This window comes from Vibrio profundi (assembly GCF_043642225.1).
GTDB lineage: Bacteria > Pseudomonadota > Gammaproteobacteria > Enterobacterales > Vibrionaceae > Vibrio > Vibrio profundi_A.
This window is the reverse complement of sequence record NZ_JBHZSF010000002.1, coordinates 288,357-403,699: the sequence shown is the minus strand read 5'-3', so window position 1 is coordinate 403,699 and position 115,343 is coordinate 288,357. Positions and strand designations below refer to the sequence as shown.

At 43.8% G+C, this 115,343-nt stretch carries 108 protein-coding genes and 1 other annotated feature (2 of these 109 cut by a window edge); of the genes, 60 read left to right on the top strand and 48 right to left on the bottom strand.

What is annotated here, in order from left to right; translation table 11 throughout:
• The 6 genes from hisC to hisIE all read left to right on the top strand — a co-directional run.
• A protein-coding gene (hisC, locus tag ACHUFI_RS05330; RefSeq protein ID WP_394247316.1) for a histidinol-phosphate transaminase crosses the window boundary here: on the top strand, nucleotides 1-251 show its 3' portion. 790 nt of this gene lie to the left of the window's left edge; the window shows 251 of its 1,041 coding nt (coding positions 791-1,041); its start codon lies beyond the left edge, outside the window; the stop codon is at nucleotides 249-251.
• Nucleotides 252-383: 132 nt separating this feature from the next.
• Entirely contained in the window at nucleotides 384-1,472 is a 1,089-nt protein-coding gene (hisB, locus tag ACHUFI_RS05325) for a bifunctional histidinol-phosphatase/imidazoleglycerol-phosphate dehydratase HisB (protein WP_394247315.1), read from the top strand.
• A gap of 25 nt (nucleotides 1,473-1,497) precedes the next feature.
• A complete protein-coding gene (gene hisH, locus ACHUFI_RS05320) occupies nucleotides 1,498-2,112 on the top strand; it encodes an imidazole glycerol phosphate synthase subunit HisH (RefSeq protein ID WP_248396358.1) in 615 nt (204 codons plus the stop codon).
• A gap of 43 nt (nucleotides 2,113-2,155) precedes the next feature.
• The gene (hisA, locus tag ACHUFI_RS05315; RefSeq protein WP_012604374.1) at nucleotides 2,156-2,893 is read left to right on the top strand and encodes a 1-(5-phosphoribosyl)-5-[(5-phosphoribosylamino)methylideneamino]imidazole-4-carboxamide isomerase; all 738 of its coding nucleotides are present in this window, start codon (nucleotides 2,156-2,158) and stop codon (nucleotides 2,891-2,893) included.
• Complete coding sequence (gene hisF, locus ACHUFI_RS05310; RefSeq protein WP_394247314.1) at nucleotides 2,875-3,648, top strand: imidazole glycerol phosphate synthase subunit HisF; 774 nt, start codon at nucleotides 2,875-2,877, stop codon at nucleotides 3,646-3,648. The genes hisA and hisF overlap by 19 nt, the downstream gene beginning before the upstream one ends.
• Entirely contained in the window at nucleotides 3,645-4,280 is a 636-nt protein-coding gene (gene hisIE / locus ACHUFI_RS05305; RefSeq protein WP_394247313.1) for a bifunctional phosphoribosyl-AMP cyclohydrolase/phosphoribosyl-ATP diphosphatase HisIE, read from the top strand. The genes hisF and hisIE overlap by 4 nt, the downstream gene beginning before the upstream one ends.
• A gap of 71 nt (nucleotides 4,281-4,351) precedes the next feature.
• Here hisIE and ACHUFI_RS05300 read toward each other — a convergent pair whose 3' ends face one another.
• The 4 genes from ACHUFI_RS05300 to ACHUFI_RS05285 form a co-directional block, all read right to left on the bottom strand.
• Nucleotides 4,352-4,861 carry a YchJ family protein gene (locus tag ACHUFI_RS05300; RefSeq protein ID WP_394247312.1) on the bottom strand — a complete coding sequence of 170 codons (510 nt, stop codon included), beginning with the start codon at nucleotides 4,859-4,861 and terminating at the stop codon, nucleotides 4,352-4,354.
• 64 nt (nucleotides 4,862-4,925) lie between these two features.
• Nucleotides 4,926-6,137, bottom strand: coding sequence for an EAL and HDOD domain-containing protein (locus ACHUFI_RS05295; RefSeq protein ID WP_394247311.1), 1,212 nt, complete (start codon nucleotides 6,135-6,137; stop codon nucleotides 4,926-4,928).
• Nucleotides 6,138-6,263: 126 nt separating this feature from the next.
• Nucleotides 6,264-6,995 carry a UDP-2,3-diacylglucosamine diphosphatase gene (gene lpxH / locus ACHUFI_RS05290; protein WP_394247310.1) on the bottom strand — a complete coding sequence of 244 codons (732 nt, stop codon included), beginning with the start codon at nucleotides 6,993-6,995 and terminating at the stop codon, nucleotides 6,264-6,266.
• A gap of 71 nt (nucleotides 6,996-7,066) precedes the next feature.
• Nucleotides 7,067-7,561 carry a peptidylprolyl isomerase gene (locus ACHUFI_RS05285; RefSeq protein ID WP_394247309.1) on the bottom strand — a complete coding sequence of 165 codons (495 nt, stop codon included), beginning with the start codon at nucleotides 7,559-7,561 and terminating at the stop codon, nucleotides 7,067-7,069.
• 190 nt (nucleotides 7,562-7,751) lie between these two features.
• Here ACHUFI_RS05285 and cysS point away from each other — a divergent pair, with 190 nt between their 5' ends.
• Together cysS and ACHUFI_RS05275 are read left to right on the top strand one after the other, a co-directional pair.
• Complete coding sequence (gene cysS, locus ACHUFI_RS05280) at nucleotides 7,752-9,137, top strand: cysteine--tRNA ligase (protein ID WP_394247308.1); 1,386 nt, start codon at nucleotides 7,752-7,754, stop codon at nucleotides 9,135-9,137.
• 68 nt (nucleotides 9,138-9,205) lie between these two features.
• Nucleotides 9,206-9,784 (top strand): thymidine kinase, encoded by a 579-nt coding sequence (locus ACHUFI_RS05275; protein WP_394247307.1) that lies wholly within the window; start codon nucleotides 9,206-9,208, stop codon nucleotides 9,782-9,784.
• A 57-nt stretch (nucleotides 9,785-9,841) separates the two neighbouring features.
• On the opposite strand, the gene ACHUFI_RS05270 is transcribed toward ACHUFI_RS05275, so the two are convergent.
• The 3 genes from ACHUFI_RS05270 to ACHUFI_RS05260 all read right to left on the bottom strand — a co-directional run bounded on the left by ACHUFI_RS05270 (nucleotide 9,842) and on the right by ACHUFI_RS05260 (nucleotide 11,633).
• Nucleotides 9,842-10,474: a YdcF family protein gene (locus tag ACHUFI_RS05270; RefSeq protein ID WP_394247306.1), complete on the bottom strand. Its 633-nt coding sequence runs from the start codon at nucleotides 10,472-10,474 to the stop codon at nucleotides 9,842-9,844.
• Nucleotides 10,467-11,309: an NAD-dependent epimerase/dehydratase family protein gene (locus ACHUFI_RS05265; protein ID WP_394247305.1), complete on the bottom strand. Its 843-nt coding sequence runs from the start codon at nucleotides 11,307-11,309 to the stop codon at nucleotides 10,467-10,469. The genes ACHUFI_RS05270 and ACHUFI_RS05265 overlap by 8 nt, the downstream gene beginning before the upstream one ends.
• A gap of 93 nt (nucleotides 11,310-11,402) precedes the next feature.
• On the bottom strand, nucleotides 11,403-11,633 hold the full coding sequence (locus tag ACHUFI_RS05260) for a TIGR02647 family protein (RefSeq protein WP_394247539.1): 231 nt from the start codon (nucleotides 11,631-11,633) through the stop codon (nucleotides 11,403-11,405).
• Between the two features lie 260 nt (nucleotides 11,634-11,893).
• Between ACHUFI_RS05260 and ACHUFI_RS05255 the strand changes: the two genes are divergently transcribed.
• Nucleotides 11,894-13,189 (top strand): ATPase, encoded by a 1,296-nt coding sequence (locus ACHUFI_RS05255; protein WP_394247304.1) that lies wholly within the window; start codon nucleotides 11,894-11,896, stop codon nucleotides 13,187-13,189.
• A gap of 353 nt (nucleotides 13,190-13,542) precedes the next feature.
• Nucleotides 13,543-14,385: a formate transporter FocA gene (gene focA, locus ACHUFI_RS05250; RefSeq protein WP_394247303.1), complete on the top strand. Its 843-nt coding sequence runs from the start codon at nucleotides 13,543-13,545 to the stop codon at nucleotides 14,383-14,385.
• Between the two features lie 212 nt (nucleotides 14,386-14,597).
• Here the strand turns inward: focA and ACHUFI_RS05245 are convergent, their stop codons facing one another.
• A complete protein-coding gene (locus ACHUFI_RS05245) occupies nucleotides 14,598-15,395 on the bottom strand; it encodes an ABC transporter permease (RefSeq protein WP_394247302.1) in 798 nt (265 codons plus the stop codon).
• Between the two features lie 441 nt (nucleotides 15,396-15,836).
• Here ACHUFI_RS05245 and torE point away from each other — a divergent pair, with 441 nt between their 5' ends.
• From torE to ACHUFI_RS05220, 5 genes are all read left to right on the top strand, one after another.
• Nucleotides 15,837-16,019: a trimethylamine N-oxide reductase system protein TorE gene (gene torE / locus ACHUFI_RS05240; protein WP_394247301.1), complete on the top strand. Its 183-nt coding sequence runs from the start codon at nucleotides 15,837-15,839 to the stop codon at nucleotides 16,017-16,019.
• A 52-nt stretch (nucleotides 16,020-16,071) separates the two neighbouring features.
• Nucleotides 16,072-17,253 (top strand): pentaheme c-type cytochrome TorC, encoded by a 1,182-nt coding sequence (gene torC / locus ACHUFI_RS05235; protein WP_394247300.1) that lies wholly within the window; start codon nucleotides 16,072-16,074, stop codon nucleotides 17,251-17,253.
• Between the two features lie 24 nt (nucleotides 17,254-17,277).
• The gene (gene torA, locus ACHUFI_RS05230) at nucleotides 17,278-19,740 is read left to right on the top strand and encodes a trimethylamine-N-oxide reductase TorA (RefSeq protein WP_394247299.1); all 2,463 of its coding nucleotides are present in this window, start codon (nucleotides 17,278-17,280) and stop codon (nucleotides 19,738-19,740) included.
• A gap of 410 nt (nucleotides 19,741-20,150) precedes the next feature.
• Complete coding sequence (locus tag ACHUFI_RS05225; RefSeq protein ID WP_394247298.1) at nucleotides 20,151-21,077, top strand: porin; 927 nt, start codon at nucleotides 20,151-20,153, stop codon at nucleotides 21,075-21,077.
• A 253-nt stretch (nucleotides 21,078-21,330) separates the two neighbouring features.
• Nucleotides 21,331-23,070 (top strand): glycoside hydrolase family 36 protein, encoded by a 1,740-nt coding sequence (locus ACHUFI_RS05220; RefSeq protein ID WP_394247297.1) that lies wholly within the window; start codon nucleotides 21,331-21,333, stop codon nucleotides 23,068-23,070.
• On the opposite strand, the gene ACHUFI_RS05215 is transcribed toward ACHUFI_RS05220, so the two are convergent.
• Nucleotides 23,057-23,794 (bottom strand): substrate-binding periplasmic protein, encoded by a 738-nt coding sequence (locus tag ACHUFI_RS05215; protein ID WP_394247296.1) that lies wholly within the window; start codon nucleotides 23,792-23,794, stop codon nucleotides 23,057-23,059. The two genes, ACHUFI_RS05220 and ACHUFI_RS05215, sit on opposite strands and share 14 nt — an antisense overlap.
• Before the next feature lie 65 nt (nucleotides 23,795-23,859).
• Nucleotides 23,860-25,062: a putative manganese transporter gene (locus tag ACHUFI_RS05210; RefSeq protein WP_394247295.1), complete on the bottom strand. Its 1,203-nt coding sequence runs from the start codon at nucleotides 25,060-25,062 to the stop codon at nucleotides 23,860-23,862.
• A gap of 348 nt (nucleotides 25,063-25,410) precedes the next feature.
• Here ACHUFI_RS05210 and ACHUFI_RS05205 point away from each other — a divergent pair, with 348 nt between their 5' ends.
• Both ACHUFI_RS05205 and ACHUFI_RS05200 read left to right on the top strand, forming a co-directional pair.
• Complete coding sequence (locus ACHUFI_RS05205; RefSeq protein WP_394247294.1) at nucleotides 25,411-26,316, top strand: manganese-dependent inorganic pyrophosphatase; 906 nt, start codon at nucleotides 25,411-25,413, stop codon at nucleotides 26,314-26,316.
• 110 nt (nucleotides 26,317-26,426) lie between these two features.
• Complete coding sequence (locus ACHUFI_RS05200) at nucleotides 26,427-26,816, top strand: DUF2750 domain-containing protein (RefSeq protein ID WP_394247293.1); 390 nt, start codon at nucleotides 26,427-26,429, stop codon at nucleotides 26,814-26,816.
• A 10-nt stretch (nucleotides 26,817-26,826) separates the two neighbouring features.
• On the opposite strand, the gene ACHUFI_RS05195 is transcribed toward ACHUFI_RS05200, so the two are convergent.
• The 7 genes from ACHUFI_RS05195 to pspF all read right to left on the bottom strand — a co-directional run bounded on the left by ACHUFI_RS05195 (nucleotide 26,827) and on the right by pspF (nucleotide 34,005).
• Nucleotides 26,827-27,639, bottom strand: a complete 813-nt coding sequence (locus tag ACHUFI_RS05195) for a DUF2927 domain-containing protein (RefSeq protein WP_394247292.1) — start codon at nucleotides 27,637-27,639, stop codon at nucleotides 26,827-26,829.
• Between the two features lie 20 nt (nucleotides 27,640-27,659).
• Complete coding sequence (locus tag ACHUFI_RS05190; protein ID WP_394247291.1) at nucleotides 27,660-28,442, bottom strand: peptide ABC transporter ATP-binding protein; 783 nt, start codon at nucleotides 28,440-28,442, stop codon at nucleotides 27,660-27,662.
• Nucleotides 28,439-29,440, bottom strand: coding sequence for a peptide ABC transporter ATP-binding protein (locus tag ACHUFI_RS05185; protein ID WP_394247290.1), 1,002 nt, complete (start codon nucleotides 29,438-29,440; stop codon nucleotides 28,439-28,441). The genes ACHUFI_RS05190 and ACHUFI_RS05185 overlap by 4 nt, the downstream gene beginning before the upstream one ends.
• Nucleotides 29,440-30,327, bottom strand: coding sequence for an ABC transporter permease subunit (locus ACHUFI_RS05180; RefSeq protein WP_394247289.1), 888 nt, complete (start codon nucleotides 30,325-30,327; stop codon nucleotides 29,440-29,442). Before ACHUFI_RS05180 ends, ACHUFI_RS05185 begins: the two co-directional genes overlap by 1 nt.
• The gene (locus tag ACHUFI_RS05175) at nucleotides 30,314-31,276 is read right to left on the bottom strand and encodes an ABC transporter permease (protein ID WP_394247288.1); all 963 of its coding nucleotides are present in this window, start codon (nucleotides 31,274-31,276) and stop codon (nucleotides 30,314-30,316) included. Before ACHUFI_RS05175 ends, ACHUFI_RS05180 begins: the two co-directional genes overlap by 14 nt.
• Nucleotides 31,276-32,898, bottom strand: coding sequence for an ABC transporter substrate-binding protein SapA (sapA, locus tag ACHUFI_RS05170; RefSeq protein WP_394247287.1), 1,623 nt, complete (start codon nucleotides 32,896-32,898; stop codon nucleotides 31,276-31,278). Before sapA ends, ACHUFI_RS05175 begins: the two co-directional genes overlap by 1 nt.
• Nucleotides 32,899-33,000: 102 nt before the next feature.
• A complete protein-coding gene (gene pspF, locus ACHUFI_RS05165) occupies nucleotides 33,001-34,005 on the bottom strand; it encodes a phage shock protein operon transcriptional activator (RefSeq protein WP_394247286.1) in 1,005 nt (334 codons plus the stop codon).
• A 180-nt stretch (nucleotides 34,006-34,185) separates the two neighbouring features.
• Here pspF and pspA point away from each other — a divergent pair, with 180 nt between their 5' ends.
• The 9 genes from pspA to ACHUFI_RS05120 all read left to right on the top strand — a co-directional run bounded on the left by pspA (nucleotide 34,186) and on the right by ACHUFI_RS05120 (nucleotide 43,586).
• The gene (gene pspA / locus ACHUFI_RS05160) at nucleotides 34,186-34,857 is read left to right on the top strand and encodes a phage shock protein PspA (RefSeq protein ID WP_394247285.1); all 672 of its coding nucleotides are present in this window, start codon (nucleotides 34,186-34,188) and stop codon (nucleotides 34,855-34,857) included.
• 13 nt (nucleotides 34,858-34,870) lie between these two features.
• Nucleotides 34,871-35,104: an envelope stress response membrane protein PspB gene (gene pspB, locus ACHUFI_RS05155; RefSeq protein WP_394247284.1), complete on the top strand. Its 234-nt coding sequence runs from the start codon at nucleotides 34,871-34,873 to the stop codon at nucleotides 35,102-35,104.
• The gene (gene pspC / locus ACHUFI_RS05150; RefSeq protein WP_394247283.1) at nucleotides 35,097-35,483 is read left to right on the top strand and encodes an envelope stress response membrane protein PspC; all 387 of its coding nucleotides are present in this window, start codon (nucleotides 35,097-35,099) and stop codon (nucleotides 35,481-35,483) included. Before pspB ends, pspC begins: the two co-directional genes overlap by 8 nt.
• A 155-nt stretch (nucleotides 35,484-35,638) precedes the next feature.
• Nucleotides 35,639-36,673, top strand: coding sequence for an efflux RND transporter periplasmic adaptor subunit (locus tag ACHUFI_RS05145; RefSeq protein ID WP_394247282.1), 1,035 nt, complete (start codon nucleotides 35,639-35,641; stop codon nucleotides 36,671-36,673).
• Between the two features lies 1 nt (nucleotide 36,674).
• On the top strand, nucleotides 36,675-37,760 hold the full coding sequence (locus tag ACHUFI_RS05140; RefSeq protein ID WP_394247281.1) for an efflux RND transporter periplasmic adaptor subunit: 1,086 nt from the start codon (nucleotides 36,675-36,677) through the stop codon (nucleotides 37,758-37,760).
• A complete protein-coding gene (locus ACHUFI_RS05135) occupies nucleotides 37,753-40,848 on the top strand; it encodes an efflux RND transporter permease subunit (RefSeq protein WP_394247280.1) in 3,096 nt (1,031 codons plus the stop codon). The genes ACHUFI_RS05140 and ACHUFI_RS05135 overlap by 8 nt, the downstream gene beginning before the upstream one ends.
• Nucleotides 40,849-40,901: 53 nt before the next feature.
• Nucleotides 40,902-41,462, top strand: a complete 561-nt coding sequence (locus ACHUFI_RS05130; protein WP_394247279.1) for a DNA-3-methyladenine glycosylase I — start codon at nucleotides 40,902-40,904, stop codon at nucleotides 41,460-41,462.
• Nucleotides 41,463-41,594: 132 nt separating this feature from the next.
• Nucleotides 41,595-43,028 carry a diguanylate cyclase gene (locus ACHUFI_RS05125; protein WP_394247278.1) on the top strand — a complete coding sequence of 478 codons (1,434 nt, stop codon included), beginning with the start codon at nucleotides 41,595-41,597 and terminating at the stop codon, nucleotides 43,026-43,028.
• A 99-nt stretch (nucleotides 43,029-43,127) separates the two neighbouring features.
• Nucleotides 43,128-43,586 (top strand): globin family protein, encoded by a 459-nt coding sequence (locus ACHUFI_RS05120; protein ID WP_394247277.1) that lies wholly within the window; start codon nucleotides 43,128-43,130, stop codon nucleotides 43,584-43,586.
• Between the two features lie 38 nt (nucleotides 43,587-43,624).
• Here the strand turns inward: ACHUFI_RS05120 and ACHUFI_RS05115 are convergent, their stop codons facing one another.
• Nucleotides 43,625-44,836, bottom strand: coding sequence for a cystathionine beta-lyase (locus ACHUFI_RS05115; RefSeq protein WP_394247276.1), 1,212 nt, complete (start codon nucleotides 44,834-44,836; stop codon nucleotides 43,625-43,627).
• 98 nt (nucleotides 44,837-44,934) lie between these two features.
• Nucleotides 44,935-46,389 carry a cardiolipin synthase gene (gene cls, locus ACHUFI_RS05110; RefSeq protein ID WP_394247275.1) on the bottom strand — a complete coding sequence of 485 codons (1,455 nt, stop codon included), beginning with the start codon at nucleotides 46,387-46,389 and terminating at the stop codon, nucleotides 44,935-44,937.
• Between the two features lie 418 nt (nucleotides 46,390-46,807).
• Here cls and ACHUFI_RS05105 point away from each other — a divergent pair, with 418 nt between their 5' ends.
• The 4 genes from ACHUFI_RS05105 (at nucleotide 46,808) to ACHUFI_RS05090 (ending at nucleotide 51,859) form a co-directional block, all read left to right on the top strand.
• Entirely contained in the window at nucleotides 46,808-48,178 is a 1,371-nt protein-coding gene (locus tag ACHUFI_RS05105; RefSeq protein WP_394247538.1) for a sodium-dependent transporter, read from the top strand.
• 311 nt (nucleotides 48,179-48,489) lie between these two features.
• Entirely contained in the window at nucleotides 48,490-50,106 is a 1,617-nt protein-coding gene (locus ACHUFI_RS05100; RefSeq protein ID WP_394247274.1) for a methyl-accepting chemotaxis protein, read from the top strand.
• 104 nt (nucleotides 50,107-50,210) lie between these two features.
• A complete protein-coding gene (locus ACHUFI_RS05095; protein WP_394247273.1) occupies nucleotides 50,211-50,909 on the top strand; it encodes a TIGR01621 family pseudouridine synthase in 699 nt (232 codons plus the stop codon).
• An 8-nt stretch (nucleotides 50,910-50,917) separates the two neighbouring features.
• Complete coding sequence (locus tag ACHUFI_RS05090) at nucleotides 50,918-51,859, top strand: class I SAM-dependent methyltransferase (RefSeq protein WP_394247272.1); 942 nt, start codon at nucleotides 50,918-50,920, stop codon at nucleotides 51,857-51,859.
• A gap of 193 nt (nucleotides 51,860-52,052) precedes the next feature.
• Here the strand turns inward: ACHUFI_RS05090 and ACHUFI_RS05085 are convergent, their stop codons facing one another.
• The 5 genes from ACHUFI_RS05085 to ACHUFI_RS05065 form a co-directional block, all read right to left on the bottom strand.
• A complete protein-coding gene (locus tag ACHUFI_RS05085; protein ID WP_394247271.1) occupies nucleotides 52,053-52,670 on the bottom strand; it encodes a CDP-alcohol phosphatidyltransferase family protein in 618 nt (205 codons plus the stop codon).
• Between the two features lies 1 nt (nucleotide 52,671).
• Entirely contained in the window at nucleotides 52,672-53,310 is a 639-nt protein-coding gene (locus tag ACHUFI_RS05080; protein ID WP_394247270.1) for an ATP-binding cassette domain-containing protein, read from the bottom strand.
• Nucleotides 53,276-54,982, bottom strand: coding sequence for an ABC transporter permease (locus ACHUFI_RS05075; protein ID WP_394247269.1), 1,707 nt, complete (start codon nucleotides 54,980-54,982; stop codon nucleotides 53,276-53,278). The genes ACHUFI_RS05080 and ACHUFI_RS05075 overlap by 35 nt, the downstream gene beginning before the upstream one ends.
• An 18-nt stretch (nucleotides 54,983-55,000) precedes the next feature.
• The gene (locus tag ACHUFI_RS05070; RefSeq protein ID WP_394247268.1) at nucleotides 55,001-56,143 is read right to left on the bottom strand and encodes an ABC transporter substrate-binding protein; all 1,143 of its coding nucleotides are present in this window, start codon (nucleotides 56,141-56,143) and stop codon (nucleotides 55,001-55,003) included.
• Between the two features lie 346 nt (nucleotides 56,144-56,489).
• A complete protein-coding gene (locus tag ACHUFI_RS05065) occupies nucleotides 56,490-56,939 on the bottom strand; it encodes an META domain-containing protein (protein WP_394247267.1) in 450 nt (149 codons plus the stop codon).
• A gap of 188 nt (nucleotides 56,940-57,127) precedes the next feature.
• Here ACHUFI_RS05065 and ACHUFI_RS05060 point away from each other — a divergent pair, with 188 nt between their 5' ends.
• The gene (locus ACHUFI_RS05060) at nucleotides 57,128-57,376 is read left to right on the top strand and encodes a DUF1289 domain-containing protein (RefSeq protein WP_394247266.1); all 249 of its coding nucleotides are present in this window, start codon (nucleotides 57,128-57,130) and stop codon (nucleotides 57,374-57,376) included.
• A 124-nt stretch (nucleotides 57,377-57,500) separates the two neighbouring features.
• The gene (locus ACHUFI_RS05055) at nucleotides 57,501-57,665 is read left to right on the top strand and encodes a hypothetical protein (RefSeq protein ID WP_394247265.1); all 165 of its coding nucleotides are present in this window, start codon (nucleotides 57,501-57,503) and stop codon (nucleotides 57,663-57,665) included.
• Between the two features lie 137 nt (nucleotides 57,666-57,802).
• Here the strand turns inward: ACHUFI_RS05055 and ACHUFI_RS05050 are convergent, their stop codons facing one another.
• The 3 genes from ACHUFI_RS05050 to ACHUFI_RS05040 all read right to left on the bottom strand — a co-directional run bounded on the left by ACHUFI_RS05050 (nucleotide 57,803) and on the right by ACHUFI_RS05040 (nucleotide 59,861).
• A complete protein-coding gene (locus tag ACHUFI_RS05050) occupies nucleotides 57,803-58,135 on the bottom strand; it encodes a thiamine-binding protein (protein WP_394247537.1) in 333 nt (110 codons plus the stop codon).
• Between the two features lie 60 nt (nucleotides 58,136-58,195).
• On the bottom strand, nucleotides 58,196-58,417 hold the full coding sequence (locus tag ACHUFI_RS05045; RefSeq protein WP_394247264.1) for a hypothetical protein: 222 nt from the start codon (nucleotides 58,415-58,417) through the stop codon (nucleotides 58,196-58,198).
• Nucleotides 58,418-58,634: 217 nt separating this feature from the next.
• Nucleotides 58,635-59,861, bottom strand: coding sequence for a DEAD/DEAH box helicase (locus ACHUFI_RS05040; RefSeq protein ID WP_394247263.1), 1,227 nt, complete (start codon nucleotides 59,859-59,861; stop codon nucleotides 58,635-58,637).
• A 351-nt stretch (nucleotides 59,862-60,212) separates the two neighbouring features.
• Here ACHUFI_RS05040 and ACHUFI_RS05035 point away from each other — a divergent pair, with 351 nt between their 5' ends.
• A complete protein-coding gene (locus ACHUFI_RS05035; RefSeq protein ID WP_394247262.1) occupies nucleotides 60,213-60,572 on the top strand; it encodes a PilZ domain-containing protein in 360 nt (119 codons plus the stop codon).
• Nucleotides 60,573-60,673: 101 nt separating this feature from the next.
• On the opposite strand, the gene ACHUFI_RS05030 is transcribed toward ACHUFI_RS05035, so the two are convergent.
• Entirely contained in the window at nucleotides 60,674-61,090 is a 417-nt protein-coding gene (locus tag ACHUFI_RS05030; RefSeq protein ID WP_394247261.1) for a VF530 family protein, read from the bottom strand.
• 79 nt (nucleotides 61,091-61,169) lie between these two features.
• Entirely contained in the window at nucleotides 61,170-62,774 is a 1,605-nt protein-coding gene (locus tag ACHUFI_RS05025) for an ABC-F family ATPase (RefSeq protein ID WP_394247260.1), read from the bottom strand.
• 479 nt (nucleotides 62,775-63,253) lie between these two features.
• On the opposite strand from ACHUFI_RS05025, the gene katE2 reads away from it, so the two are divergent.
• A complete protein-coding gene (gene katE2 / locus ACHUFI_RS05020) occupies nucleotides 63,254-64,687 on the top strand; it encodes a catalase KatE2 (RefSeq protein WP_394247259.1) in 1,434 nt (477 codons plus the stop codon).
• Between the two features lie 134 nt (nucleotides 64,688-64,821).
• Here the strand turns inward: katE2 and ACHUFI_RS05015 are convergent, their stop codons facing one another.
• A complete protein-coding gene (locus ACHUFI_RS05015) occupies nucleotides 64,822-65,313 on the bottom strand; it encodes a glutathione peroxidase (RefSeq protein ID WP_463596582.1) in 492 nt (163 codons plus the stop codon).
• Nucleotides 65,314-65,493: 180 nt separating this feature from the next.
• Between ACHUFI_RS05015 and ACHUFI_RS05010 the strand changes: the two genes are divergently transcribed.
• Nucleotides 65,494-65,943: an HAD family hydrolase gene (locus ACHUFI_RS05010; protein WP_394247536.1), complete on the top strand. Its 450-nt coding sequence runs from the start codon at nucleotides 65,494-65,496 to the stop codon at nucleotides 65,941-65,943.
• Here the strand turns inward: ACHUFI_RS05010 and ACHUFI_RS05005 are convergent.
• Nucleotides 65,933-66,841 (bottom strand): 1-aminocyclopropane-1-carboxylate deaminase/D-cysteine desulfhydrase, encoded by a 909-nt coding sequence (locus ACHUFI_RS05005; protein ID WP_394247257.1) that lies wholly within the window; start codon nucleotides 66,839-66,841, stop codon nucleotides 65,933-65,935. The genes ACHUFI_RS05010 and ACHUFI_RS05005 overlap by 11 nt on opposite strands.
• A 216-nt stretch (nucleotides 66,842-67,057) precedes the next feature.
• Between ACHUFI_RS05005 and ACHUFI_RS05000 the strand changes: the two genes are divergently transcribed.
• Nucleotides 67,058-69,556, top strand: a complete 2,499-nt coding sequence (locus tag ACHUFI_RS05000; RefSeq protein WP_394247256.1) for a bifunctional diguanylate cyclase/phosphodiesterase — start codon at nucleotides 67,058-67,060, stop codon at nucleotides 69,554-69,556.
• 22 nt (nucleotides 69,557-69,578) lie between these two features.
• Here the strand turns inward: ACHUFI_RS05000 and ACHUFI_RS04995 are convergent, their stop codons facing one another.
• Both ACHUFI_RS04995 and ACHUFI_RS04990 read right to left on the bottom strand, forming a co-directional pair.
• Nucleotides 69,579-70,877 carry a sensor histidine kinase gene (locus ACHUFI_RS04995; RefSeq protein WP_394247255.1) on the bottom strand — a complete coding sequence of 433 codons (1,299 nt, stop codon included), beginning with the start codon at nucleotides 70,875-70,877 and terminating at the stop codon, nucleotides 69,579-69,581.
• A complete protein-coding gene (locus ACHUFI_RS04990) occupies nucleotides 70,874-71,551 on the bottom strand; it encodes a response regulator transcription factor (RefSeq protein WP_394247254.1) in 678 nt (225 codons plus the stop codon). The genes ACHUFI_RS04995 and ACHUFI_RS04990 overlap by 4 nt, the downstream gene beginning before the upstream one ends.
• 129 nt (nucleotides 71,552-71,680) lie before the next feature.
• Here ACHUFI_RS04990 and ACHUFI_RS04985 point away from each other — a divergent pair, with 129 nt between their 5' ends.
• The 13 genes from ACHUFI_RS04985 to ACHUFI_RS04925 all read left to right on the top strand — a co-directional run bounded on the left by ACHUFI_RS04985 (nucleotide 71,681) and on the right by ACHUFI_RS04925 (nucleotide 84,822).
• A complete protein-coding gene (locus ACHUFI_RS04985) occupies nucleotides 71,681-72,700 on the top strand; it encodes a glycosyltransferase family 2 protein (RefSeq protein WP_394247253.1) in 1,020 nt (339 codons plus the stop codon).
• 8 nt (nucleotides 72,701-72,708) lie between these two features.
• Complete coding sequence (locus ACHUFI_RS04980; RefSeq protein WP_394247535.1) at nucleotides 72,709-74,166, top strand: ArnT family glycosyltransferase; 1,458 nt, start codon at nucleotides 72,709-72,711, stop codon at nucleotides 74,164-74,166.
• Complete coding sequence (locus ACHUFI_RS04975; protein WP_394247252.1) at nucleotides 74,163-74,576, top strand: GtrA family protein; 414 nt, start codon at nucleotides 74,163-74,165, stop codon at nucleotides 74,574-74,576. The genes ACHUFI_RS04980 and ACHUFI_RS04975 overlap by 4 nt, the downstream gene beginning before the upstream one ends.
• A gap of 103 nt (nucleotides 74,577-74,679) precedes the next feature.
• Nucleotides 74,680-75,288, top strand: coding sequence for a hypothetical protein (locus ACHUFI_RS04970; protein ID WP_394247251.1), 609 nt, complete (start codon nucleotides 74,680-74,682; stop codon nucleotides 75,286-75,288).
• Nucleotides 75,289-75,301: 13 nt separating this feature from the next.
• Entirely contained in the window at nucleotides 75,302-75,670 is a 369-nt protein-coding gene (locus tag ACHUFI_RS04965) for a response regulator (protein ID WP_394247250.1), read from the top strand.
• Nucleotide 75,671: 1 nt separating this feature from the next.
• The gene (locus ACHUFI_RS04960) at nucleotides 75,672-75,959 is read left to right on the top strand and encodes an STAS domain-containing protein (protein ID WP_394247249.1); all 288 of its coding nucleotides are present in this window, start codon (nucleotides 75,672-75,674) and stop codon (nucleotides 75,957-75,959) included.
• The gene (locus tag ACHUFI_RS04955; protein WP_394247248.1) at nucleotides 75,952-78,120 is read left to right on the top strand and encodes a chemotaxis protein CheA; all 2,169 of its coding nucleotides are present in this window, start codon (nucleotides 75,952-75,954) and stop codon (nucleotides 78,118-78,120) included. Before ACHUFI_RS04960 ends, ACHUFI_RS04955 begins: the two co-directional genes overlap by 8 nt.
• Nucleotides 78,121-78,131: 11 nt before the next feature.
• Nucleotides 78,132-80,141 carry a methyl-accepting chemotaxis protein gene (locus ACHUFI_RS04950; protein ID WP_394247247.1) on the top strand — a complete coding sequence of 670 codons (2,010 nt, stop codon included), beginning with the start codon at nucleotides 78,132-78,134 and terminating at the stop codon, nucleotides 80,139-80,141.
• A 14-nt stretch (nucleotides 80,142-80,155) separates the two neighbouring features.
• Nucleotides 80,156-80,683, top strand: a complete 528-nt coding sequence (locus ACHUFI_RS04945; RefSeq protein ID WP_394247246.1) for a chemotaxis protein CheW — start codon at nucleotides 80,156-80,158, stop codon at nucleotides 80,681-80,683.
• A gap of 3 nt (nucleotides 80,684-80,686) precedes the next feature.
• Nucleotides 80,687-81,226 (top strand): chemotaxis protein CheW, encoded by a 540-nt coding sequence (locus ACHUFI_RS04940; RefSeq protein WP_394247245.1) that lies wholly within the window; start codon nucleotides 80,687-80,689, stop codon nucleotides 81,224-81,226.
• A gap of 58 nt (nucleotides 81,227-81,284) precedes the next feature.
• A complete protein-coding gene (locus tag ACHUFI_RS04935) occupies nucleotides 81,285-82,094 on the top strand; it encodes a CheR family methyltransferase (RefSeq protein WP_394247244.1) in 810 nt (269 codons plus the stop codon).
• Nucleotides 82,091-83,161 carry a protein-glutamate methylesterase/protein-glutamine glutaminase gene (locus ACHUFI_RS04930; RefSeq protein WP_394247243.1) on the top strand — a complete coding sequence of 357 codons (1,071 nt, stop codon included), beginning with the start codon at nucleotides 82,091-82,093 and terminating at the stop codon, nucleotides 83,159-83,161. The genes ACHUFI_RS04935 and ACHUFI_RS04930 overlap by 4 nt, the downstream gene beginning before the upstream one ends.
• Nucleotides 83,158-84,822, top strand: a complete 1,665-nt coding sequence (locus ACHUFI_RS04925; protein WP_394247242.1) for an EAL domain-containing protein — start codon at nucleotides 83,158-83,160, stop codon at nucleotides 84,820-84,822. Before ACHUFI_RS04930 ends, ACHUFI_RS04925 begins: the two co-directional genes overlap by 4 nt.
• Nucleotides 84,823-84,894: 72 nt before the next feature.
• Here the strand turns inward: ACHUFI_RS04925 and ACHUFI_RS04920 are convergent, their stop codons facing one another.
• Nucleotides 84,895-87,225 carry a YgiQ family radical SAM protein gene (locus tag ACHUFI_RS04920; protein WP_394247241.1) on the bottom strand — a complete coding sequence of 777 codons (2,331 nt, stop codon included), beginning with the start codon at nucleotides 87,223-87,225 and terminating at the stop codon, nucleotides 84,895-84,897.
• 166 nt (nucleotides 87,226-87,391) lie between these two features.
• Here ACHUFI_RS04920 and ACHUFI_RS04915 point away from each other — a divergent pair, with 166 nt between their 5' ends.
• The 4 genes from ACHUFI_RS04915 to ACHUFI_RS04900 all read left to right on the top strand — a co-directional run bounded on the left by ACHUFI_RS04915 (nucleotide 87,392) and on the right by ACHUFI_RS04900 (nucleotide 93,559).
• On the top strand, nucleotides 87,392-89,878 hold the full coding sequence (locus tag ACHUFI_RS04915; protein ID WP_394247240.1) for an EAL domain-containing protein: 2,487 nt from the start codon (nucleotides 87,392-87,394) through the stop codon (nucleotides 89,876-89,878).
• A gap of 87 nt (nucleotides 89,879-89,965) precedes the next feature.
• On the top strand, nucleotides 89,966-90,646 hold the full coding sequence (locus tag ACHUFI_RS04910) for a hypothetical protein (protein WP_394247239.1): 681 nt from the start codon (nucleotides 89,966-89,968) through the stop codon (nucleotides 90,644-90,646).
• Between the two features lie 107 nt (nucleotides 90,647-90,753).
• Nucleotides 90,754-90,954, top strand: a complete 201-nt coding sequence (locus ACHUFI_RS04905) for a DUF4250 domain-containing protein (protein WP_394247238.1) — start codon at nucleotides 90,754-90,756, stop codon at nucleotides 90,952-90,954.
• A 148-nt stretch (nucleotides 90,955-91,102) separates the two neighbouring features.
• A complete protein-coding gene (locus ACHUFI_RS04900; protein ID WP_394247237.1) occupies nucleotides 91,103-93,559 on the top strand; it encodes a sensor domain-containing phosphodiesterase in 2,457 nt (818 codons plus the stop codon).
• A gap of 30 nt (nucleotides 93,560-93,589) precedes the next feature.
• Here the strand turns inward: ACHUFI_RS04900 and ACHUFI_RS04895 are convergent, their stop codons facing one another.
• A complete protein-coding gene (locus tag ACHUFI_RS04895) occupies nucleotides 93,590-94,501 on the bottom strand; it encodes a LysR substrate-binding domain-containing protein (RefSeq protein ID WP_394247236.1) in 912 nt (303 codons plus the stop codon).
• Between the two features lie 291 nt (nucleotides 94,502-94,792).
• Between ACHUFI_RS04895 and metE the strand changes: the two genes are divergently transcribed.
• On the top strand, nucleotides 94,793-97,111 hold the full coding sequence (metE, locus tag ACHUFI_RS04890; protein WP_394247235.1) for a 5-methyltetrahydropteroyltriglutamate--homocysteine S-methyltransferase: 2,319 nt from the start codon (nucleotides 94,793-94,795) through the stop codon (nucleotides 97,109-97,111).
• Nucleotides 97,112-97,403: 292 nt separating this feature from the next.
• Nucleotides 97,404-98,690, top strand: a complete 1,287-nt coding sequence (locus tag ACHUFI_RS04885; protein ID WP_394247234.1) for an outer membrane protein transport protein — start codon at nucleotides 97,404-97,406, stop codon at nucleotides 98,688-98,690.
• 77 nt (nucleotides 98,691-98,767) lie between these two features.
• On the opposite strand, the gene ACHUFI_RS04880 is transcribed toward ACHUFI_RS04885, so the two are convergent.
• The 6 genes from ACHUFI_RS04880 to ACHUFI_RS04855 form a co-directional block, all read right to left on the bottom strand.
• Nucleotides 98,768-99,157 (bottom strand): type II secretion system pilot lipoprotein GspS-beta, encoded by a 390-nt coding sequence (locus ACHUFI_RS04880; protein WP_394247233.1) that lies wholly within the window; start codon nucleotides 99,155-99,157, stop codon nucleotides 98,768-98,770.
• 3 nt (nucleotides 99,158-99,160) lie between these two features.
• Nucleotides 99,161-99,457 carry a YciI family protein gene (locus tag ACHUFI_RS04875; protein ID WP_394247232.1) on the bottom strand — a complete coding sequence of 99 codons (297 nt, stop codon included), beginning with the start codon at nucleotides 99,455-99,457 and terminating at the stop codon, nucleotides 99,161-99,163.
• A gap of 329 nt (nucleotides 99,458-99,786) precedes the next feature.
• A complete protein-coding gene (yciA, locus tag ACHUFI_RS04870; RefSeq protein ID WP_394247231.1) occupies nucleotides 99,787-100,176 on the bottom strand; it encodes an acyl-CoA thioester hydrolase YciA in 390 nt (129 codons plus the stop codon).
• A 197-nt stretch (nucleotides 100,177-100,373) separates the two neighbouring features.
• Nucleotides 100,374-100,919, bottom strand: a complete 546-nt coding sequence (locus tag ACHUFI_RS04865) for a septation protein A (protein WP_394247230.1) — start codon at nucleotides 100,917-100,919, stop codon at nucleotides 100,374-100,376.
• A gap of 107 nt (nucleotides 100,920-101,026) precedes the next feature.
• On the bottom strand, nucleotides 101,027-101,275 hold the full coding sequence (locus ACHUFI_RS04860; RefSeq protein ID WP_394247229.1) for a hypothetical protein: 249 nt from the start codon (nucleotides 101,273-101,275) through the stop codon (nucleotides 101,027-101,029).
• 314 nt (nucleotides 101,276-101,589) lie between these two features.
• Nucleotides 101,590-102,849: a dicarboxylate/amino acid:cation symporter gene (locus ACHUFI_RS04855; RefSeq protein ID WP_394247228.1), complete on the bottom strand. Its 1,260-nt coding sequence runs from the start codon at nucleotides 102,847-102,849 to the stop codon at nucleotides 101,590-101,592.
• Between the two features lie 466 nt (nucleotides 102,850-103,315).
• On the opposite strand from ACHUFI_RS04855, the gene ACHUFI_RS04850 reads away from it, so the two are divergent.
• Together ACHUFI_RS04850 and ACHUFI_RS04845 are read left to right on the top strand one after the other, a co-directional pair.
• Complete coding sequence (locus ACHUFI_RS04850; RefSeq protein ID WP_394247227.1) at nucleotides 103,316-104,704, top strand: NfeD family protein; 1,389 nt, start codon at nucleotides 103,316-103,318, stop codon at nucleotides 104,702-104,704.
• A 65-nt stretch (nucleotides 104,705-104,769) separates the two neighbouring features.
• On the top strand, nucleotides 104,770-105,558 hold the full coding sequence (locus ACHUFI_RS04845) for a slipin family protein (protein ID WP_394247226.1): 789 nt from the start codon (nucleotides 104,770-104,772) through the stop codon (nucleotides 105,556-105,558).
• Nucleotides 105,559-105,620: 62 nt separating this feature from the next.
• On the opposite strand, the gene trpA is transcribed toward ACHUFI_RS04845, so the two are convergent.
• The 7 genes from trpA to trpL2 all read right to left on the bottom strand — a co-directional run bounded on the left by trpA (nucleotide 105,621) and on the right by trpL2 (nucleotide 112,713).
• Nucleotides 105,621-106,427 (bottom strand): tryptophan synthase subunit alpha, encoded by an 807-nt coding sequence (trpA, locus tag ACHUFI_RS04840; protein WP_394247225.1) that lies wholly within the window; start codon nucleotides 106,425-106,427, stop codon nucleotides 105,621-105,623.
• Nucleotides 106,427-107,617, bottom strand: coding sequence for a tryptophan synthase subunit beta (gene trpB / locus ACHUFI_RS04835; protein WP_137355999.1), 1,191 nt, complete (start codon nucleotides 107,615-107,617; stop codon nucleotides 106,427-106,429). The genes trpA and trpB overlap by 1 nt, the downstream gene beginning before the upstream one ends.
• 111 nt (nucleotides 107,618-107,728) lie before the next feature.
• Complete coding sequence (gene trpCF / locus ACHUFI_RS04830) at nucleotides 107,729-109,156, bottom strand: bifunctional indole-3-glycerol-phosphate synthase TrpC/phosphoribosylanthranilate isomerase TrpF (RefSeq protein WP_394247224.1); 1,428 nt, start codon at nucleotides 109,154-109,156, stop codon at nucleotides 107,729-107,731.
• Nucleotides 109,157-109,180: 24 nt separating this feature from the next.
• On the bottom strand, nucleotides 109,181-110,179 hold the full coding sequence (gene trpD, locus ACHUFI_RS04825) for an anthranilate phosphoribosyltransferase (RefSeq protein WP_394247223.1): 999 nt from the start codon (nucleotides 110,177-110,179) through the stop codon (nucleotides 109,181-109,183).
• Nucleotides 110,180-110,190: 11 nt separating this feature from the next.
• Nucleotides 110,191-110,829, bottom strand: coding sequence for an aminodeoxychorismate/anthranilate synthase component II (locus ACHUFI_RS04820; protein ID WP_394247222.1), 639 nt, complete (start codon nucleotides 110,827-110,829; stop codon nucleotides 110,191-110,193).
• Nucleotides 110,830-110,831: 2 nt separating this feature from the next.
• Nucleotides 110,832-112,400 carry an anthranilate synthase component 1 gene (locus ACHUFI_RS04815; RefSeq protein ID WP_394247221.1) on the bottom strand — a complete coding sequence of 523 codons (1,569 nt, stop codon included), beginning with the start codon at nucleotides 112,398-112,400 and terminating at the stop codon, nucleotides 110,832-110,834.
• Between the two features lie 125 nt (nucleotides 112,401-112,525).
• Nucleotides 112,526-112,641: a sequence feature (Trp leader region), on the bottom strand.
• Nucleotides 112,588-112,713, bottom strand: a complete 126-nt coding sequence (gene trpL2 / locus ACHUFI_RS04810; protein WP_394247220.1) for a tryptophan operon leader peptide — start codon at nucleotides 112,711-112,713, stop codon at nucleotides 112,588-112,590. (Overlaps the previous feature by 54 nt.)
• 121 nt (nucleotides 112,714-112,834) lie before the next feature.
• Here trpL2 and rnm point away from each other — a divergent pair, with 121 nt between their 5' ends.
• The 3 genes from rnm to rluB all read left to right on the top strand — a co-directional run.
• Entirely contained in the window at nucleotides 112,835-113,728 is an 894-nt protein-coding gene (gene rnm, locus ACHUFI_RS04805) for an RNase RNM (protein ID WP_394247219.1), read from the top strand.
• A gap of 2 nt (nucleotides 113,729-113,730) precedes the next feature.
• The gene (locus tag ACHUFI_RS04800) at nucleotides 113,731-114,351 is read left to right on the top strand and encodes an L-threonylcarbamoyladenylate synthase (protein WP_394247218.1); all 621 of its coding nucleotides are present in this window, start codon (nucleotides 113,731-113,733) and stop codon (nucleotides 114,349-114,351) included.
• Nucleotides 114,352-114,487: 136 nt separating this feature from the next.
• Nucleotides 114,488-115,343, top strand: the 5' portion of a protein-coding gene (gene rluB, locus ACHUFI_RS04795; protein WP_394247217.1) for a 23S rRNA pseudouridine(2605) synthase RluB. The gene runs 176 nt beyond the window's last position; the window shows 856 of its 1,032 coding nt (coding positions 1-856); its start codon is at nucleotides 114,488-114,490; its stop codon lies off the right edge, out of view.

Below are 115,343 nucleotides of genomic sequence, written 5' to 3'. Positions count from 1 at the left end.
TTCTGGATTTAAGTGCTAACCGAGCTTATTTGCAAGCGGGTCTATTAGGCATGCCTCAAGTGACGGTATTTGATGGTTGGGGTAACTACTTACTGGTTAAATTCCCGAACGGCGATGAGTTATTTAAAGCGGCTTGGGACACAGGCATCATCTTGCGCAATTCACCAATTGAAGACTGTGTTCGCATTAGTATTGGTAACCGCGAAGAGTGCGAAAAGACACTTGGATTCATTCGTAACTTCTATCAGTAACGAAAGGCTTACCAGTAATAACATTTGCAAGTTTTGAGTTGATTCATCACAAGCTGGCAAGTGAAACCAATATTTTGGGTTAGCGTTTGATTTTAGCTAGGCCACCAGATTTAAAATTAAAAGGAAGTTCAAGTGAGTAAACAACAGAAAATACTTTTTATAGACCGTGACGGCACCTTAATTGTTGAGCCGCCAGTTGACTTTCAAGTAGACCGTTTAGACAAGCTAAAATTCGAACCGCTAGTGATTCCTAGCCTGCTTACATTGCAAGATGCGGGCTATCGCTTAGTGATGGTCACTAACCAAGATGGCCTAGGTACCGATAGCTACCCACAAGAAGATTTCGATGCGCCACACAACATGATGATGGAGTTCTTCGAATCTCAAGGCGTTAAGTTTGACGACGTGCTTATTTGCCCTCACTTTGACGAGGACAACTGCTCTTGCCGTAAGCCAAAACTGGGTATGGTTAAAGAGTATCTACAAGGCGGTAAAGTCGACTTCCAACACTCTGTTGTGATTGGCGACCGAATGACGGATCTTCAACTTGCAGAGAACATGGCTATCCGTGGTATTCAATACGGGCCGGATGCGGAAACCGCAGGCACACTTAACTGGCCACAAATCGTAAAAGATCTGACGGTTAATGCACGTGTTGCTGAAGTGGTTCGCACGACCAAAGAAACGGATATCAAGGTTGCAGTAAACCTTGATGAAACCGGTGGCAACAAGATCGATACCGGCATGGGCTTCTTCGACCACATGCTTGACCAAATCGCGACACACGGTGGTTTCCAAATGAACCTGACTGTGAAGGGCGACCTTCACATCGATGATCACCACACAGTAGAAGATACAGCACTTGCGTTAGGCCAAGCTCTGAAAGATGCGTTAGGTGACAAACGTGGTATTGGCCGTTTTGGTTTTAGCCTGCCAATGGATGAGTGTTTGGCTCAGTGTGCGCTAGACCTTTCTGGTCGTCCATACCTGAAGTTCGATGCTAAATTCAGCCGTGAACAAGTGGGTGATCTTTCAACAGAGATGGTGGTTCACTTCTTCCGTTCTCTAACAGACACTCTTGCTTGTACGCTACACCTTTCTTCTGCTGGCAATAATGATCACCACATCATTGAGAGCCTGTTCAAAGCGTTTGGCCGTACTCTTCGCCAAGCAATCAAAGTTGAAGGTAATGAGTTACCAAGCAGCAAAGGCGTCCTGTAAGGCTAACGTTAGCAAGGAAAAAACAATGAAAGATCAAAAAGTCGTCATCATTGATACTGGGTGTGCCAACGTTTCTTCGGTTAAATTTGCCATTGAACGTTTGGGTTACGCAGTTGAAATTTCAAAAGAACCTGAAGTTGTTCTTGCTGCCGATAAGCTATTCCTACCCGGTGTTGGTACAGCAAGTGAGGCAATGAAGAACCTGCAAGAGCGCGACCTTGTCTCTCTTGTGAAGAAAGTAGAGAAGCCTCTGCTTGGTATTTGTTTAGGTATGCAACTGTTAGGCAAATTATCTCAAGAGAAAGGTCAAAAGGCTGACGAGTTAGTTGAATGCTTAGGTTTGTGTGATGGTGAAGTGCGTTTACTCGAAACGGGCGATTTGCCATTACCACACATGGGTTGGAACACAGTAACTGCGACACCTAATCACCCTCTATTTAAAGACATTGAGGAAGGCGAATACTTCTACTTCGTTCACAGCTTCGCAATGCCTGTGGGCGACTACACAATCGCACAATGTGATTACGGTAATCCGTTCACTGCGGCGGTTCAAAGTGGCAATTATTATGGCGTTCAGTTCCACCCAGAGCGATCTTCGAAAGCTGGCTCTAAGCTGATTCAGAACTTCTTGGAATTGTAATAAGGATTAGGCAACGGCTAACGTTGCCATATAAGGAATGTAAATGATTATTCCCGCGTTAGATTTAATTGAAGGCCAAGTAGTTCGCTTATTCCAAGGAGACTACGGGCAAGTAACAGAATACAAAGTAGACCCTGCAGAGCAGTTTAATCTGTATCACCAAGCTGGCGCTGGTTGGCTGCACCTTGTTGACTTAACGGGTGCAAAAGACACAACGGCTCGTCAGTTAGACTTGATTGCTAAGCTACTTGCTAGCACGCCGGCGAACATCCAGATTGGTGGTGGTGTGCGTAACGAGCAAGATGTCGTTGATCTACTGGAAGCTGGCGCACAGCGCGTTGTGGTTGGTTCTACAGCAGTTAAGCAGCCTGAGTTGGTTAAAGGTTGGATGGAAAAGTACGGCGCTGAAAAAATCGTGCTGGCTCTAGACATCAACATTGACGAAAGCGGCACACGTAAAGTGGCGATTTCAGGTTGGCAAGAAGATTCAGGCGTGACTATTGAAGCGTTAATTGAAGATTACCTAACAGTTGGTCTTAAACACGTTCTATGTACTGATATCTCACGCGATGGCACGCTAGAAGGATCAAACGTAGAGCTTTATGTTGATCTTTGTAAGCAGTACCCACAAGTGCAATTCCAATCATCGGGCGGCATTGGCAGCCTAGCTGACATCGAAGCGCTTAAAGGCAGCGGTGTTGCTGGTGTGATTGTGGGTCGCGCGCTACTTGATGGCAAGTTTACCGCAGAGGAGGCATTTGCATGTTGGCAAAGCGAATAATCCCTTGTTTGGATGTCCGTGATGGACAAGTGGTTAAGGGCGTTCAGTTCCGTAATCACGAAATTATTGGCGACATCGTACCGCTAGCGCAGCGCTACGCAGAAGAGGGCGCTGATGAATTAGTTTTTTACGATATTACAGCATCAAGTGATGGTCGTGTTGTCGATAAAAGCTGGGTAAAGCGTGTTGCAGAAGTGATTGATATTCCTTTCTGTGTGGCTGGTGGTATTAAATCAGCTGAAGATGCAGCGCGTATTCTCGAGTTTGGTGCCGATAAAGTATCGATTAACTCGCCCGCCCTGGCCAACCCACAACTGATCACAGACCTTGCTGATAAATTCGGCGTGCAATGTATCGTTGTTGGTATCGATTCCTACTTCGATAAAGAAACGGGTAAGTACCAAGTTTATCAATTCACGGGTGATGAAGCGCGTACCAAAGCGACCAAATGGGAAACCAAAGATTGGGTGCAGGAAGTTCAGAAGCGTGGCGCAGGTGAGATTGTGTTGAACATGATGAACCAAGATGGTGTGCGCAACGGTTATGATCTCGAGCAGTTAAACATGGTGCGCGAAGTATGTAATGTACCTTTGATTGCGTCAGGCGGTGCAGGTGCGATGGAGCACTTTGCTGAAGCTTATAAAAAGACCAATGTGGATGGGGCGCTCGCGGCTTCAGTATTCCACAAACAAGTCATCAATATTGGTGAACTTAAACAGTACTTAAAACAACAAGATATCGAGGTGCGACTATGAGTTTTTCAATCGCTGAAGTAGGCGCACTATCAGAGCGTATTGATTGGGAAAAAGTGGGTGGTTTAGTCCCCGCTATTGTACAAGATTACCAATCTAGCCAAGTGTTAATGATGGGGTACATGAACCCAGCAGCTCTTGAGAAAACGGGTGAAACAGGCCAAGTAACGTTCTTCTCTCGAACTAAAGAGCGCCTTTGGACCAAAGGTGAAACGTCGGGTAACGTGTTACAACTTCAGAACATTGCTCTTGATTGTGACAATGATACTTTGCTTATTAAGGTGAACCCTATTGGGCCAACATGTCACACAGGCACTACAACCTGTTGGGATGGAGACAAGCAAGAAGAGTCTCAGATGGTGTGGCTTCATCAACTTGAGCAGTTACTGGCTGCCCGCAAGGACGCAGACCCTGAGTCTTCTTATACTGCCAGTCTATATGCCCGTGGCACCAAGCGTATTTCGCAAAAAGTGGGCGAAGAAGGCGTTGAAGTCGCGCTTGCGGCGACGTCGGGCGATAAGGCGGAACTAGTGTGTGAATCAGCTGACTTGATTTATCACTTATTAGTACTGCTTCAAGACCAAGGATTGTCGATGGACGATGTGATCAATAAGCTTAAAGAACGACACAAATAGTTCTCTTATCTGATAAAACAAAGGCTTCCGAATGGAAGCCTTTGTTTTATCTAATCATTGTGATGGGGGGATTAACCGCAGCACTTTTTGTATTTCTTGCCACTACCACAAATACAGGGGTCATTGCGGCCAATCTTAAAGCTTTCAACTGTTTGATTTAAGCGTGGGTCTATTTCGGTTTCTGGTTGGCTTTGCTCTGGGAACTCGCCTTCGATGTAATACCAAAGCCCATTTTCACGTATAAACCGTGAGCGTTCTTGCATGCAGTATTGTTGTTCGCCTTCACTAATGTACGCTTTAAACTCGACAAAGCCCTCGTTCTCGTGTGAACCTGGGGCAGTGTCGATGACTTCTAGGCCTGTCCAATCACTTTTGATGGACTCGACAATACCTTCACGTTGTTCTTCGGCATTACAGCTTGGGTGATACGTCGATATCACGTAGTCGACCAACTGTAATGGGTGAGCACTGTAACGAGAGCGCATGAGCTGTTCGGGCGTTTTCACTTGGCTATGATCGTTGTGTGCGATTTCACAGCATTGTGAGTAGCTTTGTTTACTTCCACAAGGGCATAAAGGCATCGATGTTGTTCCTAATAAAAATGGCCTCTAATGAGGCCAGTTGTCAGAAAGTATAACGAAATACTTAAGCTCGGGATAGAAGGTCTTGAGCCCAAGCAGTTGCTTGATCATAGGCTTGACCGAGTTGCTCTTCGGAAAGTTTGAGCCTTTGTCGAATAATTCCTGCCTGTTCCCAGTTTGCTTGTTCATAAGCGATGACCATAGCAAGCACGTCGCCTAGTGTACCTTCCTTTTTCAGAAGGGCGATTTTAATTTCCTCATCGATCGGGATGGAATTGACGACCTGCTCTAATGGTTGATCTAGCAGTGAATCTAACAGCGAGAACATCCCAGTAAGAAATGCATGTCCTGCGTCACTGTTTGAACTCATTTCTTCAATAAGCAACTCACATTGCCTTGCTCGAAGAACAGCTAAGCCATAAAGCGAATCTGGCTTATCTTCTTTAGCGGAAGCAATCGCGACGAGTGAAACAAATTTTCTTAGTTTTTGTTCGCCAAGGTAAACCATCGCTTGGCGGAAAGAGCGAATCTTAGTAGAGGTTTCACATGATGAGTTTACGTACGTCAATAGCTTATAAGAAAGCGTTACATCCAACGTAATAAGTCGTTCCACTTCTTTAAAGTCGATCGGGTCGTGAGAAATCTCTTTACACAGCTGGATGATTGTCAAAAAGGCCGGGTTAAGAGCACGACGTTGGATCATTTCAGGTTTACTGAAAAAGTAACCCTGAAAGTAGCTGAAACCTGCGTCGTTGGCTTGTTGGTATTCTTCGTAGGTCTCAACTTTCTCTGCTAAAAACTCAATGTCTAGCCCTTTAAGGGTCGACATAAACATTGATGCCTTGGCAATCGGCACCAATCGAATATCAAACTTGATGATAGAAACATAAGGTAAAAAGCGTTTCCAGGCTTTACTTGGAACAAAGTCGTCCAATGCAATGGTATATCCATCGGCGTGTAAAGTTTGAATAGCTTGAAGCAATTCATCTGTTGGTTCGCAATCTTCTAAAATCTCAACAACCAAACTATCTTTTGGAAATAATGTTGGGACAAGATTGATAAGACTTGCATACGGAAAGTTCACAAATCCAAGTTTGTTACCTAAGGTATTGTAGTGTGTAGACAAGAAGTGATCAGAAAGCAGGCGGCTTGTGGCAAGCTCAGGCTCTACTTCTGGAAATGTATTCTTTGGTCCATCCCTAAATAACAATTCGTAACCGATCGTTTTTTTATTTCTGTTTAATATAGGCTGACGAGCGACGTATGAATATTTCAACTTTGTATCGTGTTCGGTTTAAATATAATGTCTTGATGATAGCCACTTTCAAAGAAAATACTATATCAGGAAGAGGAATTTCTGATCGAGACTCATTAACGAGCCAAAACTTAGTCAATCTGCCTATTATTTATTGCTAAATGGCCGATTTTGTAGATCAAAGTTTTCAGGGGTGACAACAAGTACTGAGCCCTGTTGGTACCAGTCTCCAAGGACAATTCGAGTGCACTGCAATTGGTTGCTTTTGAAGGTGTGAACAGCCGGTCTGTGGGTATGCCCATGAATCATAAGATCCACTCCTGAAACTTGCAGAACGCGCTCTACTTCGTGTTGTGTTACATCCATGATATCTAACGTTTTTGTTTGCTTGTCATCTTTGATATCGGATTGAACTTTCGAGACAATTTTCTTTTTGATAAAGAATGGAATTCTATTGAAAACCCATTGTAGCCAAGGTAGGTGTACTTTTTCGCGAAAGGCTAGGTACTTAACATCATCGGTGCACAAGGTGTCGCCATGAAGTACTACGGCTTTCTTTCCGTAGATATCAATAGTGGACACTTCATCAAGAAGAGTTAGGCCTGTTTGCTTGGCAAATTTTTTACCCACGAGAAAATCTCGGTTTCCTTGCGTAAAGAAACAGGGAACCCCTGACGCCGTAAGGTCTTGGAACGTCTTTCGAATAGAAGTGGCAAAGTCAGATGTATCATCATCACCAATCCAAAACTCGAATAAGTCACCTAATACATAGAGTGCATCAGCGTTAATGGCTTCTGTTGTCATAAACTCAAGAAAGCATTGTGTGATGTCAGGTCGGGAAGGGCTGAGATGTAAGTCAGAAATAAAATAGGTTTTCATACAGTTAAAGCATTTCTCAAAGGTCTAAAAAAGGGGAGCAAGTGCCCCCCATCTATTTCTAAGCGATTGGATTACGCTTCGATACTAGTACCAGTGATGATCACTTCTTCTAGAGGTACGTCTTGGTGCATACCCATAGAGCCAGTGCTTACACCTTTAATCTTGTTTACGATGTCCATGCCTTCAACAACTTCTGCGAATACACAGTAACCCCAACCGTCTAGGCTTTCGCTGCGGAAGTCTAGGAATGTGTTGTCGTTTACGTTGATGAAGAACTGAGAGCTTGCAGAATGTGGTTCCATTGTACGAGCCATTGCTAGCGTACCCACTTTGTTGCTTAAGCCGTTATTTGCTTCGTTTTTGATTGTAGCGCGAGTTGCTTTCTCTTTAAGGCCAGAAGTCATGCCGCCGCCTTGAATCATGAAACCATCGATAACACGGTGGAATAGTGTGTTGTCGTAGAAACCGTCACGGCAATACTCTAGGAAGTTTGCGCTTGTTTCTGGTGCTTTTTCTTCGTTTAGTTGAACTTTGATGTCACCAAAATTTGTGTGAAGGATGATCATGATTGTTACCTTACTGTCTTTTTTAATATGAAGTTCGAATTCTAGCGCATGTTGAGTGACTTTCAAATCATCAAATTACTCAGTTACCACGCCACTTTCAGGGAATTACTGAGAATGGGTATTACCTAATAACCAATGAGTTGATATACTGCCCCCTTATTTTGGTACATACACAATATAGATAGAGATCATGTTGAAGATATATAACACACTCACAAGACAGAAAGAGGAATTCAAACCAATTACAGCCGGAAAAATCGGCATGTATGTCTGTGGGGTAACCATTTACGATCTCTGTCACATCGGTCATGGCCGAACGTTCGTTTCATTTGACGTAGTTTCACGTTACTTGCGTTACTTAGGCTATGACTTGACGTTTGTACGCAATATCACAGATATCGATGACAAGATCATCAAACGAGCGAATGAAAATGGTGAGTCGTGCGACTCTTTGACTGAGCGTTTGATTGGTGAAATGCACGCCGATTTTGATGCGCTAAATATGAAGCGTCCAGATGTTGAGCCGCGAGCTACGGAGTTCATCCCAGAAATTATTGCTCTAGTTGAAAAACTGATTGAGCGCGGTTTCGCTTACGTGGCGAGCAATGGCGACGTGATGTTTGAAGTGAAGAAGTTTGACGAATACGGCAAGCTTTCTAAGCAGGACCTTGATCAGCTTCAAGCTGGTGCTCGCGTTGATGTAGAGTCTGCTAAGCGTAGCCCATTAGATTTCGTATTATGGAAGATGTCTAAGCCGGGTGAGCCGACTTGGGAATCGCCATGGGGCGCAGGCCGTCCGGGTTGGCACATTGAATGTTCAGCGATGAATTCTTCGATCTTAGGCAACCATTTTGATATCCACGGTGGCGGTTCTGATCTTCAATTCCCACACCACGAGAACGAAATTGCTCAATCTTGCTGTGCTCATGGCACTCAGTATGTAAATACTTGGATGCACAGTGGCATGGTAATGGTTGATAAAGAGAAGATGTCTAAGTCGTTAGGTAACTTCTTTACAATTCGTGACGTGCTAGAGCACTACGATTCTGAAACGGTTCGTTACTTCCTTATGTCTGGCCACTACCGTAGCCAGCTTAACTACAGCGAAGAAAACTTAAACCAAGCTCGTGCTTCACTCGAGCGTTTATACACATCTCTACGTGGTTTGGACTTAAACGCAACGCCTGCTGGTGGCGAGGAATACGTAACGCGTTTCTCTACAGCAATGAATGATGACTTCAATACACCTGAAGCCTATTCAGTCTTGTTCGAAATGGCGCGTGATATTAACCGTATCAAAGGTGAAAGCATTGAGAAAGCAAGTGGTCTAGGTGCTCTTATGCGTGAGCTTGCTGATGTGATTGGTATTCTTCATCAAGATCCTGAAGCCTTCCTAAAAGGGGACGCAGCAGGTAATGATGATGAAGTTGCTGAAATTGAAGCGCTGATTAAACTGCGTAACGATTCTCGTGCATCAAAAGACTGGGCAAATGCGGATCTTGCTCGCGATAAGCTAAATGAGCTTGGCATTGTCCTAGAAGATGGCCCTGAAGGCACGACTTGGCGTCGTAAGTAATAAAAAGAAAGGGCTGATTCTCAGCCCTTTTTTCTAATCTCATTCTTATAAAATACAGGAATATTTCTGTGGCTCAGATGTATTTTTATTACTCTGCAATGAACGCGGGTAAATCAACAACTCTTCTTCAATCTTCATTTAATTACCAAGAACGTGGAATGACCCCGGTCATTTTTACTGCTGCGTTAGATGATCGTTATGGTATTGGTAAAGTGAGCTCTCGAATTGGTTTGCAGTCAGAAGCTCAGTTGTTCAAGAATGACACGAACCTTTTTGAAGCCATTCAAGAGCTAAATGAAACTCAAAAACACCACTGTGTGTTAATTGATGAGTGTCAGTTCCTTTCTAAGGAGCAGGTCTACCAGCTTACCGAAGTCGTCGATAAACTGAACATCCCAGTATTGTGTTACGGCCTAAGAACGGATTTCTTGGGGGAGTTGTTTGAAGGCAGTAAGTATTTACTTTCTTGGGCTGACAAATTGGTTGAGCTGAAAACAATTTGTCACTGTGGTCGTAAAGCTAATATGGTTATTCGTACTGACGAACACGGTGTAGCGATTGCTGAAGGCGATCAAGTTGCGATTGGTGGGAACGATAAATACGTATCAGTTTGTCGATTACACTACAAAGAAGCTCTTGGTAAATAATGTAAAAAAGCGATGGTTATGACCATCGCTTTTTTGTCTCAGTTAGAACAAGTTTATTTAGAAGTTTAGTTTCTTGATCGCTTCATAAGAGTCATATACTTCCTGCGGAATCGGCATTTCGATTTGAAAGCCTTTTTCTGGGTAATCTCGCACTCTTTCAAAATCAGCAACAAGTGCTGAAATCACCATATTGAGTGGCAGATCTTCGCTGTAATAGTCGACCCAGTTTTTCCAGTCTGATGTGACAACGACATTAGAATACTCTCCCGGCCACTGCTGTTTAAATGTGGCGTAAGTTCGCTTCTCCATGAAAGGTTTCTGAACCAGAATAAAAGAACTAGGGGAAAGGTTTTTCTGCGTCAGTTCTTCAAAAGTAAATCGGACGTTTTCCCCAGTATTTGTGGCTTTATTTTCCAAGATGATTCGATCTTTTGGCACCCCACATTCCACAGCTATGGCTGCAAATGTCTCTGCCTCAGTTTTGTCAAATAAGCCACCAGTAAACCGACCTTCACCGCCAGAGAAAATAACGCACGGAGCAAGCCCTTTATGATAAAGAGAGGCCGCGTACTCTGCGACTCTTAAGTCATTGCTACAAAGAACGAAAATACAGTCCGATGGCTCTAGAGCATGATCCATTCCCATGAAGTTCCACAGGGTATCGATATGACGAAAAAGCGGTTTATTCATGAAGAGTCTCTAGCGTCGATTGATAATGAAATTGATACCCAAGAGCTTGAATTTTGTCTGGCATGATTTCTTTATCAGGTGTAGAGACCACTTTAGGCAAAGGAGAATCACTACCTACGCTTACTAAGGCAGCTTGATAGTACTCTGCTTTACTCACCGTTTTTGGTGTGGTGGCATTCAATATACAGCTCTGAGTTTGAGTAAGAGTAAATGCAACGGCTCCCACAGCGTCTTTTAAATGCAGCATGTTAGCCGGGGCGGAAGAGCTGACCTGTTTGAGCTTGCTGACAAACCTAGAAGGATGACGATTCGATCCTACTAATCCACTGCAGCGGACGATGTTGTATTGAAGCCCTGACTGGATGACGAATTCTTCGGCTTGCAGCATGATCTTAGCGTTGTCTGAAAAGCTGGTTTCCTTTTCCGAGAGCTCGAGGCTTGCATCGTGTTCGTACATTTTTTTAGCTAGGTTTGGGTAAACCGTGCTTGAACTTACCATGACTATCTGAGAAACCTGGGCGAGATTAGCGCTCTGAACGACTTGCTCCCAATACTGCGCATATTCATCCCCTGCGCCTTTACGAAAACCTGGAGGGAAACAGCCAATGATGGTATCTGCGTGCTTCTCTCTTAGTAATTCAGTGAGTTGGTTTATTGATGTTTCAGGGTGTTGGATGTTGAACTGAAATGTATGACTAGGGATGTTTTCCTGGACTAAAGCTTGAGATCCTTCATCGGTGGTTTTCGTTGCACAAACTGAATGTTTAAGATTGATTAGATGTTTTGCTAGCGGTTGACCAAGCCAACCTGCGCCAATAATGACAATAGATTTCACGAGACCTCTCTGTATACCTGATAGACGTTGACCTGACTTGGAGAAAATAAAAAACTCCACTCTAGGAGTGGAGTTTATCAAATTTGGTGATGATTACTTAAGGACTCGGAGAAGCTTGTCTGCTCGTTCGGCAATTTCTATGCCCTCGTCAGTTAGGTACCCACCGTCTGGAAGCGTACATAGACCTTTTTCATATAAGCGAGCCACGGCTTGCTGCATTTCTTGTGAGGCATCTTGATGAACTTTGATCCCCGTTGCGGCGCTACTGATATCAAATTGGAGAAGAAGATTTAAATCTGCAATGTGCTGTTCGCTGTATTTCATAGTATGCCTATTTCTTGATTTCATTGTCTTCACCATAGTGCTCTACGGTACTTCTCGCAATAGACAATAAAGAGAAATGTTATGTGGAACTAAAATGTCGATTTTATAGACGACCGCTCAAAAAATGAGGTTTTTATTGGTTGATTTCTATGCGTTTAGTTTGGTTGGCGTGTTAATTTAGAGAAGGGTGTAATATAGTCGTAATCAATAGTTGATTAATTCGCATCTAGCATATGGATGCAATGTAAAAAGGATAATTAATGACAACCAGTAAAGTTGCATTAGTCGTTGCAATGCTAGTCGGTGTAGCAGGATGCCAAAGTACTTCAGCACCTTCGAATACCAGTTCAGCGACAAACAAGGATGTGAGTTCTCAAGAAGAACTACGAACGTTTGATTCAATTGAAAATGTCCACCAAAAGTGGTCAACCAAATTGCTTGAAGTGAGTGCATTAGAAATCTATGCGCCAGAAAACTACGGCGAGTTGGTTGATGCGTGGGGAGACGCAGAAGAAATCTTTGCGGATATGGTAGCCAAGCCGGAAGTGATTAATGAAAGTTATTCTATCTTCTCTAGCCAAAGCTATGCTCAAGCATTTGATGAGCGGATTGCGTTAGTTGAACATAATTACAACGCAATCACAGAGCTTAAGAAAAAGGCGGATTCAGTACTCGCTGTTTCTATTGATCAAATGGCTTACCTAGATGAGCTCGAAGCAAGTACGCTGTTCTCATCTAATTACAAAAGGCTTTACGCTCAATACAGAGGTTTATTTAACCTTGTCTTACTGAATGAATTAGAAAGTGTTCAAGAAGAGCAAGTGAGCTTCTTAAATAAAGCAAGAGTGCTAGAAGTTAAAGTGGTTGATCGTACCTTTGTTGATCCACTAAAAGCGCAAATGAAGCTACTGATTAAAGAAGGTTTCGATGACGTTGTCCCGCTAACTTTGGCTCGCGCCCAATCTCAAATTGAAGTAACGGCTAACCGTATTGAAGTGAATCCTCGCGCACTTGAGGTTATCAAAGAATCAGTTGCTGAAGCGGAATTTGAATTAGATCATGCGCGCAGTGTCGCTCAAGAAGTGAAGCTTATTGCCAGTGTTGAAGATGAGCAGTTTGAGCAAGTCGTTTTAAACATGGAAAATAAGCTACTTTCTATTTCTCGTGCTTTGAATGGAGAAGATTACCGAAATCTAGCGTTGAGTAAGCAATCTGAAAACATCGTTGATAGCATTAATTCGATCAAGCTTGAAGATGAAACCGCAGTACTTAACGAAAAGCTGGCGCAGTTAACTAATCAACTTGCGGAACTAGAGAAGCAAAACCGTCAATATGAAAGCAAATTAGCGGATGCTCAAAAGGAAAGTGAATTACTGAATAGCCATGTAACGAGAAGTGATGCACATATTCAAAGTTTAGAAGCTTTGGTTTCAAGCCTGAAGGGTTTACCAAATAAATCTGTTTCGACTTCTCCTACGGAACAATCTAAGCCTTTGGACGAAAACTTATCAGACACTCCGTCAATCACGAATGAAGAAAAAAGTGACGAAAGCTAAAGAAAAGCTATCTAGCGTCACATAAAAAAGCGCCGAAAGGCGCTTTTTTAATGTTTCATGATCTAAATCAAATGATGCTTTTAGCGATAGGTTTGCCAACTATAGATATACTTATTTTTCTCATATGGTTTTTTAACCTATTGAAATAGCTTGGAAATTTTATTTCATCTTAAAGAGGTGAAAATTATAATTTCATTATTGGTTACTACTTTAGTGGAGGTTTCCCGACGTCATAGCCCTAGTAGTGGCAAGGTTCGCTCTTACCCAGGTTCAGCGATGTAAATTTGTGCTTGAATTCAAAAATAAAAGAGAGGATTATCAGCGCCCCTGTCATGTTTCAAAATGTAACCGCTATGAATTTAAACCAATTTGATTCCTTACTTCCTCCTCAAATGGCTGAGCGCGCAGCTGAACTTGGTGTTGGCAAAGCGACCAAAGATCCAATGAAATCTTTCTTGCTCGCAATTTCTGCTGGGATCCACATTGGCATTGCATTCGTTTTTTATACCATTGTGACAACGGGTGCGGGTGACTTGCCATGGGGCATCACGCGTCTTATCGGCGGATTAGCTTTTAGTTTAGGTCTGATACTGGTAGTGGTCACTGGGGGAGAGCTTTTTACGAGCTCTGTATTGACTTTGGTTGCGAGAGCCAGCGGCAAAATTTCTTGGCGAGTGCTGATCAAAAACTGGGCGACAGTGTATGTGGGTAACTTAGTTGGAGCACTTCTGTTGGTGGTATGTATGCTACTCACTAAGCAATACATGTTCGATCATGGACAAGTTGGCTTAAATGCTATGGCTATTTCCCAACATAAAATGCATCACGGCTTCTTACAGGCAGTGGCTCTTGGAATTATGTGTAATGTATTAGTGTGCATCGCAGTCTGGATGACGTTTAGTGGACGTACGTTAACAGATAAAATTGCTGTGATGATATTACCAGTCGCTATGTTTGTATCGGCGGGATTTGAACACTGTATTGCGAACATGTACCAAGTGCCACTTGCGATTGGCATCAAGAATTTCGCTCCGGCTGAATTTTGGGCGATGACGGGTGCGAACCCTTCTGATTATTTGGATCTTAATATGATCGATTTCATTACCAACAATCTGCTCCCTGTGACGCTCGGTAATATTATTGGGGGCGGGATTTTTGTTGGAATGTGGTATTGGCTTATTTACTTAAGAGACTAGTTTGAACTTGATGAGAGCCCGCTGTTTAGCGGGCTTTTTTGTATTCTTCGAATGATTTTTCTGCACTTTGTGTGATCATTATTCAGAATGTATTGCGCAACTAACTCTGTGTATTACATAGGGTTATCCACATTTTCTGTGGATAACATGTATCAAAGTGAGTGAGTAAATAAGCAAGTATTCAGTGAAAGCATAAAACGGCTCGGTGCGGATTATGCACCTTGGTTTATAAATTTAATTGTCACTCTTCCTTCTTTCGTCAGAGCGACTTTGAGTGAGAGGTGAAGAACGATTGTCAGAGAAAGAGTCATCATCACGAAGATCGCGATCATGATCATCAATTGATATTTTATGGCGATCATTGGCGAAGCTCCTCCTAGTATTTGCCCTGTCATCATCCCCGGTAAGGTCACTAGACCTGTCGTTGCCATCGAAGCCATGATTGGTGCCATTGCTTTCTGCATAGCACTTCGTACAAATGGAGCGGCAGCATAGTGAGGAGATGCTCCTAACGATAAAGCTCCTTCGTACTCCTCGCGTCTTGATTCAAATGCACCAAATAAGTTCTGTAGCACAACGATATTGGCACTTAAGCAGTTCCCTAAAAGCATTCCAGCAATTGGAATTAGGTATTGAGCACTCATAAGTGGGCTAGGTTGTATTACCAGAGCGCAAATAAATACGACGAGGGGTATTGCCGTCACACTCAGCCCACCACTAATAGGAAGCAGTAGAGGCCTCTGAGGAAGTTTGGCTTTCCCTACAATTGAACTTGCCCCAATAACAATCATGACCATGAGCCAGAGTAGGTTAATGAAGACGTTATTTAGGGTGAAAAGGTATTCAAGATATAAGCCCACCAAACTCAGTTGGAGAACCATCCTAATAATGCTGATTGCGGCTTCTTTAGTAATCCCTAGCTTAAGGTACAGGCTGATGCAGAAAGGGAAAATTAAGATAAGGCTGAAAACTGATAGTTGAAACCAGGAAATATTAACGACGTCTTGCATGGTGTTTATCTCATTTTTGAAGCCTTTATAGTATCGGAAATGTCACTTTTTTGTATAGCGTTAGGGTTACAGTTCTACTCAATTTAGGCAGTGTTGCATTAACAATTCTGCTACATTTAATGCATTCTAGGTGTGAAAATTGCCTACTACTTACTGAGTATTAGGTTAAATAATGTCATGTTTATGTTGTATTTTTGTAGTGGCTTAACATTTTTGTTTCATTATTATTTTGTCATATCTGTTAATAGTTTTTAATATGCTTTTTTAACTAAACACATACTTGGATGAGCTCAAAAAAGTGTTGAATAACAAGGCTCCTAAAGGTGTATTTCATTGAACCCTACATTGAGTAGGTCTAATATTTTTTATCAGAAATAGAAAAAACTTTGGCTCTACATACAGAGCTATTCAAAATTACTAAATACAAAATAGGCAAAATGTATGAGTGATGTTAACAAAATCGAAAGTGGTGAAAAACGCACCTTAGAGTGGAAATCTTTCCTCTTTATTGCTGTGGTTCTCTTTCCAGTTTTAAGTGTGGCGTTTGTGGGAGGTTACGGCTTCCTTGTTTGGGCTTTACAAGTATTTGTGCTCGGTCCTCCAGGTGCTCACGGCGGCATGTAATGCCCTATAGCAACCACATTTTTATTAGAACTAATTTTTAAGAGAGCTAAACATGAAATCATTTTTAGTTAAGTTATGGCGCACAATGACTCGCCCAGCAGTACACATCAGTCTTGGTGTACTAACGATGGGTGGCTTTATCGCCGGTGTTATCTTCTGGGGTGGTTTTAACACTGCGTTAGAAGCAACCAACACAGAAGAATTTTGTATTAGCTGTCACACCATGCGTGACAACGTATACGTAGAGCTACAAGAAACGGTTCACTGGAAAAACACATCTGGTGTACGCGCGACTTGTCCTGACTGTCACGTTCCACATGAATGGACAGCAAAAATCGCACGTAAGATGCAAGCATCTAAAGAAGTATTCGCTCAAGTATTCGGTGATCTGGATACTCCTGAAAAATTCGAAGAACGCCGTATCGAGTTGGCTAAACACGAATGGGATCGTTTCTCTGCAAACAAATCTCTAGAGTGTAAAAACTGCCATAACTACGATTCAATGGATTTTGACAACATGCGCCCAACAGCGCGTATCCAGATGAAGAATGCAGCAGAGCGCGACCAAAGCTGTGTTGATTGTCATAAAGGCATTGCGCACAACCTTCCATTAGATATGGCATCAGCGAGCGGCATTGTTGGCGAGCTAGAAAATGTAGCAAGCAGCACTTCTTACTCTTCAGGTTCAGACGTTATTTCAATCCGTCATCTACCAATGTATACGGATGAAACAGCAACGGTTGAAGCGGGTCTACTGAGTCCTGCAAGTAAAGTAGCGGTTGTGGATCAAAAAGGCGACATGATCAAGATCCAAATCGATGGTTGGCGTAAAGCGAAAGGCTTCGGACGTGTAATCCAAGAAGACTTTGGTATGAACATCTCAACTGCAATCTTGACGAAAGAAGTCTCTCAAAGCGACGTTATTACTGTTGGTGAGAAGAAAGAAGATGAGCTAACTGGCCTTCCGTGGGAAGAAGTGAACCTAGCACTTTGGATGAAGAAAGAGTCTATGGTTGATAACTTCGATCCAATCTGGAACGCAGCTGGTCAAGCGTACCAATCTAACTGCTCAACGTGTCACTCACAGCCAGATGAAGCGCACTTCAGTGCTAACGGTTGGGTAGGGATGCTAGACGGTATGATTGCATTCGTTAACTTCGATACCGATACAGAAGCGCTAGTTCTTAAGTATCTACAGAAGCACTCATCAGATTTTTCTGAAGGCCATCACTAATAAGACGTCAATTGGAGTAACACAATGGCAATTACAAGAAGAAGTTTTCTGAAAGGTGTCGCGACTACGAGTGCGGCATCGGTTATCGGTCCAAGCTTATTGGCGTCGGCATCGGCTTCAGCAGCGGAGACAGAAGGTACTTGGAAAGTATCTGGTTCTCACTGGGGTGCATTCCGTGCACGAGTTTACGCGGGCAAGGTTCAAGAGATCAAACCGCTTGAGCTAGATAAGCACCCAACTGACATGCTGAAAGGTGTGAAAGGCATTATCTACAGCCCATCACGTGTTCGTTACCCTATGGTGCGTCTAGATTGGCTTAAGAAGCACAAATACAGCGCCGATACGCGTGGTAACAACCGTTTTATTCGTGTGACATGGGATGAGGCACTTGATCTTGTTTACCGTGAACTAGAGCGCGTACAGAAAGATTATGGCCCATGGGCGCTTCACACAGGTCAAACTGGTTGGAGACAAACGGGTCAGTTCCACAGCTGTACGAACCACATGCAACGTGCAATGGCACTTCATGGTAATTCAGTTAAGAAGATCGGTGACTACTCAACAGGTGCAGGTCAAACGATCATGCCTTACGTGTTAGGTTCGACTGAAGTTTACGCACAAGGTACATCTTGGGAACTTATCCTAGAAAACAGTGACAACATTGTTCTTTGGGGTAACGATCCAGTTAAAAACCTACAAGTAGGTTGGACATGTGAAACTCACGAGTCGTTCGCTTACCTAGAACAGCTGAAAGAAAAAGTTGCTAAGAAAGAGATCAACGTCGTTTCTGTTGACCCTGTTAAGAACAAAACAGGTCGTTACCTAGAAAATGAGCAAATGTACATCAACCCACAAACTGATGTGGCGTTCATGCTTGGTGTTGCTCATGTTCTTTACAACGAAGGCCTATACGACAAGAAGTTCATCGAAACTTACTGTCTAGGTTTTGAAGACTTTATCAAGTACGTTCAAGGTGAAACGAAAGATAAAGTTGAGAAGACACCTGAGTGGGCTGCTGCTATCTGTGGCGCAAGCGCGGACTCTATCCGTGACTTCGCTAAGATGCTAGTTAACGGTCGTACACAGATTCTTGTTGGTTGGAGTATCCAGCGTCAAGAGCACGGTGAGCAGCCTTACTGGATGTGTGCAGTTATTGCTGCAATGGTTGGCCAAATTGGTCTACCGGGCGGTGGTATCTCTTACGGTCACCACTACTCTGGTATCGGTGTTTCTTCAACAGGCTTTGCTGCACCGGGTTCTTTCCCACTGAACATCGACCAAGGTCAATCGCCTAAGCATACCAGCACAGATTACAACGGTTATAGCCGAGTAATTCCAGTTGCTCGTTGGGTTGATAGCTTGTTAGAGCCAGGTAAGAAGATCAAAGCGAACGGTTCAACGGTAACACTGCCTGATATCAAGATGATGGTATTCAGTGGTAACAACCCTTGGCATCACCACCAAGATCGCAACAAGATGCGTAAAGCATTCAAGAGCCTACAAACGGTAGTGGCTGTTGATTTCGCTTGGACTGCAACTTGTCGTCACTCTGATATCGTGCTTCCAGCGTGTACTCAGTGGGAGCGTAACGATATTGATGGTTATGGCGCATACTCTGGCCGTGGCTTGATCGCGATGCACAAACTAGTGGATCCTCTGTTCCAGTCTAAGACTGACTTTGAAATCATGTCTAACCTAACTAAGCGTTGGGGTCGTTACGACGATTACACGCGTGGTATGGACGAAATGCAGTGGGTTAAATCTCTGTACGACGAATGTCGCGCTTCAAACGAAGGCAGCTTCGAAATGCCTGAGTTTGCTGAGTTCTGGGAGAAAGGTTTCCTAGACTTCGGTAAAGGTAAGCCATGGACTCGTCACGCTTCATTCCGTGAAGATCCAGAGATCAACGCACTAGGTACACCTTCTGGTTTCATCGAAATCACAAGCCGTACTGTTGGCAACATGGGTTACGAGCACTGTCAAGAACACCCAATGTGGTTCGAGAAATCGGAACGTTCACACGGTGGTCCTGGCTCAGAGAAACACCCGTACTGGCTACAATCTTGCCACCCAGATAAGCGTCTTCACTCTCAGATGTGTGAATCTGAAGAGTTCCGTGCGACTTACGCGGTACAAGGCCGTGAGCCAATCTACATCAACCCAACCGATGCTAAGAAGAAAGGCATCAAAGATGGTGACGTAGTACGTGTGTTCAACGACCGTGGTCAACTGCTTGCAGGTGCTGTTCTGATGGATAGCTATGCACCAGGTGTTGTACGTATCGAAGAAGGTGCTTGGTATGGTCCAATGAATGAGAAAGTGGGTGCGCTTGATACTTACGGCGATCCAAACACTCTGACTCAAGACATTCCAACGTCTGAATTGGCACAGGCAACGTCGGCAAATACGTGTTTGGTCGATTTTGAGAAGTTCCAAGGCAAACTGCCTCCAGTCACTTCGTTCGGCGGTCCGATTGAAGTAGCATAATCACAATGTGATATGAAAAGCCCACTCTTAGTAGTGGGCTTTTTTGTATCAGAAGAATGGAGATGCTGGAAGGTTTCTGACGAAAGTTGTTTGAAGATGGCTAAGTTGACGCCCACGAAATAGGAGAGTGATAGAGCTTTAAGGCTATAAAACCTCGAGAATACCCCAATTTATATTGAACTAATCAAAGCTCGTTGTTTCACGGTTTTTTTGTGATAAAGAGCACCTTTAGGAATCTGAATTGTTTAATTATCGCTCGATTTTTAGAAGTTTTGATGCATTTAGAATAGCGATATTAACCTCATTGAAACTGTTTGATTTGTTCGAATGAGCCTATGTAACTAATTTTGCTGGCAGAGCGGTACGAGGAAACTCTGCTCATGATTTAATACACATAGGACAGCATAACAATGAAAAAGACAGCAGTAGCAGTTGCACTATCTCTAGTGACAGGTTCAGCATTCGCGTTAGAAGCACTATCAGGCGAACAATTTACAGTGTCGGGCGAATTTGCAGCCGGTGGATATTCTGATTCAAGTCGTTCAGATGACGAAGTTTACAATGGTGGCGCAACCGGTTTTGATATCTTCGCTGATTATCAAAACGGCAACATCATCGGTAAGTTTGGTGGTGAGTTTGATATCGAAGATGACTACGGTACATCTGACTCTGAATTTACAATCACAGATACTTGGGTTGGTTACACGACTGGCTTTGGTGTTATCTCAGCTGGTTACGCGAACGACACGGCTTTAGATGCTGTTGACGGTGCTGCTGACCAAACGATTGAATTTTTATGGTCTCCTTCAGATGCCTCAGATGCGCGTCAAGTTGTGAAATTTGAAGGCGATAAAGAAGGCTTCAAGTACGGCATTTCTTACTTCGGTGACCGTAACTATGATAATGAAGATCGCCAAGGTGGTTACAACGGTTATGTTGGATACGCAAACGAGACATTTACAATCAACGCTGGTTATGAAGATAACGACGAGCAAGAAGGTTCAACTGATAAGCTGTACTTAGTAAACGGTACAGTAACAGTGGGTAACTTCGGTGTTGGTGCAACATTCGCTGAAGAAGAGTTTGCAGATGGTGAAAAAATTCAGCTTGCAAACACGTCTATCGGTTACTCAATGGACGCACTTTACCTGGCTGCTGGCTACGTAGTGATTGAAGAAACTCGTGAAGCAGTTAACGTGGGTGGTTCTTATGCGTTTACTGACAACCTAACAGGTCTGGTAGATATCGCTTACCACGTATCTGATAAAGGTGAGATCAAAAATGGTTGGGAAAAGGGTGACATCGAGTCATTCGTTAAACTGGCTTACGCATTCTAATCTAGCCCCCTAGGTTCGAATATTATGGCCCGCCCGGGCCATTTAAAGCAGGACGCTTAATTAGTATTAATCCACTGCCTTTTGCCCTCCGGAGTCGAGGGTTTTTTCATTCCTGCTGCTAAGCTATTTTCCAGTCTAAACAATGTCCGCACACAAGTTGAAAATGATCACGCTTTGTTGAGAACCTATTAGTCAGTACATAGGTCTCGTGCTCTAATTTGACACTACATTAGTTGTTTAATCTAGGGCTGATATGTCTCAAAGTTTTAAGCTTAGCCAAGATTGTGTGGCCATGATTTCATCGCACGAGTTGACGGTTGAACATTCGGATAGCCAACTCAAGTTTCATTTCAATAGTGTTCACTCACGAGCATTAAGCTCTCATTTTAAGCTTGCGGAAATTTCTTGCGTCATTGAGCCACATGCCAATATGTTAGGCGATGGTTTTCAAATGCTTGCGCAAACAGCAGGGCTGGTTGAGTGCCCTAGAGAGATTGGCCGTTGTCCGGACAATAGTGCCATTTATCGGATTTACCCTCAGTCTTCCCCTAAGCGTTATTACAACTACTTAGTTCTGGAGCAGTCTAGTGGTTTTACGTTATTTGGCTTTACGTCATGCCGACGCTTCTCCGGTTATTTTGAGTTAGATAACGTCGGCTCCACTGGCTGGATCTCCGCTTATATTGATGGAGAGGAAACAAGCCCTCAAAACTGGGAAACCAACCAGCTAGAAAGTTTGTGCGTGCTTCAAGCGTCAGACCTAGACTCGCTCTATTCTGAGTACTCTCGAATTCTCAACCGTAATCACCAACCACGCGCTGGAGCAGTGAAAAAAACACCCGTTGGTTGGTGCTCTTGGTATGCCTACTATGCGGATGTGAATGAAAACAACATTCACGACAACTTGGATTGTATGAATGGCGAATTGGCCGACATAGAGTGGGTATTACTTGATGATGGCTATCAGGCATTCATGGGGGATTGGCTAACTCCTTCAAATAAGTTTCCAAGTGGCGTGAAGGAACTGATTGCGAAGATAAAAAATAAAGGTAAGAAACCTGCCATTTGGCTAGCGCCTTTTATTGTTCAGGCCGAATCTGAAGTGTATCAGCAAAACCCGAATTGGTTTGTTCGAAATAAAGCCGGAGATCATTTAGTCGCAGAGGAAATTACTTATGGCGGCTGGAGGTGTACGCCTTGGTATATTCTCGATACCTCGAACCATGAAGTTCAAGAGCACTTAACTCATGTCTTTCGCACGATGAGAGAAGAATGGGGGATCGAACTCTTTAAGCTTGATGCAAATTACTGGGGAACCCTCAAAGGTAACCGCCTTCAACGCGGTATCACTGGTGTCGAAGCCTACCGTTTGGGAATGGAGGCAATAGCAGAGGGGGCTGGCGAGGCGTGGCTACTAGGTTGTAATGCACCAATGTGGCCTTCATTAGGGACAGTAGATGCGATGCGCGTATCTGATGACGTTGAAAGGCGTCCATCACGCTTTGAGCAAATAGCTAAGGAAACCTTCTACCGAAGTTGGCAGCATCGAAAGCTTTGGCAAATAGATCCAGATTGTGCAACGTTCACTTCGCTAGCTAATCAATCGACAGACAGGGCAAGCTACGAGTTTCATCGTGATGCGATTCTAACCTCTAGCGGATTGCTGTTGAGTGGCGACCCTTTACCAGACATGGTTGAATTTGGACTAGCCTCTTTCTCCAAGTTAGTGAAGCGACAAAAAATCAACCCAAACAGCGCATCATTTTCTTCTTTGAATTTGAATCATGCCAGTTTGCCTTTAGGGGAGCTCCACCAACTTCACTGTATTTTTAATTACGGAGAGGGGGAGAAAGAGTTTACATTAACGTCTGAAAAGCCGACCAATTGGTATGACTTTTGGTCGGGAGAGAAGCTCAACCTGGAACCGAGCGCTTGGCTAGAAGTGTCACTTGCAGGTGGCCTTACCTCGAAGGCGATAGTTACTGGTATTTAAGTAATATTTTATCGTAGGTGCCATCAGTCTTAATGGCATGAATACCTTTAAGAAAGTTAAGCATGATCATATGGCGGTCTGGGTGATGGACACTTACCGCCATATGGATTGGTTTGATCACACTGCTATTTTTAATAAAATGGAAGTCATCAATGTTGATCCCTTCTCGTTTCATTAGAAATTTGGCTGCGCGTTTGTCTGCAAATATGACGTCTACTCGTTTTGCTTTGAGTTTTTTTATAGAAGTCAGTAAATCACTAGAATAAACACGCTCAAAATGTGTTGATGTATAATATTCGTCCCCATATGCATAGTTCCTGATAAAGCCAACTTTCTTTCCTTTCAAAGAATTCAAATCTGAATAATCAAAAGAAGATTCCTTTAAAGTGATGAGTTGTAACTCCACCAATAAGTAAGGCGTGCTAAACGACAGCGTTTTAAGGCGCTCACGAGACCACCAAGCCGCGACTAAAATATCTTGGCTACCTAGTTTTACTTCTTTTAGTGATCGTAACCATGGCTTTACCGTAAGATCGATCTCATAGCCTTGAGATTGAAAAGCAGCTTTGACGATATCGAAGGAAAGGCCTGATTGCCCATCGGTAAACACATAAGGAGGCCACGAACCCTGCGTGGCAGATAAGTTATTTGCATACAACTTAGAAGGGAAGATGCAATGGGCCATTGCAAAGATAAAGGACAGCAATATAGGTTTTATCTTCATCTACTCTCGCACCAAACAAGTGAGCTTGAATAGGTTAAGAGTAGCTGAAGATAAGAAAGATAGGGTTACAGTTCAAACATAAAGTAGTAAGAATATCCCACGACAAGCGCTGGTAATGCCGAATAAAGTGTCGCTACTGCAGCAGCTCTTGGAGCCATGGCTATTGCTGGGAAGAGGGCGTCACCATCATTAGAGATAGAATTAGAAATCTGAGCTGAAAGCGGCATTACCCCTGATAAGTACAAGCTAGTGATAAGGATTTGCGGACCACACCCCGGAAGTAGACCTACAGCTAATCCAGTCATTGGCATCCAAATCCCCCACCCAGATACCAGCGATACAAGATCCAATTGAGTAAAGAAGATAGATAGTTCAAATAGCATGAAGGCCATGATCACCCATGCGCTCACAAAGTTGGTGTCTTGCGCCGTTTTCTGAATCGGATGAGATGATAGGCTCTTTTCATCTTCGGCGACGGTTGACTGGTAATCTTTGATATCTTTGGTCAAAGACCAGAGCAACATACTGCTGACCGCGAGGATAGCGCCAACCCATTCCATTGTTGATTCTTGAAGTTGGAACAAATGATTGATGTCGACTTGAAATGAGTCGAGCAAAGCAATGCTGGTGGCGGGGATGAGTATCCACTTCCAAAATATGCCCTGTAGGTTAATCGCTTTGTGCTCGAGTGCAGAGTGTTCAATGTCTGAGCTGCATGAGATTTCATGTTCCTTGTTCTTAGGACGTAAAAAGTCATCAGCGTGGAATAAATTCACAATTAAACCGCTTATTGAGCCAACAACGATGCCCATTAATACAATTCCAAAACCGACTTTTGGGGAGCTAGCTAACAGTAAGAAAGCGGCGTCGCCCATCGTAGACGTTAATACCGCGACAACGGAACCAAAACCTACACGGCCATTAATGAATTGAGTTGTGACAACAATGGCCCCTCCGCATCCCGGTAACGCGCCGAGTAGCGATGCGAATACCACTTGATGGGAGCGTGATGAATGGTAAAGGGAGATGAGCTTATTCTTACTGCTCATAAAGCTAGAAAGGTGGTGATAAACCGCTAAGGTGAAAGCCACATAGCAAGAAACCGCCCAAAAAGAATCAGAGAGTGTCGCAACGGTGATATCGCGGGTACTTTGGTTCGCGATTAGTGCCAGCAAAGCTACTGGTAGAACTAAGCGTTTGTACGCAAGCTGGAAGCCAGTAATAGAAGGAAGCTTAGCTGCAGAATGAAACAGTTTAGAAGGAACCATGCCTCTAGCGCCTTTGGTAATGAGAATTATTATCAGTATATGTAAATGATAATTATTCGCAACTTAAAGTTATTAACTTTTTAATTTTGGTTGGAGTAAGGCGATCTCAATCACCAAACAGATTGCAGTTACACAATATAACGAGGTTGCTCAATGGTGATAATCGATTGATTTTGTTGCGCTAGTATTTAAGAAATTTATGGCGCCCGACGCATAGATAGCAGGAAAGTAAGAATCTGTTACGTGTAGAGAATGACAAATTTTAAAATTCAGGTAAAGTAACGACCTTTGTGAGCAATTTTATCTACAAGATAGTAGATCTCTAATTAGACTTGAATAGGAAGAAAGATGATTCTAGTTGTCGGTCATAAGAACCCAGATAGCGATAGTATTTGTAGTGCACTAGTAGCAACTGAGCTACTAAAATCTCGTGGTCTTGAAGCAATGCCAATTCGCCAAGGCGAAATTAACCGCGAAACTCAGCACATTTTAGAAGTAGCTGATGCTGAAACTCCTGAACTTCGTACATCTGTAGCTGGCGAAAAAATTTGGCTAGTAGACTACTCTGATCTAGCACAGGCACCGGATGATGTAGCGGAAGCTGAAATTCTAGGTATTGTTGATCACCACCGTCTAGGTGATGTGATGACAGTAAATCCAATGGAAGCTTGGATCTGGCCTGTTGGTTGTACTAACACCGTTCTATTCAACATGTTTAAGATTGAAGGTCACTCAATCTCTCAGAAAATCGCTAAGCTAATGATGTCTGCAATCCTATCTGACACAGTTGGCTTCGCTTCTCCAACATGTACTCAAAAAGATAAAGATGCAGTTGCTGAGCTAGCTGAAATTGCTGATGTACAAGACGTTGATGCATTCATTAAAGATCTACTGATCGCTAAAACAAACATTGAAGGTCTATCTGCAGCAGAGCTAGTAGAAAAAGACCTGAAAGGCTACCCATTCAACGGTCGCGATGTTGTCGTTGGTCAAGTTGAACTTGCGACTCTAGAGCAAGTTGACGGCATGATTGAAGCGCTAGAAGCAGACCTAGAAGCACGCTGCGAAAAAGATGGCCTAGCGTTTGCTGCTGTAATGCTAACAGACATCACAACGGCTCAAACTCGCCTACTATACAAAGGTGAGTGGGCTGAGAAACTTGTTAAGCATGAACAAAACGGCATGCTTATGATGGAAAACACGCTAAGCCGTAAGAAGCAAGGCTGGCCTTGGCTACAAGCTGAGCTAGTGTAAGCGAAACCGCTTTAAGCTTTTAACGCCTACTGATTAATCAGTAGGCGTTTTTATTTTCACTCTAATTCATTAATTGAAGTGAATGGCAGTAATAACTAGGAGCCCCTAGCATGACAACACAACTTGATGAAAAAAGAATTGCCGAAATCAATAAATTTGATGGAGAGCAGCGCTTTAAATACTGCATTAAAGAAATCGTCGCTAATCGCGAAGTGTGGATTCTGACTGACGAACATGGCTGTGTAATGTTGAATACAGAAGAAGAAGACTGTGTACCAGTATGGCCAAATCAAGAGTTTGCTGAATCATGGGCAACTGGCGAGTGGGATGCGTGCAAAGCCGAAGCGATTTCGCTAAACAAATGGCATAGTCGCTGGACCGTTGGTCTAGAAGATGATGAGTTGGCAGTCGTGGTGTTCCCAAATGAACAAGAGGAAGGCGTGATTCTCTTCCCTGATGAATTCGACTTTGAACTTAAGAAACAAGCTTCTCGTCGCTAGTTCCTACAGATTAGTATCCCACAAGCTGATATAAAGGGGCTTGTGTGGATACTTTTGCTGCGCCTTTCAGAATACCATTACTCTCGTACTTCGCGAGCTTCTTTCTAACCAGCGGTTTAAGCTCTTTTTTAGACATGCCGGATTTAAGCTCTGGTTCATACAGTAACTTGAGCAAAACCACGTCGAGTGGTGATAATAAATCATTGGGCGTTTGGTCATTAAATATTGACGGATAAGCGTCTTCAGAATCATTTGGTAACCCCAACACTTGGGTAAACTCTTCTACAATACACGCCAATAACTTTCCTCTTGCGCGAGCATGGTCCACAGGAATAATAATGGCTGCCTCGACGATTTCACTTTTAGCGTTCATCTTATAGCTTGCTGTGCAAATTGCGCTACGTAGATAGTCCGTAGACTTAACGCCGGTAAATTCTTTAACTTCTTCAATCCACGTTGATTCTTGAGTAAAAATCCATTTCACATTGGCTTGCGCTTCACTATTTACCAGTGAGATAGGAAGTCCAGTAATATCAGCCAGGTGGGCAAGATGGAGCTCGGTTAATTCTTGGTGGAGCGCTTGATCGCCCACACGGTGCTGTACCCAAACTTTAAGCGGGGAGTTCCATTTAGATAGCGGTTTACTTCCTGATAGATATTCGTTTTTTAATGCCACTTCAAAAAATGCATTCTCAACAAACGCCTTATCAAGCCAAGTTAGCTCTGTGGCGTAACTTGGATTAGGTGTGATAGCAAACAGGTAAGCCACAAGCCACAATGACTTAAATCGTGAGCATAACGACGGCATCCTTGTATCATCCATCTAAACGGCCTTCTGCTTATTTAGTGGCATGGCGCTTTAAAGAAATGACTTTCGACAAGCCGCTGCGTGATTTGGTGAGTGGGGTTGGTTAATATTTCTTGGGTATCGCCAGATTCAACGACATTACCTTCATGCATCACCATCACTTTATCTGTTATGTGTTTCACAATGCCGATATGTTGAGATACGTAAACAAACGATACGCCCATTTCTTCTTGCAACTCTAAAAAGAGGTTGATGATCTGAGAACGCATGGCCATGTCTAAGCCGTTCAGAGCTTCGTCTGCGACGATGATCGATGGTTGTAGAATCAGCGCTCTTGCTAAACAAACCCTTTGTTTTTGGCCTGTAGCAAGCATCTGAGGGTAGAAGTATGCATGTTCAGGAAGTAGGCCAACTCGCAGCAATGTTTCCTTAACGCGTTTCATGCGCGCTTCTGGCGGCATACTCGTGTTCCGTTTTAGCGGACCTTCTAGAATTCGACCAATTTGAATACGAGGATTAAGGGATGTATTTGGGTCTTGGAAGATCATTCGAATCAACTTACAGCGAGTTGAGTAATCCTTGTGTTCAAGTTTCTCACCGTTCACTCGAATTTCGCCTGATGTAGGCTCAACCATGCCCGCAAGCATACGAGCCAGTGTTGATTTACCTGAACCGTTCTGGCCGATAAAACCTATGGTTTGCCCGGCTTCTAATGTGAAGTTTACAGGCTTTACGGCTTGATGAACTTTCTTCCGGAAAAGGCCAGAGCGAGTTGTAAACTCTTTTGAAAGTCCACTGACTTCTAATAAAGCACTCATGATTTCTTTCTCTTTTCCATATTGAGCGGGAAGTGGCAGCTAAACTTATGATTTTTAACACGCTTAGCATAAGGAATCTCTACGCATTGCCTTTGAGCGTAAGGGCAGCGAGGACCAAGACGACACCCGATAGGTAGATGCTGTAGCGGAGGAATGGACCCCGGTAACGACTGAAGCTTTTCTTTGTGAGGGATCCAATCACTGAAATCTGGCATCGCTTTTAGCAGTGCAACCGTATAAGGGTGTTTAGGTGCCGCTAAGAGTTTGCTCGTGTCCGCTGATTCAACAGATTGCCCGCAGTACATCACGGTTATACGTGTGGCCCATTGGGTGATAGTGGTTAAGTCGTGTCCAATTAGGACGATAGTCGTGTTGTTCAACTGATTCATACGGCTTAGTAAGCGCAGAATCTGAGACTGTGTAATTGGATCGAGATCGTTGGTTGGCTCATCAGCGATCAACACTTTAGGTTTGGTCGCGATAGCCATCGCAATCATCACTTTCTGGCACTCACCGTCGGTAAGCTCATAAGGGTAGCTTTCCATTAGGCGCGTATGATCTTTAATCCCCACTTTGTGGAGCAGGGCAATGGCTTGTTTTTTACGCCATTTGAAACGTTCCCACCATTTTCCGTCGAATGAGCCGGATGGAATCGATTCAATTAATTGCCGACCAACTTCCTCTGAAGGGTCTAGACAGGTTGATGGCTCTTGGAAAATCATCGCAATATCGCGAGCAATTACTCGTCGACGTTCCCTCGGTGTGAGCTGCAGTAAGTCGATATTACCCAAACGCATTCTATCTGCGGAAACTTTCCAGTTTTCTTTACAGACGCCAACAATGGCTTTGGCCACCAAGCTTTTACCTGAGCCAGATTCGCCTACCAAACCACGGATTTCGCCTTCGGTTAGGGTGATACTCATGCGGTCAACGGCTTTCACTAGCCCTTGAGGGGTTTGGATTTCGATCGTTAGATGTCGAATATCGAGTAAAGGCATTATTCGATCCCCGCGTTAAGCGCTTGGCGAACACCTTCACCAACAAGGTTAATAACGATGACAGTAAACAAAATCGCAAGCCCGGGTAACGTTACAGTCCAAGGTGCTAAATAGATGAGCTCCACAGAGTCTCCAAGAATCGAGCCCCATTCAGTACTCGGTGCTTGAGCGCCAAGTCCTAAAAAGCCTAAAGCGGTAATGTCCAAAATTGCGACGGATAGAGCCAAGGTAATTTCGATAGCAATTACCGTCAAAATATTGGGAAGAATGGAGTTCCAAAGTAAGTAAAAGTTATTCGCACCATCTAAACGGGATGCCAAAATGTAATCTTTTTCTACTTCGGTATGCACTGCGATATAGACTGAACGAACGAAACGCGGAATCAAGGCAAGGCACAGCGCTAGTAAGATATTGAACTCCCCGAAGCCTAAGAAGGCCACGAAAATAATCGCGAGTAATAGAGATGGAATTGACATGACAGTATCAAGTAGGTGATTCAAGGTACTCGAGACTAAACCTTTCGTCATGCCAGCTAAGACGCCGATCAAGCAGCCAATCACCGCAGCAATCGCAGTAATAATAGCGGCTGCACCAAACGTGAGTTGAGAGCCTATGATTAATCGAGAAAGAATATCCCGCCCTAAGTCATCGGTTCCTAAGAAATACTCAACCGTACCGGCAGGGTTCCATGAAGGTGGAATCAAGAGATGACCTGTTTGCTCTTGAGCGTCATGCGGCGCCAGCCATGGTGAAGCAATGGTCACGATGATGATAAGTGCGAGACACCACAACCCAAACATAGCAAGGTTGTTTGCTTTGTAGCTACGCCAAAAACGCTCGAACTGAGTTGGGATTTGTTCTTCTTGGTAAACGTTATTTGTTAGCATACCATTCTTTCCTTACTAACGGATTTACCATGGCGCCGAGCAGATCTGACAAGATGTTTGCCGTCAAAACCAGTGTCGCGACAACCATTACTCCAGCTTGTATTGAAACATAATCTTGATTGGACAGGGCATCAAGTAACCAACGTCCAATACCCGGCCAGTTAAAGATAGACTCTGTAATAATAGCAAGCGTCAACATGCTAGACAGTTGGACACCGACTTTAGGAATAATCGGTGGAATCGCATTTCTAAGTACGTGTTGAGTGACGATTTCATGGGTCGATAAACCTTTAATTCGAGCAGCCCGTATATAGTTTTGTGTCATTACTTCTGCGACAGAAGCTCTCATTAGACGGATGACCTGAGTTGTCGGAGCCAGGGCTAAAACTAAACTCGGTAATACAATATGTTCAATCACACTTTGTAGCGCCTGTGCTCGGTATTTATGATCAGACATGAATGCATCAATGATAGCGAACCCAGTGACATGGTCGATTTCGTATAGCAAGTCGTAGCGTCCACCAACCGGAAAGACTTCAAAGTGCAGTGAAAAGATCATGATCATCAATAGCGCAACCCAAAAAATAGGAGCTGAGTAGCCTGTCATTGATGTAAAAGAAATTACAGTATCAATGAATTTCCCTTGTCGCATACCTGCCAGAGTGCCGACTGGAATACCGATGAACAGCGAGATGAGAAATGCAAAGAAACAAAGCTCTAAAGTGGCAGGGAAAACGACAGCAAGTTCGTCCATTACCGGGATCCCGTTTTTGCTCAGGCCAAAATTGAGTGTTGAAAGTTCACGAATGTAACTTAGCCAACCTGGCCAAAACTCCAGCATTGACCATGGCGAGGTTTGATCAAGGCGAAGCAGTGAAAAGCCAACCATGGTAAGTATGGCAAGCGTAATCACAAATAAATTTATTCTTCGTAAGGTATACCAAAGCATTACTGACTTCTCCTCTCAACAAGATCAAATGGTTGAGAGTTAAATGGGCTCAATCGGAAACCGCTTAATGATTCATGATGGACACGGAATTGAACACCATGAGCTAAAGGAATCACTGGGAACTCTTCATTCAGGATGTTTTGTGCCTGATTGTATAGATTCACACGGTGCCTTTGTTGGTTAATCTCCAACGCTAGGTCTAGTAGGAAATCAAAGTCTGAATTACACCACATCGACACGTTTAACCCTGCTCGGTTTGAACCGCAAGAAAGCAAAGGCCTTAGGAAGTTATCGGGGTCACCTGTATTACCAATCCAACCAGTTAACAGCAAATCAGTATCAGAAATAGAATTGAGCTGGGTGCGATCGAAGCGATCATCGGTTAGCAAAGTAAGTGTAATACCTATATCGGCTAGGTTAGCTTGAATAAGTTCAGCGGTTTTTCGAGGACTAGGGTTATAAGCTCTCGGTTCTAACGGAACCCACATTGAAAGCTCTAAACCCGATTCAATTCCAGCTTCTCTTAGTAGTGCAATCGCGTAGTTACGGTCGTAGCGAACTTGAACACTGTCTTTTTGATAGGCCCAAGAAGTGGGAGGAAGCAAAGTAAAGGCTTCAGTACCGGTGCCGTAATATACGGAATCTAGAATGTTTTGACGGTTGATTGCCAAATTAAGTGCTTTACGAACACGAGAATCACTGAGAGCTGGGTGGTCCGTGTTGATCGCTATGAACGATACGTTTACCGCAGGCGTTGCACTGATCTTAAGTTCTGCTCGTTCTTGAATGATCGGAATTTGGCTCGAAATTGGCGAATTAAGCACATCACACTCATTACGTAAAAGCTTGGCTAACGTACCTGTACCGCGCTGAGAAGTGTCGAAAACCACTTGCTCCATTTTTACGGGGCCACGCCAGTAATCATTATTGCGTCTTAGCCTAACTAGGTCGTTGAGTTGAAACTCACTAAGATAAAAGGGGCCAGTACCAACGGGTTTTGAATCGAGCAATAATTTGTCGTCACTGAGCGTCAGCTGATCTCCATATTCTTTTGAATGGATCACCGCGTAGCTGGTGGCAATATTATTGAGAAAAGAGTTGTCTGGGCGGCTTAATGTAAACTTGACGGTTGAATCGCTAAGCGCTTGAACATCAACGAGCAAATTCTGGAAGTCTATTCCAGCAAACCACGGATACAACCCACCACCAACATAGTGGAATGGGTGGCTACTATCGATGATTCGTCGAAAACTGAATACCACATCGTGCGCGTTGAATTGACGAGTAGGCGTAAACCAATCGGTAGTTTGAAATGAAACGCCTTTGCGTAATTTAAACGTGTACTCCGTACCTAATTTGTTGGTTGTCCAACTTGTCGCCAGATTTGCCACAGGAAGGTAAGTCCCTGGATCAAGCTGAAGTAGGGTGTCGAAGATTTGTGGGCTAAGAGATTCAGATGTCACGCCACTGTCCACAAGTTGTGGGTTGAATGTATAGGGGGAACCCTGACCGCAATATACGAACCCGTTCTTACGGATTTGCTCATGATCGACTTCTTCACCGCAGCCTAATAGCAAGCCGAAAGTGAATAGTCCAAGCGTGAATCTTAACAGTGCTTTCATAGAAAGAAATTGGTTGAGAAACGAGGCTTATTTTTCGCCTCAAGATCCGTGTAATTTACCATTTTATTTATTGTGCTCCAATCACTTATCTATACTGAGCCGCTATTTATCTACTTTTTGTCCGACAATCGAGTATTTACGTACCATCCCACGTAATTGGTGGTAGCTCAGCCCCAATAAGTCAGCGGCTTGTTTTTGGTTATATTTGCTGGCTTCTAACGCTTGAGTTAACAGCCTAATATCTTGCTGCTCTTGCCATGCCTTATAATCGAGAGGTAAATCAAATAGTTCAGAATAAGTATGGTTGTTAGATTCGGGCTTGTCATTATCGGGACTTTGCCAAGGTTGACCAAATGGATCGAAGAGTAACTCGTCGATAGGGTACTCAGATTTACCATGCTGATAGATAGCGCGTTCAATAACGTTTTTGAGTTCGCGAACATTCCCCGGCCATTGGTAGTCCAAAAGTGACTGCTCTGCGTTGTGAGTAAAGCCAACAAATAAATCGAATTCTAACTCTCGGCACATTTTAATCGCGTAATACTCAGCTAGCAGCAAAATGTCTTCTTTTCGCTCTCGCAAGGGAGGTAGCGAGATCACGTCGAACGCTAACCTATCAAGCAAATCTGCTCTAAAGTTGCCTTGTTGTGCCATTTCGGGAAGGTTGGCGTTGGTCGCACAAACTAAGCGAACATTGGCATTCAATACTTTTTGGCCACCAACTCTTTCATATTGGCCATATTCTATGACACGCAAGAGCTTTTCTTGGACTGATAGAGGTGCCGTTGCCAGTTCATCGAGAAAGAGGGTTCCGCCTTCTGCCCGTTCAAACCGCCCTTGGTGACGTCCTTTTGAGCCAGTAAACGATCCGGATTCATGTCCGAATAACTCGGAGTCGATAAGCCCTTCACTTAGGGTGGAGCAATTTAGGGAGATTAACGGCTGATCCCAACGTTTGGAAAGGTAGTGTAATCGTTGCGCAATCAGTTCTTTACCCGTCCCTCGTTCTCCGATGATCAGCACTGGTCGCTCGATAGGTGCAAGGCGCGAAACTTTGTCGAGCACGCTGAGAAAAGAGGGGGATTCTCCGATCAAATTTTGCTGCATGTGATGGCTACCTTAAGAGTGGTGAAAAATACCAAATATTGGTTTTTTTAATCATAACATGTAGGGTGAAAAATAAACAAGGAAATTAAGCTTTTGAAATATAAAGAAAATAAAGTTGGCACGCCTCTTGATATACCTTGTATGGAAATCAAAAAAACTTGTTAATTTAGGAGAGTCATTATGGGTATTTTTTCTCGTTTCGCAGATATCGTAAATTCAAACATCAGCGCATTGCTAGATAAAGCAGAAGATCCTGAAAAAATGATTCGCTTAATCATTCAGGAAATGGAAGACACGTTAGTTGAGGTCCGTACGAATTCAGCGAAAGCTATCGCTGACAAAAAAGAATTGTCTCGCAAAGTTGAGGCAATGGATTCTCAAATTCTCGATTGGCAGCAAAAAGCGACATTGGCGCTAACCAAAGGTCGTGAAGATCTCGCTCGTTCTGCTCTAATAGAAAAACAAAAGCTTGAAGATGTTATTAAAGGTTTGCACACTGAGCTAACGCTAGTGGAAGAAACCATCGAGAAGCTTACTGGCGAGATCGGTAAATTAGAAACCAAAATTGCAGAGACACGTGCAAAGCAGCAATCTCTGGCGATAAGAAACCAAACCGCGACGAATCGCCGTGATGTACAAAAACACCTGCATTCAAGCCGCACTCATGAAGCGATGGCAAAGTTCGAGCAGTACTCTCGTAAGATTGACGAGCTAGAGGCAGAAGCCGATGTGTATTCGAAAACGGGAAATGCCAAGTCACTTGACCAAGAGTTTGCAGAACTTCAAGCACAAGATGAAATCGAACAAGAGCTAGCAAAGCTAAAACAACAAGTTGAAAACCGAGATAAATAATTAGGAGTCATATATGTCAACATTTCTCATCGCTGGGCCATTGATTGCTTTCCTGATATTTGTTGCACCGTTATGGCTTTTCTTGCATTACCGCAGCAAGCGCAAATCAGCCAATGGTTTATCTGATACAGATATGAATCGATTAAACCAGCTCTCTGAGCGCGCAGAATCTATGCAAGCGCGAGTAGTGACTTTAGAAAAGATTCTCGATGCAGAATCCCCAAATTGGAGAAGGAACTATGAGTAGGGAACTATACCGTGACCCGATTAATGGGAAGATCTCTGGGGTATGTGCGGGATTAGCTAACTATTTAGGCTTGGAAGTCTGGCTTGTTCGTATCTTAGTGATATCTGCGGCTTTATTGGGGGGAAGCTTCCTGGTAATTTTGGCGTATGTCGCAATGACATTTATGCTCGAGAAGCAGCCCACCCAATACGTAGAGTCGTTAAAAACTAAGCAAGAGCATAAGCTGAAAAATAAGCCCTGGGAGCAAGGTCAGTCAGCGGAATCTTTGCTTGATACTTTAGAGAGTGATTTTAATAAAATGGAATCAACCGTTCGCTCAATGGAAGCGTACGTCACGTCAGACAGCTTTAAAGTTAACCGAGAGTTCAAAAATATTTAATTGATAACTCAAATAGAAAACATAGCTTGAGTGAATGATTGTTCAAGCTATTATTTTTTATGCTGTTTTTCTCAGATTAAATATAGGTTTTTTCTGGATTCAACCACCTTATTCATCTATGTTATTAGTTAAATTATTGATATGGATGATCTCAAATGCGTAAAGCTGCTGTTGTCTTATTTGCAACCCTAGTTGGGCTATCTGGTTGCGGAAAAGATCTTCCCCCAGTACCTGAACCTGATTCTAGACCCGCCAAGTTATTCACAGTCTCTGTAGGCAACAACTCTTTTGAACGACAATTTCCCGCAACTACAGAAGCCGGTGATAAAGCGGTATTAGCATTTCGAGTGCCTGGGTTACTGCAAAGTATTGATGTAAATGCCGGGCAACTTGTTCAAAAAGGACAGGCGCTAGCCCGATTAAACCCCGACGAATACACTTTGCTTCATAAGCAAGCAAAAGCGAACTTCAAACTGGCTGATGTCCAGTATCAGCGATTCAAAAAGCTGCGTAAAGATCGCGTTGTATCAGAACAAGATTTTGATCAAGCCAAAGCTAACCACAACTCGGCTCTTGCACTTTTGGAGCAAGCGGAAGCGAACCTCAGATACACGACTCTAGTCGCGCCGTATGACGGAACCGTATCTATTATCCCTGCAGAGAACCACGAATACATTAACGCTAAAGAAGGCGTGATGAATATTCAGACGAATCAGGTATTAAAAGTTGTATTTTTACTGCCCGACCAATTGCTTAATCGTTTCTCGTCAGGGGTGGACAGTGAAGCGACCATGACATTTGATTCATTTCCGAGTCGCAGCTTCCCGCTCACTTTCCAAGAAGTTGATACTGAAGCGGATCCAAAAACAGGCTCTTATAAAGTGACAATGGTCATGGAGCGTCCAACCGATGTTGGTATTTTACCGGGTATGGCGGGCAATGTTTTGGTTGTTGCTGCGAAAAGTAGCTCTACCAAAATCCCGACTTCAGCTATTTTTGACGACAACGATAAGACATACGTATGGCGAGTAAACCAAAGTGGCATCGTTGAAAAAGTACAAGTGAATTTGAATGACCAAAGGCAAGTGCAATCCGGTTTGCAAGATGGGGATCAAATAGTGACTTCTGGCGTAAGCGGAATTCAAGCAGGTATTAAGGTTAGAGAGTGGATCAAGGAGCGAGGGTTGTAATATGAAATATGTAAAAACCATTGCCATGCTCTCGTCTCTAGCGGTACTTGCGGGGTGCGGCGAATCTATTCAAGAAGTATCGGATGTTGCTCCAAGAGTTAAAGTTGTCTTACTCGGTGAGCAGTTGATAAAAGATAAGTTGTATTTTCCAGCCGTTGCCAACGCTGCTGAGAAATCTCACTTGAGTTTTCGGGTCGCAGGAGAAATCAATGTGATTAACGTTAAGGAAGGCTCAAGGGTTAAGAAAGGCGATGTCATTGCTGAGATTGACCCTACAGATTACCAACTGGATGTGAATAACGCACAAGCTCGTTACACAGTAATCGATAGCCAATATCGTCGTTCTAGCCCTCTTGTCAAAAAAGGGTTGTTGGCTAAATCGCAGTTTGATGAAATCGCAGCGCAAAGACAAATTGCTTATGCCGAGTTAGAACTTGCAAAGCTCCATCTCTCTTTCACTAAGTTGAAGGCGCCAGTAGACGGAATCATTTCTCGTGTCAGCGCTGATCAGTTTGAAAATATTCAAGTGGGTCAACAAGTCGTGAATATTCACAGCGTTGAGGATGTGGAAGTTCTTATTCAATTACCAGACAGACTGTACGTTAACCAGCCAACGGAAGCTGACTTGTCGAAAGTGGAAGCGGTGGTGCGAGTGCCAAGTGGTAATGAATATCCTGCACAGATCAAAGAGTTCACAACAGAACCAGATCCATCGACAGGCACATTTACCGTGACGTTATCGATGCCGATGCCAGAAACAGAGTATGTATTAGATGGCATGGCGGTAGAAGTAACTAGCAGTGGTGAAGATATTGGTTTGGAATTAAACGCTGGTGTTAGAGTCCCTGTTGAAGCCGTGTTTAATGCCGATGGAGACAAATTGAATAAGTCAGAGTCATTCGTTTGGGTTCTGAACAAAGATAACACTGTCACCAAACAGAAGGTGAAGTTAGGAAAAGCCAGTATCGCAACTTTACAGATCTTAGATGGTTTAAGCGCTGGGCAAAAAGTCGTTACGGCAGGTATCGCGAGGTTAAGGGACGGCATGACAGTCGAAGTATTGTCTCAGGAGACAAGCAATGAGTGAGATGAATAATAAACCTCAAACTGATGATGAGATCACTGGCGTAGCCGCCTATTTCATTCGAAACAAAGTGATCAGTTGGATGCTTTCTCTGATCTTCTTAATTGGTGGTGTTTCTGCTTTTTTCGGGTTAGGGCGCTTAGAAGATCCTGCATTTACGATCAAAGATGCCATGGTTGTGACTAACTATCCTGGTGCAACGCCTCAGCAAGTGGAAGAAGAAGTCACCTATCCACTTGAAAAAGCGATTCAGCAACTGACTTACGTTGATGAAGTTAACTCCATTTCTAGCCGTGGATTATCGCAGATCACCGTCACCATGAAGAATAACTATGGGCCTGATGATCTCCCGCAAATTTGGGATGAACTACGTCGTAAGGTGAACGACCTTCAAGGTCAATTGCCTCCTGGTGTTAATACTCCCACGGTCATTGATGATTTCGGTGATGTTTACGGGATTTTGCTGGCCGTTACAGGGGAAGGATACAGTTATAAAGAGCTTTTAGATTACATTGATTATCTAAGGCGAGAGCTTGAACTGGTTGATGGCGTGAGCAAAGTCTCCGTTTCTGGTGCGCAACAAGAACAAGTCTTTATTGAAATATCAATGAAGCGTATCAGTTCTTTAGGCTTATCACCGAATACCGTTTTTAATCTACTCTCGACTCAAAATGTGGTGTCTGATGCAGGCGCAATCCGAATTGGTGATGAGTATATTCGGATCCACCCTACAGGAGAGTTTAAAGATGTTTCTCAGTTAGGGGATTTGATACTGACAGAGGGCGGAGCACAGGGCCTTATCTATCTTAAAGACGTCGCAGAAGTTAAGCGTGGTTATGTTGAAGTCCCGAGCAACATTATTGGATACAACGGAAAACTTGCGCTTAACGTTGGAGTCTCGTTTGCACAAGGCGTGAACGTTGTTGCCATCGGTGAAATGTTTGATCGTCGACTAGCAGAGCTTAAGTTCCAGCAGCCAGTCGGTGTTGAGATTGCAGAAGTGTATAACCAGCCTAAAGAAGTCGACAAATCAGTGAGTGGGTTTGTGGTGAGTCTAGGACAGGCGGTTGCGATTGTAATTATTGTCCTTCTGTTCTTCATGGGGCTTCGTTCTGGCTTATTGATTGGATTGATCTTGTTACTGACTGTGTTCGGTACTTTCATTTTCATGCAGTATTTTAAGATTGACCTTCAACGGATCTCATTAGGTGCGTTGGTCATTGCACTGGGTATGCTGGTGGATAATGCCATAGTGGTCGTCGAGGGAATTCTCATCGGTACTCAAAAAGGCCGAACGAGGATGCAAGCGGCAACCGATATTGTTACGCAAACCAAGTGGCCTTTACTAGGGGCGACAGTGATTGCCGTTACCGCGTTCGCGCCGATTGGCTTGTCTGAAGATGCGACCGGTGAATACTGTGGAACGTTGTTCACCGTACTACTGATTTCTCTGATGCTGAGTTGGTTTACCGCGATCTCAATCACTCCTTTCTTTGCCGATATGTTCTTTAAAGGGCAGAAGCAGCCTGAAGGAGAAGGTTCAGACCCATACAATGGTATGGTGTTTGTTATATACAAAAACTTCTTAGAATTTTGTATGAACCGAGCATGGCTGACGGTTGTGGTACTAGTCGTAGGCCTTACCGCTAGCTTGTACGGTTTCACACATGTGAAGCAGTCTTTCTTTCCATCTTCTACTACGCCTATTTTCCAAGTGGATGTGTGGATGCCGGAAGGTACCGATATTCGAGCTACGAATACCAAGCTGAAAGTATTGGAAAACTGGTTGTCTGAACAAGAAGAAGTCGAGCATATTACGACGACTGCTGGTAAAGGCCTTCAGCGTTTCATGCTGACTTACGCGCCAGAGAAAAGCTACGCGGCTTATGGCGAGATCACCACTAGGGTCAAGAGCTATGATGGCTTGAAGCCTTTAATGGAGCGATTCCGTACTCATATTGAAGAGACCTTCCCTGAGATTAACTACAAGTTAAAGCAGATTGAACTTGGGCCTGGCGGTGGTGCGAAAATTGAAGCACGTATAGTGGGTTCTGATCCTACGGTTCTTCGAGGTATTGCATCTCAGGTTATGGATATCATGCATGCCGATCCTGGCGCATACAACATTCGTCACGACTGGCGTGAGAGAACGAAAGTCCTTGAACCACAGTTTAATGAAAGCCAAGCGCGTCGTTACGGTATCACTAAATCGGATGTGGACGATTTCCTCGCGATGTCATTTTCAGGTAAATCTGTTGGTGTGTATCGTGATGGTACGACCTTAATGCCGATTGTTGCTCGATTACCAGAAGATGAGCGTATCGACATTCGTAACATTGAAGGGATGAAGATTTGGAGTCCGGCACTTAGCGAGTTTATTCCTTTGCAACAAGTCACTTTGGGCTATGAGATGCAATGGGAGGATCCGCTGATAATTCGTAAAAATCGTAAGCGTATGCTGACTGTTTTTGCGGATCCAGATTTACTGGGTGAAGAGACAGCTTCAACGTTGCAAAAACGTTTGATGCCAGCGATCGAAGCAATTGAAATGCCACCTGGCTACTCATTAGAGTGGGGAGGAGAGTATGAATCGTCGCGTGATGCACAAGCATCACTATTCACGACCATGCCGCTCGGCTATTTGTTTATGTTCTTGATCACTGTGTTCTTGTTTAACTCAGTAAAAGAGCCACTGATCGTTTGGCTGACCGTACCTCTTGCTGTTATTGGTGTAACGACTGGCCTGTTAGCTCTCAATACTCCGTTTGGATTTATGGCACTGTTAGGCTTCTTAAGCTTGTCGGGCATGCTGCTGAAAAACGGTATTGTATTACTGGATCAAATCGAGATTGAGATGCAGTCAGGGAAAGATCCATACGTTGCGGTTGTGGATGCGGCATTAAGTCGTGTGAGACCAGTATGTATGGCAGCGATTACCACTATTTTAGGTATGATCCCGCTGCTTCCTGATATCTTCTTTAAGCCGATGGCAGTAACGATCATGTTTGGTCTAGGATTTGCGACAGTACTTACTTTGATTGTAGTTCCTGTACTTTACCGCTTATTCCACAACATAAAGATTGCGAGATAATCTTAAATATTCAAACAATGCCCCTTAATTGGGGCATTTTTATAGGAATCGATATGACAGATTTGACTTGTGCATGGGCGATGAATCACCCATTGGAGCGGGAGTACCATGACGCAGAGTGGGGTATTCCAGTATACGACGACCAAACACTATTTGAGTTCATTACTCTTGAGGGAGCCCAAGCGGGCTTAAGCTGGATCACCATTTTAAAGAAACGAGAAGGCTATCGGGCAGCATTTCTTAACTATGATATTGCAGCCTTAGCAAAGCTGGATGAGTCCCATGTTGCGAATGTGATTGAGCATTTTGACGTGGTTCGTCATAAAGGAAAAATAGCTTCAGTTTACTCGAATGCGAGAGCGACGATTGCACTTCAGGAAGAGTTTGGTTCATTGTCGAATGCGTTATGGCAATTCGTAGACAACAAGCCAATTATCAATGAGTGGGGAACGATGGAAGATATTCCGGCCTCAACTGAGCTGTCAAAGGAATTGAGTAAATTTCTGAAAAAACGAGGCTTCAAATTTGTGGGTGAAACTATTTGTTACGCCTTCATGCAGGCAGTCGGTATGGTTAACGATCATTTGGTAGCGTGTCCCAAAAGAAATGCATAATTGGTACAAAAAGATGGCTTTGCACTCATTTTTAAACATGAGGTAAAAATGAAGATGCGTCTTGATTGAAGAGGCGCTGATCTGGCTCTATATTCCTTACATAAATTAATGTTTTAATGGAGTAGACTCGCCGTGACGCTATCCCGCTTGACTCAGCTGGCTTCAGCAATGTTATCGGTAGTATTGCTGTGTGGGTTAGTTGTTCAATTTCAACAAATTAAAGCACTATTTGGAAAGTCATCATCTTCACTCTTTGAGGCTACTGTTGACGGTAGCTATCACTTAATTGATCTGTCAGTTAATGACTCAATCCATTACTACCTTAAAGGGATTGCTGAAACGGCTGCTCGGCACTTATTTGAGTCGTCGGCGCTTTCTTCTGCTGACTCCCTTGCTCTGCGCGAAACGCTGTCAAAAATTCAAGTCGGTGAAACTGGATATGCTTACTTTGTTGGGGCGGATAATCGTTTCATCTACCACCCTTATTATGAAGGGGAAAGTGCAGCTGTTACGTTAGATTCTGATGAACTCGCGAACTTTGTTGAGTACTCCTGGCAAAACCCGGACGATGAAGCACCTAAAGCGAAAGTGTCTTATCGAATTCTGCTTGATGATGGCAGTCGTCTTGGCATCTCAGCTTATAAAGATGAACTGCTACAGTTTGTAGATACAGACGCATTAAAAACTCGCTTATTGAAACAGCAGCTTGGTGAAACAACGTCCATTCACATTTTGGACAGAAGTGGGCAGATGATATTTGAAAATGGGCACGTCGGAGTGTTCAAGAACGTGTTCACAAGCCTTGATATGGGTGACCTTATCGAGGACGTTAAGCAGGGTAGCTTCCAAATCCCTTCTCCTCAATTAGGCCTGATACCAGCCGGTATTGATTTTACCTTTAGGCACTACGCGTTCTTAGACTGGGTCATTATTGCCGCTGTAGAAACCAAAGAGCTGACGTACCCGGTTAATCGCTTGATAGTGGCGTTTGCGATTGCGATTTTATGTGCGGTTTCAATTATCTTGGCACTGATCATTCGCTTGTCACGTAAGCACAAGAAAGCGCTCGAACTGCAAAAATTAGACTATTTAACCGGGCTTAGAAATAGGCGAAGTTTTATGGAGTTGGTTGCACCAATATCGTTGCAAGTACCTCGAGCTTCGGACTCATCACTATATTCAGTGATTATGATTGATATTGATTTGTTTAAGGCGATAAACGATAAATATGGCCACGATCACGGAGACTTAGCCATTCATTCATTAGCTCGGGTGTTATTGTCCCATGAGTCTAAAAATATCATTTCAGGTCGATATGGAGGCGAAGAGTTCATCGTCTTTCTTCGAGGAACAACTCAAGAGGAAGCGATCAAGCATGCAGAGTTACTCCGCTCCGAAATAGAAGCGATAAAAGGACTGAAAAATAGCATTACGGCGAGCTTAGGTGTGTATACCTGCTATGAGTTAACTGTGCCTTTTACTCAAGCCGTAACTTATGCCGATTTAGCCCTATATCAAGCAAAAATTAATGGTAGAAACCGGGTAGAGTGCTCTAATCATGCCTAAAGTTCAATTTAGTTTAATATAAACCTAGATGCATTTGTCGGTTGCTGATTTGGCATCTATTCTTCTAATTCATATAGATAGTTAGTGCTAGGAGAGTGTATGCCCGTTACAGTGATTGAGAAGCAGTTGATTCAAGCTAGCTTCGCTAAGGTTGCTCCCATTTCAGATAAAGCCGCAGATATTTTTTATAACAAACTTTTTGAATACGATCCCTCACTTCGACGCTTGTTTAAAGCCGACTTAAGCGATCAAGGCCGAAAGCTGATGGCGACACTTGGCGTTGCCGTAAAAGGGCTAGATGACTTGGATTCGCTTGTGCCTGTATTGCAAGACCTAGCCAAACGTCATGTAAAGTACGGCGTGACGGTCGACGACTATACTCCAGTTGGTAATGCTCTGATTTATACGTTGAAAACGGGGTTAGGCGATGAGTTTGATGAGAGAACGAAGAATGCTTGGATAAAAATCTATCGAGTGATCGCAACCGTGATGAGGCAGGCGGCTTATCCTGACTTTAAAGTGGAAGGTTACCGTAACGATAAGGTTTATGTCCGTTAAAACAAAAAGGCTGGAATGTTACTTCCAGCCTATAAATTTTATTGCGCGGTTGAGACTTCTTTTTCTAAAACTAACGCATTGTAGCGTTCGAACCCTGCCTCTAGATCAGCAATCAGATCATCAACGTCTTCTAAACCAATATGAACACGAATCAGCGTTCCTTCAAAATTTGGGTTCGCGACGGTCCTTAAACTATTAAAGCTTTTTGGTTCATTCGCTAAGATTAGGCTTTCAAACCCACCCCACGAGTACCCCATGCTAAAGTGCTTCATGCCATCTAGTAGTGCCGTTGTTGCTCGTGGGTAACTGGTTTTCAGGACGAATGAAAACAGCCCATTCCCGCCGGTGAAATCACGTTTGTAGAATTCATGGCCAGGACAAGATTCTAGTGCAGGGTGGCGAACATGGTCCACTTCAGGCCTGCTTTGTAGCCACTTCGCTACTTTCAAGCTATTTTCTGCATGTTGGCGCAATCGGACATCTAAAGTACGAATGCCACGTAAGCCAAGGTAAGCGTCATCAGGTGAAACACATTGCCCCATCAAGTAACTTTGTTCTCTTAGCTGATCCCAGCATTTTTCATTAGCGACAGCGGTGCCTAGCATTACGTCAGAGTGACCAACAATGTATTTGGTCGCTGCTTGAATCGAGATATCAACACCGTATTCAAACGGAGAGAAGTTAACCCCTGCTGCCCAAGTGTTATCAAGCATCACGATAATGTCGTGCTCATTCGCAATACGCGAAAGCGTTGGGATGTCTTGAACTTCCATGGTGATTGAGCCAGGAGATTCGGTGAAGAGTATCTTGGTGTTTGGTTTGATTAAATCTCGGATGCCTTCGCCGATAGTTGGCTCGTAGTAGGTTGTTTCCACACCCATCTTTTTCATGATCTTGTCACAAAAATCACGGGTTGGTTCGTAACAGGTATCTACCATTAAGATATGGTCGCCCGTTTCAACAAAGGAAAGAATGGCGTTCGAGATAGCGGCTGTACCACAAGAGTACAATGCGCATCCAGCGCCACCTTCGACTTCAACCATCGCGTCTTGGAAAGCAAAGTGAGTGTTGGTGCCACGACGACCATAGAATAGCGTCTTGTTAGCGCGGTTCACTGTGGCTTTATGTTTTTCTTCAACGGTGTTGAATACGACGGTGGAAGCTCTTTGAACCGGAGGGTTAACCACACCGTTGGTCCATTTTGTATCGCGACCAGCGGTGATCAATTTTGTAGTTTTGCTTTCGGACATTGTGAATTCCTTATCAGTCTTCTATGTCCTATTTAAAACATGTCAGCGGGGCTAAAAGCAAGCAAGAATGTATACTTTTAGCCAATAAGAAATAATTTCTAGAGCAAAGGGTTAAAAAGATAAAAAACACGTTCAAAAAAGCGTGGGTATAAGCCACGTTTATTCCATTCCTCTTGTTCAATCTGATATGACTGCGCGATGTAAGATGCTTGAAGCTGTGCTAACTCCTGTGTGAAGTGGATATCATCCACCGCTAAGGTCACCTCAAAGTTGAGCCACAAACTGCGCATATCGACGTTAACAGTCCCGACAAGACAAAATTCTTCATCAATCACTACTGATTTGGTATGTAGCAGGCCACCGTAGAATTCGAAGATCGACACTCCTGCCGCCAGTAGCTCACTATAAAATGCTCTCGATGCCCATTTGACCATTAAAGAATCATTAACGTGAGGAATAATAAGCTCTACTTTGATGCCACGCTGAGCGGTCATTTTAAGTGTCTCAAGTAGATCTGAACTCGGAACAAAATAGGGCGTGGTGATCCGTACTGACTTATTCGCTTGGTTTATTGCGATATGTAAAACTTGGAGGATCAAGTGTTCGGGTAACCCGGGTCCAGATGGCACGACTTGAATAGGGTGAATATTCTGCGCACTTTCTATTTGGCATTCAGGTAAATCAGGCAGAATACGCTCGCCTGTTTCGACTTCCCAGTCCCATCCGTGAATTGCAGAAAGTACATTGACTGTCGGGCCTGTCACACGAACCATAATATCAACCCACTGGCCAACACCAGCACCTTGCTTGAAGTAGGCAGGGTCTACCATGTTCATTGAACCAGTATAAGCTATAGATTCATCAATAACAATGATTTTACGATGCTGGCGGAGATCCAATCGACGTAAGAATATACGCCACGGGCTCACTTCTAATGCCTGTATGAGGTGAATACCAGACTCTTCCATCATGCCTTTCCAGTGGCTACGGAAAAATCGAGGGCTGCCTGCTGAATCCAACAGAACTTTGACTTCAACACCTCGTTTGGCGGCTTTTATTAACGCTGCGGCAACAGAATCTGCTAACCCACCCGGATGCCAAATGTAGAAAACCATTTTAATACTAGTTTGCGCGTTTTCAATGTCGGAAATAATAGAGCGTAGTATTTCATCTGGGGACGCTTGTAAGGAAAGCGTGTTACCACTGAGTGCTGGAATACCCATTCGATTGTTACAAAGCTCATCGATTTTATGAATTGGTGAGCCAACTTGAGCGGGGATGTGTGCTTGGCAGTCGTTGAGTTGTTTGAACCAGTCTTCAAAAGGCGTGAACATTTGCTTTGCACGTTCAGCCCTTTTCCGGCCTAGGTTTAGCTCTCCGAATAAGAAGTAGCAGCCAACACCAACAATTGGAACAATATAGATAATCATCAGCCATGCTAACGAAACACTAACCGCTCGGCGCTTGAGTACGACACGAATTGTCACACCGGCGACCAACAACCAATAGAGAGCAAGTGCAGCGATAGTTAGGAAGTGATAAAGCTGTTCCACGATAAAATACTCTTTGAATTAGAGACTTAAATCATAAAACGAATTTAACCAATAGGGAATGTTCTGGAATCTTCATTTACAAAATAAAAGACGATATGAAAATAGTGGAAAGTTGTTGTGGGAATGTTAAGTTTGGTTAAAATGCATGTGATTGTTCGATTTTTCGGCATTTAACTATAGAAAGTGGTAGGTGGGCTAGAATTTATACCGTTCGGTCTTCCAATTTTAATTGGAAACTGGTTTACTTGCCATACAACAAGCGCCATTCAAACTTTAATGCATTGTACACTTTTGTTTACACGCAAACCTTTAAGGCGCAATACAAGCACACACAACATATATTTTTGGAGTAAACGTGGCGACAAATATTGCAAATGGAAAGCCCCGCGATACGTGGGGTTCTAAATTAGGCTTCGTTATGGCAGCTGCAGGTTCTGCAGTTGGCCTTGGTAACATTTGGAAGTTCCCTTACACAGCAGGTGAAAGCGGCGGCGGTGCGTTCGTAGCTATTTACTTGTTCTTCGTTATTTTTATTGGTTTCAGTGTCATGCTGACTGAATTTGCGATTGGCCGTCATACGCAAAAATCAGCAGTAGGTGCATTTAAATCAACAGACCGTCGTTGGACATTCGCTGGTGTAATTGGTGTGGTCAGTGGCCTACTTATCATGGGTTTCTACCCAGTGGTAGGTGGTTGGTCTATCGCATACATCGGTAAAATTGCTGGTGGTCTTCTAGAAACACCTGAAGCAATCGGTGATAGCTTTGGTGGCTTCATTTCGAACCCTGTTCAGCCACTAATGTGGATGGGTCTATACCTGCTACTTAACGTGGTTATCGTTATGAAAGGTATTTCTGGCGGTATCGAGAAAGCCGGTAAGATCCTTATGCCACTACTGTTCATCATCCTTATCGTTGTTTCGATTAAAGGTCTGATGCTTCCGGGTGCAATGGCGGGTCTTGAGTTCCTATTCAGCCCTGACTTTTCTAAAGTAGACAGCAACGTAATCCTAGCGGCACTTGGTCAAGCATTCTTCTCACTATCTCTTGGTATGGGTTGTATGATGACTTACGGTTCTTACCTTAAGAAGAAAGAGAACCTAGTTCAGACGACAGGTATGGTTACTGCAATGGATACTGGTGTTGCTATCCTTGCTGGTGTTGCAATGTTCCCTGCAATGTTCGCATTCGGCATGGAACCGGCAGCAGGCCCAGGTCTTGTATTTGTTGTTGTTCCTCAGCTATTTGCTGAAATGGGCGGCGTAATTGGTCTTCTATTTGCTCTTATGTTCTTCGTAGGTCTAAGCGTAGCAGCACTAACATCTTCAGTATCTCTACTAGAAGTGGTTGTTTCTTACTTAATCGATGAGAAAGGCATGAAGCGTGTAACTGCGGTACTTTCTGCAAGTATTGTAATGGCGATTCTATGTATCTTTGCTTCTCTATCTCTAGGTGGTGTTGGCCCAACGCTATTTGATACAGGTGCATTCGATATCTTCGATCTACTAACAGATAAGATCTTCCTAGCAGTTGGCGGTATGTTGGTTTGTATCTTCGCTGGTTGGAGACTAAGCCGTGAAGACCTAGAGAAAGAAATCACTAACGACGGTGAAGTATCTTTCCCACTATTCGGTCTTTGGTACAACCTAGTGAAGTACATCATCCCTGTAGCGATCGCAATCGTAGCATTCATGGGTATCTCTTCTGGCTTCGATAGCGGTAAAGGTGCAATCATGCTACTAGGTATCGGTATCATTGGTGGTGCAGCCGTTATTTCTAAGAAGTTCTAATCCAGAGCTCCTAGATACTAGATAAAAAAAGCGAGAGCCGTAAAGGTTCTCGCTTTTTTGTTTCTGCCGACACCTTAGCTTTTGTCTCACCATAACTTCCCTCTCGATTCTCACCTACTTAAATCCACTGAAAATAATTACAAAATTATCCGACATAACTATCAAGAAACTTAATTCACAGACGATATATAGTATTATGTATAGTAATGCGAATTTAAGGGTTGTTTATAATGACCTCTATTAATGTGCTCAAAACGCAGCATTTTGGACGATACTGTTTTTAATTATGAAATATTCTATTTGGAGAGAATATGCAGTGGTCTGTAGGTAAAAAATTATATGCAAGCTTCCTAAGTATCTTAGGGTTAGCCTTTATCATGGTTACCATTATTTGGTATGAAGTCGTGGTTTCACATAAAGTAGCCAATGAGATTCGAAATGATGATATCCCGGGTGTTGAACTGTATTTGGTGTTGGTCGATGAGGCTGGAGATGTCTATCGCGATGCGCTGCGCACAGTTAGCGGAGACCCAAATGGTGCGACTAGCTATCGAGAGAATAAAGGTGAGTTTGCAACGGCGTTAAACTCGATCAAGCTACTAGAGCAAAGTAATGCGAAAGATGCGAATCGACTGCGTGAAATTGAAAGTTACATGGAGCAGTTTACTCGTCAGTTTGAATCTGAGGTGTTACCAAACTTACGTGGAGCAGCTAGCGATGCAGAATATTTCGAAGTATTAGAGAAGATCTATGTGCAATCTCTGGTGAAACTCGAAGAATTACTTGATCAAGCGTCTATTGAAGAGCGAAAAGAAGCAGAAAGTGCACTGATTAGTTTGAATGACTCTTTTACGATGATTGAAAATACGATCTATATCGCGACCATCGTATTGTTCATTGTGGCACTTTCAATTGCCTACAAATTGTCGAACTCTATTACTTCTCGCTTAACGGTTTTGGACTCTGTCGCTCAAAAAGTGGCAAGTGGTGATTTGACAGCAGCAGAGATAAAAGATAGCTCAGGCGATGAGTTAAGCAACCTAGCTCGTTCCGTTAATCAAATGCAAAATTCACTGACCACATTATTGGGCTCTATTACGTCTGTCAGCAATGAAGTGCAGGTGGTAACGACAGAACTGTCCAATGAGAGTGCGAGCATTGTGCAAGGCGCTTCTCAACAAGCAGATAAAGCGAACCTAATTGCAACCGCAGCTGAAGAACTTAGCTTAACGATCTCAGAAGTTGCTCAACAAGGTAACTCAACCTATGAGGTTGCGCGCCAATCAGAAAGCTCTGCGGAAGTTGGCAGAAAGGTCATCAGTGACATGGTTTCAAGTATTCAGCAAGTGTCACAGCAAATGGGTGACATGTCGGTGCAAATGAATCAGCTAGGTTCTCACGGGGAACAAATTGGCAGTGTGATCAAAGTGATTGAAGATATTGCAGAGCAGACCAACTTACTTGCACTAAACGCAGCAATAGAAGCAGCGCGAGCAGGTGAATTTGGCCGAGGCTTTGCGGTTGTTGCAGATGAAGTGCGTGCACTTGCCGAGCGAACGACGAAAGCGACTCGTGAAGTGGCTGGCATCATTCAGGCGATTCAATCCGGTACATTGGAAGCCGTGAACTTTACTGAAGAAAACTGCCGTTTAGTGGATATTGGCGTCAGTCAGAGCGCAGGGGCTGTGAATGCACTAGAGGAGATCGTAGAAGGGGCATCTAATGTTCAAAGTATGATTAATTCGATTGCGACTGCCGCAGAAGAACAAACGGCTGTAACAAGAGAAATTGCCTCTGATATTACGGCTATCAGTGATATATCAGAGCAGTCATTACAGCAGGCTAATTCAAGCTCACAGAATGTTATGAGCCTGAGAAATAAAGTCGGCGAGCTGGAAGCGCTGATTGGTAAGTTTAAACTGAGCTAAATAGGCCACTATTTGCTCACAGCCCTTGTTTTGGCAAAGTTTTAAAGGCTGGTTTCCTTGATAAGAAGCGGTATACTCTTGCTTCAAATAGGAGCCAGCCTTCCATGTTCGATATTCTTTTCAACCATCCTGATTTTCTCATAATCAATAAGTACCCAGGGATTAGTGTTCACAAAGACGATGGCGATACCATGCTATTGCAAGAAGTGGCAAAAGCTTCTGGTGATCACAAGCTTTATCTTATTCACCGCTTAGATAAAATGACATCTGGGATTTTAATCCTAGGACGTAATCACCAAGCTGCGAGTGAACTGTCTCAACTGTTTGCGAATCGAAGTATTGAAAAATACTATTTAGCTTTGGGCAGCAAAAAGCCTAAGAAGAAGCAGGGGTTGATCAGTGGAGATATGGAACGCTCTCGTCGTTCTAGTTGGAAGTTGCTACCAAGCCAGTCTAACCCTGCCGTTACGCAGTTCATGTCACTAGCCAGTGAACCGGGCGAAAGGCTTTTATTATGCAAGCCTTACACAGGGCGGACCCACCAAATTCGCGTAGCGATGAAATCAATTGGATCCGCCATAGTCGGCGACCCTATTTACAACGCTTCAAGCCAATCTGATCGCGGGTATTTACACGCTTTCGCGATCCGATTTGAATATCAGAAACAATCATTTGAGTTCGTTTGCGATCCAAGAAACACACTTAGTATGGGTGAGAAGTGGAACGCAGGGGAAACAGCACAGAACTTGGAACAATGGATCCAACCTTGGCTATTAAAATGGCCGACGTTAAATATTAAGTGAGTATGACAATGCAAGTAACCGCATTACCAACCTTTTTCGAGCACGTTGAACAGCAATTAGCGCAGGTTCCTGATGAAGTCAGAAGAGTATTTCATGGCCGAGGTAAGTTCTGGCCTGGTTTAGAGCAAATTACCGCGGATTGGGTCGATGGGCAGCTACTGGTCAATCTGTTTAAGCCTGTTGAGGGTGAGTTTCTTCAGCAACTCACATCGGGCTTATTGGCGTTAACTGAAAAGTCGATTTGGCAGCAACGCAATGGCTCTGCTTTAGTGCTGCAGCATCGCTATACGGACGGAGCTCCGTCTGAAGTGCTATGGGGAGAATTAGAAACCTCTCCAGTCGTAAAAGAGCACGGCTTGAAATACCAACTAGACATTGGCCGCAATCAGAACTTCGGTTTGTTCTTAGACATGCGTAATGGTCGAGAGTGGGTGCAAAACAACGCCGAAGGTAAAAATGTCCTTAACCTATTTGCGTACACTTGCGGCTTTTCGGTGGCAGCGATTGCAGGTGGCGCGAAAAAAGTAATGAATGTCGATATGTCTCGAGGCGCATTAAATAAAGGGCGAGAAAACCATCGTCTGAATGAACATGACATGCGTTCAGTAAACTTTTTAGGGTACGATATTTTTAAATCTTGGGGGAAAATTAAGAAAAGCGGGCCATACGAGCTTGTGATTATTGATCCGCCTTCATTCCAAAAAGGTAGCTTCGCGCTCACTAAAGACTATAAAAAGATACTACGTCGCTTACCGGAGCTTTTAAGTGAAGGTGGGGAAGTGATTGCCTGCGTGAACTCTCCGATGGTTTCACCAAACTTTTTGGTCGAGACAATGGTAGAAGAAGCGCCTCAAGTGACTTATTTAGAGCGTTTAGACAATCCACCAGAGTTTGTAGATGTGGATCTTGAGTCGAGTTTGAAAGTGTTGAGATTCAAACTAAATTCTTAAAGTGTATTAAATGATAACAACTTTACGAAGCGAGCTTATGCAAATAGGCTCGCTTTTTTAATTGTACAAGGGTAGAAAAATCACTTTTCAAGCTTGTGTATACTTGTTTCTAACGGCGTAAGGGCATCGGATATTGATGATCGAATCGACGATGTTACGGAGGCAGTCGACTAAGTAAACTGGCAGACCGCAACTAACTCTGGGAACTACGTAACGTTCTAAAACCAAAGTAAATACGCATAAAAGTCGTGAGCCAACAGGCTGCACCGAATGCATACGCAATAACTGCAAAGTGCTGTGGCCAAATACAAAACGCTATAAAACAGCCAATTGTCTCAGTCCCTTCCGTTAACCCTGACATGTAATACAGAGACTTATGTTTATAGACAGGGTTCTCAATGCCTTGTTTTCCCGCCATCACCGCAAATGCTAGAAAGCTACTTCCCGTGCCGATAAACGAGAAAATCAAGAAAGCCCCTGCAATTGCATTTTGTTCTGGGGCGGCAATGACAAATCCAAATGGAATCAGTGAATAAAAAAGAAAATCTAAGCTGATATCTAGAAAACCACCAGCATCGCTGATGCCTTGAATTCGCGCCAGAGCGCCATCTAGCCCATCACATATTCGATTTAAAATGATAAACAGCAGTGCTAAATCATACTGTTGAAATGTAAGTGACGGAAACGCTAAACACCCTAGCGCAAACCCAAAAACAGTGGTTTGATTGGCAGTAACGCCAAGTTTGTTGAGTCCTCTTGCTGATTGAGCAAGCGGCCATTTAATGATTTTTATCGCGTATTTATCCAACATATTAATCAGTCCAAGGCCATGTCAGGATTGTAGAGTTACTTGGGATATCGGCTTCATCATGGGTAACCATTAACGCAGGGATGTTCGCTAATGAAACTTGTTCAAATACCCAGTCTCTAAATTGGATTCTTAGGTCCTTATCTAGCTTACTGAACGGTTCATCAAGTAGCACGAGTTTTGGCTTTGCCAATAACATACGAGTCAGGCTTACCCTGGCTCGTTGCCCTCCTGATATTTGATCAGGGTAGGATTCCGCAATTTTTAAAAGCGATAAGGTCTCTAGAGCATTCAACGCAACTTGCTTACGCTCTTTTTTACTAACGCTATTGGGTAAAGCAAACGCTAGGTTTTCCCATACACATAAATGAGGGAAGAGCATATCGTCCTGAAATAAAATCCCTACTCCTCTTTGGTGGGGGGGCACATCATTAATGCGCCTTCCTTCAAGAGTAATGTCACCTTCATAGTGAAATTCGGACGATAGATGCCCCGCGATGGCGTTTAACAAGGTGGATTTACCACACCCACTTGGTCCCATTACGGTTAACACTTCTCCTTTTTCGACAGAGAAGTTAATCGAGTTAAATAGGCAGTCACCATTGTTTTTATGGATGACGAGGTTTTTTAGACAAAGACTCATTAGAACCTGAATTGTTGAGTAGAGACAGAGATGGTCGTCTTTTGTAGCGCGATATTAGAATCGCAAATCCAAAGAAGACCAATGGTAATAGGGTTTGCCAAATCGCGTAAATCGCCGTCACTCTTCGATCGAAGCCACTGGATAACGCGACAGCTTCGGTCGTGATAGTCGATATTCGACCCGCACCTAACATCAAAGTGGGCAAGTATTGAGTCAGGCTGACACTTGCGCCGACAGCCCAAGCAAAGGTAAGCGCCGAGAATAAAATTGGAAGCTTAACGCTTATCCACGCCCGTATTGGAGATTTACCTAAACTCAGAGCAGTGCGCATATAGCCTTGGTCGTAACTTCGCCAAGGCCCATCTAGTGCGAGGTAGACAAAAGGGAATGCGAAAAAGACATGAGACCAGATAACCCACAGCAGATAGCTATTACTCGATAAAAACAAGGTCATGACCTGTAACCCGAAGAGTATCGACAGCTGCGGGATGAGCATAGGTAACGCGATGATGTAGCCAGGCACTTGAATGCGATACTTCATTCGATATTCATGGCCAATGACCGCTAGCAATAGTGCAATGGATGCGGAGATCACGGCGATCAGAATGCTGTCATTAATGGTAGGGATCACATTTGACCATTCAAGCGACCAGAAACGCTGGCTAAACGTACTCGGCAGTAGGTCTGGGAAGCGCCATCGCTGAGCAAAGCTCCAAAGCACCATAATGGGAACGATAAGTGCACTAATGCTCAGTACAACTGTAAATAAGCTCATTCCGGGCAATTGAAGGCCATACCTTCCTGAATACTGCCACGTTCTCCATTGCTTGGTGATCACGAATTCAATAAGGCGAGCAAAAGCGATGAGCGCACTGGCGATCAGAAGCAAGATGACTGCGCCTGCTGCTGCTCGGGGCAACTGACTTAAATCAGGTTCATTGAACCATTGCCAAACCAATACTGAAAAGGTGGGTGGATTCGTGGGACCAATGATCAGCGCCACATCAACCACTGATAGGCTGTAAGCAATCACTGCTAGCATTGGAAAGCGCATTTTTGAAAACCACTGAGGAAAAATGCACTTCCACCACATTTGGTGTTGGCTGTAACCGAGTGAAGCACTGACTTTTGTCGTTTGGTCAATTTTGAGTTGGCTGAGAATTGGCATGCTCATCAAAAGTAAAAAGGGAACTTCTTTGACCGCTAATGCCAAGGCGAGCCCAATACCGTAAGGGTCTTTCACTAGCCAGCTGAGTTCAGAGCCATCAGCAAGCCACTCATTACCCAATACCGCACTTAATAGGCGAGCCCCCATTCCCGTTGGCGAGAATAGAAAGGCAAACCCTATGGCAAACGCCACATGAGGCATGGCGAGTAAGGGAGATAATACCCATTCGATGCGTTTCCATCCTTTTTGTTGCCAGCAACACTGGAGGATGGCGAAGGTGATAAGGCAGGCAAAATAACTAGAGAATAGTGATGTGAACAGAGTAAGGCCGATAGAAAACCATACCCCGTTCCAGTTAAAAACGCTGTCAAACCCAGTAAAAGAGAGCTGTGTCAGCCCTAGTGGAGGGATATAGCTGAAGGCTGAAAGTAACACCCCCGCGATCCCCGGAATCATAGGGAGAATACAGACAAACAGCACACAAATATAAAGCAGTCGTAACATCTTTTACTGGGTCTTTTGTTAGTTTCCGTAGCGTTTTAGCCACTCTTTCTCAAGAGCGGATTGCCAGCTTGGGTGTGGTTCGTCAACGGATTTGAATTGCTGAGTATTTTTCGCAGTACCCACTAGGTACTTACTGCTTAACACTGAAGGATCACCCCAAATATTCAGGTCGCCTTTGCGAGATTGAGCCTCAGGGCTGAGCAGGAAATTAATGGCAACCATCGCACCTTCACGCCCGGCCGCATTCCAAGGAATCGCAAGGAAGTGAATATTTGAAAGCGCCCCCGTTTCCATTGCGTAAGCTTTTGTTGTTTCTGCAAGTTTCCCACTTACTTGAGAAGAATATACGGCATTCGGGTTGAAAGTGATAGCAAGGTCGAGCTGTCCATCATCCAGTAGTTGAATAGTTTCAGCGGAGCCTGCTGGGAACTGTTGTCCGTTACGCCAAGCCACTTTGTGGAATTCATCCAAATAAGCCCATAAAGGCGCGGTCACGACAGCGAAATTTTCATCGTTGACAGGTTGGTAAAGAGCCGCGTCGCGGTTCGTTAGTTCCAGTACTAACGCTTTTAGAAAACTGGTGCCATGGAATTCAGGTGGGCGAGGGTAGCTCAAGCGGTTAGGGAACGCTTTTGCATAGCTCAACATTTCTTTAAACGTTTGAGGTGGGTTATTGAGTGTCTTTTCATCGTGGATGAAAACCAACTGACCTAGCCCCCACGGAGCCTCTAACCCATTTGTTGGCTCAGAGAAATCCATTGTGACAGGTAACGATTTATCGACATATTGCCAGTTAGGCAGTTGTTCAACAAAAGGACCATGCAGAAGTTGGTTGTCTTTCATTGATTTAAAGTTTTCACCATTAATCCATACCATGTCTACGCTGCCACCGGTCGATTTCCCGGCGGCTTTCTCTGCGATTAAACGCGGTGTAGTTTCCGCTATATCCGTGACCTTTACATGCTTAAGTACGACACCATGTTGCTGCTTGATTTGTTTGGCTGCCCATTGGATGTAGTTGTTGATTTCTTGGCTGCCACCCCAAGCGTGAAAATAGACAGTTTGTCCTTGTGCCTTCTCTTCGACTTCAGACCAATCCTCAGCTTGGGCGATTGAATTTGAGCTTAAAAATAAGCCCAGTAAACAAAGCAGTTTTTTCATAGTGTGTTCCATTCGATAGGTTAGGAGCAGCATCATGCTGGTTACGAAATTTGGTTACTTTACGGTTAGGTAATTTAGTGAGCGAACTTATCATTTTAACTTTGATAATAGTTTCAATAAATTACGCATACACATAAGCGTAACATCATTTTTATGATATGTAGGCAGGAGACCGCTGAGACAGGTAAGAAATTTCGCAGATATCAATAAAAGTATTGGAAAAGCGTTTAATCGAACAATATCCAATCGAATTTTGGGGCTTGTTACAGCGTTAGTGTAGGTGAAACAACAAAAAGGCGACCCTAGTGGTCGCCTTTTTGTTCGATAATAGTGTTGAAAACGAGGGTTAGTTTACCCAATCACGTAACGTATAAGTGAGTGTGTGCACATCGTTTTCAAGAGTCAGCGTATCTTTAGTGAGCGTAATATCGCTCCAGTCAGATAGCGTCATAGATACAGCTCGTTCGATTTCCATCTCTGAGTCAGGACACATTTTCATGGTCATGCCCATTTGTTTAATACGGAATTGACCTTCGTCGTTTAGCTCAGCTTGGCCGAAGAAGTTATTACAACCGGCATTACCATTCGCGGTCATCTTTTCTGCAACTTCTAAACGAGGCGCTTGCTGATGTTCGCCCACTGCGATGTCATTTCCATCAATTTGCGTTAGCTGCCAGTTATGATGTTGCAGATCCGTTGGGGTTACTTGCGCCACGTTGTCACCGTTACTTGCACATGCTGCTAGAAGCATTGGAATAGTTGAGATTGCTAGTAATTTTTTTGAACTAAACTTCATAGTATTAGACTCCGATAAAAGTAGCATAGTAGCGATAAATGACGGCTACTTGATTTCGGAAAAGTATAGTTAATAAAACACTGTTTTTGTCAGCATGAGGTCATAGTTTCGTATGGATCACAGAGTATTGTCATAGAAAATCGTTTTTAATACATATGCGCTATGGTGAATCAAATGAGGAGGGCACTATGGAACAATTAGAATTTTTTCAAGTACCTAGTCCATGTGTTGGCGTATGTACGGTTGATAATAAAGGCTATTGCAATGGATGCATGAGAAAGCGTGAAGAGCGCTTTAACTGGCTCTCCTTTACGCCTGCTCAGCAACTGCATGTGATTAAACTTTGTCGTCAACGGTACAGACGAAAAATGGCGAAGCAAAAACTCGAACAAAGCCAACCTCAAGAGCCTCAAAGCCCTCAGCAAGATTTGTTTTGAAGGAATACGTCATGAATTTTGGATTTTCGCTCTCATTCTCCTTGCCTAACTTATAACATTCACTTTACATATAAATCGCTTTGTATTACTAAATGGTATGAGCTTTGAAACCGAGGGAGGGCGTATGAATGACCAACATGATAAATCGAATCGCACTACTCGAGCTCCTATAGGAAGCAATGCACCACATCGTAATGATGAACCTAAAGATGTGCTTGATTGGGACTTGATGACCGATGAGCAGCGGCAAGACATATTAGATCACTTAAGTGATATGCCATTTCAGTAGGGATGAGCTTAGGTGTATTGAAACAATCTGTGCGCCAAAAAAGAAAACTCACCAAACGCTTTGTTGGTGAGTTTTTTAATTTTTGCTAGGTATAAACCAAGCTTGCTGCCATAAAAAATGGGTCTTATCTATAAAGCCTAAACAAACATATGATTAGCTTTGGTTACCCCTCGGTGGTAGGTGCAAAATGTATCGTCGGCAGCGGTCGTTTTACTATGAATTTTTATATTGGTGATCACCTCTATCGCCCCAGCATCGTAACAAGCTTGTTCAGCACACTTTACTATCTCTAATAGCTGGTTGAGTTCACCTTTCATTGTCGTTTCCATTGCGCCGATTTGATGAGGCACACCGGAAGCTTTAACGACTTCAATGGCTTTATCGACCACTTCAAAGTTGTTGCCTTCTTTTAATCTAGGGATCACCTGAAAGGCCACCATTACATCTTGCTCACGTTTCAATTCCGACATACCGCTTTCTGCTATCTCAAATAAAGTTTGCGAGATAATAGGAGAATTCACCGTTGAATGCTACTTGCTTCCCCAATGATCACTGACCCATCCACCGATGTGCTCATCAAAGTGGTTGCCTGAAAAGCGTTGGTTCTTTTCTACCGAGTTTTCGCAATCCGGTTTGCTATCTAGTAGGGATTGAATGTAGTTCGCCATCGGGTCATTAGAAAGTTGGCGCTCTCGCCGTGTAGCGACTTCTTTGATTAGTTGCAGGCGATAAGTAGAGCTGGCTCGTTTCATATTAATGACCTCCCGGTTGTGATTACTAATAGAAAAAGCTAGTAGTCTGAATGGGTAGCGTCAACGTCGATTTTTGCTATTTTTTTGTGTTTGTTTGCTTATCAGTAGCTTGGGTCAAAATTCATTTTTGAGACAGGGTTTATTTAAGTCAGAGCTGAAATAAAAGTGTCATTTTGAAATGAAATTTCGGCGGTTCATACAAACCGCCCAAAAACCGCTATTTGTTACCACGAGGCTTAAATTGTTTGATGCTGCGTTTTTTGGCACTGCGTCGGTTGGCCTGCTTGTCACGAGGTGGGCGCTTGCGTTCACCTGTGGCCGGTTTATCTGTTACTTGAAAGCCGTCTAATGAAGCGAGAGGTAGCGCTCTTCCTGTCAGGGTTCGAATCGCTTCTAGTGCATCTGATTCACCATGGCATACCAAAGAAAGTGCGAGCCCAGATTGACCAGCTCGGGCTGTACGACCTACGCGGTGAACATAAACTGGAGCGTGGTTAGGAAGTTCAAAATTGATAACGGTAGGTAGGGCGTCAATATGTACACCTCGAGCAAGTAAGTCTGTCGCAATCAGTACCTGAATATCGCCATTTTTAAAAGCTTTGAGCGTATTCTCGCGTTCTTCCTGACTTTTGTTACCGTGCAGTGCGGAAACGGTAATGCCTGCTTTGGTGACTTTCTTGGTTAACGCGTCGGCATTGTCTTTTGCGCCAATGAACACCAGAACTTGTTTCCATTGATTGAACTGCAGTAACGAAATAAGCGCCTGTGTTTTACTTCCCTTATTGACCAAATAGAGTGTTTCATTAATGGTTTCGACAACACTGTTGGCCACATGAGCTTCAATTCGGATTGGCTTAAATAGTACTTGGTTGACTTGCGCTTCCAAAAGTTGAGGTAAGGTAGCTGAAAACATCATCGTCTGACGTTTCTTAGGAAGACGTGCCAGAATATTTTTAACGTCTGGCCAGAACCCCATTTCTAATAGGCGGTCTGCTTCGTCAAATACGAGTGATTGCACTTGGTCAGTGATAAGGTGTCCGCCTTCGAGCAGATCCAGGAGTCGACCTGTTGTCGCGACAATAATTTGAGCACCATTCTTTAGCTGCTTCAGCTGAGTTTCTTTATCAATTCCACCGCAGAACGCTTCTACTTGTATTCCAAGGTTCATTGATAGGCTGGCAATTGCATCCTTAACTTGAAACGCTAACTCGCGTGTTGGCACTAAAACGATCGCTTGAATACCCGCCAGATCTGATTTGACTTGTTCAATTAGCGGGATCCCGTAAGCGAATGTTTTGCCACTGCCTGTTTGAGCTAACGCGAGAATGTCTTTGCCACCTATCGCTGGTGGGATTGCCTGAATTTGGATATCAGTCGGGTTAGAGACAGACGGCGGGAGCGCAGCTAAGGTTTGTGAACTGAGATTGAGCTTGGAGAACGTCATAGTTGAAGACCAAATGCGAATGGGGTGAAGAGTCTAGCAGTTGCGATTTAGAAGTAAACCAGTGTCTTATTTTGAATCTGATAACATGCGTTTAGGGTGGTGATACAGATTCAATCGAGACTATGGAACGGAATGTGCTTTGATCTACTTATCAAGCTAGTGTCATAAGTGACTTTTGCAAAATGAGAGTTGAATTGCGATCTTGTTATAAAGTTGACTTGAAACGTGAAAAATTTGGTAATTCTTACTAAAGTTTTATTGGTTGCTGTCGAATAATAGCTTGAACTAATATTTGCCCGTGAAGTGTCGAGCATCTTGTCGTACTTTATGGTTCAGGGAAGGGAGCATACAATGAGTGAAGAATCTTTTGCACAAAAGCGACAATATTATCGTTTGAAATACCCCAAAAGAGCGCGCCCAATAATGCGTGTTGACGATGAACTGTTTCACGTCAGTGAGGTGTCTGAAAAAGGGGTTCGGTTATTGATCCGCAACTTAGCGGCTTTTTATCAAGGCCTCTCTATGGTTGGAACGCTGAACTTACATGATCATAGCTCGGTCCAAGTATGTGGAGCGGTGCTGCGTTTTGATGGTGATGAAGTCATTCTGCAATTGACAAAAGGGCCAAGTTTTAAAGACATGGTTTCAGAGCAGCGCCATATTCGTCAAAAGTATCCCTCATTTTTTGCTAGTCAACGAGCAGTGGCTTAGCAAACCAAATCATCTTATCTGACAAACGCAAATATTAGTTTTAACCACAATGGAGGCAATAAGCCTCCATTTTTGTTTTAACCCTTTGCACTAGCAACCGGTTATCGACGGTTAAAGCGTCCGCGGCCAGAACGAGCGCGATCTTTATGAGCAGACGCTGCTTTTGCTTGTGACGCTAAGATAGACTCAACAGTCAGTTCCATTGGTTCACGAGGCTCTAATCCATGGCGGAATGTACGTGAACGCGGAGGCATTTGATATTCTACGTCAGATGCTTTTGGCATGCGCTTGAATCGGTACAGATAAAAGTTCTCTAGCTTCTCTCGAGCCCATTGCGTTTTCTTCAAATACTTCACGCTGCTTTCAATTGATGGTTTTGTATTGAAGCAGTTAAAACGCATTGCGGTGTCTAAGATTTCCCAACCGTAATGATCGACAAGCTGCTGAAGCATGTCTTCCAATTTTAGACCGTGTAATGGGTTATTTTGTTGTAGTTCGATTCTTTCTTGATCGGTCATGAAGCTTTCCTCAATCAATGGTGGCTCATAGAGATGATGAACCACATCTATATTCTGATTTTATCGTGTTATCTAATGCTTAAAAGCCGGCCAGCGTCTTCTTCTGGTGGGCTAAGTATTCGTTGTATGTGCCTTGGAAATTGACGAGTTTTTTGTCTTTTACATCAATAATAGACGTGGCGAGAGATGAAACAAACTCGCGGTCATGGCTAACGAAAATCAAGGTGCCTTGATAGTCTTTCAGCGCGCTATTTAGCGCTTCAATCGCTTCCATATCCATGTGGTTAGTTGGCTCATCCATAACAAGTACATTGATGTCTTGCATCATCAATTTGCCAAAAAGCAGTCGGTTCTTCTCACCACCAGAACAATTGCGCGCTTTTTTGTTAGCATCGTCAGCGGTAAACAGAAGGCGACCTAAAATACCACGAACCATAAGGTCATCGTGTTTTGCTGTTCGCCACTGTGAGATCCAATCGAAAATGCTTAAATCATTGTCAAAGTCAGCGCTGCTGTCTTGAGGACAGTATCCGATAGATGCATTCTCAGACCATTTTACAACGCCGTGGTTTTGCTCTAATTCTTTAACTAAACAGCGAAGCAAAGTAGTTTTACCGACACCATTTTCACCGATCACGGCTAGGCGAGACCCCGCTTCCAGCAGCAAGTTACCGCCTTCAAATAGCAGCTCGTCACCGAATGCATGTCCAAGATCTTGCAATTCTAGAGCTTGGCGGTGAAGCTTTTTACCTTCACCAAAATCAATCGAAGGGCTCATTCGACTAGACGACTTCACTTCATCCAGTTTGATTTTTTCCATTTTCTTAGCTCGTGAGCTAGCTTGCTTCGCTTTAGAAGCGTTGGCACCAAAGCGGTTAACGAAGTCTTGCAGTTCGTTAATTTCAGCGGTCTTCTTCGCATTGCTTGCGAGTAATTGCTCACGTCTTAGGCCAGAGGCTTCAAGGAAGTACTCATAGTTACCTGGATAAATGCGTAGCTCACCGTAATCAATGTCTGCCATGTGGGTACAAACAGAGTTAAGGAAGTGACGGTCGTGCGAAATGATGATCATTGTACATTTACGTTGATTCAATTCTTCGGCTAACCAGTTAATCGTATGAATGTCCAAGTTGTTGGTCGGTTCATCGAGTAAAAGAATATCAGGGTTAGCGAATAGCGCTTGTGCCAATAGAACACGCAGTTTCCAACCCGGTGCAACTTGCTGCATCAAGCCAAAGTGGAACTCTTCTTCAATACCCGCTTGCAATAGGATGTCGCCTGCGCGTGATTCCGCAGTGTAGCCATCCATTTCAGCGAACTCACTTTCAAGTTCCGCTACTTTCATTCCGTCTTCTTCGCTCATTTCTGGAAGAGAGTAAATGCGGTCACGCTCTTGTTTGATTTCCCACAGTTTGGTATCACCCATGATCACTACATCAATAACATTATGTTGTTCGAAAGCGAATTGATCTTGGCTGAGAACCCCTAGCTTTAATCCAGGAGTGATGGATACGTTTCCGGAGCTAGGCGTCAGTGCACCACTTAGGATTTTCATGAATGTCGATTTACCACATCCATTGGCTCCAATTAAGCCGTAACGATTGCCGTTACCAAACTTAGCTGAAATGTTCTCAAACAAAGGTTCAGCGCCAAATTGCATGGTGATGTTTGCGGTAGATATCAAAGAATGTTCCTAGGTAATGTACAGGTTAAATGTAGGCGTACAGCATCAAATAACGGAGATGAATGTATGTTTTTGTAGCGGGCGAATTATACAGACTTATGGTTTAAAAAATAGGTGTGTGACGTAAATCAAATTTTGACTGCGTGTCCGCCACTTTTGTTCTTTTAGGGCGATGAGAATACTAAGGGGGGCTGAAAGGGATAAAGCGTCAGCTACATAATTTAATGAAATTTCATGGTCATTGACGTGAAAGTTCATAATGAAAGTATGAATGAAAGCGCGTTTTAATTAGCGTTACATATGGTTAAGGTATTGTTTTAATAGATTTTTCACACATCATTTTTCCCGATTGCAGTAATAAGAAATTACGATTTTATAGAGTGAGAAAGCTACTCTAATCTTTATATCAATTCAGTCAAACGTGTTCTGTTGGGCATGCCGCTTAATAGAGCGAATGGCTTATTAGAAGGGATAAAAAGATGAGTAAAAAATTAACGACTGCTGCTGGGTGTCCTGTCGCCCACAATCAAAACACCATGACGGCAGGTCCACGCGGACCGCAACTCCTTCAAGATGTTTGGTTTTTAGAGAAGCTTGCGCACTTCGATCGAGAAGTCATCCCTGAGCGCCGTATGCACGCGAAAGGCTCTGGAGCGTACGGTACATTCACGGTCACAAAAGACATCACTCAATATTCTCGCGCGAAGCTGTTCTCTGAAGTCGGTAAGAAGACCGATTTGTTTGCGCGTTTTACGACGGTTGCTGGTGAGCGAGGCGCCGCGGACGCCGAGCGTGATATTCGCGGCTTCGCATTAAAATTTTATACCGAGGAAGGTAATTGGGATCTTGTGGGTAACAATACGCCGGTATTTTTCTTACGTGATCCTCTGAAATTCCCAGACCTAAATCATGCCGTTAAGCGCGACCCGAGAACGAATATGCGCAGTGCGACTAACAATTGGGATTTTTGGACTTCATTACCAGAGGCGTTCCATCAAGTCACCATCGTAATGAGCGATCGCGGTATTCCTGCAACTTATCGCCACATGCATGGTTTTGGTAGCCATACGTTTAGTTTCATCAATGCAGACAATGAACGCTTTTGGGTGAAGTTTCATTTTAAAACTCATCAAGGTATCAAAAACCTTACTGATCAAGAAGCGCAAGAGCTGGTTGGAAAAGACCGAGAAAGTCACCATAGGGATCTCTACGAAAGCATCGAGAATCAGAATTTCCCGAAATGGACCATGTATGTCCAAATCATGCCGGAGTTAGAAGCCGAACAGGTGAATTTTAATCCGTTTGACTTAACGCGCGTGTGGTCTCAAAAAGAGTATCCGCTGATTGAAGTCGGGGAGTTCGAGCTTAATAGAAATCCTGAGAACTTCTATGCGGAAGTAGAGCAATCTGCGTTTAACCCGGCAGCTATCGTTCCGGGTATCGGCTTCTCTCCAGATAAAATGCTACAAGGCCGGTTATTTGCTTATGGTGACGCTCAGCGCTATCGCTTGGGTGTGAACCACCATCAGATCCCAGTGAATTCACCACGCTGCCCGGTTCATAGTTATCACCGTGATGGCGCAATGAGAACCGATGGTAATTTCGGATCAACGATAGGCTATGAGCCAAACTATCAGCAAGAGTGGGCAGAGCAGCCAGACTACTCAGAACCACCGCTGCAAATCTCTGGCAACGCAGATCATTATGATCATCGTGTTGATGAGGATTACTTCTCACAAGCAGGCGATTTGTTCCGTTTGATGAGCCAAGAAGAGCGTAGCCGTTTGCTAGAAAATACGGCGCGTTCTCTGGACGGGGTGCCAGATTTTATTCAGCAGCGTCATATCGAACACGCTTATAAAGCGGATACAGCTTATGGCGAAGGTTTAGAAGTTGCACTAGGCTTAAAATAACAATAAGGGCTGAGGTGCATATTTGCCTCAGCCACGATAAAGAGGCTAGGAGAATACTATGGAAGACTTTTCTTTTTTCAAATTGTTCGACACCAAAGAGTTATTCATCTTTTACTGAACGTCGCTATGTGAACCTAAGAAGCTTGGAGTGCTTTTTGGATATATGACTCAATCGCCTCTGGCTTTGTGATTGGGGCAAAACGCTTGATAGGTTCACCATTTCGTCCAATCAAAAACTTCGTGAAGTTCCATTTGATGTTATTGCCTAAAGTGCCTGGTAGCACTTGCTTTAAGTACTCGAAAATAGGGTGGTGGTCGCCACCATTGACTTCAATCTTTTCCGTGATGGTGAAATCTACACCATAGTTAATTAGGCAGTTATTGCTGATTTCAGCCGCGCCGCCCGGCTCTTGGTTTCGAAATTGGTTACACGGGAAACCTATGATAACGAGTCCCTGAGAAGCATATGTTTCATGAAGTTTCTGAAGCCCTTCATACTGTGGAGTCAGCCCACATTGACTTGCTGTATTGACCAATAGCACCACTTTCCCTCGAAACGTATCAAACTCAATAGGCTGGTTCTGTAAGCTGTTGATTGAAAATTGATAAAAATCCGTCACTACCATTCTCCTTATTCATTTAGATAGAAATATATCGTTAATTCGTATGTGTTACTCAAGTTTGTTGCGAAACTGTGGTTTTGGCTAGGGTTAGAAGTCATAGTAAGACAAGAATGAAAGAGTAATGCAAAGCCGAGGGAGATTGACGTGAAGCAAATAGTTTTGTTTGATTGGGGAAATACCTTGATGGTTGATTTCCCAGAAAGCACTGGAAAGATGTGTGACTGGGAACGAGTGGAAACCGTCGAAGGTGCGATGTCTGTTCTAGAATCTTTGTCTTCTCATTGCGACATTTACGTCGCGACCAGTGCGGCAGACTCAACGGAAGCGGAAGTCAAAGCCGCGTTCGAACGAGTTGGGCTCGACCAATATATCCAAGGGTATTTTTGTAAAGCCAACTTAGGCATATCAAAGAACTGCCCTGAATTTTACCAAGCGATATTGAAAGCCCTAGCGGCAGAACCTAAACAGGCAGTTATGGTGGGAGATGTCTATTTGAAAGATATCCTACCAGCAAAGCAAGCAGGTTTGACAACCGTTTGGCTTCGTCCTCATCCGATAAGCGAGTCTGAAGCAATAGAAGCCCCAACTCATGTTATTCATTCTCTTCCCGAACTGCTTAAAGTTACATTTTAAGGTCTGGGTATTTGCGCTGGTATCTTGGCAGCATAGACTCATTGCCTAGAATGCCCCCTTGGTGAATGTATATCACCGTCTTGTCGGGGTTTTCTTGAGTCCAGCTGTCGAGGCACTGCCACATCATCGGGTCGTATAACAAATCAAACTCAACGTCGGTTTCAAAGTGAAGGTCTAGCCAGGTTTGATAGTCTTGTTTGTATAATTTTCCGAAGTGATGCTTTTTGCTAAGCGATAAAATGGTTGGGTGATCAGGTTCACCTAACTCTTCAAATTGAGATCTCAGGTAATCTTCCCCACCTACGCATGCACACGTCAGCACTTCAATATTGTGTGGCTTGAGGTGCTTGTTGAGGTATAAGGCAGTACTTCCGGTCCCTGATGGTAACGCAACGACAAATTCGTGCGTATTTTCGAATCGACTCCAGCTAAGAATCTCATGAGCCAGCTGTTTAACGCCATATTCGGCAAGCGGTGAACGCCCGCCTTCAGGCAATACAAGAGAGTGGGAATCGGGTTGTCTTACTTGTTCTATATACTCTTTCGGGTGCAATGATGAGGCAAGGTCAGATACGGATATTACCACTGCTCCTAGATCCAATGCGCCTCGATAGTTACCAATAGGTTTATCTTTTAGCCATTCTGGCAAATGGTCTACATAAAACTCTAACTTCCAGCCTTTAATTTTTGCCAACGCAGCCAAGGAATAGAGCGAATTCGCTTGTGCGGAGCCGTAACTGATTAGAGTAGTAATCTCAGTATTGGGCTCTTCGAGTAAACGCATAAACTTACGCGCTTTATTACCACAAAAATGAGAGTGCAGTTGATCATCTCTTTTGAGAAAGAAAGTACGGTTATTGAATATGTGCTGCGTAATAGGGCTTTGGCTTAATTTCATACGTTGTTTTCAGTGACTTAATTTATAGACATAAAGTTTATTTATAACGCATGTAATCCATTACATGGTGTGCAAGCTTGTCTAAGTTCAAATTATAAGTAGACGTTCACTATTCATTTGAGTTATTCATCTATCATCACAAATAGAATAAGAAAAAGCACTCAGTGCATCTGTGAGCAATTCACCATTTCAATGATCAGTAGTGAACATACTTATATGCCGATTAACAACGACCAAAAATTACTGAGGTTTTTACGAACCTTCCCTTTAGGGATCGTTTTCGTATTCATTTTTGTGCTTGCAGGGGTCATGCTACATGGTAATGCGCAAAAAGTAGATAGCTTGATAACGTCGTTACGTAGCGACGTATACGATCGTCAAAAGGAAATGCTGCGGGAGCAAGTTAAGAGCATTCATGGACAGCTTGAATTTGAGCGCATGCGTACCAACAAAGTTTTGAAAGAGAACATCAAACAGCGTGTGGAAGAAGCCTACACAATCGCCTTCAGTATTTATCAACATAACTTAGATAAACCCAAGCCTTACGTAACTAAGCTAATTGGTGATGCATTACGAGACGTGCGTTTTAATGAAGGCCGAGGCTATTATTTTATCTCGCAGATGGACGGCGTGAACATTATGCACGGACTTAGACCTGAGCTCGAGGGTAATTCAACATGGGATGCCAAAGATAAACGGGGCACATACATTGTTAGGGAACATGTAGAGCTGATAAAGAAATCGGGCGAGGCGTTTTATCGCTGGTGGTATCAAAAGCCTGGGACGAAAGCTGAAGAGTTTGAGAAAGTTGGCTTTGCCAAATACTTTGAGCCCTATGATTGGTTCATTGGCACTGGAGAATATGTTGCGGATGTTGAACAAGATATTCAAGGCAGAATGCTAGAGCGTTTGTCTGAACATACATTTGGTATGGACGGCTACGTTTTTGTCATCGGGCCTAATGGAAAAAACCTAGTTCATGGGGATGTTGAACATGTTGGTAAAGACAAGTCTAAATACTTGGATATTTTTAAAAAAAGCATACAGAACAAGCCCGCCGTTAACGGTATTCAGGGAGCTTTTGTTCAGTATGACAGCGAGTATGTTCCTCAAGGTGTCCTAGATAGAAATAAGCTGAGCTTTGTTGCCGAATTTAAAGATTGGGGATGGTATTTTGGGGCGGGTGTTTATATGTCTCAAATAGAAACTTACCTTGATGGTCAAGAGGCGATCCTACACGAGCAAAACCGAGTAGAATTGGTCAAAATCATTTTTTTATGTTTTGGCCTTGCCACCATTTTGTTGGTCATTTCACTTCGTATTAGCTACTACATTGGACTGCGTTTTTCTGAATACCAAAAACGAATCAATAAGGATTTTGAAGCCTTAGAGAACAGCCGAGAGAAAATGCACGACTTAGCCACTCATGATGCGTTAACCCATTTGCCAAACCGATTATTATTGGAAGAAAGAATTCAATCGGGCATTAAAAAATCCAAGCTCGCGAGTCAAAAGCTTGCAGTGATGTTTGTTGATATGGATGACTTCAAAAAGGTCAATGATCAGCATGGACATAATGTTGGTGATCTCTACCTACAAGCGGTCAGCAAAAAATTTGAAAGTTTAGTTTCAGGTAAAGGTTCTGTTGCTCGTTTTGGTGGCGATGAATTTATTTTCTGTTTCCCTAATCTAAACAACACTCAAGAAGCCAAAATCTACGCGAATGATATTCGTGATGTATTTGATGAGCAATTTCATCTAGACGGCACGTTACTGACTTCAACATGTAGCATCGGGGTCGCAATGTACCCAGATGATGGAAGCTCGTGTGAAGAGTTGATATCTAAATCCGATATTGTCCTTTATCGCTCCAAAGGTAAACAAAAAGGGCAGGTGATGTTTTACGACACGGATGTTAATGCCCAGGTGCAAATGAGTTTCCTAATGCAAGATGAGTTAGCGACGGCATTAAAAAATCAAGAACTCTCAGTGCTGTATCAGCCTCAACTAACGTCCTGCAGTCAGAAAATCATGGCAGTAGAAGCATTATGTCGCTGGAATAACCCAAGGCTAGGCCATGTTTCTCCGCAACTGTTTATAGATGTGGCGGAAAAAGCAGGGCTAATTATCGACATTGGTGAATTCGTTTTTGTTCAAGCGTGTAAAGATATTCTGGCAGTATCGCCAAATGGTGATGACGCGTTGGGTGTTTCTATTAATATTTCGCCAGTGCAGTTGATGCAACCCGGCTTTAGTGAGCATATTTATTTGCTCGCTAAGGAAACGGGTATTGATGTAAAAAGGGTTACTTTAGAGCTGACAGAAAATGTGTTGATAGAAGATCTAGACAAAGTAAAACCCGTTCTCATCCGTTTACGACAGTATGGTTTTAGTTTGTCTTTGGATGACTTTGGTACGGGTTATTCTTCGATCCAGTATTTACATGCTTTACCAATCAGCGAACTAAAAATTGACCGTACATTCGTCAATAGCCTGCTTGAAGATGGGCAAAATGACGCACTGGTTAAGACTATGGTAGGGATAGGTAAATCTTTTGATATGTTGGTAGTCGCAGAAGGCGTTGAAACGCACACACAAAGAGAACGTCTCAAAGAATTAAAGTGCGATAGGTTACAAGGCTATTACTTTGATAAACCTCTCGACATTTTGACTCTGCGAGATAAATATCAGCGTGTCGAAACCATAGAAACTTAACGCTAAACTAATAAGCGTTAAGTTAAGTCCTCGAGTCGGTGACTTCGTTCGTCTCTTCAGAGCATTGAAAAGTTATCTTTGCTTGGCAACCTCCGCTTGAGTGGTTGTCTAAAGAAAAGTGCCAGTGATACCGCTGGCACAAGTTGTCTACAATCAGCAAACCAAGTCCGTGTCCATCCGGGTTGTGTGAGGTCTGTAATCCAGAGCCTTGATCAATGATACTAATATGTTGGTGATTGAGTTCGATTGATACTTCACCTGCATTCGTGGCCGCAATGGCGTTCTTAAGTAGATTGCCAATCAGCATATTCATGATTGCCGGAGTCGCCTGTATGGTGGGTTCTGAAGTGACATTGACTTCAAGACCTATGTTTTTGTCGTTGGCCTGTGCAGAGCTTTTGTCGATGATCGAAGCTAGCTCATCTGCGGAAAAAATTCGAATCGGTGCATCATCATGGTTTCGCTCGTAACGCACTAACCCTAACAGGGCGTCGACCATCGTCGACATTTGCTTACTGGCTTCATCTATCCTCGTTACCTGTCGTGATTGAAATTCATTCATATCACTTCTCACCAGCAATTTACTGGCTCCATTGACTATGGTCAGAGGGGTACGAAGTTCATGGCTTGCGTAGCGAGCAAAAGCTTGTTCTCTTTTCAGTAAGGAATTGATTTCTCGACGGTACTCATTCAATTGGTTGGTCAGCTGTCTAAATTCGATCGCAGCATCATCACTCACTGAAAAATCTTCATTAAGCTTTAAGTCTTTCGAATTCAGTTGTTCTGCTAGAGAGTTAAAAGGCTCGATTAAACGCTGAGAAAGGCGATACAACAGAGCGGCGAAACTGAACATCAGCACCGCGAATAGTGTGAATACAATAGCGCTGACGTAGATGATCTCATCTATTTGAAATTCGATCTGGTCGATTTTACTGAGCAACGCAATCGGATGAACCTCACCGTTGTGGATGTATTCGCCCAAATACAGCATGCGTGATTCTGGTTCTTCGCCTATCTCGCCAATGTACGCCTTCTTGTCTTTTAAATAGTGAGCGTACTGAGGTGGAATTAAGGATAGATCGTTGTAGGCATCGGTGAGAGTGTCAATCCGAATAACACCGCGCTCTCCCGATTGAAAACGAGCGATCGCTTCGTTTCGGTCGATAAGAATACGTCGCTCACCGACGCGGTCTTCAGAGCCATGAAGTGCGGCATAGAATACGGTGTAGCTGAATCCTGCAACAATCACAGAAACCAAAGAGAAAAACAGCGCAAGCCTGCCAGTGAGGCTACGTGTACTACTTAGAACGTTAAGGATCAATTGGGTTGCTCCAGTCTAAAACCGACTTTCGGCACAGTAATCAACATTTGATTGGCAAAAGGTTTATCTAATTGATTACGAAGCTGGTAGATATGGCTGCGCAACACATCATTATTGGATTCATCTTCCTGCCATAATTTGTAGGAAATCTCTTCTCGAGTCACTACTTGTGGCGCTTTCTGACAAAGCATTTCCAAAATAGTATAAGTGGTAGGGTTAAGCGCTAAGAGCTTATCTTGACGATAGGCTTGGCGCGTTTGCTGATCAATCGAAAGTTCTGAAAATTGAAGCTTAGTCGAAGCGACGGTTCCTCGATAACGGCGAATGAGAGCTTGCATTCGCGCTTCCAAAATATCGAGGTCAAAAGGCTTGGTCAGGTAATCGTCCGCACCATGATCAAAGCCTTTTAACATGTCTTCTCGGCTGTCTAGTGCAGTAAGCATTAAGATTGGAGTTGTGTTACCGCGATCGCGCAATTGGTTACATACGGTCAGACCGTCCATTCTAGGCAGCATTAAGTCGAGAATGATGATGTCGAATTCGTTATCAAGTGCAAGTTGCAGCCCGAGTTCTCCGTTATCGGCATAGTCGAGTTCCATTCCTATACATTCAAAGTAATCAAATAATACCCCAGCAATTTCTCGGTTATCTTCAATTAATAGAACTCGTTTCATGATGTTTTCTCGGGCAAGGCTAGTTAGTGCATATCATCCTGATCCAGTGTGAAAAATATGTCAACAACATAACTTTCATGTTGGGCGCGATAGGCTATTGATAGTTTCGACAGATATGAAGAATTTGATATGCCTGAATTATTGCTAAGTAAACCGACCGTAAAGGGGGGCCGAATTAACCCTGTGGTCTGTCTTTCTATCATTGTGCCGTTTTTTAATGAGGAAGAAGTACTCCCAGAGTTTCATTCTCGCTTAACCAAAGTATTAGATGCGTTAGATGAAAATTGCGAGATCGTGTACATCGATGATGGAAGTAAAGATGGAAGCTTGGAGTTGGTGGAGTCTTTTCGTTCGATAGATAGCTCCATTTCAGTGATCGGCTTAAGCCGTAACTTTGGTAAAGAAGCCGCGATGAGTGCCGGGCTGGAACATTGCCGAGGACAAGCCGTTATCCTACTGGATGCGGATTTACAGGACCCGCCTGAACTTATTCCCAAAATGTTGGCTAAATGGCGTGAAGGTTTCGATGTCGTCAATATGCAGCGCAGTAAGCGCGAAGGAGAGACTTGGTTAAAGCGCTTTTCTGCTATGAGCTTCTACCGCGTGATTAATGTGATGACTCAGATCGAAGTACCAGAAAACGTTGGAGACTTCCGTTTACTCAGCCGTGAAGTGGTGGATCACATTAACCAGTTACCTGAAAGAAACCGCTATATGAAAGGTATCTTTTCGTGGCCCGGGTTTAAGCAAGCGACAGTTCGATTCAAGCGCGATGCTCGTTTCTGTGGTGAAACCAAGTGGAACTATTTAAAGCTGCTTGGGTTGGCGATGGACGGTATTACTTCGTTTTCAATTCGACCATTACGCATCGCCACCGCTTTAGGTTCAGTGATCGCACTGAGTGCTTTTTTATACGGCATAGTGATCGTCGCGAAGACTGTGTTTTGGGGGGAAGTGGTGTCTGGTTACCCTTCGATGATGGTGGTGCAGCTCGCTTTAGGCGGTATTCAATTGCTGAGTATTGGTTTATTGGGGGAGTACATTGGGCGAATCTTTATCGAAACAAAGCGCAGACCTTTGTACTTGATTCAAACGGTATTTGAAAAACCAGCCATGAAAAACACAGTAGATTTGGAGGAAAGTGCGTGAACTTCAGTATGAATCGAACGCATTTATGGGGCTTATTGGGGTTTGCGTTATTACTTCGTTTAATTTCATTGGCAACTTATCCATTAATGGATACCACTGAAGCCCGCTACGGCGAAATGGCCCGCTTAATGGTAGAAACTGGCAATTGGCTTACGCCACAGTTTGATTATGGTGTGCCATTTTGGGGTAAGCCACCACTGTTTACTTGGATGAGTGCCGCAGGTATTGAGCTGTTTGGCCTCAGTGAATTTGCTGTACGTGCTCCTCATTGGTTGGCCGGTGTAGCGACGATTCTGTCGATGGCAATTGTGGCTAGAAAAAGTGGACACAGCGCCTTAGTGACGGCGATAGTTTTGGCAACCTGCGGCATTTTTTCAATAGCGGCTGGTGCAGTGATGACAGACATGGCGCTCACGCTGTCGATGACTATCGCCATGTTGGGCTTTTACTTCTGCTGGTTAGGGAAAGGTGAAACCACGGCAGACAAAATGTGGGGCTATCTGGGGTTCATCGGCCTTGCGTGTGGGTTACTTGCGAAAGGCCCGGTTGCGATTGTGATTATGGGGATTGCTGTTTTTCCTTGGCTAGTTCTTCAGCATGGATTTATCGGCGCATTTTCGGAATTATGGAAACGATTCCCGATTATTTCAGGTACTGGTTTGATGTTAGTTATCGCTTTACCTTGGTACATAATGGCGGAAATGGCTACGCCGGGTTTTATTGATTATTTCATCGTCGGTGAACACTTTAAACGCTTTGTCGTGAGTGGCTGGGAAGGTGATTTATATGGTTCGGCCCACGATGAACCACGCGGAATGATTTGGTTGTTTTGGCTACAAGCAGCGGCACCTTGGTCATTAGTGATTCCAGCCTTGGCATTCTTTCGAAAAGAAAAAATTAAGCAAGCGAACCAAGATAACCCGGGGCTGTTCTCGTTTTTAGTATTGTGGCTGGTTTCCCCGCTTATCTTGTTCAGTTTAGCGGGCAATATTCTACCCGCCTACGTTTTGCCTGGTATTCCTGCATTGGGCTTACTCGTCGCAATGCTAGTCACCAAGAAAGACACTAAGTGGTTTTCAAGTGTGGCGCTGGTGCTGCCAGTTGTATTGATGATTGCCATGCTTGTCCTGAACTTAGGTAAAGCCGATCAAAAGAGTGATCGAGTTATTTTTGCAAGCATTAAAGATAACGCGCCAAGTTTTTACGTTGGGAAACGTCCATTTTCGGGGCAGTTTTACAGTAATGGAAAGGCAGTAAAACTGACAGATACGACCGTATTAGAAGATTTAGAAAAGTTCTACCTAATAGGTAAGCCTGCTGAAGTGAAATCGGAAATCATTAAGCAGTCTTTAACCTGTACATTGGAGTTCACCGCTAAATCGAAACGCGCTTTATACAGTTGCTTTGACGATGTCCCTGCACCGGTTGCTTCAGAAAAACTGGAACAATTAAGCACAGCGTCATGATGAGTATGCCGATTTATGAAAGCCGAATCGTAAGATTCGGCTTAGTCGGAGCCGTCGGGTTTGTGGTCGATTACAGTATCTTTTCTCTATTGGTTTATGGATTGGAACAGCCTTTACTCATGGCAAGAGGGTTGGCATTTATTTGCGCCGCTACCACCACTTGGTATGGGAATCGTATGATTACTTTTGCCAAAAAAGGTCGACAATTTTTGGGCTCGGTCTTTGCTCAATGGCAAAAATCGATGTGTTCTGCGCTCGTATCGGTTGTGCCAAATATGATGGTGTTTAAAAGTATCATTGAGTTGACGCCAAACACGCCAATTTATCACTTCATCGCCCTTGTGGGCGGGGTATTGATTGGAATGGTCAGCAATTTCTTGTTGAGCCGTTACTGGGTGTTCTCGTCGTAAGCCTTTCTTCTAAGTCTGTATAAAATTCAAAATCTATCATCAACTCTATCAATATGAACTAGGCTATTAAAAGGATCATAGCAAGGCGCTTCTAGGAGAGTTGATGATAATTCCCATACAGCCCTTAGTTGTACTGGGCATAATTTCATTCTTAACGTTGTTCACTTTATTTGGTGCCGTGTGGCAAGTGCTTGTGGCGAGTGTCGTGATCAGTGCTGTTGGTGGCAGCCTTGTTCATTACATGCGTCCAAAATTCGAATCCGTCCCAAACCATGAACTGCATCATGTGCTTGCCTCTCTTAATAATGTGCTGCTCCCTAAGTTGATCGTTCAACTTGATTACGCTTGCCAAGACTCGGCGAATTCGGTTGACCAGCTTGCGTACCTTTTCAAAAAACTATCAGAACACTCAAATAAATTGTGTACCCAAGCTCAGGAAATGACTCCAGAGCAGAGCTCTCGCATGATTGAAAAAACAAAAGAAATTCATTCGGAAATAATCATGTTGCTCCAATTTGGTGACCGGACTCAGCAGATGCAACGAGGGGTGTTTGAAGCCATGAACCTAATTAGTCATCAGGTTGAGGCAGCGTTGAGTGATCCGTCAAAAGCTCATGTTTATTTCGACGAAGAAAAGCTTTTGGAAGCTATAGCGAATATTGAATCGCGGACCAACTCAAATGAAACCAGCAATGAAGTGACCTATTTTTAGCCTTGGAGGGTGAATGAGCAAAACAATCTTAATTGTCGATGATTCTGAATCGCTAAGGCAAGTTGTCAGCATTGCATTGTCCGGTGCTGGCTATCAAGTGCTAGAAGCGAAAGATGGTGTTGATGGTTTATCAAAACTCGATGGAAGCAAAGTTCACCTGATCATTAGTGATGTGAATATGCCAAATATGAACGGCATCGACTTTGTTAAAGCGGTGAAGGAGTTACCCAAATACAAATTTACCCCCATTATTATGCTTACTACTGAAAGCCAGCCTTACCTTATGGAAGAAAGTCGTAAGGCGGGAGCAAAAGCCTGGTTGGCCAAACCCTTCAGACCAGACCAAATGCTGCAAGCGGTATCGAAGATATTGGCGCCTTAATATGAATTATTCCGTTGATAAGGAAGAGTACCAACTGCCTTCTGAACTCACCATTTATGAAGTGGGTGAAGTTTACGCGCAGATACAAAATCTGCTTGACGAGAATAAGTTGCTTAACATTGATGGCTCAAGAGTGGCCGACATTGATACGGCGGGCATTCAATTACTGCTGCGGTTGATGAACTTATACCCTTACAACCAACTTCAAATCGTGAACGCAAGCCTTGCTCTTGTACAAGCTTTTGAATTTTTGGGTGTTGTATGGGGAGTGGAATTGACCGATGAGTAATGAAATGCAAGCTGCGTTACATACGTTTGTATCCGAAGCTAAAGAGCTTACCTCTGAGCTCGAGCAGATTTTGCTAGAGCTCGATTCCTTAAAGGCTGAACCCAATACAGAGCATATCAACTCAATGTTTCGCGCGATCCATACGATCAAAGGAAGTGCTGGGTTATTTGGTTTGGATGAAATTGTTGATATCAGCCACCGATACGAAACTCTTTTGGATCAGGTCAGAGAAGAAAAACGAACCTTTAATCTTGAGCTTTTAGAAGTCGGGTTAAAAACGTGTGATTTGATCTCAGCGTATATCGAGCAGATAGGACATTCCATACCAGAAGAGCTCACCAAAAAGTATTGCGCGGTCCATGACGAGCTCCAAAGATTGAACCCCGAGCGCAAAGTTGCAGATTTATCCGAAGATTCAGAAGGCGCTAACGCGGAGAGCAACGAGCAGTGTTGGCACATTTCATTTAGGCCCAATCAGTGCGTTTTTCAAGACGGGTTAGATCCCAAAGCGTTCATTCACTTTCTATCGAAACTTGGTTCAATCGTGTCAATTGCCGTTGTCGATGAGGCGTTGAATACCGTTGACAATTTTGACCCTGAGCAGTGTTACCTTGGCTTTGAAATTCGCTTGGATACCCAAGCCAGTAAAAAACAAATAGAAGATGTGTTTGAATTTATTCAGCAAGACGCTGATATTCATATCCTTCCTCCTGACAGCAAAATTCACACCTATATTGACCTTATCAATCAACTCCCAGAACCCAATCAAAAGTTAGGCGAAATATTAGTGCGTTGTGGGGCGATTACACCGCATGAATTAGAAGTGGGACTCAAACGGCAAGAAGCCCAAAAAGAGAGTCAGTTGTCTCCGCCGTTACTCGGTAACGTCTTGACTCAAGAGCAAGCTGTCTCCGCTGAAGTTGTGCAAGCCGCCGTATCGAAACAACATCAAAAAATCCATAGCAGTAAAACGCTACGTGTAGAGGCTGACAAGCTAGACAAGTTGATTGACCAAGTTGGGGAAATGGTGATTACGGGTGCTCGAACGACGTTATTGGCTCATGAGACCGGCAATGAAGCTTTGATAGAAACCATCACTCAACTTGAAAGACTGGTTGAAAATATTCGAGACAGCTCTCTACAGCTACGAATGGTGCAAGTGGGCGACACCTTCAACAAATTCAAACGTGTGGTACGAGACATCGCTATCTCAGTAGACAAGCAAGTGTCGCTACAGATTAATGGCGCGGATACTGAGCTGGATAAAACGTTTATTGAAAAGCTCAGTGACCCACTCACGCACATTATTCGAAACGCGATTGATCATGGAATTGAGCTGCCGCAGGAGCGCCGAGCAAACGGGAAGCATGAGCAAGGGAGTATCACGTTAAATGCCTATCATGAATCCGGCTCGATTGTTATCGAAATACGAGATGACGGACGCGGCTTAGACCGAGAAAGGGTCATTGAACAAGCTGTCTCCCAAGGGTTGATTTCCAGTACGTCACATCTCAACGACCGAGATATTTTTGCGTTGATTTTCGAACCGGGCTTTTCGACCTCTGCTTCGGTGACTAACTTGTCTGGACGCGGTGTTGGGATGGATGTCGTGAAGCGCAACATTGAACAGCTGCGCGGCACAGTTGAAGTAAGCAGTGAAGCGGGAGTCGGGACAGAAGTGGCGATCCGCTTGCCGTTAACCTTATCAATCATTGATGGGTTCATGTTTGAGGTCGCCGGTTCGAGTTATGTGATTCCTTTAGATAATGTTGTGGAGTGTTTGGAGCTGCACGAAGTCGCGTCAAAAGAAGCCATAGAAAGTCGCCACTTTATTGATTTACGAGGAGAAGTACTGCCATTTCTTCGACTAAGAGAATTGTTTGGATCCGAGCAAGCGACTGAGCATAGCCAAGAGTCTTTAATCATCGTCCAGTATGGGACGTTACGAGCAGGCTTAGTGGTTGACGCTTTATTAGGAGAGTTTCAAACGGTCATTAAACCATTAGGCAGCTTGTTTGAGGGGTTAAAAGGAGTCAGCGGCGCGACGATATTAGGCAACGGTGTTGTCGCGATCATCCTTGACGTGTTTTCCCTCATTCAATCTGCAGTTAACCGACAAGAGCTTGAGAGTGTCGAAGTCGCGACGGATAACGACGAGTAAGGAGCATAGCAATGCTGAACAAATTGTCTATTAAGAACAAAATCATCCTCGCGATGCTAACAATGGGGGTTCTGTTGTTGGTGATTGCTGTTTCCGTACAAGTAAAAAACCGAACTATTGAAGCGTACGCCATTAGTGTGGAGAAGGAAGATATCCCAGAAGCAATATTGTCGTTAAGCATGCTTGATGAATTAGGGGATATGAATTCAAACGTATTGGAATTCATTACGGGAGAGGCGGAAGAGAAGGACGATTTTAGAGCGAATTATAATGAGTTTATTACGTTTTTTGAGCAGCTCAAGCAGCTTCAAACGGTGGATTCAGTGTTAATGCGCCAAATCGAAGAGTTGTCCGAACGTTATTACAGTGACGCTCAAACACTTGTCTTTAACTCATTTGACCCAGCGCGAGAAGAGCGAGCGGCCGACAAATACGACGAGTTAATAGAAGAGTTTGCGATACCACTAGAGAGGCTGTTAGATACGTTGAAAGAAGAAGAAGTCGCCGATGCAGGCACGTCTGGCAGCTTTGAAGAAGTGGTAAAAGATGACCTGCAAGGGGTTCGCTACTACTTGGAACTGATAGACGAGGAAGGCGATATGATGTCTGCCTTGAATGCATACATGAGAGGGGAAGTGGGTGCGGTTGATCAGTTTGAAGAAGAAGCTCGAAATTTTTCAGGCTTTCTAGCGGAAATCAAACCGTTAGAGCGTAAACCAGAAGAAATAAAAAACCTGGCTGAAGTCGAGCACATGTTTGATGAGCTATACAAAGGCGGGAAAGACATTTTTGCTATCTACAGCCCTAGAGACAAGATTCAAGCTGCGGTAGAAATCGATAAATTAGAACACGAAGTATTTAAAAAACTCGAAGAGATCTTAGACAAGATCAGTGCAAATGCGAGCTATCAAAGTACCACCTCTCTCGATAATTTGGTGATTGCTGCTCGTGAAAGTATCTCTTTAGTTTGGGGACTGTTGTTTGCCGCTGTCGCTTTAGCAACGGTGACCTCTCTATTTCTTATTAAGGGCATTGTTATGCCAATTAAGGCGCTTGCAGATGCGGCAGAAGACTTGCGTTCAGGGGAAGGGGATTTAACTCGTCGAATTCCAGACTTTGGTCAGGACGAAATCGGCGAAACGGCACGTAGCTTTAATGGGTTTATAGAGAGATTACAGAACATTTTGTTGGATATTCAGGCGTCGGTCGAAGCCATTGCGCATAGTACGAATGAAGTTAGCACGACCTCCAAAATGTTGAGCTCCACATCGAATCAGCTCGCCGCCAGTGTTGAAGAAACCAGTGCCTCCCTCGACCAGATGAGTTCTTCAATTTCAATGAATACGGATAATTCGAAAGTGACGAATGGCATTGCAACCCAATCAAGCGCGGAAGCCCATGATGGTGGGCAGGCGGTGAACGACACCGTGAATGCAATGACAGAAATCGCGCAGAAAATTGGGATTATTGAAGATATTGCCTATAAAACGAACTTGCTTGCGTTGAATGCGGCAATAGAGGCGGCCCGTGCTGGAGAGCATGGTAAAGGCTTTGCGGTGGTTGCAGATGAAGTTCGTAAGCTGGCAGAGCGAAGCCAAATCGCAGCCCAAGAGATAAGTTCATTGGCAGATAACAGTGTGAAAGTCGCGCAGCACGCGGGCGATATGTTGAACAGAATGGTGCCAAATATTCAAAAAACGGCGGATTTAGTTCAAGAAATCACCGCAGCGTCAACGGAGCAGAGTACCAGTGTTGGTGAAATCAATCGTACGGTGTCTCAGCTAGATGATATTGCTCAGCAGAATGCTTCGGCGTCTGAAGAGCTGGCTTCGACCGCGATAATGGTTCAGGAACAAACGGGAGAAATTCGAAAAACAGTTGGGTTCTTCAAGCTGGAAAATAAAGAGCAGCGTGCTTCTCGAGATTATTCTAAACGAGCAGCCAAAGCGTCGGCTGAGCGTATCGCTCGTCTGCGTGAGAAGCCATCAAGCTCAGATGGTTTTGTTCCATTTGACGATTAATGGTGAGGTCTCGAATGAATCTGCAGAGTGTCAGTGCGATAAGTGCGAGTGAAAAGTACTTGGAATTTGAGGTCGGCGACAAATTGTATGCTTACCATATCCGTAAGGTTGCGGAAATTATGGAATATCCTGAAGTCGAGCCATTACCTTTAGCTCCGGATTTTGTTCTGGGGGCTATTAATCTAAGAGGTAGTGTTATTCCGATTGTCGATCTTGCGACCTGTTTAGATAGACCAACTAAAGCGGTAACGCCAAAAAGCTGTGTAATCATTTCTGATGTCGAATACCAAGGCGTGATTTATCAAGTAGGGGTTAAAGTCGATTTAGTGACGCGCGTGATTGATATTTCGAGTGATCAAATAGAAGAAGCGCCGGATATGGCAGGGCAATTGGAGCATCGAGTGTTGATTGGCGTAGCAAAGCTAGATAGCCGGCTGCTGACGATTTTGAACGTTGATACATTGCTGACGCAAGCTCAAATAGGTTGGTTGAAAAAATCTCAACTGTCGGAAGCGGCAATGTCGGATGAGCTACAGGAGTAACCGATGGATAAATCGACCGAGATGACTGGAAGTGAAACGCTAGAGGCTGGTGGCTGCTTGTTGGTCGAAATCGGAGGTGAAAGCTTCGGTATATCTATCACTAGCGTAAAAGAGGTCATTGAGCTTGAGCATGTCACACAAGTTCCTATGTGCTCGGAAACCATTAGCGGTGTCATCAATGTTCGAGGAAGTGTTGTGCCAGTGCTCGATGCTGCAAAGCGCCTTGGGCTGGCGAGTGAAACCCAATATGACAAGTACAGCTGTATCGTTTTGTATGACAGTTTTGATGTCACGACAGAAGAAATGGTCACGATTGGTGTGTTGGTTAAACGGGTGCGAGCGATTGAAGAACTGCAAATCGATAATTTAGCTGAAGCGCCTTATTTTGGCGCTCATATCCCCGTTAACTTTATTCAAAATATGGCACGGACAAATAACCGTATGTTTGTGGTACTTGATATGTCGGCTCTACTCAATGTTAACTCCATCAATGATGAAATCGTCAATTTTCAAAAATCACTTTTTAAAAGCCTGTTGGGTTAAACGAACCATAGCTTTCTATTTCACCTCAAATTGAGCATGCCAGAATAAAGGATTATGAATGGCACAACTAAGCAACAGTAGTTACGCACAGATCAAAGTCCTACTTGAACGTTGGACGGGTATTCAGCTTGCAGACTATAAGCGTCATGCTGTTTCGAATCGATTATTGGGAAGGTTGACGGCACTTAAATTAGACTCGTTTGAAGAATATTTGGTCTATTTAAATGGGCAAAATTCTGAGAAAGAAGTGCAGATATTCGTAGATAAGTTAACAACCCATGAAACGTACTTTTTCAGAGAGCAAGAGCAATTCGATTGGCTGGAAGACTACCTTGATAATCAAACGAGAAGAGAGCGAACGTTTACGGTGTGGAGCGCGGCTTGCGCGAGCGGCGAAGAAGCATATAGCTTAGCGATGTTGCTCAATGATTCTTTAGGTGAAGAAGGCTGGAATGTCTTCGGAACGGATATCTCCGTACCCGCCGTAGAGATGGCACGGAACGCTCTGTATCCACTCGATCGAGTCGAAAGGATTCCACGAGATTTCCGCTTGAAATATTGCCTAAAGGGAGTGGGGAAGAACGAAGGGATGTTTACATTTTGCGAGGAAATAAAGCAGCGCTGTTTCTTTTCCCATGCGAGTTTGTTGGACGATGTTCAGGACAGTAGTATTCAATATGACGTGATATTCCTAAGAAATATTCTGATCTATTTTTCGCCGCTCAAACAGAAACGCATGGTCAACAAGGTACTCGATAGGTTAGAGGTTGGTGGGCTGCTATTTCTCGGCCACAGTGAAAATATCGTAAAAGATCATGAGCTGTTAAAACCCGTTGGACGATGTATTTATCAAAGGATCGAACTATGACTATCAAGGTGTTTATTGTTGATGATTCTGCAGTGATACGGCAGGTTCTTGGTGACATTATCGATGCAGACCCAGAGCTAACGCTGATTGGTTCTGCTCCTGACCCAATTTTAGCGATGCGTAAAATGAATAAAGGCATGCCTGATGTCGTTTTACTGGATATCGAAATGCCTAAAATGGACGGAATTACCTTTCTGAAGAAAATAATGAGCGAACATGCTGTTCCTGTCGTGATTCTTTCGGCTCATACCGCAGCGAATCCAGATTTGTGCTTAGAAGCGCTTTCGTCTGGCGCAATAGAAGTCGTGAACAAACCCAGTAGCAACCTGAATGAATACTTACATTCGGATGAAGTGAAACACCTCCTTAGCTGTATAAAACATGCTGCAAAGACAAGAGTTAAACCTATTGAGTACTTGTCAGAGCGTAGCTTCCGAAAGCATTACTCTGCAGATGTCATCATCAAGCCTTGTGAACAGCATAAGGTTGAAAAAACAGAACACATTATCGTAGTCGGTGCGTCCACGGGAGGGACTGAAGCAATAGAAGTGTTTTTGAACAATATGATGGCCAATAGCCCTCCGATAGTCATCGTCCAGCATATGCCTGAAAAATTCACTCAAGCGTTTGCTAACCGGCTAAATGTGAGTACCAAGCACAGAGTTATGGAAGCGGTCAACGGTATGACTTTGGAACTCGGTGTGGTCTACATTGCGCCTGGCGGTGTTCATACTATGATTAACAGGAAGGATTTTGCCTATTATATTGAACTAAAAGATGGTCCTCAGGTGAGTCGGCATAAGCCATCAGTAGACGTTTTGTTTCGGTCGACGGCTCAGCATGCTGGAGAAAATGGCATCGGGGTTATTCTGACTGGAATGGGTGATGATGGTGCTCAAGGTATGCTTGACCTCAAAAAGGCGGGAGCACGGACCTTTGCTCAAAATGAAGAAAGTTGCTTGGTATTTGGTATGCCTAAAGAAGCGATTGCTAGAGGCGCTGTCGATAAAGTGAGTTCTTTGCAAAACTTATCTTACCATGTTCAAAAAGTGCTGGTGGATTTATGACCTATTCAAGTCAAGAAATAGAGTGCATTGGAATAACCAACATGGTTTTGGACAACCAAGGCTTTGTTAAAGAGTTATCCGAGCAAGCAAAAGAGATTTTTAGACTCGAAGCCGGAATGGATGTTCTGACCGACTGTACACTCGATTTTATTGACGATAATTACCAAGTGTATCCATTCGACTCTCAGATTAGAGTGTTACTTGAACAAAAGAATAATGATGATGACCAGAAGCCGTTTGAGTTTGAATGCGGTGTGAGCTACCCAGATAGAAACGTTGTTTGGCTTCGAATTCATGTGGTTGCCAGAGAAGACTCACTCGTTCTGCATTGCACAGACAACGGTGAATTAGTTGCGGCTCGAAGGCTGAACCGACAATTGTCAGTACAAGACCCTCATACAGGTTTGCTCTATCGTGAGGCATTTCTGGCAAAAGTCGAACAAGAGCAAGGTTACGGCACAGTTTGCTGTGTTCGAATATGCAATTACCAAAGGATTAATGAAATTTGGGGTGCAGCGGTCGCCAACCTAGTGTTTATGGAAATCTTGGCGCGCGTTTACAGTGAAGTAGATGGCGCTATTTGCAGTAAACATTCTACCGATAGTTTTATTGTATTCGTTGCTGATAATCAATCACTCGATATTGAGCATTTTTATTTCGTTCTGAATGAACCTTTTCATTTTAATGGACGGCACTTCTTCAGTAATGTGGCGCTTGGCTATTACCAAGAGCATGAAGGTGACGAGCATGAACAGAGTTTGAATAAAGCCGAGATGGCGATACTCGATGTGCTTGCAGAGCGAGTTCGTCTTGCGGAGTTCCAAGAAGATCTTGCACGACAAATCGAACATCAAAACAATCTAGAAAACGAATTTCGTTTTGCTATCAATACCGATGTTCTCGACAAACAGTTTTATACAACCTTTCAGCCTATCCATGATTCCATGTCTGGGGCCGTCGTTGGAGCCGAGTGTTTAATTCGTTGGACCTTGCATGGAGAGATGGTTTCGCCGGTAGAGTTTATTCCAATTGCAGAAAAAACCGGTGATATCGGTTTATTGACCAAATTCAATATCAAAAAACTCGGCGAGCTGGTCGCGAAGTTAGAAGCTAAAGGTATTGATACTATGCAGTATCTTTTTGCTTTGAACATTAGCGTGGTGGAGATACTCGATGTCGACTTTGTAGATAAGTTGACGGCGAGTATTGCGCAGAATAAATTGCATACTCAGCAAATTAAACTTGAGCTAACAGAGTCAGCGTTAATCGATAATTTCAACTATGTGAATCAAGTGCTAGAGCAAATGCAGGACTTAGGGTTCCGCGTGTCGATTGATGACTTTGGGACGGGTTTTTCGAGCTTAAGTTATTTATGTCGGTTACGTTTCGATGAAATCAAGATTGACCGTGCATTTGTTACTCATGTCGTCAGCGACGAGAAACTCCAAACGGTATTTAACTCTATTGCGTCGCTCGCGACGAACTTGAACAAACCTGTGGTTGCTGAAGGGGTAGAAACCCTTGAACAGCTTAATTATGCTCAGCATAAACATGTTGACTATATTCAGGGCTATTTTTTCAGTAAGCCGCTGCTAGAAGATGAATACATTCAATATCTAGAAAAATCATTATTAGAAACGGATACATATGAAGACGACTAGAGCGGGTTCGTAGCAAATAAAAAAATCCCATTTGATTACTGATCAAATGGGATTTTTTATTGGGCTGAGTGACTAGCGCTGCGCACTACGTTGCCTGTTTTGGCCAGACCCCGTCGGTTTTTTACCTTTATGATGCTTAGGCTTATTCGCGCCGCCGGTGCTAGTCCCCGCTGGTTTGCCACGGCCGTTTGGTTTATCGCCGTTTCCACCTTGTGACGCTTTGTTACCTGCACCTGACTTATTGCTACCTTTCGGTGCGTTCTTAGAGCCATGATTACGAGGCTTCTCACCGCCTAGTCCTGGTTGAGATTTACTGTGCTTAGTCGCGAAACGGTGAGCACCATGACGACCCGACTTACGACGTTGTGCTGGTGTTTGTGCATCAAAGTCTTCTTCTGGAACCAAACAGTTTGGCTTGTCACCAATCAGGTGCTTTTTACCCATGCTGATAAGCGCTTCACGGATGATCTTCCAGTTTTCTGGATCGTGATAGCGAAGTAGTGCTTTATGTAGGCGACGTTGACGGTCACCTTTCGGCACTGGCACGTCTTCACGCTTTTTGTACTTCACGCGCTTTAGAGGGTTCGTCTCTGAGTAGTACATTGACGTTGCATTGCACATTGGCGATGGGTAGAAGTTCTGTACTTGGTCACACTCGTAGTTGTGTTTTTTCAGCCACAACGCAAGGTTTAGCATGTCTTCATCTTCTGTCCCCGGGTGAGCCGAGATGAAGTAAGGAATTAGGTATTGTTTCTTACCCGCTTCGGCGCTGTACTTTTCGAACATTTCTTTGAAGCGATCATAAGTACCCATGCCCGGCTTCATCATCAGATCAAGTGGGCCTTTTTCTGTATGTTCAGGAGCAATCTTTAAGTAACCGCCAACGTGGTGAGTCACAAGCTCGCGTACGTATTCTGGCGACTCAATCGCTAAGTCGTAACGAACACCTGAAGCGATCATGATCTTCTTAACGCCCGGAACTTTTCTTGCTGAACGATATAGGTCAATCGTGTGTTTGTGGTCGGTATTCAGTTTTTCACAGATCTTCGGGAAGACACATGAAGGGCGGCGACAGTTGATTTCCGCTTTTGGATCAGAACAACCTAAGCGATACATGTTCGCTGTTGGTCCGCCTAAATCTGATATAGTCCCAGTAAAGCCAGGAACCTTATCTTTGATGTCTTCAATTTCATCCAAGATTGATTCTTTCGAACGGTTCTGGATGATTCGACCTTCGTGCTCTGTAATTGAACAGAAAGAACAGCCACCAAAACAGCCGCGCATGATGTTAACGGAAGTTTTGATCATGTCGTATGCTGGAATCTTCGCTTTTCCGTACATAGGGTGTGGAACACGCTTGTAAGATAGACCAAATACATAGTCCATTTCTTCCGTGGTCAGCGGGATTGGCGCTTGGTTTACCCAAAGCTCACGGTCACCGTGACGTTGAATCAAAGCACGACCAGAATACGGGTTTGTCTCTAAGTGAAGAATTCGGCTAGCATGTGCGTACAAAATCCGGTCATTGTTTAATTTCTCAAATGCAGGAATACGTACAGCAGTCGTTTTTGCATCATGACGAGATGGACGAATTGTGATTGGTTGCGCTTTTGGTTCTTCGTCTTTCTTGGTGTCACACTTAGTTTCAACTTCGTAAGGGTTTACTGGTACGTAAGCTTTCCCCGGCTTCTCGATACGAGAAGAGTCGATGATCTTGTAGCCTTCAGGAGCCGCAGGAAGATTAATCGCGGTACCACGAATGTTGGTCAGCGTAGACATGTCTTCGCCGTCAGCGATGCGGTGCGCGACTTCAACTAGCGCACGCTCAGCATTACCAAACAATAAAATGTCAGCTTTTGCATCAAACAGTACTGAGCGGCGAACTTTATCTGACCAGTAATCGTAGTGTGCAACACGACGTAAACTGGCTTCGATACCACCAAGTACGATTGGTGTGCCTTTATAGGCTTCACGACAACGTTGAGAGTAGACTAGTGTTGCACGGTCAGGACGCTTACCACCTTCGTTATTGGGTGTATAAGCATCATCGTGACGTAATTTTCGATCTGAGGTGTAGCGGTTGATCATGGAGTCCATGTTACCCGCGGTGATACCGAAGAAGAGGTTAGGTTTACCTAGTTTCATGAAGGCATCTTTATTGTCCCATTTCGGTTGAGCGATGATACCGACTCTAAAACCTTGGGCTTCAAGAAGCCTACCGATGATCGCCATACCAAAACTAGGGTGATCGACGTATGCATCACCAGTTACGATAATAATGTCGCAGCTGTCCCACCCTAATGCATCCATTTCTTTTCTACTGGTTGGTAAAAAAGGTGCCGTTCCGTAGCACTCTGCCCAGTATTTTTTGTGTTCATGAATGGGGGTGATATTGCTGTACATATTTTGACCTCAGATCTTGGAGGCGCAAATTATAGCGGTATGTGTAGAGACTAGCTAGCGGAACATATCCCTGATTTCTTTATAGGATTATTTGCGAGGATGATCCTGTTTAAATCTATAAAATGTTATAAAATTAAATTATGACACTTGTTTTATAGGTGATTCTATGGATATCAACCAATTAAGTGCACCAGAAGTGAAAGACACGGTGAAATCTTTTCATTCAGATGATTACGCTCTGTTTGATTGGACACTTGATATAGAAACTCAAGTGTTAACTTATGATCGTGATGTGGTTAGGGACGTCATTCGCTTAACGCGGCCTTTAGACAGTTTTGGGGACTTACTCAAAATGATGTCAGGGCAGTGCCGGAAGAAATTTAAAGCAACAACTGAAGAAGTAGTAAGAACTGGAGAAGGGAAGTTCATTAGTTGCTGTTTATTCCCGAGCGATGAAGTTCTTACTTATGTCGAAATCTATATTGAATTGTTAAACCCTAGAACCTTTCAAGGGACCTTGCGCCCAGTCATTACGTTTCCCTCTCGCCTCGAAGTGGCCAATGTATTCTCTGCACTTTTTGATAACCCTCACCATGGAATTGTAATCACCGATGAAAATACCCGAATTATCGCGTGTAATCGTTATTACGAAGAACAGTGTGGGTATGAGCAGTCGGCATTAATTGGGCTTAAAACTTCCATTCTTAATGCCGGAAAGCACTCTGAACAGTTTTTTAAAAATATGTGGAAGGCTTTACGCGAACAAGGCGTTTGGTCTGGGGTAATGCTGACTCGCAATAGTCGCGGCGGTATTTACCCTCAAGAATTGACTATACAGCGTATTGAGCCATCTAAAGGAAAAATTTTTTATGTTGGCTTGACGGTAAACCTGTCTAAAAGCTTGTCTCAAATCGCAGAGACAGAGTTAGGCGGCATTGAATTGCTTACTCAGCTCCCTACTAAGGAGAGATTTCTTAACCAGTTAGAAATCCTGCTTGAATCCAAAGATAAAACGACCGGTGTGATGGTTTTGGGTATCCAACCACAGTTTGACGCCGATACGTTGTTTGAAGATCAGAAGCAGTTTTCCGATATTATTTCCCATATGAGAGGGACTAGAATTCCGGGGTACGTAGGCAGCTCGACTTTTGTTGTGTGCCTTGAATTCCCCATTTCAGAGAAAGGTTCGTTTGTTCAATCGGTCAATACTGCCATTCGTCGTTATTGTACTGAAATGAAAAACCTCTCAACGGATCGAGTGTATATAGCAATCACCAAAGGAAAATGTGGCGCGTCCATTTTAGATGTCGATGCTAAAACACCAAATCGCTTGCTGTCTCATGCTATGCAAGCCATGGTCGGAGCGAAAGAGTATCAGGGTAAACACATCAACTATTTCCATGGTCGAACTCACAAAGAAATAGTCAGAAAACAATATTTGGAAACGGTTGTTCAGCAAGTGCTCACTCGCCAGTTGATTGATGTGCATTATCAGCCAATTGTTGATACGCAGACCGGTAAGGTGGTCATGTTTGAAGCGCTGTGCCGTTTCCCTGTGATAAAAGGCGAGCAGTTTGATACTCAGGAGATGATCGACTTAACGGAAGAGTTAGGGTTAATTACTGAACTTGATCGAACGGTGTCTGCGATCGCGCTTAAAGAACACAAGACCATTCGTGAGTTATTCGGAAGCGAAACACAATTGACGATCAACTGCTCCTTAAAGACGCAAGGTAACGCTCAACAGTTACTCGTCGAAACTGCGAAGCTTATTACTTTGGGCACCGATAGACCTGACTTAGTAACGATTGAAATTACCGAAAATGGCCACTTTGCGAGCAAGTTTGATCAAGATAAAGCGATAGAAAAGCTTGGTGAACTCGGACTAAGCGTCGCTATTGATGATTTTGGCTCTGGGTATTCATCGTTGTCTTATTTGAGTGAAGGCTATTTTAATAAGTTAAAAATTGATCGTGAACTGATTGTCGATATCCATAAAAACCCGAATAAATTTAACATCATTAAAATGATCACACGTTTGTCTCATACGTTAGGTGTAAAAGTTATTGCGGAAGGGATCGAACAAGCAGAAGAGCTCAGTATTCTGCAACTGTTAAATGTGGATTACATCCAAGGTTATTTGTTTGATAGACCAAGAAAACTAAGTGATTTACCTACTTTGCTGGATAAACGAGACTGTGATGGTCTATTCAAAGAAAAAACCCTCCCGGACGACCTCAGCCAAAGTATCTACAAACTGTTTCGTCATGCTCCTCCTCAAATCAGTTCCGGATCTCCGCTGTCTTTGGCGGCTCAATACCTAGAGCGTGACTTGGTCACGACAGTGCCAGTGATTGTTGATAAGCAGTGTGTCGGTCTATTAGACAAAACAATGATAAACCTGCACATGACACCTGGAATGGGTACGGATGTCGAGACAGAAAAAGAAGCCAAAATTTGGCACAAGCCAGTCAACCAGATTATGAACGTGAAATTTACCACTCTCGATCTAGCGATGAATGTTAGTGAAATTCCGTCTTTAGTTGAAAAAGGTACGCCTTACCCATGGGTTCTATTAGACGATAGAGGACACTACAAAGGGCTAATCCACGAAACTGATATTGTGGCGTATTGCATGCCTTGGATCGATTAAGTGTAAGTTTTTGATGAATCATAGTGAGCGTTTGCTGCAGACTTTGCTATTATCTGCGCAAATTAATCGAATTTACTAACATGACTCATGATTGAATCTCTTTTGTCGCTTTTCGCCCCGATGCTTTTGGGGGCTCAGTGTGTACTGACTCTTATCTTGGTGAAAGGTGAAATTTGTCCGGGCCAACGAGGTCGTATTCATAAATTGCTTCCTGCGTTAGGTGTGCTGTGGATTGCAGTAGCATCCATTCAAATAGAAGCCTTTATGATTGTGTTCGCGATCTTCTATTTTTATTCCCAAGTTCAAACTAAGAAAACAAGAGATCAAGGCCCTATCTGGCTAATGTACTTGGCGAATGGTTTAGCTTTGGCGTTCGTTGGTATTCAAGTCGCTCAACAAACGACGTTAGCAGCCATGATAGCCATGGTGGTATGTATTGGTTTGTTAGGCGCGAGCTTTGCTCATTTGCTCCTCACTATTGCAAGAACACGCTTACAAGCTTTCCATCGAATCCTACCCGTTGCAGGTGTCATCAGTGGTATGTGTATGGTGCTGGCGACTTTACTTAATGCGTATTCGATGACGAACGCAGAACTTGAATTAGTGACAAAAAATCTGCTGTTTGGTTTTGCTCTTCTGATCTCGGCGATTATTGTGTGGTGCTGGCATTTATTCTTCGTGAAAGCACCTGAAAAACTCCAACTCGCGATAAGTTTAGGTATGTTATTGGTTGCTTCGCTCGGGTTGAGTCATTTGTGGGTACTTTAACAACGTATTCTTAGTGGCTTTGGTCAACCAAAATTGTGACCAACATTTAAGCGAAAACCCTCTCCTGTAGCTAGACTTATAAGAAGGAAACAGCAGAGGGCATAGGTATGGATCTAAGTAACGTTAAGAATCTAGACAGCATTATTTTGCTTGGAATCGTTAATGAAAAATTGCGGTTGGAATGCAATAGCTTTGAAGATTTAGTCAGTATGTATGAGATGGATATTGAGAATGTTGTTGGAAAATTAGACGTACTTGGTTACCAATATGATCCTCTGACAAATCAGTTTAAATCCTACTCTCGTTAGTACAAAGCATCAGTATCAAGCCGCTACTTCTCTTGGATAGCGGCTTTATTATTTCTACATCTTGTCAAATTCATCCTAAGCTTAGGTATGCGTCTAGCCTAGCTAGTAGGGCTAAGCCGTTTGCAAAAGAAGTTGCGGAAGGTGAATTATGTCAGATAAGACGTCGCAATCTGAGCCGTCGTATATAGAGCAACACTATCCTGAAGTCGGCTGGGCTTGGAATATCCAATCTGGGCTTTTTGAATACGACTCGCACCTTATTAAAGATCTACTTCCCATGTCACACCCGATCTCTTCTGTCACAGAGATCTTTCAATTTATGTCGACCGTCGATCGTGAGCGTATTAAGCAAGCCTTTCTGCACGTCATTAGCTCCCAGAGTTCACGGTATATATCTTGTTGTCTCACGTTTGATCGATCCCATTTGGTCTATGTCGAGTTTCTTATTAGGCCGAATGGTCATGAAGGTTTGAAAGGCGTCTTGAAACCACTTTTAGTGATGCCTGATAGAGGCGACTTTGGGCTGTTGTTTCAACAGCTTTTTAATAATCAGCATCATGGCATTTTAGTGGCGGATGCCCAGCGTAAGGTGCTGGTTTGTAATCATTATTTTGAAGAGCATGTCGGTTATCAAGGGAGCATGTTGGCGGGTAAATCGGTATCACTGCTAGATTCAGGTAAACATACTCGTGATTATTATGAGCGCATGTGGAGTAAGGTGGAGGCTGAAGGTTATTGGACGGGGACTTTATTGCTCCGTAATGCGAAGGGTGAGGCGATTGCTCAAGAACTGACCATACAGAAAGTCGAACTGGATAATCACTGGTTTTATATTGGCTTTTTTGTCGACCTCTCTAGCCACTTATATCGCATTGCAGAACAAGAGGATGGGGGAGTAGAGCTGCTGACTCAGCTTCCGACTAAACAGCAGTTTTCACATGCGCTTTTAAAGCAATGTGCTGATAGCGATGAAAGTGATGTGAATTTAGTGATTGCGTTTAACCCTAACTTCGATCACGAGCAAGACTTTCAGCAGAAACCAATGCTGTCCGAAGCCTTGACCCGAAACACAATTGGCACTCACGTGGGCTACCTTGGAAATAATATTTTTGTCGTTAGCCTTCTGTGTGAAAGAACGGCTTCAGAAGACCAAGTGGCGGTATTTCATAATGATATCCGACGCTTGTTCAATCAGATTTATGCACGGGCAGGTGGCGTTGTCAAAAGTGCTATCTTGAGTGGCCGAATTGGCGTTTCTGTACTCGGCCATGATACTGATATGCCTTCTCGACTAGTGAAACATGCGATTCAAGCGATGCTGGAGTGCGGAAAGTTGGGTTTGATCTCTTTCTTCCATGGCGCGACTCACAAGCAGTTTTTGAGGAGAAAATATCTTGAAGAGGTGGTGACTTCTTCTATTCGAGACCAAGAGATTGAAGTGTATTATCAGCCCATTATTGATACCAAAAACTGGGATATCGCAAAATTTGAGGCGCTATGTCGTTTCAAATCTAAAAACGGCGAAATGTTCAACACCCAAGAAATGGTTGAAATAGCTGAAGAGTTGGAATTAGTGTCTGAGTTAGACCTTTGCGTCGGCGTGACATCGCTTAATGGTCTCAAGCAAATACAAGATCGATTTGGAGAGCGCATCGGTATCACCATCAATCGTTCGTTGAATACCAAGTTAGGAGCTGAGGCGGTGCTGACGTCAGCGTTGCAAATGGTTAAAGAGTTTGCTCATACGCCAGAACTTGTGACCATCGAGTTAACTGAAAGTGCCTATTTTGACAGTGAATCGAGCCAATCTGATCTGATCTTCAAGATGCGACAACATAACGTGAGCGTTGCAATTGATGACTTTGGTACGGGATATTCTTCGTTTACCTACTTAAGCGACTGTAATTTTGATTTACTTAAAATCGATCGTGATTTTATTGTTGATCTTGCCGTTGGTACGCATCGTTATTACATCGTTAAGATGATTACAGAACTGTCTCACACCTTGAATGTTAAGGTAGTGGCAGAAGGGGTCGAGACTCAAAAAGAACTGGAAATACTGTGTAGCCTTGGCGTGGACTATATTCAAGGTTACTTCTTTTCTAAGCCCGTTCCACTAGAAAAAATTGAGCAAGCATGGGGCTATCAAGCCAGATTGGATGAGTTCCTAGACAGCTCTTCAATGATTAAAGGCGTCGGCATTTTAAGCATTGTAAAAAACATGCCGCCAGAATTTAGTCCAGACTCTTGTGTGCTCGATGTCAAAAAAGCGATGGAGGAAGGCGCTGCATATGAAGCGGTTGCTGTGGTTGACGATGGTAAGTGTGTCGGAGTGGTCGACAAAGAGCGGCTGCAACTTTTCCTTACTCCAACGATAGGCACAAAGTACGAAACCGCAAAAGATCTCAATATGTGTAAAAAAACGCTTAATCAGGTCATGAACACCAAATTTGAAACCATTCATTTTCATACAAAGTTGATGAATATTAGCGACTTGCTCAATCGATTAGCCCCCCCTCCATGGGTTGTGGTCAATGAGTTTGGTGTGTACCTAGGGATAGTAACGAAAAGCGATATACTGGCGTACTTCTCAGCGAGAGCGTGAAGTACACCTTTAAGGAGAGGAATTGCTACCTTAGACGACTTTAATACCATCTAGGTGGCTTTTCGACTGTTGTCTAGCCGTGCTAAAGAAGGCTTGCAGGTAACGTTTATCTTTCTCGGAATTTCGAGTGGCTGCAAACAGTCTTCGTGATAGCCCTTTTCCTAATGGCTTACTCGCGATTAAACCCTGTCGAGAAAATTCGCTGATCGCCCAATTAGGTAGAGCGGCTACCCCCAACCCTGCAGAAACCATCTGAACGAGCATTAGGGTGTTGTCCGCTTGTTTCCATTTCTTAGGCTCAACTCCAGCGGGTTGTAAGAAGTGTTTTACCACATCAAGCCTTTGTTTTTGAACTGGGTAAGAGAGCATGGTCAAGTCTACTAAATCGTCAGGCTGGATACTTTCTTTTGATGCCAAAGGCGAATTAATCGCGGTGATCAAACGCATTTCAAAATCAAAAAGAGGCTCATAGTGGATTTCAGAGCGAGGCTGAATATCTGAGGTAATGACTAAATCAAGCTCACCAGCCATTAATGCCGGAATCGGTTCGAAACCAAAACCGGATGAAAAATCCAACGTGACGCTTGGCCAAGCAACTTGATACTCCTTCAGTGCTGGCATTAGCCATTGGAAACAAGAATGACACTCGATCGCCATGTGTAACCGCCCGTTCACGTCTTCTTTCAAGCTCGCTAACTCGTTTTCAGCCTTGGCGAGCTTAGGCAACACGTCATCTGCGAGCTTTAACAGAATATCCCCTTCAGAGGTGAATTTAACTGGGCGAGTTTTACGTAAGAACAGTTGGCCGCCAATCCTAGCTTCCAAATCTTTGAGCTGATGGGAAAGTGCCGACTGTGTGAGGTGCAAAGAGGTAGCAGTCGCAGTTAATGAGCCACTATCACGCAGCGTTGTAAGTGTCCGTAAATGTTTAAGCTCTATCATGAGTATCCCTCATATTCCCTAAGCCAAGTTGTATATTTCTCATCTATTTCTTAAACATTACTTGGTTTTAATTCTCATGTAAACGTCTAGACGTCTAAATGTTCATTTAAAAAATGACATGTTAAATCATTTACATGAAAATTTTTAATAAACAAGTTGAATATTTGGAGATTGTTCATGTTCTTAAATCGGGAGATAGTTTAGCCATCCAGACGCCTTAGTGAGTTTCTGAATTCGCTTAAGTCAGTCTGAGCAAAATATTAAGAATATTGAAGAATAAGGAATAGGTTCATGACAACGACAACGCATATTTTAGGCTACCCACGAATCGGTGAAAAACGAGAATTAAAATTCGCTCTAGAGAAGTATTGGCGTGGAGAGATTGAACAATCAGAACTAAAGGTACTTGGTAGTGAGTTGAGAAATCGCAATTGGAATACGCAAGCTGAAGCGAACCTGAGCTTTGCAACCGCCGGAGACTTCGCTTGGTACGATCACGTTCTGACGACAACCCTTTTACTGGGGCATGTTCCTAAGCGTCATCGCAAAGGCTTCCCTGATCTAGATACCTTGTTCCGTGTCGGTCGAGGCCAGTCTCAGGCACAGTCTTCGTGCTGTGGAGGGAGTCACGGCTCCGATGATGGCAGCGCTGCTTCTGATATGACGAAGTGGTTTAACACTAACTACCATTACATTGTTCCTGAGTTCAGCAAAGATGATTCTTTTGAAGTGAGCTGGCCTCAACTCTTTGATGAAGTAAACGAAGCAGTGAAGGGCGGGCATAACGTTAAGCCTGTTCTGTTAGGGCCTTTGTCTTACTTGTACTTAGGAAAAGAAGTCGAAGACGATTTTGAGCGCCTTTCCCTCCTACCACGCCTACTTACCGCTTACCAAGCGATCTTAGCCAAACTGTCTAAGCTTGGTGTCGAGTGGGTGCAAATTGATGAGCCAATCTTGTCACTTGAGCTAGAAAAGCAATGGCTTGATTCATTCAAGTTGGCGTATCAGGTTTTACAGGGGGACGTGAAGCTTTTATTAACGACGTACTTTGATTCGGTGACCAATACGCTCGATCGCATTGTTGAGCTGCCAGTAAATGGTTTGCATATTGACCTCGCTGCGGCGCCTGAACAACTGAATGAAGTCGTTAATAAGCTTCCTAAAGACTGGGTTTTATCGGCAGGTGCGATCAATGGACGTAATGTATGGCGTGCAGATCTGGCAAGTCAGTTAGCGAGCTTACAACCTGTAAAAGAGAAACTGGGTGATAAGCTTTGGATTGCGAGTTCTTGTTCGTTACTGCACAGCCCGGTTGATTTAGAACTCGAAGAAAATCTGACAGAAGAAGTGAAGAGTTGGTTTGCGTTTGCGAAACAAAAGGTAACAGAAGTCAGCCTATTAGGGGCTGCATTAGATGGCGACCAAGGTGCAATTCTTGCGTGTGAAACTTATAGCCAACCGATTGTGGATCGCCAGACCGCGACGCATGTTAATAAACCTCAAGTTCAAGCTCGATTAAACACCATAACGAAGCAACTTGCGGAGCGTAGTGCTCCTTATGCTGAGCGTGCCTCTTATCAATCTGAAGTATTAGGACTGCCTCTACTGCCAACGACGACAATTGGCTCGTTCCCACAAACAGGAGAGATACGAGTCCAGCGTAGTGCTTATCGAACAGGAAAACTGTCGGAAGCCGAGTACACAACCGCGCTTAAGGGGCATATTGCCGATGCGGTGAGACGTCAAGAAGCGTTAGATCTCGATGTATTAGTTCATGGAGAAGCAGAGCGAAACGACATGGTGGAATATTTTGCTGAAAACCTAGCGGGTTTCCAAACGACAAAATTTGGGTGGGTTCAAAGCTATGGTTCACGCTGCGTCAAACCTGCCATCGTTGTCGCAGACATTGAACGCGAAAAACCAATGACTGTCGAGTGGTCTACTTATGCTCAGTCACTAACGTCGAAAAAAATGAAAGGTATGCTAACAGGGCCGGTCACGATTCTGTGTTGGACATTCCCTCGTGAAGATATCTCTCGAAAGGAAATTGCGAATCAACTGGCTTTTGCGTTGCGTGATGAAGTCTCGGATTTACAAGACGCAGGAATTAACATCATTCAAATAGACGAGCCTGCAATTCGAGAAGGCTTACCTCTTAAGAAGGGCGACCATGCTGAATATCTGGAATGGGCGGTGGATGCGTTTAAGATCTCTGCTGCAAGTGCGAAGCCAGAAACTCAGATACACACTCACATGTGTTACAGCGAATTTAATGAAATCATTGACTCAGTCGCGGCGCTAGATGCAGACGTGATCACCATAGAAACGTCGCGTTCAAATATGGAACTTTTAAAAGCGTTCGAAGAGTTTAACTACCCGAATGAAATTGGCCCAGGTGTTTACGACATTCACTCTCCGAATATTCCATCTGAAGAATGGATTGTAGATCTACTTAAGAAAGCTGCGAAAAAGATTCCTGCGGAGCGATTATGGGCAAATCCAGATTGTGGTCTGAAAACAAGAAACTGGGCAGAAACAGAAGCGGCATTGGCTAACTTGGTGTCTGCGACTAAAACACTCCGTAAAGAGTGGGCAGAAGCCGAAGTTTAGCAACTAAATTGATACACTTATCGACAAACGCCGGCACTTTCCGGCGTTTTGCTATACCAACCTAAATTAAATTCAAATTACCGAAACTGGTCAGATGTCTCTTTAGATCTTAGTGGAATCAACGAGAGTAATTACTCTAATTGTTGAACTCGTCAATATTAGCCCTTCTAAGGTATGCCGTACCTATTTACTACTATACGCTGAACTGTAAAATAACAGCCAAGATGTCATACGGATTGTGATGTTAGTTCGACAAGGAAAGGTTTAGATTTCAGTTACCTTGGATACCTTCATGACTAAGAGATTTACTCTCGCACAATCAACATTAATGATTGGTTCAGCTCTACTAGCTGCAAACGTAAATGCTGCTGGCTTTCAACTTAATGCTCAATCAGCAACGGGCGTTGGGCGTGCATTTGCCGGTGATGCCGTAATCGCAGATAACGCGTCAGTAATGGCTCGTAATCCTGCAGCAATGGCGCTTTTTGATGAGACATCTCTTTCATTAGGTTTCGAGACGATCACCACAGATATTAAAGTTAGTGACGCTAAATATTGTGGTTCATTGGGCGGCTGTGATGATACCAACCGTTTACCGTCTGACGATTTTCAAGCATCAGATTATGACAATGCTGGTGGTACATCGGTTGCTCCTAATATTCACCTGATAGTACCAATTAATGAACAGTTTGCCGTTGGAGCGAATGTTTATTCGAACTTTGGTACCAGTACTGAATTCAGTGATTCTTTTGTTGGCAGTGAATTTGGTGGCAAAACCGAAGTAATGAGCATAAATTTTGGCCTAGCTGGCTCATATCGTTTTAACGAGAAGTGGAGTGTTGGTGCTGGGCTTGATTTAGTCTACGGTAAAGGTGAAATGGAGCGAACGGTAAGTGATACGTTAGCACCAATTGCAGAACCTATTTTAGGGAGTACAACAGCCATCAAAGCGGAAGCTGACGGATGGGGCCTTGGGTTTAATTTGGGCGCGGTATATGAGCTGAACGAAAATAACCGCTTCGGTATCGGCTATCATTATTCGCCGGAGATCACTGCAAAAGGTGATGTAGAATTTTTGGGAAGCCAATATGATGAATTAACATTACCGCTGCCAGAAATGCTTGAACTGTCGGGTTACCACCGCATCGAAGATACAAAATTCGCACTTCACTATAGTATTCAATATATCGGTTGGGGTGTGTTCGACCGAATAACAACAAATGATGATAAGACGGTTCGAGATTACAATTGGCAAGACGGGATGCACTACTCATTAGGTGGAACATACTACCTAAACTCAGATTGGACGCTTCGTGCAGGTTACATGTATGACACTAGTGCTCAAGATGAACTGACATCCGTGTCAGTGCCAGATTCAGACCGACAGTGGTTTTCTGCAGGTTTTACATACCACTTGAATGAAAAGTCGAATATTGACTTTGGTTTCACGTATTTGGTTGGTGAAGAAGTGTCGGTTTCGGAAAGCTATGAACTCAATGGGATCACACTTTCGACAATTGAAGCAACAACGCAAGCCAATGCTATTTTAATGGGTTTGCAATATAGTCGTTCTTTCTAATGCTTTCGAATTCGAAACACAAAAAGGCCTCGCAAATGCGAGGCTTTTTTATAGATAGTTAACGCAATGCTCGAAAGCTAGCTGTTACAGGTATCTTTACTGATTAATTGCTCAACCAATAATTGACCACGGGTATTACGGACTTTAATCAAGTACACCATGCCCATGTCTAAGTTGGCTTTTACTTCAGAATTGGTGCAGTAACTGTTTACGCTACTTTTCATCACGTCTGAAAGCGGTTTTGCACCTTCTGCATCTTGGTTGTAGATCATCATCATTTCTACAACGTTCTTTTTCGCTAATACACGCATCACAGAAAGCGGGCCGTACTCGATAGGCAGGCCTGCTGACAAGACACCAGCGCGGTGCTGGGTCATCAGCTCTAATTGTCTTTGTTCTTCGTTGTTTGAACTACACCCGGTTAATAGGGTCGCGAAAGCAACGGTTGTCAGAAGCCATTTTTTCACTATTTAGAACACTTTTTTGAATGGTTTAACGATAACGTTAGCATAGACCCCTGCTTCGATATAAGGATCCGCATCAGCCCAAGCTTGAGCGTCTTCTAAAGAAGCAAACTCAGCAATCACTGTGGAACCAGTAAAACCAGCTTCTCCTGGGTTATCTGAATCGATAGCAGGCATTGGACCGGCAGTAAGCAGTCGACCTTCATCTTGCAGTTGTTGTAGACGTTCTAAGTGTTGCGGGCGAACACTTAATCGCTTTTCTAGTGAGTTCTCGACATCCTGAGAAAAAATAACGTACCACATAGTTGGCTATCCTTATTGAGCGGCACCAAAGGGTGCTTTGAATTGTAATTTGCTTAATCTACCTTAACTTCAATCAATTGGAAGAGGGGAATAAGAGAAAGTGTGAGTTTGTGTGAAGTCATTGAGCGTTGATAGAACTTTTAGTGCGAGCGAGTAAGACAGATTTATCTATGGTGTCGTGAGTTCAAAGAACGCTATGAACGGTAAGCTGAAAGGGAAGGTTGGCGTAAATTTTTGAAGGTAACTTGTCGAGGTAACAAGGTAGTGAGAGATAAGTAGATTATGAGTAAGCCACAAAGATGAGTGGCTTACTTATTGTTTATAAGTCGCTAGTTTTGAGGAATAGGACGCGGCTTACCATTAGCATCGATAGCAACATAGTTGAATGTTGCATCACAAACCATGAAACGATCACCAACCCCGTGTTCTTTTACGGGTTTGACCCAAACCGCCAAATCGATACTCATAGAAGTACGGCCGATTTTTGTGCATTCACCATAAACACACACAACATCTCCAACTTTAACTGGCTTCTTAAACGTAATACTAGAAACAGAGACGGTGACAATTCGGCCTCCTGAAATTTCTTTTGCAAGAATGCCTCCCGCTAAATCGAGTTGAGACATGATCCAGCCACCAAAAATATCTCCGTTAGCATTGCAGTCTCCTGGCATTGCTAAAGTTCTAGTGAGTAATTGGCCTTTTGGAGCTTCCGACATTTGAGCTTACCTTCATTGTTTCTTTAATAGATAACTTTGTTGCTTAGGGCGTTCAAAGGGAACGCTAAGTGGCACTGCGCCTAAACTTTCATTACAACAAATAAAGAACGGCCAGTTTGAAAAACAAACTGGCCGCATTCATTACTAGCTATTATGTATTGTATCAAAAATGTGACCTTGATTGTCACTATGAATAATTAGTTTTCGTCTTCCGATTCATCTTTCGGTATGTGCTTGTAGATATAGATACCAGTTAACAGAGTGAAGACCAATGTCGCAACGAGTAGCCCAAACACTTTAAAGTTTACCCATACGTCAAGTGGTAAGTTAAACGCCACATAAACGTTGAGCAGTGCGCAGGCAACGAAAAACACCGTCCACGCCCAGTTAATCTTACTCCAGACCTTGTCTGGCAATGTAATTTCCTTTCCTAACATACCTTTAATCGCGGATTTTCCGAGCATATGGCTAACAGATAGGCCTACGGCAAACAACGCGTAAACAATGGTGACTTTCCATTTTATGAAGTTATCGTCATGCAGAAAAATGGTCATCCCGCCAAAGATCGCAACCATTAGGAAGGTAATGAGCTGCATTTTTTCGACTTTTTTGTAAATTATGTACGTCAGCAGGATTTGAACAGCTGAAGCAAGGATCAGCGCGCCGGTTGCGACATAGATGTCGTGCATTTTGTATAAAACAAAAAAGACAATTAGAGGAATAAAATCAAGGATTTGCTTCATGGCGCAAAATATCCAATTAGTGAAATTGACACCAGTCTAACGAAAACTGTCTCGATGCAAAATAGACCGAGACAATTGGATATAAAATCTTGCTGATGATCGCTGAGTTAGCGTAAAAGAGTCGATTGATACCTAGGAATTAAGTTTTTGATGTCTTCTAGGTAACCTTCACTTTTTAGGTTGTCTAAGGTGAGTACCAGTTCTTCTTCGCTCATCGCAAAGCAGGTCGATTTTCCGGTGGTTAGGTCGAGGTACTCGTGGTACTCAGCTTCAGTAAAGTGACCAACGCGGTCCATTAGCAGGGTTTTAATTCCGTGGTGGATTAGGCCGTAATATGTATGTCTTTGTAGAGTCATAACAGATCCTCCATGTAACTCGTCGAAACGCTATTTCTTTGACGAATGATCCTGTTTACGGTTGTACCATTACTTAAGCAAACAAGATGCCAAATATTAGAGAAACATGTAATAGTGTTTACTCAAGTCTGAAATGGCTTACAACGCTTGTCTCTATAAGGGTTATATCGGCCAACTCGAATTTTCTTTGAGTGTTTTTTTGCTATTTGAAGAGAGCGATGAAAAGGACTTTTCAGTATGAGAATCATATTGGATATTCTCATGGGTGACAAAAAAGCCACCTAAAAAGGTGGCTTTGATAACTTGAGTTTGTCTTATGCTTGTTGCTTTTGAAGTTCTGCTTCTTTCGCTTCTTCTTTGATCAAAGAGTCAACAATTACTGCACAAGCTGCATCGCCAGTGATGTTTAGAGCAGTACGAATCATGTCAAAGATACGGTCAAGAGCGAATAGTAGTGGTAGACCTTCGATTGGAATACCAGCCGCTAAAAGTACCGCAACAACTAGGAAAGATGGACCTGGAACACCAGCTTGACCAACAGCACCAAGAGTTGAAGTTACGATGATCGCAATGTATGCACCCATTGAAAGGTCAATGTTGAACAGTTGTGCGAAGAAGATTGCAACTAGGCCGTAGTAAATTGCGTTACCAGACATGTTGATCGTCGCGCCAAGCGGCAATACGAATGATGCAGTAGAGTTACGAACACCTAGCTCTTTTTCTACAGTTTCCATCGTTACAGGCAGCGTTGCCATTGAAGAGGCTGTAGATAGAGCAACCGCTTGTGGTTTCTTCATTGCAGACAAGAACTTCTTCGCTGATGTCTTAGTGAAGATTTGAATCATCAGCGGGTATGCTACGAAACCGAATACTAAAATAGCGGCTACGTAAACAACGAATAGTTTGAACACAACCATTAGTGCGCCGAAACCAAATGTACCCACCGCTTCAGCCATTAGGCCGAATACGCCAAGTGGAGCAATGATCATTACTTTGTTGATCATCCAAACCATAGCATCAACAATCGCGTTTACACCGTTGATGATTGGCTCGCGCTTTTCTTTAGCTTGCTTTGAAATCGCAATACCAAAGAATAGGCAGAATACTAGAATCTGAAGAATGTTGGCTTCATTTAAAGACTGGAAAACGTTGGTTGGGATCATACCTGTGATGGTAGCCCAGAAAGTAGGAAGTTCGCCTTTAGATGCATACTCAGAAGAGAACATGCCTTCAACACCAGAAACATCGATACCGCGTCCTGGTTCGAATACTTCACCCATAATCAGTGCTAGCGCAACGGCAAGTGCCGAAGTCAGAGCAAAGTAACCTAGCGTAGTTACACCAACCTTACCTGCTGAAGAGCTATTTCCAAGACCCGCAGCTCCTGAAATAAGAGCAACAGCGACTAGAGGGATCACCAGCATTTTGATCAGATTGATAAAGATTGCACCTAGCGGAGCAAACATTGTCGCACTTTGACCCATCATGGCACCAACGGCAGTACCTACGATCATTGCAATTACGACTTGGACGCCGATGTTGCTTAGTAAATTCTTTTCTTTTAACACTTCCATAACCCTTGTGCTACTAAATTGTAATTTCCTAGCATTACCCTCTGATGTATGTCGTACCATTGGATAATAATTTCGTGAAGTTTTTTACACGCAATTTTTACAATTAGCAATATGTGCAAAGGTGAAATAGTGAGTTTTATATCGACAATAGCGTTGATTGGTTGCTTTTTAAACTAAAGCAAACGTTTGCTTGTTGGGTGGAGTGAATTCTCATCCGTTGTATTTATAAAACAGCCTGCTAGTTGCTATATGTTGAATAGATCAAATTCTGGTGCTCTTGTTATATTCATTAACATTTTCGCTTCATTGGTGCTTAAAATATGCACATTAATAGCATGAGCAATTCCGACGGCTGTTGTGCGAATTTTGTGCTGAACTATGCTTATAGTGTCAATTTATCACTCAGATGTTATCGCTACGTTTTAATTTGCCTTTCCTAGCATCTGAGTTGTAAAGAGAGGTTGGCATGAATTGGATTTCAAAATGTTTATTAGCCTATTTATTAATCATATCGGCGTTTTCGGTTCGAGCTGACGATGTGTGGGTCATTGAAATTGATGGTGGGATCGGGCCTGCTACCAGTGATTATATCAGCCGTGAAATCAAACAAGCGCAAACGGAACAAGCAAGTTTCATTGCGATCAAAATGAACACACCAGGTGGGTTAGATACCTCAATGAGAGAGATCATTCGGGCGATCACCACTTCTTCTATTCCTGTCGCCACTTGGGTCGGCCCAGCGGGTTCACGCGCGGCAAGTGCTGGTACCTATATCTTATTAGCCAGTCACGTAGCGGTCATGGCACCGGGAACCAACCTTGGGGCTGCTACTCCTGTTTCAATCGGTGGCGGAAAAGCGCCAACCAATCCTTTTTCTCCAAAAGACAAACAAGATAATCAACCAGAAGAATCCGCCAGTGAAAAATCACCAGCTGAGGCAGACTCTGAAAAAGTAAAAGCGACGACAGCAATGGAGAAAAAAGTCATTAATGACGCCGCTGCCTATATCGTGAGCTTGGCAAAATTGCACAATAGAAACCAAGAGTGGGCAGAAAAAGCGGTGCGAGAAGCGGCCAGCCTGGATTCTGAGCAAGCACTACAATTGAACGTCATCGATTTTATCGCGAGAGATTTAGATCAACTCGTTGCTCTTAGTAACGGGAGAAGCGTTACGATCAATGGAGTCAAGAGTACGATTGAACTTGAAGATGTGGCGTACGTAGTCAGAGAGCAGGATTGGCGATTTAGTTTGCTGTCTGTCATCACTAACCCCAATGTCGCTTACATTCTCATGCTGATTGGGATCTACGGTTTATTACTCGAATTTTATAATCCAGGCGTTGGTCTACCGGGCGTTTTGGGTGGGATATGTTTGTTACTCGCGATGTATTCGTTACAAATGCTGCCGGTTAGCTATGCTGGCCTTGCATTGATTTTGCTTGGTATCGCGTTAATGGTGGCAGAAGCGTTCAGTCCTAGTTTTGGAATTTTTGGCTTAGGTGGGGTCGCGGCATTTACTCTCGGTTCAATTATGTTAATGGATACCGAAGTTCCCGGTTATCAAATAGCGTTACCTTTAATCATTGGGATCAGTTTGTTTTCTGTGGCCTTTATCGTCATGACCCTTTCAATGCTGCTAAAAGTGCGGAGGAAGCCTGTAACTACAGGTGCTGAAGTGCTGATAGGCGATACGGGCAAAGTTGTGAGTGGTTTCCCGGGTGCTGGAAGAGTGCTATTAGCCGGTGAAATTTGGCAAGCGACATGTGATGAGAATCTAAAGGTTGGAGAGCGTGTGCGAGTGATAAAGCTTCAAGGGGTAACGCTCGATGTTGAGCATGTTTCCGACAATGAATAGAAACGCTGGATAAAGCCCAATGGTTAAACCATTTCTTAACTTATCGTTACCAGTAGGGGGCGGTTATGTTTATACACACAATAGCGATTGTCGTGGTGTTGGTGATTTTACTCATCGCGAGTATGTTCAAAGTTTTGCGAGAATACGAACGAGCGGTCGTGTTTTTTCTAGGGCGCTTTTATGGTGTTAAAGGGCCGGGGTTAATCATCATAATCCCTTTGATCCAACAAATAGTGAGGGTCGATCTTAGAACGATAGTATTGGATGTCCCAACTCAAGATTTGATTACTCGTGACAATGTGTCGGTCAAAGTGAATGCGGTGGTGTACTTTCGAGTTCTTGACCCAAAGATGGCCATTAATAATGTCGAGAATTATTTGGAAGCGACCAGTCAACTGTCTCAAACGACGCTTCGCTCAGTGTTAGGGCAACATGAACTGGATGAGCTATTGTCGGAACGGGAAGAGTTAAATCGAGATCTACAGGCTATTCTCGATCAGCATACCGATAATTGGGGCATAAAAATCGCAAACGTAGAAATCAAGCATGTTGATTTGGACGACAGTATGGTGAGAGCGCTTGCCAAGCAGGCAGAGGCGGAACGGTCTCGACGGGCGAAAGTCATACACGCAACAGGTGAACTTGAAGCATCGACTAAGTTGCGGGAAGCGGCGGATGTATTAAATAAGGCGCCAAATGCGATTCAGCTAAGGTATATGCAGACGTTAACGGAAGTCTCTAATGAACGAACCACTACGATCGTGTTCCCTATGCCAATAGATTTAGTCGACAAAATTATTGATCCTATGAAGGCCGCAGCGACAAAAGCTCAGCCGAATAAGCCAGATAGCTAGAAAACAAAAAAGCTCCACAATAGTGGAGCTTTTTTATTGGGAACGCTTAATAGCCAGTGCGACTACTTTTGAGTAGCAGCTTTCATCGGAGTGATGAACTCAGACAAGGCTTTTAGCATTTGTTCTGGTTGCTCAACGTTTTGCTCGATGATTTTCACAACTGCAGAACCTGAAATTGCGCCAGCTGCGCCAGCTTCAATTGCTTCTTTCACTTGCTCTGGAGCTGAAATACCAAAACCTAGCAATGCTGGTGGTGCATCATATTGATTTAGTCGCTCAAGTAGCGCAGTTACTGGCATATTTGCTTTAGTTTCAGCGCCTGTTACACCCGCTCGAGAAAGCAGGTAAGTGTAACCACCACCAAGTTCAGAGACAGACTTTAGCGTTTCATCGCTGGCTGTAGGCGGAGCAATGAAAATTGGGTGGATACCGAACTTTTCTGCGGCAGCAACAAATTCAGCACTTTCATTGGTCGGAACGTCAGCGATAAGTACAGAGTCAATTCCTGCGTTAGCACAGCGCTCATAAAAGCTTTCAATGCCGCGAGAGTACACAAGGTTTGCATACATCAGCAGGCCAATTGGCAACTCTGGGTATTTTGCGCGGATCTTACCGATAAGTTCAAAGCAGATGTCTGGTGTTGTGTTTGAGTCCAGTGCGCGAATATTTGCGCCTTGGATCGTTGGACCATCTGCGAGTGGGTCTGAGAACGGGATACCTAGTTCTAGGGCATCAGCACCTGCTTCTACCAGCGTCTCCATAATTTTTAGAGACTGTTCCGGGTTAGGATCACCAACCGTTACGAAAGGAACGAATGCGCCTTGATTTTTTTCCGCTAAGCGAGTGAAGAGTGATTGATAACGATCCATTAAAGAGCTCCTTTCGCTTCAAGAATATCGTGAACGGTGAAGATGTCTTTGTCACCACGACCAGACAAGTTTACAACCAGTAACTGTTCTTTCTCTGGGTTGTCTTTCGCCATTTTAAGCGCATGAGCAAGTGCGTGAGACGATTCTAATGCTGGGATGATGCCTTCGTTGCGAGCAAGGGTTTGGAACGCTTCTAATGCTTCATCATCAGTTACGTTGTCGTACTCTGCGCGGCCGATAGCATTTAGGTGAGCGTGCTGAGGGCCAACTGAAGGGAAATCTAGACCAGCAGATACTGAGTATGACTCTTCTACTTGACCGTTTTCATCCTGCATCAGGGGCGCTTTCATACCAAAGAAGATGCCTGTCTTACCGTGTTTCAGCGGAGCACCGTGTTGGTCGGTATCAATACCTTTACCTGCAGGCTCTACACCGATAAGGCGGACAGTTTCTTCTTCGATGAAATCAGCAAACATACCGATAGCATTTGAACCACCGCCGACACAAGCGATCACAGCGTCAGGGAGACGGCCTTCACGCGCTAGGATTTGGTTCTTCGTTTCTTCGCCAATCATACGTTGAAAATCACGAACAATGGTTGGGAATGGGTGAGGGCCAGCAGCAGTACCTAGTAGGTAATGCGCATCTTCGTACGTTGCAGACCAGTCACGTAGAGCTTCGTTACATGCATCTTTTAGTGTTGATGAACCAGAATGAACTGGAATCACTTCAGCACCCATTAGTTTCATACGGAACACGTTTGGACTTTGACGTTCAACGTCTTTTGCGCCCATGTAAACACGACATTTCAGACCTAGCAGTGCACACGCTAATGCTGTTGCGACACCGTGTTGACCTGCGCCAGTTTCTGCAATGATTTCGTTTTTACCCATGCGCTTGGCTAGTAGCGCCTGACCAAGCACTTGGTTGGTTTTGTGCGCACCACCGTGTAGTAAGTCTTCACGCTTTAGGTACAGCTTGGTTTTGGTACCTTTAGTCAGGTTGCGTGTCAGTGTTAGCGCTGTTGGGCGACCTGCGTATTCTTGAAGCAGCGACATGAATTCACTGCGAAATTCAGGATCGGCTTGTGCATCGATAAATGCTTGCTCCAGTTGTTCTAATGCTGGCACAAGGATCTGTGGGACATATTGACCACCGTATTCGCCGAAGTAGGCGTCGAGTTTTGCCATGGTACTGTTCCTTAATATTGCTCGGTGAGGCAGCGTTGTTTATTAGGCTGATTCACCATAAATGTCGGTCTGCAAATGAGTGCGGTATTCAGTCACTCATTTGCGAAGTAATTAATATCTACGAATCTCGGTAAAAGCTTGCTGCAGCTTAGTCGCGTCTTTTTTGCCTGGAACTTCTTCTACACCCGAATTAAGATCTAATCCTAAGCATCCTAGTTTTGAAGCTTGGTTAGCGTTTTCTGGGCTTAACCCACCAGCTAGCATGATGTCAGCGTTCTCTGCGAGTAGTGACCAATCAAAAGAGTGACCTGTTCCACCAGATTGGTTACCCACTTTTGCATCGAGTAAATGGCGTTCAATGTTTGCGCTTAGTAACTCAGGGATAGCATCGACAACGCCATAAGCTTTCCAAATATTCACTTGGTTACCGAGCTTTTCTTTTAGCGAATCAACATAGCCTTGATCTTCGTCGCCATGCAATTGTACAGCGGTTAAACCTAGCTCTAGTGCTGTGTCGGCTACTTGTTCGATTGTGTGGTTCTGGAACACCCCAACATAGCTCAGTGGTGCGCCGCTCATGGTTAAGCGCGCTGCCTCTAGATCAACATAACGTTTAGAAGCTTCAACGAAAATCAGACCACCAAAGACTGAGCCCGCTTGGTATGCTTTCGCGGCATCATCAGGGTGAGTTAAACCACATACTTTGTTCTCACCGAGTGTGATTTTACGGACTGCAAGCTCTAGGTTGTCTTCTGCCATAAGAGAGCTGCCGATCAAGAATCCATCAGCAAAGCTTGATAGGTCTCTTACTTGTTGGTGAGTGTAGATACCGGACTCTGAAATCACGATTGCGTTAGGAGCGAGCTCACGAAGCATTGGAGCTAGCTCTTTAGTGCGGTTTAAGTCAGTAGAAAGATCGCGCAGATTGCGGTTATTAATACCGATCACCTTCGCATTCAGTACCACTGCACGATGAAGCTCTTCTTCGTTACTCACTTCAGTTAGAACGCCCATATTGAGTGAGTGCGCCACCTCTGCAAGTGCTTGGTATTCCTCATCATCAAGTACCGAAAGCATAAGCAAAATAGCATCGGCAGAATAATGGCGGGCTAGATACACTTGATATGTATCGACCATAAAATCTTTGCACAGAATAGGTTGTTTAGCGATGCGGCGTACTTGTGGCAAAAATTCAAAGTTACCTTGGAAGTACTTCTCGTCGGTTAAAACGGAAATCGCATTCGCGTGGTTATTGTAAACCGATGCAATGTAATCAAGGTCAAAGTCATCACGAATTAGGCCTTTAGACGGTGAAGCTTTTTTACACTCAGTAATAAATACGGTTTGTTCGCCACTCAGTGCATCGTAAAAATTACGGTCTGATTGAGTAAGGTCAGCTTTAAACTCATTTAGTGGTTGAGTCTGCTTACGAGCTTCAACCCACTGGTATTTGTCTCGAACGATTTTTGCTAATACTTCCGCCATTTCAGCTTCTTTTACTGAAACGTGGGCTGACAATTTATCGGTAGTCTGTGTCATGTTTCTATCTCAAATAGTCGTTCGTTATGCGTGCTCTGCGAGCTGTTGTACTAGCTCGTAAGCTTTGCCTGAATTCATGGCATCAATCGCGTGTTGTGCATTAGCCTTTAGATCTTCATGGCCAAATAGACGCATCAGTAGTGCAACGTTTACCGCCACAGCGCCTGCTTGAGCTTCTGTGCCTTTACCCGTTAGGATCTGTGTGGTAATCGCTCGGTTTTCTTCTGGATCGCCACCCTTAATTGCTTCAAGCGGGTGAGTGTTCAAGCCAAAATCTTCTGGTGACACTGTGTATTCGTGAATTTCGCCATCTTTGATTTCAGCAACCGTCGTTTCGCCGTGAATGGCTACTTCATCTAAGCCGCTACCGTGAACAACGGCTGCGCGCTTCATTCCCATTTGTAGCATTGTTTCTGCAATAGGGCGTACTAGTTCTTTGCTGTACACGCCCATTAATTCAATATTTGGACGTGCAGGGTTAATCAGTGGGCCCAAGATATTAAAGATTGTGCGGGTTTTTAGCATTTGACGTACTGGCATTGCATGGCGTACGCCACCGTGATACTGAGGCGCAAATAGGAAAGCCACGCCAAGTTTGTCGACTGCAGAGCGAGTGTCTTCAGCGCTCATCGCTAAGTTAATACCGAACGAATCTAATAGGTCTGAAGAGCCAGATTTGCTCGAAACGCTGCGGTTACCATGTTTAGCGACTTTCAAGCCACATGCTGCTGCCACGAATGCTGATGTCGTAGAGATATTGATTGTGTTGTGGCCATCGCCACCAGTACCAACTATATCCGCGAAATCGTAATCTGGGCGAGGGAATGGATTGGCATTAGCCAGTAGCGCTTTTGCTGCGCCTGCGATTTCATCCGGAGTCTCGCCTTTGATTTTTAGAGCCGTTAACGCTGCAGTCATCAAAATTGGGTCTAACTCGCCACGAATAATCGTATCGAATAATGATTGGCTTTCTTCTTGAGAGAGGTCTTTTTGCTCGTAAAGCTTATTAATAATCTGTTCCATAATTTGTTTTCCTATTTAGCATTGGTCGCAACGGAAGGGTTACTCTCAAGAGCCCACTCGATTGCATTTGCAAGTAAAGTCGCCCCGTAGGTCGTCATGATTGACTCTGGGTGGAACTGAAAGCCGCATACTTTGTCTTGTTCTTGAACTACTGACATTACCAAATCGTCGACTTCAGCGGTAATCGTTAGTGAGTTTGGTACTGAAGTTGCGACTAATGAGTGGTAACGAGCTATGGCTAACGGTGAAGGCAAACCTTGGTAAGTCGCATGATTGTCGTGCTCCATCATCGACACCTTGCCATGAATGATTTCGCCCGCACCAGCGACTGTGCCGCCGTAGGCTTCTACGATTGCTTGATGGCCTAAACAAATGCCTATCATTGGCAATTTGCCTTTTAGACGTTGAATCAGCTCTGGCATATTACCCGCTTCTGAAGGCGCGCCTGGGCCAGGAGAAAGCAAAACCACAGGGTTATCCAATTCGCTAACCGCTCGCTCGATAGCATCGGTAGAGATTTGATTACGGTAAATCGTTACCTGGTGTCCGAGTGTTCGAAATTGATCCACCAAGTTATAAGTAAATGAGTCAAAGTTATCGATGAAAACAATGTTAGCAGAGCGAGAATTTGAAGTTTGTTGAGTCGTCATGATTACACTCCTTGATGCGCTGCTTGAATTGCAGAGATAACGGCTTGCGCTTTACCACGAGTTTCATCAGCTTCCGCTTGCGGGTCTGAGTCGAATACCACACCAGCACCTGCTTGAACTTGAGCAACGCCGTTTTCGACGTAGGCAGAACGAATGACGATACAAGTGTCTAATGTTCCTTCGCCAGTTAAGTAACCCACGGCGCCGCCATAACTACCACGACGCGCTTTTTCGACATCACGAATCAACTGCATTGCGCGAATTTTCGGCGCGCCAGTTAGGGTACCCATATTCATGCAGGCTTGATAAGCGTGTAGAGCATCTAAATCGTCACGCAGTTGGCCGACAACACGAGAAACTAAGTGCATCACGTGACTATAGCGGTCGACTTTTAATAGGTCTGCTACGTGGCGAGTGCCAGCTTGAGAAATACGAGCAACGTCGTTACGTGCCAGATCAACTAGCATCATGTGCTCTGCGTTTTCTTTTTTGTCGGTACGCAGCTCTAATTCGATACGGCTATCTAAATCGAAATCGATTTCACCATTTGGACGTTTGCCTCGACGACGAGTTCCTGCGATTGGGTAAATTTCAACTTGGTTGGTTTCTGTTTCGTATTTCAATGCACTTTCAGGAGACGCGCCAAACAATGTGAATAGCTCATCTTGCATGTAGAACATGTAAGGGCTTGGGTTTGACTGCTTGAGCTCTTTGTATGCAGCTAACGGGGCAGGGCAAGGCAAAGTAAATCGGCGAGAAGGAACCACTTGGAATACATCGCCTTTTACTACGTACTCTTTTAGATCACGAACCGTTTGGCAGAAATCTTTATCGGAGACACTTGGAACTGCATCAACGTTTTGCAACTTTTCTACTTCAGGAATCGAAATTGGAGTTTCACATTGTTGTTTAATATCATCCAAACGAGTGTTTAGTTGATCTTTTACGGATGCATCATCTGCGAAAATACTCGCTTGAAGTAAGCTTTGGTTCTTCTGGTGGTCGATAACGAGTAGGGTTTCCGCTACATAGAATACGAAGTCCGGGCAGTTGTTTGTCGCTGCCGCATTTCCTAATTGTTCAAAGTTAGCCACCATGTCATAAGCAAACAACCCTGCCATGAATAATTCATGTTTTTCTTGAGCGTTGTTGGTAAAGCTATGTTGTACCAATCGTAATGCATCGAACGAAGAGGCTTCTCTTAATCGAGAATCTTCATCTAAATCAATGCATGGCTCAGAAAAGTTGAGAATAAGAAGGTTGCCTGAAAGGGTATTATCGACGTCGTCTTTTACATTTTGGTTAAGATGTTCAATAAGGTGCTGACCATTGTCCGTCAGCGCTTGAAACATGACTTGGTGATCGTGACAAACAATGCGAACGGCAGAATCAATTAACAGAAGGCTTTTTAAGTTCTGCTTTGAGTCAATTTCAGCTGATTCAAGGAGCAAGCTGTCCGTTTTATTAGCACACAAGGTGTGGAAGACACTTGTTGGATCTTGAGAATAAGGAACAGAAGTATTGATGACTTCAATGTTTCCTAGCTTTTTGATTTCAATGGCCTTGTTCACAAGACCTCCTTTATGATTCTTAAAATTTCCTGCCGTACATAGTCGCATAAAGAAACCTTTCACCCAATCTTGAATCTTCCGATATCGATGGTTTGTTGTGCACTTGAATGTGAGTTGTTCGACAAAATAAAAAGCCCGCTATGAAAGCGGGCTTAGTGACATCTTTTTTATAAACAGTGTTATAAGTTTAGAAGTATACGTTAGCCCACCATGAACTTGACCAAGTGCGCCACCAACGAAGCTCAGTACGTTCTTCAATTGAAGAAAGTACTGAAACTTTATCGTTATGGTTTTGGTTAAATTCTTGTAACATGTGAGCCTTAAAATTCAGGTACTGCGTATTTGTGTACTAGTTAACTAGTTCAAGGGCGGTAAGTCAAGCCCAATTACGACAAATAGCGCGATAAAACATATAAAAATACGAAAATATCATTATGAGAATTGATCTACACAGTCACACAACGGCTTCGGATGGCCGATTAGCGCCTAGTGCGTTAATTGATCGCGCGCTTAGCTTTAACCTCGAAGCGCTTGCCATTACAGATCATGATACGACCGATGCGTTAACGGAAGCGCATCAATACATCGCTGAAAATAATCTGCCAATCAATTTAATTAACGGCATTGAGATCTCGACAGTTTGGCAAAACAAAGACATTCACATTGTTGGCCTGAATATCGATCCTGAATCACCGAAACTGAAAGCCCTGATTGAACAGCAAAAAGCTCACCGTATTGGACGTGCTGAGCTTATCGCTTCTCGCTTGGAGAAGGCGACTCGAGAAGGCGTTTTGGAAGAAGTTCAAGCGATTGCTGGTGACGCGCCGATTACACGTGCACATTTTGCCAAGTGGTTGGTCGATAATGAGTTTGCGAAGAATATGCAGCAGGTATTCAAAAAGTATTTAACTCGCAATAACCCAGGTTATGTCCCACCAGCTTGGTGTTCTATGAGCGAAGCGGTTGCCGCCATTCATGCTGCAGGCGGGCAAGCGGTTCTTGCCCACCCAGGGCGATATGGCTTCACCGCCAAATGGATTAAACGCTTACTTGCGGCATTTGTTGAAGCTGGCGGGGATGCGATGGAAGTGGCTCAACCGCAACAAGCACAACAAGAAAGACGCAACCTTGCTGATTATGCTATACAATACAAACTATTAGCTTCTCAAGGCAGTGACTTTCATTATCCATCTCCTTGGATGGAACTAGGACGTAACTTGTGGTTACCTTCTGGAGTTGAAGCCGTGTGGAAGGATTGGGAGTTTAAAGAGTTCGAAGAACAAGCTCCTACTGAAGATAGAGTCGAGAGACTGAATAAAGAGGAATAATAATGAGCCAGTTTTTTTACGTTCACCCAGACAATCCGCAGGCTCGCTTGATCAATCAAGCTGTGGCAATTATCCGAAATGGTGGGGTTGTGGTTTACCCAACGGATTCTGGTTATGCACTTGGCTGTCAACTTGAGAATAAACAAGCCTTAGAACGCATCTGCCAGATTCGCCGTATCGACGATAAGCACAACTTTACTTTGCTTTGCCGTGACTTATCTGAATTATCGCTTTACGCAAGAGTCGATAATGTGGCTTTCCGACTATTGAAAGCTCATACTCCAGGCGCCTATACCTTTATCTTTAAAGGTACAAAAGAAGTACCAAAACGTTTGATGAACGCAAAGCGTAAAACGATTGGTATTCGCGTTCCTGATAATCAAATTGCCTTGGATTTACTTGAAGCATTGGGTGAGCCGTTAATGTCGACATCGCTTATTTTGCCAGGTAACGAGCATACAGAGTCAGACCCTGAAGAGATCCGCGATAGCCTAGAACACGCCGTCGACGTTATTCTTAATGGTGGTTACTTAGGTGAGCAGCCGACAACCGTGGTGGATTTTAGTGATGACGAAGCCACTATCGCACGTGTCGGCTCAGGCGATCCAACGCCGTTCGAATAAATCGTCATTAAATCGTATGGTCGCAAATAACAGATGCTTTTTTTATTGGTATTTGCGATAATCTGCGACCGCGATTTTTGTCGCAACAAAATTCATTCGACGTCTGTGAAGACGACAATTAGGTAGAAATTAGTAAATGAGCGAAAAATTACAGAAGGTTCTAGCGCGTGCTGGTCACGGCTCTCGTCGTGAACTTGAGACCTTAATCAAAACTGGTCGTGTTAGCGTTAATGGTCAAGTCGCAAAACTGGGTGAACGTCTAGAAGACGAAAATGCGGTTATCCGTATTGATGGTCACACGGTTTCTGGCAAAGCGTCTGAAGAAGTCGTTTGTCGTGTGCTTGCGTATTACAAGCCTGAAGGTGAGTTATGTACTCGTCATGATCCTGAAGGTCGCCGCACTGTATTCGATCGCCTGCCTAAAATCCGTGGTTCACGTTGGATCTCGGTTGGTCGTCTTGATGCGAACACCTCAGGTCTTTTGCTTTTCACTACTGATGGTGAACTGGCAAACCGCTTAATGCACCCAAGTCGTCAAGTTGAGCGTGAATATCTTGTTCGTGTGTTCGGTGAAGTAACAGAGCAAAAAGTGAAAAACTTGGTTCGCGGTGTTGAACTTGAAGATGGCATGGCTCGTTTTGAAGATGTTGTTTACGCTGGCGGCGAAGGTATGAATCATACTTTCTATGTAGCGATTAACGAAGGTCGTAACCGTGAGGTTCGTCGTCTTTGGGAATCACAAGAAACGACAGTAAGCCGTCTAAAGCGTGTCCGTTACGGTGATATTTACCTAGACAAAAAACTGCCACGTGGTGGTTGGAAAGAACTAGACCTTCAAGAAGTGAACTACCTACGTCAGCTCGTTGAACTTAGCCCTGAGAAAGAAACATTGCTTGACCTAGACCCTGCAAATACTTCTCGTAAGCGTGAACGTTCTCGTAGCCAAAAGATCCGTCGTGCGGTTAAGCGTCATGAAGAGCGCGCAAACGCTC

Bases quoted from the DNA above. Each gene is read 5' to 3' on its own strand.
- hisH (WP_248396358.1), top strand. From the start codon at position 1,498: ATGAAAGATCAAAAAGTCGTCATCATTGATACTGGGTGTGCCAACGTT.
- hisA (WP_012604374.1), top strand. From the start codon at position 2,156: ATGATTATTCCCGCGTTAGATTTAATTGAAGGCCAAGTAGTTCGCTTA.
- hisF (WP_394247314.1), top strand. From the start codon at position 2,875: ATGTTGGCAAAGCGAATAATCCCTTGTTTGGATGTCCGTGATGGACAA.
- hisIE (WP_394247313.1), top strand. From the start codon at position 3,645: ATGAGTTTTTCAATCGCTGAAGTAGGCGCACTATCAGAGCGTATTGAT.
- ACHUFI_RS05300 (WP_394247312.1), bottom strand. From the start codon at position 4,861: ATGCCTTTATGCCCTTGTGGAAGTAAACAAAGCTACTCACAATGCTGT.
- lpxH (WP_394247310.1), bottom strand. From the start codon at position 6,995: ATGAAAACCTATTTTATTTCTGACTTACATCTCAGCCCTTCCCGACCT.
- ACHUFI_RS05285 (WP_394247309.1), bottom strand. From the start codon at position 7,561: ATGATCATCCTTCACACAAATTTTGGTGACATCAAAGTTCAACTAAAC.
- cysS (WP_394247308.1), top strand. From the start codon at position 7,752: ATGTTGAAGATATATAACACACTCACAAGACAGAAAGAGGAATTCAAA.
- ACHUFI_RS05270 (WP_394247306.1), bottom strand. From the start codon at position 10,474: ATGAATAAACCGCTTTTTCGTCATATCGATACCCTGTGGAACTTCATG.
- ACHUFI_RS05260 (WP_394247539.1), bottom strand. From the start codon at position 11,633: ATGAAATACAGCGAACAGCACATTGCAGATTTAAATCTTCTTCTCCAA.
- ACHUFI_RS05255 (WP_394247304.1), top strand. From the start codon at position 11,894: ATGACAACCAGTAAAGTTGCATTAGTCGTTGCAATGCTAGTCGGTGTA.
- focA (WP_394247303.1), top strand. From the start codon at position 13,543: ATGAATTTAAACCAATTTGATTCCTTACTTCCTCCTCAAATGGCTGAG.
- ACHUFI_RS05245 (WP_394247302.1), bottom strand. From the start codon at position 15,395: ATGCAAGACGTCGTTAATATTTCCTGGTTTCAACTATCAGTTTTCAGC.
- torE (WP_394247301.1), top strand. From the start codon at position 15,837: ATGAGTGATGTTAACAAAATCGAAAGTGGTGAAAAACGCACCTTAGAG.
- torC (WP_394247300.1), top strand. From the start codon at position 16,072: ATGAAATCATTTTTAGTTAAGTTATGGCGCACAATGACTCGCCCAGCA.
- torA (WP_394247299.1), top strand. From the start codon at position 17,278: ATGGCAATTACAAGAAGAAGTTTTCTGAAAGGTGTCGCGACTACGAGT.
- ACHUFI_RS05225 (WP_394247298.1), top strand. From the start codon at position 20,151: ATGAAAAAGACAGCAGTAGCAGTTGCACTATCTCTAGTGACAGGTTCA.
- ACHUFI_RS05220 (WP_394247297.1), top strand. From the start codon at position 21,331: ATGTCTCAAAGTTTTAAGCTTAGCCAAGATTGTGTGGCCATGATTTCA.
- ACHUFI_RS05215 (WP_394247296.1), bottom strand. From the start codon at position 23,794: ATGAAGATAAAACCTATATTGCTGTCCTTTATCTTTGCAATGGCCCAT.
- ACHUFI_RS05210 (WP_394247295.1), bottom strand. From the start codon at position 25,062: ATGGTTCCTTCTAAACTGTTTCATTCTGCAGCTAAGCTTCCTTCTATT.
- ACHUFI_RS05205 (WP_394247294.1), top strand. From the start codon at position 25,411: ATGATTCTAGTTGTCGGTCATAAGAACCCAGATAGCGATAGTATTTGT.
- ACHUFI_RS05200 (WP_394247293.1), top strand. From the start codon at position 26,427: ATGACAACACAACTTGATGAAAAAAGAATTGCCGAAATCAATAAATTT.
- ACHUFI_RS05195 (WP_394247292.1), bottom strand. From the start codon at position 27,639: ATGGATGATACAAGGATGCCGTCGTTATGCTCACGATTTAAGTCATTG.
- ACHUFI_RS05190 (WP_394247291.1), bottom strand. From the start codon at position 28,442: ATGAGTGCTTTATTAGAAGTCAGTGGACTTTCAAAAGAGTTTACAACT.
- ACHUFI_RS05185 (WP_394247290.1), bottom strand. From the start codon at position 29,440: ATGCCTTTACTCGATATTCGACATCTAACGATCGAAATCCAAACCCCT.
- ACHUFI_RS05180 (WP_394247289.1), bottom strand. From the start codon at position 30,327: ATGCTAACAAATAACGTTTACCAAGAAGAACAAATCCCAACTCAGTTC.
- ACHUFI_RS05175 (WP_394247288.1), bottom strand. From the start codon at position 31,276: ATGCTTTGGTATACCTTACGAAGAATAAATTTATTTGTGATTACGCTT.
- sapA (WP_394247287.1), bottom strand. From the start codon at position 32,898: ATGAAAGCACTGTTAAGATTCACGCTTGGACTATTCACTTTCGGCTTG.
- pspF (WP_394247286.1), bottom strand. From the start codon at position 34,005: ATGCAGCAAAATTTGATCGGAGAATCCCCCTCTTTTCTCAGCGTGCTC.
- pspA (WP_394247285.1), top strand. From the start codon at position 34,186: ATGGGTATTTTTTCTCGTTTCGCAGATATCGTAAATTCAAACATCAGC.
- pspB (WP_394247284.1), top strand. From the start codon at position 34,871: ATGTCAACATTTCTCATCGCTGGGCCATTGATTGCTTTCCTGATATTT.
- pspC (WP_394247283.1), top strand. From the start codon at position 35,097: ATGAGTAGGGAACTATACCGTGACCCGATTAATGGGAAGATCTCTGGG.
- ACHUFI_RS05145 (WP_394247282.1), top strand. From the start codon at position 35,639: ATGCGTAAAGCTGCTGTTGTCTTATTTGCAACCCTAGTTGGGCTATCT.
- ACHUFI_RS05140 (WP_394247281.1), top strand. From the start codon at position 36,675: ATGAAATATGTAAAAACCATTGCCATGCTCTCGTCTCTAGCGGTACTT.
- ACHUFI_RS05135 (WP_394247280.1), top strand. From the start codon at position 37,753: ATGAGTGAGATGAATAATAAACCTCAAACTGATGATGAGATCACTGGC.
- ACHUFI_RS05130 (WP_394247279.1), top strand. From the start codon at position 40,902: ATGACAGATTTGACTTGTGCATGGGCGATGAATCACCCATTGGAGCGG.
- ACHUFI_RS05120 (WP_394247277.1), top strand. From the start codon at position 43,128: ATGCCCGTTACAGTGATTGAGAAGCAGTTGATTCAAGCTAGCTTCGCT.
- ACHUFI_RS05115 (WP_394247276.1), bottom strand. From the start codon at position 44,836: ATGTCCGAAAGCAAAACTACAAAATTGATCACCGCTGGTCGCGATACA.
- ACHUFI_RS05105 (WP_394247538.1), top strand. From the start codon at position 46,808: ATGGCAGCTGCAGGTTCTGCAGTTGGCCTTGGTAACATTTGGAAGTTC.
- ACHUFI_RS05100 (WP_394247274.1), top strand. From the start codon at position 48,490: ATGCAGTGGTCTGTAGGTAAAAAATTATATGCAAGCTTCCTAAGTATC.
- ACHUFI_RS05095 (WP_394247273.1), top strand. From the start codon at position 50,211: ATGTTCGATATTCTTTTCAACCATCCTGATTTTCTCATAATCAATAAG.
- ACHUFI_RS05090 (WP_394247272.1), top strand. From the start codon at position 50,918: ATGCAAGTAACCGCATTACCAACCTTTTTCGAGCACGTTGAACAGCAA.
- ACHUFI_RS05085 (WP_394247271.1), bottom strand. From the start codon at position 52,670: ATGTTGGATAAATACGCGATAAAAATCATTAAATGGCCGCTTGCTCAA.
- ACHUFI_RS05080 (WP_394247270.1), bottom strand. From the start codon at position 53,310: ATGAGTCTTTGTCTAAAAAACCTCGTCATCCATAAAAACAATGGTGAC.
- ACHUFI_RS05075 (WP_394247269.1), bottom strand. From the start codon at position 54,982: ATGTTACGACTGCTTTATATTTGTGTGCTGTTTGTCTGTATTCTCCCT.
- ACHUFI_RS05070 (WP_394247268.1), bottom strand. From the start codon at position 56,143: ATGAAAAAACTGCTTTGTTTACTGGGCTTATTTTTAAGCTCAAATTCA.
- ACHUFI_RS05065 (WP_394247267.1), bottom strand. From the start codon at position 56,939: ATGAAGTTTAGTTCAAAAAAATTACTAGCAATCTCAACTATTCCAATG.
- ACHUFI_RS05060 (WP_394247266.1), top strand. From the start codon at position 57,128: ATGGAACAATTAGAATTTTTTCAAGTACCTAGTCCATGTGTTGGCGTA.
- ACHUFI_RS05055 (WP_394247265.1), top strand. From the start codon at position 57,501: ATGAATGACCAACATGATAAATCGAATCGCACTACTCGAGCTCCTATA.
- ACHUFI_RS05050 (WP_394247537.1), bottom strand. From the start codon at position 58,135: ATGTCGGAATTGAAACGTGAGCAAGATGTAATGGTGGCCTTTCAGGTG.
- ACHUFI_RS05045 (WP_394247264.1), bottom strand. From the start codon at position 58,417: ATGAAACGAGCCAGCTCTACTTATCGCCTGCAACTAATCAAAGAAGTC.
- ACHUFI_RS05040 (WP_394247263.1), bottom strand. From the start codon at position 59,861: ATGACGTTCTCCAAGCTCAATCTCAGTTCACAAACCTTAGCTGCGCTC.
- ACHUFI_RS05035 (WP_394247262.1), top strand. From the start codon at position 60,213: ATGAGTGAAGAATCTTTTGCACAAAAGCGACAATATTATCGTTTGAAA.
- ACHUFI_RS05030 (WP_394247261.1), bottom strand. From the start codon at position 61,090: ATGACCGATCAAGAAAGAATCGAACTACAACAAAATAACCCATTACAC.
- katE2 (WP_394247259.1), top strand. From the start codon at position 63,254: ATGAGTAAAAAATTAACGACTGCTGCTGGGTGTCCTGTCGCCCACAAT.
- ACHUFI_RS05015 (WP_463596582.1), bottom strand. From the start codon at position 65,313: ATGGTAGTGACGGATTTTTATCAATTTTCAATCAACAGCTTACAGAAC.
- ACHUFI_RS05010 (WP_394247536.1), top strand. From the start codon at position 65,494: ATGGTTGATTTCCCAGAAAGCACTGGAAAGATGTGTGACTGGGAACGA.
- ACHUFI_RS05005 (WP_394247257.1), bottom strand. From the start codon at position 66,841: ATGAAATTAAGCCAAAGCCCTATTACGCAGCACATATTCAATAACCGT.
- ACHUFI_RS05000 (WP_394247256.1), top strand. From the start codon at position 67,058: ATGCCGATTAACAACGACCAAAAATTACTGAGGTTTTTACGAACCTTC.
- ACHUFI_RS04990 (WP_394247254.1), bottom strand. From the start codon at position 71,551: ATGAAACGAGTTCTATTAATTGAAGATAACCGAGAAATTGCTGGGGTA.
- ACHUFI_RS04985 (WP_394247253.1), top strand. From the start codon at position 71,681: ATGCCTGAATTATTGCTAAGTAAACCGACCGTAAAGGGGGGCCGAATT.
- ACHUFI_RS04980 (WP_394247535.1), top strand. From the start codon at position 72,709: ATGAATCGAACGCATTTATGGGGCTTATTGGGGTTTGCGTTATTACTT.
- ACHUFI_RS04975 (WP_394247252.1), top strand. From the start codon at position 74,163: ATGATGAGTATGCCGATTTATGAAAGCCGAATCGTAAGATTCGGCTTA.
- ACHUFI_RS04970 (WP_394247251.1), top strand. From the start codon at position 74,680: ATGATAATTCCCATACAGCCCTTAGTTGTACTGGGCATAATTTCATTC.
- ACHUFI_RS04965 (WP_394247250.1), top strand. From the start codon at position 75,302: ATGAGCAAAACAATCTTAATTGTCGATGATTCTGAATCGCTAAGGCAA.
- ACHUFI_RS04960 (WP_394247249.1), top strand. From the start codon at position 75,672: ATGAATTATTCCGTTGATAAGGAAGAGTACCAACTGCCTTCTGAACTC.
- ACHUFI_RS04955 (WP_394247248.1), top strand. From the start codon at position 75,952: ATGAGTAATGAAATGCAAGCTGCGTTACATACGTTTGTATCCGAAGCT.
- ACHUFI_RS04950 (WP_394247247.1), top strand. From the start codon at position 78,132: ATGCTGAACAAATTGTCTATTAAGAACAAAATCATCCTCGCGATGCTA.
- ACHUFI_RS04945 (WP_394247246.1), top strand. From the start codon at position 80,156: ATGAATCTGCAGAGTGTCAGTGCGATAAGTGCGAGTGAAAAGTACTTG.
- ACHUFI_RS04940 (WP_394247245.1), top strand. From the start codon at position 80,687: ATGGATAAATCGACCGAGATGACTGGAAGTGAAACGCTAGAGGCTGGT.
- ACHUFI_RS04935 (WP_394247244.1), top strand. From the start codon at position 81,285: ATGGCACAACTAAGCAACAGTAGTTACGCACAGATCAAAGTCCTACTT.
- ACHUFI_RS04930 (WP_394247243.1), top strand. From the start codon at position 82,091: ATGACTATCAAGGTGTTTATTGTTGATGATTCTGCAGTGATACGGCAG.
- ACHUFI_RS04925 (WP_394247242.1), top strand. From the start codon at position 83,158: ATGACCTATTCAAGTCAAGAAATAGAGTGCATTGGAATAACCAACATG.
- ACHUFI_RS04920 (WP_394247241.1), bottom strand. From the start codon at position 87,225: ATGTACAGCAATATCACCCCCATTCATGAACACAAAAAATACTGGGCA.
- ACHUFI_RS04915 (WP_394247240.1), top strand. From the start codon at position 87,392: ATGGATATCAACCAATTAAGTGCACCAGAAGTGAAAGACACGGTGAAA.
- ACHUFI_RS04910 (WP_394247239.1), top strand. From the start codon at position 89,966: ATGATTGAATCTCTTTTGTCGCTTTTCGCCCCGATGCTTTTGGGGGCT.
- ACHUFI_RS04905 (WP_394247238.1), top strand. From the start codon at position 90,754: ATGGATCTAAGTAACGTTAAGAATCTAGACAGCATTATTTTGCTTGGA.
- ACHUFI_RS04900 (WP_394247237.1), top strand. From the start codon at position 91,103: ATGTCAGATAAGACGTCGCAATCTGAGCCGTCGTATATAGAGCAACAC.
- ACHUFI_RS04895 (WP_394247236.1), bottom strand. From the start codon at position 94,501: ATGATAGAGCTTAAACATTTACGGACACTTACAACGCTGCGTGATAGT.
- metE (WP_394247235.1), top strand. From the start codon at position 94,793: ATGACAACGACAACGCATATTTTAGGCTACCCACGAATCGGTGAAAAA.
- ACHUFI_RS04885 (WP_394247234.1), top strand. From the start codon at position 97,404: ATGACTAAGAGATTTACTCTCGCACAATCAACATTAATGATTGGTTCA.
- ACHUFI_RS04875 (WP_394247232.1), bottom strand. From the start codon at position 99,457: ATGTGGTACGTTATTTTTTCTCAGGATGTCGAGAACTCACTAGAAAAG.
- yciA (WP_394247231.1), bottom strand. From the start codon at position 100,176: ATGTCGGAAGCTCCAAAAGGCCAATTACTCACTAGAACTTTAGCAATG.
- ACHUFI_RS04865 (WP_394247230.1), bottom strand. From the start codon at position 100,919: ATGAAGCAAATCCTTGATTTTATTCCTCTAATTGTCTTTTTTGTTTTA.
- ACHUFI_RS04860 (WP_394247229.1), bottom strand. From the start codon at position 101,275: ATGACTCTACAAAGACATACATATTACGGCCTAATCCACCACGGAATT.
- ACHUFI_RS04855 (WP_394247228.1), bottom strand. From the start codon at position 102,849: ATGGAAGTGTTAAAAGAAAAGAATTTACTAAGCAACATCGGCGTCCAA.
- ACHUFI_RS04850 (WP_394247227.1), top strand. From the start codon at position 103,316: ATGAATTGGATTTCAAAATGTTTATTAGCCTATTTATTAATCATATCG.
- ACHUFI_RS04845 (WP_394247226.1), top strand. From the start codon at position 104,770: ATGTTTATACACACAATAGCGATTGTCGTGGTGTTGGTGATTTTACTC.
- trpA (WP_394247225.1), bottom strand. From the start codon at position 106,427: ATGGATCGTTATCAATCACTCTTCACTCGCTTAGCGGAAAAAAATCAA.
- trpB (WP_137355999.1), bottom strand. From the start codon at position 107,617: ATGGCAAAACTCGACGCCTACTTCGGCGAATACGGTGGTCAATATGTC.
- trpCF (WP_394247224.1), bottom strand. From the start codon at position 109,156: ATGACACAGACTACCGATAAATTGTCAGCCCACGTTTCAGTAAAAGAA.
- trpD (WP_394247223.1), bottom strand. From the start codon at position 110,179: ATGGAACAGATTATTAATAAGCTTTACGAGCAAAAAGACCTCTCTCAA.
- ACHUFI_RS04820 (WP_394247222.1), bottom strand. From the start codon at position 110,829: ATGACGACTCAACAAACTTCAAATTCTCGCTCTGCTAACATTGTTTTC.
- trpL2 (WP_394247220.1), bottom strand. From the start codon at position 112,713: ATGTTACAAGAATTTAACCAAAACCATAACGATAAAGTTTCAGTACTT.
- rnm (WP_394247219.1), top strand. From the start codon at position 112,835: ATGAGAATTGATCTACACAGTCACACAACGGCTTCGGATGGCCGATTA.
- ACHUFI_RS04800 (WP_394247218.1), top strand. From the start codon at position 113,731: ATGAGCCAGTTTTTTTACGTTCACCCAGACAATCCGCAGGCTCGCTTG.